At 65.0% G+C, this 115343-nt stretch carries 99 protein-coding genes and 3 pseudogenes (1 of these 102 running past the window's edge); 54 read left to right on the top strand and 48 right to left on the bottom strand.

The window, feature by feature from the left end:
- Positions 1-445, bottom strand: partial view of an aldehyde dehydrogenase family protein gene (locus WCL10_RS14435; RefSeq protein WP_336896365.1) — the beginning only. 986 nt of this gene lie to the left of the window's left edge; 445 of the gene's 1431 nt are visible here — the first part of the coding sequence; it begins with the start codon at positions 443-445; its stop codon lies beyond the left edge, outside the window.
- 217 nt (positions 446-662) lie between these two features.
- Between WCL10_RS14435 and WCL10_RS14430 the strand changes: the two genes are divergently transcribed.
- Complete coding sequence (locus WCL10_RS14430) at positions 663-1148, top strand: hypothetical protein (protein ID WP_336896364.1); 486 nt, start codon at positions 663-665, stop codon at positions 1146-1148.
- Between the two features lie 63 nt (positions 1149-1211).
- On the top strand, positions 1212-2381 hold the full coding sequence (locus WCL10_RS14425) for a hypothetical protein (RefSeq protein WP_336896363.1): 1170 nt from the start codon (positions 1212-1214) through the stop codon (positions 2379-2381).
- Between the two features lie 6 nt (positions 2382-2387).
- Here WCL10_RS14425 and WCL10_RS14420 read toward each other — a convergent pair whose 3' ends face one another.
- The 3 genes from WCL10_RS14420 to WCL10_RS14410 all read right to left on the bottom strand — a co-directional run bounded on the left by WCL10_RS14420 (position 2388) and on the right by WCL10_RS14410 (position 5181).
- A complete protein-coding gene (locus tag WCL10_RS14420) occupies positions 2388-3659 on the bottom strand; it encodes an MFS transporter (RefSeq protein WP_336896362.1) in 1272 nt (423 codons plus the stop codon).
- 87 nt (positions 3660-3746) lie between these two features.
- Positions 3747-4148 (bottom strand): RidA family protein, encoded by a 402-nt coding sequence (locus WCL10_RS14415; RefSeq protein WP_336896361.1) that lies wholly within the window; start codon positions 4146-4148, stop codon positions 3747-3749.
- Between the two features lie 37 nt (positions 4149-4185).
- Positions 4186-5181, bottom strand: coding sequence for an NAD(P)-dependent oxidoreductase (locus WCL10_RS14410; RefSeq protein ID WP_336896360.1), 996 nt, complete (start codon positions 5179-5181; stop codon positions 4186-4188).
- A gap of 180 nt (positions 5182-5361) precedes the next feature.
- Here WCL10_RS14410 and WCL10_RS14405 point away from each other — a divergent pair, with 180 nt between their 5' ends.
- The 5 genes from WCL10_RS14405 to WCL10_RS14385 all read left to right on the top strand — a co-directional run bounded on the left by WCL10_RS14405 (position 5362) and on the right by WCL10_RS14385 (position 13740).
- Positions 5362-5979 carry a TetR/AcrR family transcriptional regulator gene (locus tag WCL10_RS14405; RefSeq protein WP_336896359.1) on the top strand — a complete coding sequence of 206 codons (618 nt, stop codon included), beginning with the start codon at positions 5362-5364 and terminating at the stop codon, positions 5977-5979.
- A gap of 101 nt (positions 5980-6080) precedes the next feature.
- Positions 6081-7007, top strand: a complete 927-nt coding sequence (locus tag WCL10_RS14400) for a phytanoyl-CoA dioxygenase family protein (protein ID WP_336896358.1) — start codon at positions 6081-6083, stop codon at positions 7005-7007.
- A 287-nt stretch (positions 7008-7294) separates the two neighbouring features.
- Positions 7295-9529: a TonB-dependent receptor gene (locus WCL10_RS14395; RefSeq protein ID WP_336896357.1), complete on the top strand. Its 2235-nt coding sequence runs from the start codon at positions 7295-7297 to the stop codon at positions 9527-9529.
- 72 nt (positions 9530-9601) lie between these two features.
- Positions 9602-11647 carry a PQQ-binding-like beta-propeller repeat protein gene (locus tag WCL10_RS14390; RefSeq protein WP_336896356.1) on the top strand — a complete coding sequence of 682 codons (2046 nt, stop codon included), beginning with the start codon at positions 9602-9604 and terminating at the stop codon, positions 11645-11647.
- Positions 11647-13740, top strand: coding sequence for a PQQ-dependent dehydrogenase, methanol/ethanol family (locus WCL10_RS14385; RefSeq protein WP_336896355.1), 2094 nt, complete (start codon positions 11647-11649; stop codon positions 13738-13740). Before WCL10_RS14390 ends, WCL10_RS14385 begins: the two co-directional genes overlap by 1 nt.
- A gap of 20 nt (positions 13741-13760) precedes the next feature.
- On the opposite strand, the gene WCL10_RS14380 is transcribed toward WCL10_RS14385, so the two are convergent.
- From WCL10_RS14380 to WCL10_RS14360, 5 genes are all read right to left on the bottom strand, one after another.
- The gene (locus WCL10_RS14380; RefSeq protein ID WP_336896354.1) at positions 13761-14507 is read right to left on the bottom strand and encodes a glucose 1-dehydrogenase; all 747 of its coding nucleotides are present in this window, start codon (positions 14505-14507) and stop codon (positions 13761-13763) included.
- Between the two features lie 170 nt (positions 14508-14677).
- Complete coding sequence (locus WCL10_RS14375) at positions 14678-17167, bottom strand: cytochrome P450 (protein ID WP_336896353.1); 2490 nt, start codon at positions 17165-17167, stop codon at positions 14678-14680.
- Positions 17168-17222: 55 nt separating this feature from the next.
- Positions 17223-18269 (bottom strand): CaiB/BaiF CoA-transferase family protein, encoded by a 1047-nt coding sequence (locus WCL10_RS14370; protein WP_336896352.1) that lies wholly within the window; start codon positions 18267-18269, stop codon positions 17223-17225.
- 1 nt (position 18270) lies between these two features.
- Complete coding sequence (locus WCL10_RS14365) at positions 18271-19050, bottom strand: SDR family NAD(P)-dependent oxidoreductase (protein WP_336896351.1); 780 nt, start codon at positions 19048-19050, stop codon at positions 18271-18273.
- Positions 19051-19124: 74 nt separating this feature from the next.
- Positions 19125-20267 (bottom strand): acyl-CoA dehydrogenase family protein, encoded by a 1143-nt coding sequence (locus WCL10_RS14360; protein WP_336896350.1) that lies wholly within the window; start codon positions 20265-20267, stop codon positions 19125-19127.
- A 244-nt stretch (positions 20268-20511) separates the two neighbouring features.
- Between WCL10_RS14360 and WCL10_RS14355 the strand changes: the two genes are divergently transcribed.
- Positions 20512-21192, top strand: coding sequence for a TetR family transcriptional regulator (locus WCL10_RS14355; protein ID WP_336896349.1), 681 nt, complete (start codon positions 20512-20514; stop codon positions 21190-21192).
- Between the two features lie 128 nt (positions 21193-21320).
- Here WCL10_RS14355 and WCL10_RS14350 read toward each other — a convergent pair.
- From WCL10_RS14350 to WCL10_RS14330, 5 genes and pseudogenes are all read right to left on the bottom strand, one after another.
- Positions 21321-22115 (bottom strand): annotated as a pseudogene (locus tag WCL10_RS14350) (winged helix-turn-helix transcriptional regulator); the annotation flags it as partial.
- Positions 22116-22128: 13 nt separating this feature from the next.
- On the bottom strand, positions 22129-22923 hold the full coding sequence (locus WCL10_RS14345) for an enoyl-CoA hydratase-related protein (RefSeq protein ID WP_336896348.1): 795 nt from the start codon (positions 22921-22923) through the stop codon (positions 22129-22131).
- A 36-nt stretch (positions 22924-22959) separates the two neighbouring features.
- A complete protein-coding gene (locus WCL10_RS14340; protein ID WP_336896347.1) occupies positions 22960-24510 on the bottom strand; it encodes a class I adenylate-forming enzyme family protein in 1551 nt (516 codons plus the stop codon).
- A gap of 41 nt (positions 24511-24551) precedes the next feature.
- Positions 24552-25262, bottom strand: coding sequence for a carbon monoxide dehydrogenase subunit G (locus WCL10_RS14335; RefSeq protein WP_336896346.1), 711 nt, complete (start codon positions 25260-25262; stop codon positions 24552-24554).
- Positions 25263-25274: 12 nt separating this feature from the next.
- Entirely contained in the window at positions 25275-26408 is a 1134-nt protein-coding gene (locus WCL10_RS14330; RefSeq protein WP_336896345.1) for a zinc-dependent alcohol dehydrogenase family protein, read from the bottom strand.
- Between the two features lie 186 nt (positions 26409-26594).
- On the opposite strand from WCL10_RS14330, the gene WCL10_RS14325 reads away from it, so the two are divergent.
- The 10 genes from WCL10_RS14325 to WCL10_RS14280 all read left to right on the top strand — a co-directional run bounded on the left by WCL10_RS14325 (position 26595) and on the right by WCL10_RS14280 (position 36345).
- Positions 26595-27047, top strand: coding sequence for a thioesterase family protein (locus WCL10_RS14325; RefSeq protein ID WP_336896344.1), 453 nt, complete (start codon positions 26595-26597; stop codon positions 27045-27047).
- Entirely contained in the window at positions 27044-27832 is a 789-nt protein-coding gene (locus WCL10_RS14320; RefSeq protein ID WP_336896343.1) for an enoyl-CoA hydratase-related protein, read from the top strand. The genes WCL10_RS14325 and WCL10_RS14320 overlap by 4 nt, the downstream gene beginning before the upstream one ends.
- Before the next feature lies 1 nt (position 27833).
- On the top strand, positions 27834-28697 hold the full coding sequence (locus WCL10_RS14315; protein ID WP_336896342.1) for a xanthine dehydrogenase family protein subunit M: 864 nt from the start codon (positions 27834-27836) through the stop codon (positions 28695-28697).
- The gene (locus WCL10_RS14310; protein WP_336896341.1) at positions 28694-29176 is read left to right on the top strand and encodes a (2Fe-2S)-binding protein; all 483 of its coding nucleotides are present in this window, start codon (positions 28694-28696) and stop codon (positions 29174-29176) included. The genes WCL10_RS14315 and WCL10_RS14310 overlap by 4 nt, the downstream gene beginning before the upstream one ends.
- The gene (locus tag WCL10_RS14305; protein ID WP_336896340.1) at positions 29173-29934 is read left to right on the top strand and encodes an N-acyl homoserine lactonase family protein; all 762 of its coding nucleotides are present in this window, start codon (positions 29173-29175) and stop codon (positions 29932-29934) included. Before WCL10_RS14310 ends, WCL10_RS14305 begins: the two co-directional genes overlap by 4 nt.
- Positions 29931-32324, top strand: a complete 2394-nt coding sequence (locus WCL10_RS14300; protein WP_336896339.1) for a xanthine dehydrogenase family protein molybdopterin-binding subunit — start codon at positions 29931-29933, stop codon at positions 32322-32324. Before WCL10_RS14305 ends, WCL10_RS14300 begins: the two co-directional genes overlap by 4 nt.
- Positions 32321-33079, top strand: coding sequence for an SDR family oxidoreductase (locus WCL10_RS14295; RefSeq protein WP_336896338.1), 759 nt, complete (start codon positions 32321-32323; stop codon positions 33077-33079). Before WCL10_RS14300 ends, WCL10_RS14295 begins: the two co-directional genes overlap by 4 nt.
- A 22-nt stretch (positions 33080-33101) precedes the next feature.
- The gene (locus WCL10_RS14290; RefSeq protein ID WP_336896337.1) at positions 33102-34661 is read left to right on the top strand and encodes an acyl-CoA synthetase; all 1560 of its coding nucleotides are present in this window, start codon (positions 33102-33104) and stop codon (positions 34659-34661) included.
- Between the two features lie 23 nt (positions 34662-34684).
- Positions 34685-35551: an enoyl-CoA hydratase gene (locus WCL10_RS14285; RefSeq protein ID WP_336896336.1), complete on the top strand. Its 867-nt coding sequence runs from the start codon at positions 34685-34687 to the stop codon at positions 35549-35551.
- A gap of 383 nt (positions 35552-35934) precedes the next feature.
- Entirely contained in the window at positions 35935-36345 is a 411-nt protein-coding gene (locus tag WCL10_RS14280; protein ID WP_336896335.1) for a nuclear transport factor 2 family protein, read from the top strand.
- Here the strand turns inward: WCL10_RS14280 and WCL10_RS14275 are convergent.
- Positions 36342-37112 carry an N-acyl homoserine lactonase family protein gene (locus WCL10_RS14275; RefSeq protein ID WP_336896334.1) on the bottom strand — a complete coding sequence of 257 codons (771 nt, stop codon included), beginning with the start codon at positions 37110-37112 and terminating at the stop codon, positions 36342-36344. The genes WCL10_RS14280 and WCL10_RS14275 overlap by 4 nt on opposite strands.
- 318 nt (positions 37113-37430) lie before the next feature.
- Here WCL10_RS14275 and WCL10_RS14270 point away from each other — a divergent pair, with 318 nt between their 5' ends.
- Genes WCL10_RS14270 through WCL10_RS14260 form a run of 3 tightly spaced genes read left to right on the top strand, consistent with a single transcriptional unit; the run spans position 37431 to position 40513 of the window.
- Positions 37431-38174: an enoyl-CoA hydratase/isomerase family protein gene (locus tag WCL10_RS14270; RefSeq protein ID WP_336896333.1), complete on the top strand. Its 744-nt coding sequence runs from the start codon at positions 37431-37433 to the stop codon at positions 38172-38174.
- 6 nt (positions 38175-38180) lie between these two features.
- Entirely contained in the window at positions 38181-39386 is a 1206-nt protein-coding gene (locus WCL10_RS14265; protein WP_336896332.1) for an acyl-CoA dehydrogenase family protein, read from the top strand.
- A gap of 14 nt (positions 39387-39400) precedes the next feature.
- Positions 39401-40513: an acyl-CoA dehydrogenase family protein gene (locus tag WCL10_RS14260; RefSeq protein WP_336896331.1), complete on the top strand. Its 1113-nt coding sequence runs from the start codon at positions 39401-39403 to the stop codon at positions 40511-40513.
- A 56-nt stretch (positions 40514-40569) separates the two neighbouring features.
- On the opposite strand, the gene WCL10_RS14255 is transcribed toward WCL10_RS14260, so the two are convergent.
- A complete protein-coding gene (locus WCL10_RS14255) occupies positions 40570-41130 on the bottom strand; it encodes a VOC family protein (RefSeq protein ID WP_336896330.1) in 561 nt (186 codons plus the stop codon).
- A 273-nt stretch (positions 41131-41403) separates the two neighbouring features.
- Here WCL10_RS14255 and WCL10_RS14250 point away from each other — a divergent pair, with 273 nt between their 5' ends.
- Together WCL10_RS14250 and WCL10_RS14245 are read left to right on the top strand one after the other, a co-directional pair.
- Entirely contained in the window at positions 41404-41817 is a 414-nt protein-coding gene (locus WCL10_RS14250) for an MbcA/ParS/Xre antitoxin family protein (RefSeq protein WP_336896329.1), read from the top strand.
- Positions 41814-42536 carry an RES family NAD+ phosphorylase gene (locus tag WCL10_RS14245; RefSeq protein ID WP_336896328.1) on the top strand — a complete coding sequence of 241 codons (723 nt, stop codon included), beginning with the start codon at positions 41814-41816 and terminating at the stop codon, positions 42534-42536. Before WCL10_RS14250 ends, WCL10_RS14245 begins: the two co-directional genes overlap by 4 nt.
- Positions 42537-42591: 55 nt before the next feature.
- Here WCL10_RS14245 and WCL10_RS14240 read toward each other — a convergent pair.
- Positions 42592-43401 (bottom strand): annotated as a pseudogene (locus tag WCL10_RS14240) (biotin/lipoyl-binding protein); the annotation flags it as partial.
- 280 nt (positions 43402-43681) lie between these two features.
- A complete protein-coding gene (locus tag WCL10_RS14235; RefSeq protein WP_336896327.1) occupies positions 43682-44314 on the bottom strand; it encodes a TetR/AcrR family transcriptional regulator in 633 nt (210 codons plus the stop codon).
- Between the two features lie 230 nt (positions 44315-44544).
- Between WCL10_RS14235 and WCL10_RS14230 the strand changes: the two genes are divergently transcribed.
- The 9 genes from WCL10_RS14230 to WCL10_RS14190 all read left to right on the top strand — a co-directional run bounded on the left by WCL10_RS14230 (position 44545) and on the right by WCL10_RS14190 (position 56195).
- A complete protein-coding gene (locus WCL10_RS14230; RefSeq protein ID WP_336896326.1) occupies positions 44545-47439 on the top strand; it encodes a PAS domain-containing protein in 2895 nt (964 codons plus the stop codon).
- Between the two features lie 88 nt (positions 47440-47527).
- Positions 47528-47914, top strand: coding sequence for a PAS domain S-box protein (locus WCL10_RS14225; protein ID WP_336896325.1), 387 nt, complete (start codon positions 47528-47530; stop codon positions 47912-47914).
- Positions 47866-48657, top strand: coding sequence for an ATP-binding protein (locus tag WCL10_RS14220; RefSeq protein WP_336896324.1), 792 nt, complete (start codon positions 47866-47868; stop codon positions 48655-48657). The genes WCL10_RS14225 and WCL10_RS14220 overlap by 49 nt, the downstream gene beginning before the upstream one ends.
- The gene (locus WCL10_RS14215) at positions 48654-49364 is read left to right on the top strand and encodes a response regulator (RefSeq protein ID WP_336896323.1); all 711 of its coding nucleotides are present in this window, start codon (positions 48654-48656) and stop codon (positions 49362-49364) included. Before WCL10_RS14220 ends, WCL10_RS14215 begins: the two co-directional genes overlap by 4 nt.
- Before the next feature lie 4 nt (positions 49365-49368).
- Positions 49369-49878, top strand: coding sequence for a hypothetical protein (locus WCL10_RS14210; protein WP_336896322.1), 510 nt, complete (start codon positions 49369-49371; stop codon positions 49876-49878).
- A gap of 148 nt (positions 49879-50026) precedes the next feature.
- A complete protein-coding gene (locus tag WCL10_RS14205; RefSeq protein WP_336896321.1) occupies positions 50027-51736 on the top strand; it encodes a calcium-binding protein in 1710 nt (569 codons plus the stop codon).
- Between the two features lie 191 nt (positions 51737-51927).
- Positions 51928-53871: a calcium-binding protein gene (locus tag WCL10_RS14200; RefSeq protein WP_336896320.1), complete on the top strand. Its 1944-nt coding sequence runs from the start codon at positions 51928-51930 to the stop codon at positions 53869-53871.
- A gap of 222 nt (positions 53872-54093) precedes the next feature.
- Complete coding sequence (locus WCL10_RS14195; RefSeq protein WP_336896319.1) at positions 54094-54297, top strand: hypothetical protein; 204 nt, start codon at positions 54094-54096, stop codon at positions 54295-54297.
- Between the two features lie 353 nt (positions 54298-54650).
- The gene (locus WCL10_RS14190) at positions 54651-56195 is read left to right on the top strand and encodes an AMP-binding protein (protein ID WP_336896318.1); all 1545 of its coding nucleotides are present in this window, start codon (positions 54651-54653) and stop codon (positions 56193-56195) included.
- Positions 56196-56381: 186 nt separating this feature from the next.
- On the opposite strand, the gene WCL10_RS14185 is transcribed toward WCL10_RS14190, so the two are convergent.
- From WCL10_RS14185 to WCL10_RS14125, 13 genes are all read right to left on the bottom strand, one after another.
- The gene (locus WCL10_RS14185; RefSeq protein ID WP_336896317.1) at positions 56382-57014 is read right to left on the bottom strand and encodes a S8 family serine peptidase; all 633 of its coding nucleotides are present in this window, start codon (positions 57012-57014) and stop codon (positions 56382-56384) included.
- Entirely contained in the window at positions 57007-58692 is a 1686-nt protein-coding gene (locus tag WCL10_RS14180) for an ABC transporter ATP-binding protein (RefSeq protein ID WP_336896316.1), read from the bottom strand. The genes WCL10_RS14185 and WCL10_RS14180 overlap by 8 nt, the downstream gene beginning before the upstream one ends.
- Positions 58689-59696, bottom strand: coding sequence for a hypothetical protein (locus tag WCL10_RS14175; RefSeq protein ID WP_336896315.1), 1008 nt, complete (start codon positions 59694-59696; stop codon positions 58689-58691). Before WCL10_RS14175 ends, WCL10_RS14180 begins: the two co-directional genes overlap by 4 nt.
- A gap of 10 nt (positions 59697-59706) precedes the next feature.
- A complete protein-coding gene (locus WCL10_RS14170; RefSeq protein ID WP_336896314.1) occupies positions 59707-60813 on the bottom strand; it encodes a hypothetical protein in 1107 nt (368 codons plus the stop codon).
- Positions 60814-60868: 55 nt separating this feature from the next.
- Positions 60869-61198, bottom strand: a complete 330-nt coding sequence (gene qhpC / locus WCL10_RS14165) for a quinohemoprotein amine dehydrogenase subunit gamma (protein ID WP_336896313.1) — start codon at positions 61196-61198, stop codon at positions 60869-60871.
- Positions 61195-62652 (bottom strand): quinohemoprotein amine dehydrogenase maturation protein, encoded by a 1458-nt coding sequence (gene peaB, locus WCL10_RS14160; RefSeq protein ID WP_336896312.1) that lies wholly within the window; start codon positions 62650-62652, stop codon positions 61195-61197. The genes qhpC and peaB overlap by 4 nt, the downstream gene beginning before the upstream one ends.
- A complete protein-coding gene (gene peaA, locus WCL10_RS14155; RefSeq protein ID WP_336896311.1) occupies positions 62649-64496 on the bottom strand; it encodes a quinohemoprotein amine dehydrogenase subunit alpha in 1848 nt (615 codons plus the stop codon). The genes peaB and peaA overlap by 4 nt, the downstream gene beginning before the upstream one ends.
- Before the next feature lie 144 nt (positions 64497-64640).
- Positions 64641-66830: a molybdopterin cofactor-binding domain-containing protein gene (locus WCL10_RS14150; protein WP_336896310.1), complete on the bottom strand. Its 2190-nt coding sequence runs from the start codon at positions 66828-66830 to the stop codon at positions 64641-64643.
- Positions 66827-67294, bottom strand: a complete 468-nt coding sequence (locus WCL10_RS14145) for a (2Fe-2S)-binding protein (protein WP_336896309.1) — start codon at positions 67292-67294, stop codon at positions 66827-66829. Before WCL10_RS14145 ends, WCL10_RS14150 begins: the two co-directional genes overlap by 4 nt.
- Before the next feature lie 110 nt (positions 67295-67404).
- Positions 67405-68967: an alpha-amylase family glycosyl hydrolase gene (locus WCL10_RS14140; RefSeq protein WP_336896308.1), complete on the bottom strand. Its 1563-nt coding sequence runs from the start codon at positions 68965-68967 to the stop codon at positions 67405-67407.
- Positions 68964-70115, bottom strand: coding sequence for a cytochrome P450 (locus WCL10_RS14135; protein WP_336896307.1), 1152 nt, complete (start codon positions 70113-70115; stop codon positions 68964-68966). Before WCL10_RS14135 ends, WCL10_RS14140 begins: the two co-directional genes overlap by 4 nt.
- A 75-nt stretch (positions 70116-70190) precedes the next feature.
- Positions 70191-71030, bottom strand: a complete 840-nt coding sequence (locus WCL10_RS14130) for an AraC family transcriptional regulator (RefSeq protein ID WP_336896306.1) — start codon at positions 71028-71030, stop codon at positions 70191-70193.
- Positions 71031-71097: 67 nt separating this feature from the next.
- Positions 71098-72015: a LysR family transcriptional regulator gene (locus WCL10_RS14125; protein ID WP_336896305.1), complete on the bottom strand. Its 918-nt coding sequence runs from the start codon at positions 72013-72015 to the stop codon at positions 71098-71100.
- A 120-nt stretch (positions 72016-72135) separates the two neighbouring features.
- On the opposite strand from WCL10_RS14125, the gene WCL10_RS14120 reads away from it, so the two are divergent.
- From WCL10_RS14120 to WCL10_RS14085, 8 genes are all read left to right on the top strand, one after another.
- Positions 72136-72735: a carboxymuconolactone decarboxylase family protein gene (locus WCL10_RS14120; RefSeq protein ID WP_336896304.1), complete on the top strand. Its 600-nt coding sequence runs from the start codon at positions 72136-72138 to the stop codon at positions 72733-72735.
- Between the two features lie 136 nt (positions 72736-72871).
- A complete protein-coding gene (locus WCL10_RS14115; RefSeq protein WP_336896303.1) occupies positions 72872-74500 on the top strand; it encodes a GMC family oxidoreductase N-terminal domain-containing protein in 1629 nt (542 codons plus the stop codon).
- On the top strand, positions 74497-75606 hold the full coding sequence (locus tag WCL10_RS14110) for a mandelate racemase/muconate lactonizing enzyme family protein (protein ID WP_336896302.1): 1110 nt from the start codon (positions 74497-74499) through the stop codon (positions 75604-75606). The genes WCL10_RS14115 and WCL10_RS14110 overlap by 4 nt, the downstream gene beginning before the upstream one ends.
- 4 nt (positions 75607-75610) lie before the next feature.
- A complete protein-coding gene (locus tag WCL10_RS14105; protein ID WP_336896301.1) occupies positions 75611-76408 on the top strand; it encodes an SDR family oxidoreductase in 798 nt (265 codons plus the stop codon).
- On the top strand, positions 76408-77391 hold the full coding sequence (locus WCL10_RS14100; protein ID WP_336896300.1) for an NADPH:quinone reductase: 984 nt from the start codon (positions 76408-76410) through the stop codon (positions 77389-77391). Before WCL10_RS14105 ends, WCL10_RS14100 begins: the two co-directional genes overlap by 1 nt.
- Before the next feature lie 106 nt (positions 77392-77497).
- The gene (locus WCL10_RS14095) at positions 77498-78862 is read left to right on the top strand and encodes a peptide MFS transporter (protein WP_336896299.1); all 1365 of its coding nucleotides are present in this window, start codon (positions 77498-77500) and stop codon (positions 78860-78862) included.
- Entirely contained in the window at positions 78859-79617 is a 759-nt protein-coding gene (locus WCL10_RS14090; protein ID WP_336896298.1) for an aldolase, read from the top strand. The genes WCL10_RS14095 and WCL10_RS14090 overlap by 4 nt, the downstream gene beginning before the upstream one ends.
- Positions 79607-80842, top strand: a complete 1236-nt coding sequence (locus tag WCL10_RS14085; RefSeq protein ID WP_336896297.1) for an MFS transporter — start codon at positions 79607-79609, stop codon at positions 80840-80842. Before WCL10_RS14090 ends, WCL10_RS14085 begins: the two co-directional genes overlap by 11 nt.
- Here WCL10_RS14085 and WCL10_RS14080 read toward each other — a convergent pair.
- From WCL10_RS14080 to WCL10_RS14035, 10 genes are all read right to left on the bottom strand, one after another.
- Complete coding sequence (locus WCL10_RS14080) at positions 80839-81618, bottom strand: enoyl-CoA hydratase-related protein (RefSeq protein WP_336896296.1); 780 nt, start codon at positions 81616-81618, stop codon at positions 80839-80841. The genes WCL10_RS14085 and WCL10_RS14080 overlap by 4 nt on opposite strands.
- Entirely contained in the window at positions 81615-83705 is a 2091-nt protein-coding gene (locus WCL10_RS14075; protein WP_336896295.1) for an acetate--CoA ligase family protein, read from the bottom strand. The genes WCL10_RS14080 and WCL10_RS14075 overlap by 4 nt, the downstream gene beginning before the upstream one ends.
- On the bottom strand, positions 83702-84850 hold the full coding sequence (locus WCL10_RS14070; RefSeq protein WP_336896294.1) for an acyl-CoA dehydrogenase family protein: 1149 nt from the start codon (positions 84848-84850) through the stop codon (positions 83702-83704). The genes WCL10_RS14075 and WCL10_RS14070 overlap by 4 nt, the downstream gene beginning before the upstream one ends.
- Complete coding sequence (locus WCL10_RS14065) at positions 84850-85422, bottom strand: thioesterase family protein (RefSeq protein WP_336896293.1); 573 nt, start codon at positions 85420-85422, stop codon at positions 84850-84852. Before WCL10_RS14065 ends, WCL10_RS14070 begins: the two co-directional genes overlap by 1 nt.
- Before the next feature lie 81 nt (positions 85423-85503).
- Positions 85504-86559 (bottom strand): alpha/beta hydrolase, encoded by a 1056-nt coding sequence (locus WCL10_RS14060; RefSeq protein ID WP_336896292.1) that lies wholly within the window; start codon positions 86557-86559, stop codon positions 85504-85506.
- Entirely contained in the window at positions 86556-87962 is a 1407-nt protein-coding gene (locus WCL10_RS14055; RefSeq protein WP_336896291.1) for a cytosine permease, read from the bottom strand. Before WCL10_RS14055 ends, WCL10_RS14060 begins: the two co-directional genes overlap by 4 nt.
- Before the next feature lie 24 nt (positions 87963-87986).
- On the bottom strand, positions 87987-89474 hold the full coding sequence (locus WCL10_RS14050) for a carnitine 3-dehydrogenase (protein ID WP_336896290.1): 1488 nt from the start codon (positions 89472-89474) through the stop codon (positions 87987-87989).
- A gap of 13 nt (positions 89475-89487) precedes the next feature.
- A complete protein-coding gene (locus WCL10_RS14045) occupies positions 89488-90378 on the bottom strand; it encodes a 3-keto-5-aminohexanoate cleavage protein (protein ID WP_336896289.1) in 891 nt (296 codons plus the stop codon).
- A gap of 115 nt (positions 90379-90493) precedes the next feature.
- A complete protein-coding gene (locus WCL10_RS14040; RefSeq protein ID WP_336896288.1) occupies positions 90494-91564 on the bottom strand; it encodes a phosphotransferase family protein in 1071 nt (356 codons plus the stop codon).
- On the bottom strand, positions 91561-92742 hold the full coding sequence (locus tag WCL10_RS14035) for an acyl-CoA dehydrogenase (RefSeq protein WP_336896287.1): 1182 nt from the start codon (positions 92740-92742) through the stop codon (positions 91561-91563). Before WCL10_RS14035 ends, WCL10_RS14040 begins: the two co-directional genes overlap by 4 nt.
- A 128-nt stretch (positions 92743-92870) precedes the next feature.
- Between WCL10_RS14035 and WCL10_RS14030 the strand changes: the two genes are divergently transcribed.
- A complete protein-coding gene (locus WCL10_RS14030; protein ID WP_336896383.1) occupies positions 92871-93488 on the top strand; it encodes a TetR/AcrR family transcriptional regulator in 618 nt (205 codons plus the stop codon).
- On the opposite strand, the gene WCL10_RS14025 is transcribed toward WCL10_RS14030, so the two are convergent.
- Both WCL10_RS14025 and hppD read right to left on the bottom strand, forming a co-directional pair.
- Positions 93485-94024, bottom strand: coding sequence for a VOC family protein (locus WCL10_RS14025; protein WP_336896286.1), 540 nt, complete (start codon positions 94022-94024; stop codon positions 93485-93487). The two genes, WCL10_RS14030 and WCL10_RS14025, sit on opposite strands and share 4 nt — an antisense overlap.
- Positions 94021-95139, bottom strand: coding sequence for a 4-hydroxyphenylpyruvate dioxygenase (hppD, locus tag WCL10_RS14020; RefSeq protein ID WP_336896285.1), 1119 nt, complete (start codon positions 95137-95139; stop codon positions 94021-94023). The genes WCL10_RS14025 and hppD overlap by 4 nt, the downstream gene beginning before the upstream one ends.
- A 137-nt stretch (positions 95140-95276) precedes the next feature.
- Between hppD and WCL10_RS14015 the strand changes: the two genes are divergently transcribed.
- The 4 genes from WCL10_RS14015 (at position 95277) to WCL10_RS14000 (ending at position 98212) form a co-directional block, all read left to right on the top strand.
- Positions 95277-95744: an Lrp/AsnC family transcriptional regulator gene (locus tag WCL10_RS14015; protein WP_336896284.1), complete on the top strand. Its 468-nt coding sequence runs from the start codon at positions 95277-95279 to the stop codon at positions 95742-95744.
- A 69-nt stretch (positions 95745-95813) separates the two neighbouring features.
- Positions 95814-97100, top strand: a complete 1287-nt coding sequence (locus WCL10_RS14010) for an NADH:flavin oxidoreductase/NADH oxidase family protein (RefSeq protein ID WP_336896283.1) — start codon at positions 95814-95816, stop codon at positions 97098-97100.
- Positions 97097-97798 (top strand): metallophosphoesterase, encoded by a 702-nt coding sequence (locus WCL10_RS14005; protein WP_336896282.1) that lies wholly within the window; start codon positions 97097-97099, stop codon positions 97796-97798. The genes WCL10_RS14010 and WCL10_RS14005 overlap by 4 nt, the downstream gene beginning before the upstream one ends.
- A 54-nt stretch (positions 97799-97852) precedes the next feature.
- Positions 97853-98212, top strand: coding sequence for an EthD domain-containing protein (locus WCL10_RS14000; protein WP_336896281.1), 360 nt, complete (start codon positions 97853-97855; stop codon positions 98210-98212).
- Here the strand turns inward: WCL10_RS14000 and WCL10_RS13995 are convergent.
- Both WCL10_RS13995 and WCL10_RS13990 read right to left on the bottom strand, forming a co-directional pair.
- The gene (locus tag WCL10_RS13995) at positions 98209-100620 is read right to left on the bottom strand and encodes a penicillin acylase family protein (RefSeq protein ID WP_336896280.1); all 2412 of its coding nucleotides are present in this window, start codon (positions 100618-100620) and stop codon (positions 98209-98211) included. The genes WCL10_RS14000 and WCL10_RS13995 overlap by 4 nt on opposite strands.
- Positions 100621-100628: 8 nt before the next feature.
- The gene (locus tag WCL10_RS13990) at positions 100629-102353 is read right to left on the bottom strand and encodes an amidohydrolase (protein WP_336896279.1); all 1725 of its coding nucleotides are present in this window, start codon (positions 102351-102353) and stop codon (positions 100629-100631) included.
- Between the two features lie 182 nt (positions 102354-102535).
- On the opposite strand from WCL10_RS13990, the gene WCL10_RS13985 reads away from it, so the two are divergent.
- Entirely contained in the window at positions 102536-103066 is a 531-nt protein-coding gene (locus WCL10_RS13985) for an HD domain-containing protein (RefSeq protein WP_336896278.1), read from the top strand.
- 4 nt (positions 103067-103070) lie between these two features.
- On the opposite strand, the gene WCL10_RS13980 is transcribed toward WCL10_RS13985, so the two are convergent.
- Positions 103071-103625: a cytochrome b gene (locus WCL10_RS13980; RefSeq protein WP_336896277.1), complete on the bottom strand. Its 555-nt coding sequence runs from the start codon at positions 103623-103625 to the stop codon at positions 103071-103073.
- Positions 103626-103721: 96 nt separating this feature from the next.
- On the opposite strand from WCL10_RS13980, the gene WCL10_RS13975 reads away from it, so the two are divergent.
- The 5 genes from WCL10_RS13975 (at position 103722) to ggt (ending at position 109575) form a co-directional block, all read left to right on the top strand.
- Entirely contained in the window at positions 103722-105158 is a 1437-nt protein-coding gene (locus WCL10_RS13975; RefSeq protein WP_336896276.1) for a glycosyltransferase, read from the top strand.
- A 63-nt stretch (positions 105159-105221) separates the two neighbouring features.
- A complete protein-coding gene (locus WCL10_RS13970) occupies positions 105222-106961 on the top strand; it encodes an amidohydrolase (protein WP_336896275.1) in 1740 nt (579 codons plus the stop codon).
- Positions 106962-106969: 8 nt separating this feature from the next.
- Positions 106970-107395, top strand: a complete 426-nt coding sequence (locus WCL10_RS13965) for a DUF4442 domain-containing protein (RefSeq protein ID WP_336896274.1) — start codon at positions 106970-106972, stop codon at positions 107393-107395.
- Between the two features lie 25 nt (positions 107396-107420).
- On the top strand, positions 107421-107822 hold the full coding sequence (locus WCL10_RS13960; protein ID WP_336896273.1) for an MAPEG family protein: 402 nt from the start codon (positions 107421-107423) through the stop codon (positions 107820-107822).
- 28 nt (positions 107823-107850) lie between these two features.
- Complete coding sequence (gene ggt, locus WCL10_RS13955) at positions 107851-109575, top strand: gamma-glutamyltransferase (protein ID WP_336896272.1); 1725 nt, start codon at positions 107851-107853, stop codon at positions 109573-109575.
- A 158-nt stretch (positions 109576-109733) separates the two neighbouring features.
- Here ggt and WCL10_RS13950 read toward each other — a convergent pair whose 3' ends face one another.
- Positions 109734-111029: a PLP-dependent transferase gene (locus WCL10_RS13950; protein ID WP_336896271.1), complete on the bottom strand. Its 1296-nt coding sequence runs from the start codon at positions 111027-111029 to the stop codon at positions 109734-109736.
- Positions 111030-111068: 39 nt separating this feature from the next.
- Positions 111069-112640, bottom strand: coding sequence for a GtrA family protein (locus WCL10_RS13945; RefSeq protein WP_336896270.1), 1572 nt, complete (start codon positions 112638-112640; stop codon positions 111069-111071).
- A 263-nt stretch (positions 112641-112903) separates the two neighbouring features.
- Between WCL10_RS13945 and WCL10_RS13940 the strand changes: the two genes are divergently transcribed.
- The 3 genes and pseudogenes from WCL10_RS13940 to WCL10_RS13930 all read left to right on the top strand — a co-directional run.
- A complete protein-coding gene (locus WCL10_RS13940; RefSeq protein ID WP_336896269.1) occupies positions 112904-113428 on the top strand; it encodes a cytochrome c family protein in 525 nt (174 codons plus the stop codon).
- A 234-nt stretch (positions 113429-113662) separates the two neighbouring features.
- The gene (locus WCL10_RS13935) at positions 113663-114727 is read left to right on the top strand and encodes a glycoside hydrolase family 88 protein (RefSeq protein WP_336896268.1); all 1065 of its coding nucleotides are present in this window, start codon (positions 113663-113665) and stop codon (positions 114725-114727) included.
- 217 nt (positions 114728-114944) lie between these two features.
- A pseudogene (locus WCL10_RS13930) lies at positions 114945-115289 on the top strand (IS21 family transposase); the annotation flags it as partial.
- Positions 115290-115343: the final 54 nt, after the last annotated feature.

Genomic DNA, 115343 nt, shown 5'->3' with positions numbered 1-115343 from the left:
GGATCGGGAAGTTCCACGGAATGATCGTGCCAACCACGCCCAGCGGGCGGCGCTCCTGCACGGCGATGCGGAATTCGTCCTCATAGACGACGTCTTCCTTGATCTCGAGATCAGCCAGGCCGCGGATGAATTCGACCGTGTAGTCGATCTCTTCCTTCGATTCGCCGATTGTGCGGCCGACTTCGAGGCTCAGCAGGCGGTAGAACTCGTCGGCATTAGCTTCGAGTACATCGGCGATCTGTTTCACGAGTCGGCGCCGCTCGGCAATCGGGGTGGCGGCCCAGGCGGGGAAGGCGGCCTTGGCGGCGGCGACGGCCTGATCAAGTTGGGCTTCCGAAGCACGCGGGGACGTTGCCAGAACCTCTTCGGTGGAAGGGTTGATCACGTCGATTGTGCTCGCGCCGTCGACCAGCGCTCCTCCGATCAGGAGCTTGTACTCGCTCATCATGCGTTCTCCGATTCTGCATTCAATCTGTGCGGGCAGCCGGGCGTTTTGCAGCTGCCTAGCCTCGCCGCCAGAACGGCGGCCTCCGAAGAGTTATGTCAGTTGACAAGTTAATCTGCAAGAGGCAGCCTGTGACCTGCTGGTTATTTGTCTGTCGGGCCTTTGCGATCCGCGATGGCCGAGATGGCGGGGCCGCCGTTTGGGGAGATGCGATTCCATGAAATTGTGCTGCAAGACGCTCGTGTGCGGTCTGCTATCTGCCGTTGCGATTTGCGCGGCACCTGCGCAGGCGGCTCCTGCCAAGTCTGGCGCGGCTGCTGCACAGCGGGCGATCGATGCGAAGTTCGCTGAGTTGGCGCGCCGGATGGCGCGGGGCGAAACGGGCCTCCGCATCGTCACTGCGCTCTACTGGCCGGACGCGAGTGCCGGGGTGGAGGGAATGCCGAAGCCCCTGGTAGGCCTGGCCGAACTGGGCGGCTTGATGCAGGCTTCGGTTCCCACGGGAACGGGTATCGTGTGCAAGTTCACGCAATCGGGCAAGCTGGTCTTTTCCGGCAATTTCGCGAGCGCTTTTGGAACGGCAAGCTGCCGGAAGCCGGGTAGCGACAAGCCTGAGATATCGCGCTCGCTGCATGTGTGGGAGAAGCGCGGGAACCAGTGGAAGATTGTCCGCGAGCAACTCGCGCTGGGCGCGTACGACTGATCCGATACCTTATGCTGTTCGCCATCAACGGGCGGCCGGTCTCCAACTGATGAAAGTGTATCGATGAATCAGGCAGCAGCGCCGCGGCACAGCACGGTTTCGATCGTGCTTGCCATCACGGTGAGCGTGGTCGCCGCGATGGTTTCGAACACGCTGCCGGCCTTTCTGGCGGTGTTGGCGCGGGCCCGGGGACTGAGCGAAAGCCAAAGCGGGCTGAGTGCCATGGCAGATCTGGGCGGCATTGCCTTCGGGATGACGCTGTGCGGCCTGTTGCCAGGTCTGGTTCGCCGTCTGACTTGGCGCGGCACCATCGCAAGCGGGCTGCTGCTGCTGGTAGCGGCCAACCTGCTGTCGATCTGGGTCACGAGCTTTGAACCCTATCTTGCTGTGCGCATTCTGGCGGGGACGGGCTCAGGCATTGTCATTGCGATCGTCTATGCCGTGCTCGCCGAGGGTGATGGTGCACGGTCGCTGGCGGCGTTCAATGTCGGCCAGCTCGCGTCGGCTTCCTTCGCAATCCCTTTCTTCAGTAAGCTTGCCGAAGCTTATGGCATTGCGATCCTGTTCGCGATCGTTGCAGGCATGGGCGCGGCCTCGCTGCTGCTTGTTCCGGCCTTGCCGCGCGAATCCGTGCGCGAACTGGCCGCCGAGGACCGGGACAGTCACGCCAACGAAACCGTCAGCCTTGCGGGCTGGCTGGCCATCATTTCCGTGTTGGTTATGTTTGTGGGGGTCGGCAGCCTGTTCGGCTTTCTGTCCTACATGGGGGCGGCTTGGGGTGGGGATCCGCTGCAAGTGGAAAGCGACGTCTCGAAGGTCGTCTTTTCCGGCATGCTGGGAGCGCTGGCAGTGGCTATTGTCGGATCGCGTTTCGGCTATCAGCGGCCAATGATCATCGGCTTTGCCCTGCTGCTTGCCGCCGCTGCTTTGTTCGCTGTGTTCAAACCGCTTGCCGGCTTTCTGGCCGTCGGCGCATTGTTCTATTTTGCCGTCAATGTGACCATGACCTACCAGTTCGAAGCCGTGACCGAGATCGATACCACCAGCAGTGCCGCGATGCTCGTCAGCGCGGCGACGCTGGGCGGCACGGCTGTTGGGCCAGCGATTGCGGGTTATCTGGTGACGGAAGACTATATGCTGGTGAACCTGCTGGGCCTTGTGGCCTTTGCCAGTTCGCTGGCGCTGCTTCTGGCCGCACAGGCGCTGCATCGTCGGCAGCCCGCACGCGCCTGACCTTGATCAAGAGGGCCTCTGTTCGCCCTTGTTCTCGCCCCTTGCCAGCTTCACGCTCATGACCATCGCAGGAAGATAGAGCGCCAGCATTGTGACCAGCAGTCCGGCGCTTTGGAACCGATCAATAAACACCCCTGCCAATGCGCCGCCGCTGGCATAGCCGACCTGGATCGCGAAGTACCAGCCGCCATAAGCGGTCGAGAACTGTGCTGAGACGACCGCCCGGCGCACGAGATTGATCCACATGAGCTCGCCAGCAGCGAGGCCAAGGCCAAGGAAAGCCGTGCCGGTGATCGCCAATGTCGCGGTGGGATTTTGCAGCATCAGCGCATATGTGACGAGGCCAGACGCGATCATGGCGGAGATCGCCAGTGCACTCCAGACCGGCGGGAAACGGTCCATCGCCCAGCCGATCACCAGCGTGCCGATAACGGCGGTGATCGAAAGGATGCTCACTAGATAGCTTTGGAATTCGGAGTCAAAGCCAGACTGCGTCATCAACGTGGTGATGTGCGAAAACAACGCCACGGCGGTGACACCGGTGCCGAACACCGCAAGTCCGATGAAGATGAGCTGCACCAGACCAAGGGAGCCGGCGACGTCCTTCCAGCTGCCCTTGGCGGGTTCGGCCGCTTCCGCCGCCTGAATGGGGGCCGCAGCTGGCCGCGTGATGATGTAGCGGTTACGTCCGGTGAAATACAACGCAGCCGTTAGCGGAAGGCTGCAAAGCGCGATGACCGCCAATGTCACCGATGCGCTACGCCAGCCGAACATGCCGATGAGATGTTCGGTCAGCGGGGCCATCACGATCCCAGCGCCCGAGGCAAACGCCCAGAAAACAGACAGGGCTGTGCCGAACTTGTCGGTGAAATAGCCCGCGATGATCACGGGTGCTGAAACCATCAGGACTACTTTGCCGACGCCCATGACCATGCGCAGCACATAGAGTTCTGCAAACTGGGTCGAATAGGTCATGCCGATCAGGCTGACGGCCTGCGCTACAACCCCGAGCACCACGAAGGGCCAGGGGCCATAGCGGTTGATCACCGGCGCAATGACCAGCGCGAGCGGCGCGACCAGCCACATAGCCGAGACGAGACCACCGCTTTGCGTGGCCGACCAGTTCTGCTCATTCGCCTGTGCAGCGGCCAGAAAAATGAAAGAATATAGGCAGATACCCATCAGGACCACGACAGATGCGGAAAGGCCGCCGACGATCTGCCATGGATACAGCGAATTGCCGCTCCTGGTGGGCTCGATGCTCTGAGTTGCCGTCATCGGGCGCTCCTGGTTTGCGCCAATTGGCACTGTTTGGTCTTTTGACCTAATACAGTTTCTGCGACCCGGGTAGTGGAATATCGCCGATCAGGACGCGCCCGATCCGATGACAGCGACAGCCTTGATCTCGAGGAGTACGCCCGGCATCGCGAGATAGGACACGCCGAGGGCGGTCCAGGCGGGCGGGTTCTTCACCAGATACTTGTCCTTGACCGCGCGAAACGCCGCTGAGCCTTCCGGCAAGCCAACGTGGAAAGTCTGGAGATCGACGATATCATCGAGCGTAGCTCCGGCTTCGTTCAGCACGCGGGCAAGGTTCTGGAACGCAAATTCGGCCTGCCCCTCGACCGATGCGGGAAGTTCGCCCGCATCGGTCATCCCGACTTGGCCTGAGGTCCACACCATGGTGCCGACCCGCATGGCAGGGGCGTGGTGATAGGTGGCGCACAGATCTTCCATGCCGGCGGGAATGAAGGCTTCCTTCATCATGGCTTGGTTCCTCTTCGCCGTATGGCCGCTTTGCCGCTCAGAGGTCGTGGAATGTGAACCCTGCGGCCTCGGCGCGAGCGATATAGGTATCTGGGGTGATGATGTTTTCGACAAAGTAGAGACCATGCGCCGGAGCAGGCTGGCCGTCGAGTCCCGTCGCGCGCTCAAGCACGAGAGCCACACCGAAGCCGGTTATCGGGGCCTGGCCGGTCAAGCTGACCATGGCATGACGCGAAGACTTGGGGTGGCCGTTCAGGTCCGTGCCAGCCAGTTCCACGATCACTTCGCTCGAAGGCGCGCCGCCAGACTTGGTGCCGGCAGTCTCGGCAACAGCAAAGACGAACTTGATATTGGCCGCGCCGGTCACTTCGGTCAGCGCTTGAACGTCGAACACACCATAGGCGAAGCCGTCGAGCGCGCTGCCATCAACACTGGTTGCCGGTTGCGCGATATCGTCGCCGCTCAGCCAGCGGTAGGCACCTTTTTCGCGGACCATGGCACCGGGCATCACCGGGCCGAGGCGGACGGAATCCTCCATTGCAGCAGGACCGCCCAGATCCACCGCATCAATCACACCGATCATGGTGATGGACTCGAGCTGGCTATAGGCCTTCGCGGCTTGAAGCGTCACCATCATGCCTGCACCCGCAAGCCATTGGCTGCTGAGCACCAGCGTGGCGTTCGGATTGCGGATGAACGAGGCCACTTCGGTCGCCATTTCGATCACGACGGTCGAAATGCTGGTGAACGGTACGCCGCGATCGCGGGCAAAGCGCACAGCGTTCGTATGGTTGTCTTTCAGGAAAATGCCGACCGCGCTGACCGCGCGATCACCAAGGCCGAGATCGGCCTTGGACAGATCGATCGCAACCGCCTCGGCATTGCCGATTTCACTGACCAGTGCGGCCGCTCGGGCAACGTCGCGCACGCCGAACAACAGGGGCAGACCGGGATGCGCCTTCCGCAAAGTGCGGGCAGTGTGATTGCCGACATGGCCGGTGGCACCGATAAGCAGAATGGGGGGCGTCGACATGGCTTTTCTCGCTTTTCAGATAATATGTTACGATTAGTAATTTACGGTTGGTAACTTGTAAAGCGGGAATCGCGGTAGCCCTGCGCACGCAGCGCCGAGCCGTCTTTGCGTCCGGTGTGACGCTGTGGTAGCCGAGATTACCAATAGTAAATTAGGATCGTGCGAGCTCGTTATCCGACCATGAATATGCCAACCACCAACCGCAAGCGCCTGTCATGGGAAGAGCGGCACCGTCAGATGATCGGTGTCGCGCTCGATTTCGTGCGCCGGGAAGGCGCTGATTCCCTGACCTTGGCGAAAGTCGCCGAACAGGCCGGGGTCGCAAAGCCCTTGGCCTATAACCATTTCAAATCCCGCGAAGGGCTGCTGGTCGAACTGTGCCTCGCGTTCGATGAGCGCCAGCGTGCCGAACTTTCGAGATTGCAGGAAGATAGCTCACTTGATCTGGCCGGCCTGGCCCGCGCGGTCTGTGAGTCCTATCTCGAATGCTACGCGAAGAGCGAAGGCGAATGGCACGCGATCTATTCCGTGATGCGAAGCAATGGCGAAATGGCCAAAATCCAGCAGGACCTGTTCGACAAGCACGTCAGTGTGCTGGTCTCGGTCTTCGGGCCGAAGACTCCGCTGACCGGGGAGGACCTGCGGCTTACCTGCATCGGTTTGATCGGCGCTGCCGAGACGATTTCGGCATCGATGACTCATAACGCGGTGACCATGGAGGCTGCGGCCGCATTGCTGACCAAGCTTTATGTGGCAGCTTTGGAACCGTCGGCTGAAGCCAGGACTGGCTCCAGTTAACTGGTCAGTTGACATAAATGATGAGTGGCTTAGACAGGCCATCGGGACAGAAGCCTGGCCCGGGCAAACCCGGGCAATCATCATCAGCGGAGCCTTCCGACATGACCCAAAGCGCCACAAAGCCTGATTTCGAACGCATTCCCTTTGGCTCCGACCCTGCTTTGATCGGCGAGATCATCGCGCGCGATGGCGGTCTTATTCTGACAGGCGTGATTGATCAGGCTGATGTCGATGCGATCAACCGCGATCTTGATCCGCTGATCAATCCGCTGCCGCTGGGCAACTGGGGCGGGGAAATCGCCGAAGGCGTGCAGAACGACGCGCCGGCTGCCGAGCCTGGCGCCGAAGCCGAAGTGTTTTGCGGCATGCGCACCAAGCATCGCCAGCATTTGCTGATGCACAGCAAGATTCTGCGCGACAAGGTCGTGGGCCACCCGATCATGGCTGAGTATGTGGCGCAAGTCGTGCCCGGCCGCACGGGCATGCATTCGCTGTTCTCATCGGTCGCGATCGAAATTCATCCCGGCGAAATCGCGCAGGATATCCACCGCGATGCCGATTACATGTTCGACCTTGCGGGGCTGGATAAGCCGAACACGCCGCACTACGTCGTCAATACCTTGCTGGCGATGTGCGACGTTACCGAGGATATGGGCGCCACACGCGTCATCCCCGGCAGCCACAACTGGGCCGACTATACCGACCACGGCGACATGTCGCAGACGATCCCGGCCACAATGAAGGCGGGCGACATGCTGTTCTACACCGGCAAGACGCTCCATGCGGGCGGTGCCAATGTGACCGCTGACACGCCGCGCCGCGTGCTCAGCACCTCGTGGACGTTCCCGTGGGCCGTGGGTGAAGAAGCTTGGCCGTTCATCGTGACGCCGGAAGAGGTCAAGTCCTGGCCGAAGCTGGTTCAGCAGTACATCGGCTTCCGTTCGAAGCCCTATCGCGACGAAACCCCGGGCCTGATGTGGCGCATCGAAACGCGTCCGCTGGAAGAAAAGCTCGGGCTGGACGACTGACAGCCCTCACCGGCCACAGGTCATGCATAAGCGAGCGGGTTGCGGTTTGGCCGCAGTCCGCTCGCTTTGCGTTCGGGGCCTGCCAAGGCGCGATGAAGCGGTGTTCGTGTTCGACTTGACTGTTCATTCAAATAGCCCATACCAAGCAATAACAAGCGTTATGTCGCGTCCTGAGTCGGTTGCCAGTCCCTGCAGTCTGGGAGGTCACCCTGAAGCGGCAGAATGCAGGTGCGACGGCCGAGGTTGTGCCGCGCACTTGTGCAACTCGGTTTTCACAGGGGGGATTCATGCGTATCACCAAGTCAGCAATTCGGTTCGGTGCAGGCATTGGCGCGATCGCCATGGGGCTCGCGGCGATTACCCCGGCCCTGGCGCAGGAGGCAGCCGGCGAAACGGCGGCACCTACCGCCGGCGTTCAGGATATCGTTGTCACCGCGCAGCGCCGCGACCAGCGGCTGCAGGACGTGGGTGTTTCGGTCACCGCGCTTTCGAATGATACGCTGCGCGCGCTCGGCGTGGTGGACTCGCGCGATTTGGTGAAGGCAGCGCCCGGCGTGCAGCTGGAATCAACCGCTGGCGGCGGCGTCAACGCGTTCCTGACCATCCGCGGCATTTCACAGTCAGACTATTCCGCCAATCAGGAATCGCCCAACTCGATCTACCTCGATGAAGTCTATCTGAGCTCGCCCAATGCGGCGGCTTTCACGATGTATGACTTGCAGCGCGTGGAGATCCTGCGCGGTCCGCAGGGCACCCTATTTGGCCGCGCTTCCAGCGGCGGCCTCGCCAACTTCATCACCGCACGACCCGGCAAGACATGGTCCGGATATGCGGAAGTCGGCTATGGCAGCTTCAACAATGTCTGGGCCGAGGCCGCCGTGGGTGGCCCGCTTTCGGACCGGGTCCGGTTCCGCGTTGCGGGCCGGGTCGAGAACGCTGATGGCTGGTTCGAGAACGGCCTGCCCGGGGCCAAGGCTTCTTACGAAAAGAAGTTCGCCGGCATTCGCGGCCAGTTCGAAGCCGATCTGACCGACCGCCTGACCGCGCGTCTCTCGGTGAGCTACGACCGCAATCCGGAGCACCGTGAAGGGGCTTACCGCCGCGTGGCCTATGCCTATGATGCTAATGGCCAGCCTTATTTCACGCCAGACAAGCCCGTTGCCTCGACGGGCTACGTCAACACCTACACGAAGTTCAACAAGAGCGATTTCACCGACGTCGGCCGGCTCAGCAACGAGCGGTTCTCGCCGACCCTCTACCTCACCTATGACCTTGGCGGGGCAACGCTGTCCTCGATCAGCAACTACACCAAGTTCAAGTTCCAGTATCAGGAGGACTGCGATGGGGCGCCGATCAATTTCTGCTTCTTCGGCTATGGGCAGAACCTTGACCAGTATTCGCAGGAGTTGCGGGTCAACGGCAAGGCGGGTGGGCTGACCTACACGGCGGGTGCCTATTACCTCAAGATCGATCAGGTCATGCCGCAGTTCTTCAAGTACCCCGTCTACAGCGGTACGCCGTTCGGGTTCAGCGATACCAACATCGTCAAGCAGAACCAGGATTCGTGGGCGCTGTTTGGCCAGCTTGAGTACAAGCTGACCGACAAGCTCGGCGTGACCGGCGGCCTGCGCTATACGCATGAAACCAAGGATTTCGATTCCAAGGCCTACCTCCAGGAATATGGCGTCATCTACGATCCTGAAATCCTCTACAGCGACTTTTCCAAGGCCACCGTCGGCACGCTGGCGCACAAGTCCGAGGGGCTGTGGACCGGCAAGGTCCAGCTTGATTACAAGCCGTCGGATCACACGCTCATCTACGCCGGCGTCTCGCGCGGGGCCAAGCCGGGTGGGTTCAATACCAACCTGTCGCTTGCAATTCCCGACAAGCTGGTGCCGTTCAAGAGCGAGCATCTCTGGGCCTATGAGGGCGGCCTCAAGACCCAGATGCTGGACAATCATCTGCGCGTGAACGCCAGCGGCTTCTACTACAACTACACCAACTTCCAGGGCTTCACCTTCATCACGCCGCAGAGCTTCGTCGGCAACTACAGCGGCTATTTCTACGGCGGCGAGCTGGAAGTGACGGCGGTGCCGGTAAAGAACCTCGACCTCAGCCTTGCAGCCTCCTATCTCAAGACCAAGTTGCGCAATGTCGGTACGCAGGACAACGGCATCCAGGATCAGGAAAGCATCATGGCACCGCGCTGGACGGTCTATGGGCAGGTGACGAAGTCGTTCGATCTGTCCTTCGGCAAGCTCGCGCTGAACTGGAATGGCAACTACCTCGCCAGCCGCTATGCCTCGATCGACAACAGCCCGATGAACCGCTTGCCTGCCGTGTTCATGCACAGCGCGCGGGCCACCTTGTCGCTCGATAGCCAGAAGCTCGAGTTCTCGGTGTTCATCAACAATATCAGCAACAAGGCCAAGATCGGCTGGGTGCAGCGCGGTTCGGACGGTGTGATCTACGCCTATGACAAGCCGCGCTGGATTGGCGGCTCGATCCGCAAGTCGTTCTGATCCATCATACAGGGCGCCGGTTCGGAGGTGGCAACCCTGCCACCTCCGAACCGGCCCTGCGGGAGATCCCCATTGCGCAAGCTTGTTCCGCTCCTCCTGGCTCTGCTCGTTGCTGCTTGCAGCACTGGCGCTCCGCGCAACACTGATTGGGAATTGCTCGGCAACAGCCCGGAAATGCAGCACCATGCCGAGCTGGGCCAGATTGACCGCAGCAATGTCGGCAAGCTTGAGCTGGCATGGTGGACGGAAATGCCCACGCCCTATGGCATGGTGGGCAACCCGCTGATCAAGGACGGACGGGTGTTCCAGTCCGCGCCTGGCGGCCACATCTTTGCGAATGACCTGCGCACCGGCAAGCTCCTGTGGGAGTTCGAGCCGAAAGTTGATCTGGCGAAAGCCTCGTTCGCGTCCTACATCAGCCAGCAGACCAATCGCGGCCTGGCGCTCTATGGCGATCTCGCCATTGTCGCGACGAGCGACTGCCGCCTGATCGCGGTGGACCAGAAGACCGGCAAGCAGCGCTGGCAGGCGCAGTCCTGCAATTCGGAAGAGATGTACGGCATCACCGCCGCACCGCGCGTGGGCGATGGCATGGTCTTTACCGGCAACGCCTGCATGGACAGCGGGGAATCGCGCGGCTTCGTCGACGCCTTTGACGCGGCGACCGGCAAGCATCGCTGGCGGTTTTACACTGTGCCCGGCGACCCAGCCAAGCCGCAGGACAGCCCGCTCTATGAAGGCGCGGCCAAGACCTGGGGCACGGGCTGGTACGGAAAGTCGAAGGGCTGCGGCAGCGTCTGGGATTCGATCACGTTCGATCCCGCGCTGCATCAGGTCTATATCGGCGTCGGCGGTGCATCCCCTGTTTCGCCCGGCAACCGGGCGGCGGATGCGGGGGATGAACTCTTCACCAATTCCGTCGTGGCGCTCGATGCCAAGACCGGGGCCTACAAGTGGCACTTCAAGGAAACGCCGCATGATGCGTGGAACTTCGATTCCATTGGCATCATGGTGGCCGATCTGCCGATCGCGGGCAAAAAGCAGCATGTCGTGCTCTCGGTGCCCAAGAACGGCTTCACCTATGTGCTCGATGCCGCCACCGGCAAGTTCATCAGCGGCAAGAACTATGTCGATGTGAACTGGACCAAGGGGCTGGACGCCAACGGCCGTCCGATCCCCGAACCAGCAGCGATGTACTGGAAAAACGGGCAGGGCCAGATTGTGGAGCCCAGCACCATGGGCAGCCACGGGTGGGAGGCCATGGCCTTCGATCCGGCGACCGGGCTGCTCTATATCCCGGCCATGCACATCCCGACCTATGTCGCCCCGAACCCGGGAATCATGGGCATCCTGATGGACTTTTATGCGGGCGAAAAACCGGGCGCGAAGCAAAAGGCCTATGGCGAACTGGTGGCGTGGGACCCGGTGACACAATCCGCCAAATGGCGCACGCGGGCCGATATGCCGATCAACAGCGGCCTGATGCACACCTCCGGCGGGTTGGTGTTCCAGGGCATGGCCAATGGTGAGATCAAGGCGTTTGATGACGCCACAGGCAAGGAACTCTGGAGCCGGCAGACCGGCGGAGCGATGCGCGCGGCGCCCTCGACCGTCATGGTCGATGGCGAGCAATATCTGATCGTCGCCACGGGCAACGGTTCGGGTTCGGCCACGGGCAACTATGTCTCGCTCTACAATTCCACTCCGGAATCGCGCACCCCACCGCGCCTGCTTGCCTTCAAGATCGGCGGCAAGAGCGCCTATCCGCCGCTCGCCAAGGTGGAGCCGGTGCCCGCGCCGTCTAGCCCGCGCCAGAACGCGCAGCTTGCGGCCAAGGGCGACTTGCTGTTCGAAGGCTATGGCTGTTCGGCCTGCCACGGTGCGCGCGGCGCGGCGGCGGGCGGCAAGGTTCCCAACCTGAACCGCATGCCGCCGGCCGATCTCGCCATGCTCAAGCAGGTGGTGCAGCAGGGCGCGCTGGCGGCCAGTGGCATGCCGCAATTCAAGGACATGCCCGACGCCGATGCCGAGGCTCTGTTTGCCTATATCATCGATGAGGCCTGGGCTGCGCATGATCGCACCTCTGGCAAACCCGGAGCGGAAGGCGGCAAGCCCTGATGCGGATGGCGGGCAAGGCTTCTTGGCTGCTGGCAACAGCTCTCGCCTTGGCAGCAGGGCAGGGGGCAGGGCTCGCCAGCAGCGGGCCATCTGCCTCGCATGCCAAACTGCTCGATAGCGCTGCTGGCGACGATTGGCCGGGGTTCGGCCGCACGTATGGCGAGCAGCATTTCAGCCCGCTGGATGCGATCAACGCAGCAAATGTAGCGCAGCTCGGCCTTGTCTGGTCCAGCGATCTTGGGCCCGGGAATTCGGTTACGGGGCCGATTGAAGTCGATGGCGTGATCTATCTCGCCAACCGGCACAACGTGATCCACGCAATCGACGCGCATTCGGGCCGCGAATTGTGGGTGCAGGATACAGGGGCCGCCGAACGAGCCGGGCATCGCCTGCGCGTCGCGTGGGGAACGCGCGGCGTGGCGTGGTGGAACGGGCGGATCTATACCGGCACGACCGATGGCCGCCTGATCGCGCTCGATGCCAAGACCGGCAAAGAGGTGTGGTCCGTCGTCACGGTCGGCACCGATGATATCCGCTACATCACCGGCGCTCCGCGCATTTTCGGAGACAAAGTGATCGTCGGCCACGGCGGCGCGGATTCGGGCACGACGCGCGGTTATGTCACCGCTTACGATGCCGCGACCGGCAAGCAGTTGTGGCGGTTTTACACGGTGCCGGGCCAGCCGGGCATCGATACGGACGAGACCACGCAGCTTGCCGCGAAGAGCTGGGCGGGCGAATGGTGGAAGCTCGGCGGTGGCGGTACGGTCTGGAACGCGATAACCTATGATGCGGCGACGGACACGGTCTTCCTCGGCACCGGCAATGGTTATCCATGGAACCACCGCATCCGCAGCAAGGGGCAGGGCGACAACCTGTTCCTGTGCTCGATCGTGGCGCTCGACGGGAAGACCGGCAAATACAAGTGGCACTACCAGATCAATCCCGGCGAAACCTGGGATTACAACGCCAGCATGGATATCGAGCTGGCCGATCTGACCATCGAAGGCCGCCCGCGCCAAGTGCTCATGACCGCGCCCAAGAACGGCTTTTTCTATGTGATCGACCGGACGAACGGTCAGCTGATTTCGGCCAAGCCCTATGTCGACAAGGTGACGTGGGCGTCGGGCATTGATCTGGCGAGTGGCCGTCCGGTGGAAAATCCGCTGGCGCGGTTTGCGGCGGGGGCGAGTTTCGACATGTGGCCAAGCTTTGTCGGCGGCCATAGCTGGCTCCCGATGGCCTACAGCCCGGCAACCCGGCTGGTCTATATTCCGACCATCGAAATCGGCGCGACCTATTCCGAGACCGGGATCGACGTGGCGCATTGGCAGCCGCCCAAGGGCAATGTCGCCGATGTCGGGCTCTACGCTGATTTCGCGGCGGATGGACCGCCCCGGCGCAGCTATCTGCAGGCCTATGATCCGGTCACCCAGCGCCGCGTGTGGCAAGTGCCGACGCCCGGCCCGGTAGGTGGCGGGACTGTGGCAACTGCGGGGGGCCTCGTGTTTCAGGGCGGGCTCGGCGGCACGTTCAACGCTTACAGCGCCACCGATGGCCGGCTCCTGTGGTCGTTTGCTGCGGGGGCCGCCGTGCTGGCGCCGCCGATCGTCTACCGGGTTGGGGGCCGCCAATACGTCAGCGTTATCACCGGCACCGGGGTTACGTTCGGCACTTATTCGTCGATCATGGACAAACCGGCCGATTACCGCACGCAGGCGCACCGCGTGCTGACGTTCGCGCTAGGCGGCAAGGCCAAGCTGCCAGCCGCCGTGCCCGATACGCTGCAGCCAGTGGATGACCCGGAGTTTCGGCCTGATGCAGCGATTTCGGATCGTGGCGCGCTGGTCTATGGTACGCATTGTTATGTTTGCCATGGCAGCAATGCCGTCGGCGCCGGGACGGCGCCTGATTTGCGCACGTCGGCCCTGTTGCTCGATCCGGCCAGCTTCCGCGCGGTCGTGCTGGAAGGCGCGCTGACCGCCAACGGCATGCCAAGATTCGAGGAACTGGACGATCACGAACTTGGAGCGCTGCGCCACTACCTTCGGCAGGCGGCGGCGAACTGGCGCACGCGGCCTCATGGTGGATAACACCGCGCCGGGGCGCGGGATCAGCGGCCGAGGAAGCGGCCGGCCGTGTCGCCGCCATCGACGATGAATTCACTGCCCGTGCAGTACGACGAGAGATCGCTGGCGAGGAAGACTGCCATTTGCGCGACCTCCTCGGGCAAGCCGACGCGTGGCAGGGCGATATCGCCGACAGGGTAGTCTGAGCCGACCGCCATGCGTGTGGCGATCAGGCCGGGATGGATGGAATTGACGCGAATGCCCGAGCGGCCAAGATCGATGGCCGCCGCTTTGGTGAGGCCGCGCACCCCGAACTTCGAGGCTGCATAAGCGGCGATGCCTTCGGCAGCCTGAATGCCCGCGATCGATGAAACGTTGATGATCGCGCTTTTGCCATGCTGCCGCAGGGCAGGGGTTGCTGCCTGAATACCGTTGAAGGTTCCGGTGAGGTTCACAGCGAGGACCCGGTCCCAGGTCCGCAGCTTGATCGCATCGATCGAGGTCAGCCGGTGCGCTATCCCCGCATTGTTGACGAGGACAGAAAGGCTGCCGAACCGTTCGACCGCGAGCGCCACGGCGCGCTCCCACGCGGCAGGGTCGGTCACGTCGAGCGGCACGGCAACCGCGTCCGGCCCCAGCTGTGCGGCAAGCACCGCCAGCTCGTCGTCGGCAATGTCGCCCAGCACGACTTTCGCGCCCTCGGCAACAAAAGTCGCCGCAATCGCCGCGCCTATTCCTTGCGCCGCGCCGGAAATGAGGGCGACTTTCCCGGCCAGTCTCGTGTCAGCCATTGCTTGGTGCCTTCTCTTGTATGGTATGGATTTTGTGTCACAGGCCGCCGAAGCTGTGGCCCACCAGCGTGACTTTGCCATGATCGCGCGCCAGCCCTTCCAGCACCGGCACGGCGGCACCCGTTGACCCAAGAATATCGCGTCGTCTCATGGCTGCTGTCCTTGCGGCGCTATGCGGGGAGGGGGGCGGAGAGCGCGCCCAGCTCAATCGCCGCTTCTTCCCAGCGATACAGGATCGGTACATCCTTGGGGCCGCACACGAAGTTGGAAATCGTGCGGCGCGGCGTGCCATTGAGGCTGACTTCAGCGAGCAAAGGCAGGAGCTCTTCCCACAGCACGCGCATCTCCATGCGCGCGAGATGCTGGCCGAGGCACACATGCGGGCCGGTGCCGAAGGTGAGGCTGGTGACGCGCGGGCGGTCGATATCGAAGGTGAACGGATCGGGGAACACCGCCTCGTCGCGGTTCGCGCTCTGGTAGGCGAGCATGACCCAGTCGCCCTTGCGGATCTGCTGGCCCGCCACCGTCACATCGGCCAGCGCGGTGCGCATGAAGCTCTTGACCGGGGTCGCCCAGCGGATCGCCTCCTCGACGAAGAGAGGGATGTCGGCGGGATTGGCCTTGAGCCGAGCCAGCAGATCGGGCCGCTGCGCCAGTACCCACATCGATGTACTGATCGTGAAGGCCGTCGTGTCGTGGCCGGCCGTGGCGGCGATGGTGTAGTAACCGTGGAGCTGGCGCGGCGTCATGTAGTCGCCGTCGATCTTTGCGTTGGCGATCAGGCTGGTCAGCGTGTTGTCGGGATGAGCGCGCAGCCGGTGCGTCGCTTCTTCGAAGTAGTCGTGAAGGTCCTTCATGCCCTCGTCGATCATGCGCATGGCTTCGGCGCTTGTGGCGTCGGTGCCGCTCGTGTTCATGTCCGGATCGTTCGCGGCATGGAGCATATGCGCGCTGTGCAGCATGAAGCCCTCGTCCTCGCGCGGGATGCCCAGCGTTTCCATGACCACGCGCAGCGGATAGACCCAGGCGACGTCCTGCGCAAAATCGCATTGCCCGCCGTGCGCGCGCATTTCCGCGATGGATTCGCGGGCGATCACGCGGATCTTGCCTTCCAGCTCCTTGATCGATTTGGGGGCGAAGCGCGGGAACGCGATCATGCGCAGATCCTTGTGCTCGCGCCCGTCGATATCGACCAGCGAGCGCGTCACATTGGGCTCACCGAACACGTCGATGCTGTAGGCAACCGAGGCGCGGTCAAACAGGATGCTCGAGCCTGCCGCGTTGGAGAACACGTCGGTATTGCGCTCGATTTCCTGAATGTCGTTGTAGCGCGTCGCCACCCAGAACGGATCGTACTTGTCCGGATGCGCGAGGCCCAGCGGGTTGGTCTTGCGCAGTTCGGTGAAGATCGCGTCGATCCCGTCGTGCTCGGCATAGGCACGCGGATTGACGAGCGTGTTGGCCACCTTGAGCGGGATGGTCGCGCGCCGGTCCTTGGCGCGGCTGCGCGCCACGGTCCACAGCACGACCGCCATCGAGAGCGCCATGAGCAGCAGCGCCGTGCCGTTGACCAGCCGGAAATCCGCCGTGGCGAGCGCGCCGCCGATTGCGGGGCCGACCGAGAAGCCGACGAGCGCCGCAACATTGACGAACATCGCCGTGCTGCTAGTGGGATCGACCGTCACCACGGCTTCGAATTGGTAGTTCAGCACATAGCTGAAGCAGAAGCCGAACAGCATCGCGAGGGGGATGAAGCCTTGCACAGGCGCGAAGAGGAAGAAGGCCGAGGTCGTCGCCAGCAGCCCGGCAAAACCGATCACCATCGGCTTCACGAACCCGAAGCGCGAGCCGATGACCGCCGCCGCCCCGCCGCCGAACATGCCAGCAAACAGCACATAGGCGGCTGAACTGTCGGCCACGGCCTGCGCCACGCCCCATGCCGCGCCCATGTAGACGATGTAGGAATAGACCGCGACGACCCCGCAATAGAACAGCACGACCGAGCCGATCCCGGCCCAGCCCAGCGCCGAGACGCGGCCCACCGAGGGTTTGCCCGAGGTGATGGCGAGGCTGCGCCGCGTGGTTGCGGGCGGGACAAGTCTGGTAACGGCGAGCGCGGCGAGAATGCCCGCCGTGACCAGGCCAAACAGGCCGTAAGCGCCAAACGCGGTGGAGACTTCGCCCATCGCCAGCACGGCCAGCCACCCCGCGCCAAGCTGTGCGACGGTGAACACCCCGAGATTGCGGGCGGCATCGCCTTCGGCCATCACCGCATAGACCACCGCCATCGCCATGCCGCAGCCGAGCCCGGCAATCGGGCGCAGCACCAGCAGCTCGGGTAGCGAGGTTGCGAAGATCGACAAGGCGTCGGCGACGAGTGCCAGGAGCAAGCCCAGCAGGATCGTCCGGCGCCAGTTCAGCCGCTTGACCAGCCCGGGCAGCACCGCACACCCGAACGAGCCCAGCGTGATCCCGCCAATATCCGCGAGGCCGACCAGACCGGTCTGCGCCTCGCTGAATTGGCGCACCAACCCCAGCGCAGCCAGATAGGCCGGGATGGCATTGGGCAGGGCCATGCCGATCGAACCGATCAGGACGCAGGCGATGACGCCCGGAGCGAGGCCAAACCAGTGGGGGCTCGTTTTCGCAGGCGTGGTCATCGACAAGTTCTCCGGCTGCGGATCAAGGGTAGCCTATCTGGCCTTCAGGTACATTTCAGAGTGTCGAGGGCCGGCGGGGCGCCTCGGCAGGCGTGCGCGAAAGGCGCGGCGCGGGGGAGGGCTGGCGCACGCCTTCGATCTCGCTGAACGTGCCGCGCGCCACATTGTGCGGGTGGGCATAGGCTTCGTCGAGCGAGAGCACGGGCGCGAAGCACGCGTCGGTCCCCACGAAGATCGCCGTCCATTCATCGCGCGTGCGGGTGCGGAACACCTCTTCCAGCTTCTTCTTCAGCCGCGGCCAGCGCGCCTTGTCGTTCTGGGCTGCGAAATCGGGATCATCCGAAAGGCCGAGCTTGCCGAGCGCCGCCTGGTAAAACTGCGGCTCGATCGGGCCGAAGCTGACATGGAGCCCGTCTGCCGTCTCGTACGTGTCGTAGAAGTGCGCGCCGGTATCGAGCATGTTGACCCCGCGCTTGTCTTCCCAGCCCCAGGTCGCGCGCGCGCCCCAGATCAGCGCCATGAGTGCCGCCGAGCCATCGGTCATCGCGCAATCGATGACCTGACCTTCGCCTGTGCGCGAGGCGTGGAGCAGTGCGGAGACGATGCCGAAGGCCAGCATCATGCCGCCGCCGCCGTAGTCGCCCACAATGTTGAGCGGGGCCACCGGGCGCTCGCCTGCACGGCCGAAGGTGTTCAGCGCGCCGGAAATGGCGATGTAGTTGATGTCATGGCCTGCGGTCGGGGCGAGGGGGCCGTATTGGCCCCAGCCTGTCATGCGCCCGTAGACCAGGCGGGGATTGGCCGCCAGGAGATCATCGGGGCCAAGGCCTGCTCGCTCCATCACGCCCGGGCGAAAGCCTTCGATCACCGCTTCGCAGGTCTTGGCGAGTTCCAGCGCCTGCGCGCGGCCTTCGGGGGTCTTGATGTCGATCTCGACCAGCTTGCGCGAACGGAACACCGGGTCGCGCGGGTCGGGTGCGCCGCCGGGGCGGTAGGCCACGATCACTTCCGCGCCGTGATCGGCCAGCATCATCCCGCAGAACGGGCCCGGCCCGAGCGAGGCGAATTCGAGCACGCGAAACCCGGCAAGCGCACCCGCCATATCAGCGCGCTCCCATGCGCACCGCGCCGTCGAGCCGGATGTCTTCGCCGTTAAGGTAGCTGCTGCGGATCATGCCGAGCACGAAATCGGCATATTCCGCGGGATCGCCAAAGCGGCTGGGGCAGGGGATCTGCGCGGCAAGCGCTTCGCGCACGTTTTCCGGCGCGCCCTGCATCATCGCGGTCTCGAACACGCCGGGGAGGATCGCGTTTACGCGAATGCCTTCGCCCGCAAGATCGCGTGCAACCGGAAGCGTAAGGCTAACCACACCGCCTTTGGAGGCCGCATAGGCGGCCTGACCCATCTGGCCATCCTCGGCAGCGATGCTCGCGGTGTTGATGATGACCCCGCGCTCGCCATTGGCCAAGCGGTCGATCCCGATCATCCCGGCAGCGGACTTGGCGACGCAGCGGAACGTGCCGACGAGATTGATGCGGATCACCCGTTCGAAAGTATCGAGCGGGAAGTGGACCACTTCGCCGGTCTTGCGATCACGGCCGGCCGTCTTGGCCGCGGCCAGCGTGCCGGCGCAATTGACCAGAACGCGCTCCTGCCCATGCGCGGCGCGAGCAAGCGCAAAGCCGGCGTCCACGCTCTCGTCGCTGGTCACGTCGACCTTGGCGAAAGCACCGCCGATCTCGGCGGCAATCGCGTTTCCGGAAACCTCGTTGAGATCGAAAATCGTCACTTTCGCGCCCGCAGCCGCAAGCGCGCGGGCCGTCGCTTCGCCAAGGCCGCTGGCGCCGCCCGTCACAACGGCGGCAATTCCGGAGATATCCATGCTCGTCTTCTTCCCTGATCAGGTGCCAGGCGGCGGAGCTATGCCGCCGCCGGCTGCATTGGACGTCGCTCGCATCAGAGCGAGCGGCTGATCACTTCCTTCATGATCTCGCTGGTGCCGCCATAGATCCGCGAGACGCGGGCATCACGCCACAGGCGCGCGATCGGATACTCGTTCATGTAGCCCGCACCGCCGTGCAGCTGGAGCGACCGGTCGCAGATCTCGCCCTGCAGCTCGCTGTGCCACAGTTTGGCTGCCGAAGCCTCGACCGCATCGAGCTTGCCCGCGACGTGGCGCGCAATGGCCCAATCGAGGTGGACCCAGCCGACCTGCAGCTTTGCGGCCATGTCGGCCAGTTCGAAGCGGGTGTTCTGGAAATCGAACACGGTCTTGCCGAAAGCCTTGCGGTCCTTGGTGAAGCTGACGGCTTCATCGAACGCGCGCTGCGCACCGGCCTGCGCCAGAACGGCGATGGAGAGGCGCTCCTGCGGCAGCGAGTTCATCAGGCAGGCGAAGCCGCGCCCTTCCTGGCCGAGCAGATTGCTGACGGGTACGCGCACATTGTTGAAGAACAGCTCGGCCGTGTCGCCCGAACGCTGCCCGATCTTGTCGAGCTTGCGGCCCTTCTCGAAGCCCTCGCGGCCCGCTTCGACGAGGATCAGGCTGATACCCTTGCCGCCCGCCGTGGGATCGGTCTTGGCAACCAGAATGACGAGATCGGCCTGGATGCCGTTGGTGATGTAGGTCTTCGAGCCGTTGATGACATAGTCGTCGCCATCGCGCAGCGCAGTGGTGCGGATGCTCTGGAGGTCCGAGCCGGTGCCCGGTTCGGTCATCGCGATCGCCACGATCACATCGCCGTTGACCATGCCGGGTAGCCAGCGGGCCTTCTGTTCCTCGGTGCCGAAGTGGACGAGGTAGTCGGCGCAGACATCGTTCTGCAGCACGATCCCGGCGGATGAGCCGGCGTAGCTGATCTCTTCGGTGATCACCGCGTTGAACAGGAAATTGAGGCCAAGGCCGCCGTAGGCTTCGGGCACGGTCGGGCAGACGATCCCCGCTTCGCCGCTCGCCTTCCAGAAGGCACGGTCGCACAGGCCTTCGTCTTCGAAGCGGTCAAGGTTCGGGATCAGCGCCGCGTCGAAGAACTTGCGCACGCTGTCGCGGAAGATTTCGTGGTCTTCGCTGAATATGCTGCGCTTCGCGGTCTCGAGCATCGCCGGTCTCCAGGATTTGCCGCGCCCGGATCATGCCGGCCGCTTCGGGAATGCGGCCAGTTAATCTTGATTGAATGACCAGTCAAATTGATTCGGAATGCCCGAAACGGGCCAGCTTTGCCCGCTTTGCCATGGGCTGCAGGGTTGACTTGGAGGACCTCTCTGTGACCATAAGCGGATAATTCGATAAGATTTGCCTGCCGGTTCAATCTGCCGCGCAGCGCCTCGCAACAAGGGAAAGTCAATGGCAGCGCGCGCGGTCAGCCCGAAGAAGGCAAAAGTTGCCGCTCCTGTAAGCAGGGCGGGCGCCGACGAAGTAACCAAAAAGGCCTTGCTTGACGCGACGGCCGAGATTCTCGCCGAACGCACCAATCTCGAGTTTTCGCAGGCCGAAGTCGGCGCGCGTTCGGGGATGAGCGCGGCGCTGGTGCAGTATCACTTCGGCAGCAAGCACGGGCTCCTCGCAGCGCTGCTCGAATACAGCTCGACCCACTACGTCGAGCAGATCAACGGTCTTGCCGACATGGCCATGCCGGCTGCCGACAAGCTGCGGCTGCACGTGCGCGGTATTGTTACGACTTATACCAAGACGCCCTATCTTGATCGTCTGCTCCACCACCTCATTGAAAACTCGGAAGAGGCGGAGGCGCGCCGCATCTCGGATTTCTATGTCGGCCGGGTGATCGAGTTCTATCGGCGGCTGATCGATCAGGGCGTGGCCGAGGGTGTGTTCCGCCCGGTCGATCCGGTGCACCTCTATTTCATTCTGGTCGGCACGGGTGATCACCTCGTGGCACGGCGCCGCCTGCTTGAGCCGATTGTAGGTTCGACCGGTTTCGATTCCAGCTTCGCCCGCGCCTTTGGCGACGAGCTCTTCACGATGGTCTTTTCCGGGGTCAGGCGCCCGGATGGGGCCAGTTCGTAACCCAGGGTATAGCGGACGTCCTGCGCCGTGATGTCCTCACGGCAGCAACTGCACACGATCCGCGCGTGGAAATCTTGGCCGCAGTGCTGGTGGGTCAGGGTCATTGGCGCCGGATGGCCGAGCCACTTGTCGCCCCAGTGCAGCATCTGGATCATTGGCAGATAGAGATCGCGGCCCATTGCGGTGAGGCGGTACTCGTAACGTTCGGGCAGGTCCTGATACTTGGATTTGCGGATGATCCCGGCGCTTGTCAGGCGGCCGAGGCGGGCGGCCAGAACCGCGCTTGAGACGCCAAGCTCTGCGGCGAACCGGTCATAGCGCCGCGAGCCGAGGAACAGTTCGCGCAAGATCAGGAACGTCCAGCGATCGGCGATGATTTCGAGGGTGCGGGACACCGATGAAGGTCGCCCGCGTTCGAAGGAACCGGGCTCACCGCGCCGCCGCCGCTGGGTTGGCGGGGGGGCAGGGGAGAGGCCCGCACCCGGCCCATCGCGAAAGCTGACTTCGGTGGCGACAATATCCTCGCCGCACGCCGAGCAGGCGGTCTCGGGCTGGAATGTCTGTCCGCACAGTTTGTGCGTCAGCTGGAGCGGGACCGGTTTGCCACCATGCAGGTGCTTGTCGCCGAACCGCAGCAGGCTGAGCATGACGAGGTAGAGCTCGCGACCGCGTGGTGTCAGACGGTATTCGTGCCGGCCGCTGCGCTGCGGATCGGGTATCCGGACAATGACGTCATAGTCGGCCAGCGAACCGAGCCGGTTGCTGAGCGTGCTTCGCGGCACGCCCAGCACTTTCTGGATCTGGTCGAACCGGTGCGCGCCCAGATAGAACTCGCGCAGGACAAGGAACGTCCAGGTATCCGAGACGATGGCCAGCGTCCGTTCGACCGAACAGTTCCGGATCTGGCGCACCGCGCCCGTCATATTCGAGCTTCCTTCAGTCGGTAAACGTTGGCGGGCGTTTGGCCGAAAACGCGTCTAGCCCTTCCATCGCATCTCCCGCAACGGCTAGGCGCGTGATCGCCTGCTGTTCCAGATCAAGCTGCGCACCAAGCGAATTGCCCGCGCTGGCGTCGATCAGGTCGCGCAGAGCGGAAAGTGCCTTGCGCGGCAGACGGGCGATGGCGGCTGCGCGGTCGAGCACGGCAGCATCGAAACCTTCTTCCGGCAGGATGGCCGAGGCGAGGCCAAGGCGCGCGGCTTCATCAGCGCCGATGGGCTTGTTCTCGATCAATAGCTGCATGGCTTTGCGAGGGCCGACGATGCGCGGCAGGCTCCAGCTCATGCCGCCGTCGGTCGAAAGACCGATGCCGGGATAGGCGGGCACGAACTTGGCCCGGGGCGAGGCGAGCACGAGATCGCAGGCCAGCGCCAGGCTCATGCCGCCGCCCGCCGCGGTGCCGTTGACGGCTGCGACCAGCGGCAGGTCGAGGGCACGAAGGGCGCGGATTCCGGCGTGGAAGCCTTCAACCAGCGCCTTGAAGAACGCACCGTAAGCCGCCGGATCACCTTCTGCGCGCTTGGCCAGCATCGCGCCGATATCGCCGCCGCCGCTGAACATCTTGCCTTCGGCCCGCACGATCACTGCGCGTGCGCGGCCATCGCTGGCTATCGCCTCAGCGGCTTCACGCAAGGCGTCAGCCAGATCGTTGTTGATCGCATTGGCCGCGTCGGGCCGGTTGAGCGAAATGATGGCGACGGCATCGTGCCAATCAAGTGTGACCGAATTCATGGCTGTTCCTCTCGTATCGTTGTGATGGCAGGCCGCTCAACCGGCGACCATATCCTTGAGCTTGAAGCGGATGACTTTGCCCGAGCCGGTGCGCGGGATTTCGGCGATCACGTGGACCGCTGCGGGAACCTTGTAGCTCGAGAGATGCTTGCGGCAGTGCGCCAGCACTTCGGCTGCGTCGAAATCAGCCCCCCGCGGCACGACGAAGAGGCCGGGCACTTCGCCGAGCTGGCTGTCGGGCAGAGCGGCGACGGCGCAGTCGGCCACGCTTTCCAGCCCGAGCACGACTTCCTCGATCTCGGCAGGGGCGATGTTCTGGCCGCCGCGGATGATCAGTTCCTTGATGCGGCCGGTGATGGTGATGAAGCCGTTGGCATCGGCGCGGGCGAGATCGCCGGTGTGATACCAGCCGCCCCGCACGGCGCGCGCGGTTTCCTCGGGGTTGTTGAGATAGCCCAGCATGACATTGGGGCCGCGCACGATGAGCTCGCCTTCCTGGCCGGGTGCGCAGTCGGCAAGGCTCGTGGGATCGACGATGCGCAGCGCAAGGCCGGGCAGCGGCAGGCCGCAGGAGCCCATGACCCGCGCGCCTTGCGGGTTCATCGTCACCATGGTCGAGGTTTCGGTGATGCCGTAGCCATCGAGCAGCGGCACGCCGAAGGCGCGCTCGAACGCGACATTGAGCGTGGCCGGCATGATCGCCCCGGCTGAGACACAGGCGCGAAGTCCGTTGAGAGCGGTCGAGCCCTTGGCGAGCGCGGCTTCCATCAGGTAGTGGAAGATCGTCGGCACCGCTGGCATGACCGTGAATTCGCCGGTCTCCAAAAGCCGCAGCGCTTCGGTCGTCGAATACTTCTCCATCAGGTGGATCGTCGCGCCCGTCGCGAGGATGGAGATCACTGACATATTGAGCGCATAGGAGTGGTAGAGCGGCAGCGGCGAGAGCACGACGTCGTGTTCGTTGAGCCCGAGCACCGGCGCCCAGCATGCCGCCGTCACCCACAACATGCCGCGGCAGGAGAGCTGCACGCCCTTGGGCTTGCCGGTGGTGCCCGAGGTATAGACGAGGAAAGCTGGACCATCGATGTCTTCAGGATCGCGCGCGGGAACGGTCGGCGCGCGGTCGGCAAGAACGTCGAGCGCATGCTGGTGGACATGCAGTACGCTCTCGGCATCGGCATCGACGATCACTACGGCGCGCAGATCCGGCAATTCGCTTGCCAGGTCGGCCAGAACCGGGGCGAGTGCGGCATTGGTGAACACCACCCGGCAGCCCGCGTGTGTCAGCCGGTAATGCACTTCGGAAGCGGTCGCTTCGGCACTGACTGGCACGGCGACACCGCCCGCGCGCACGGTGGCGATCGTGGCCTCGATCCAGTCCACCGAGTTGGGCAGATAGACGGCAGCGTGATCGCCCGGCTCCAGCCCGAGTGCCGCGATATGGCCCGCCAGATTGGCCGTGCGGCGGTGCAGATCGGCATAGGTTACCGCGCGGCTATTGTCGCGATAGGCATCCTTTGCGCCGCGTTCGCGGGCATGGCGCTCAAGCAGGGCGGCAAAATTGGTGATCAGTTCGGCGTGAAACATGGCTGGCCTCTCCTGGGTCAGTGTGCCGTCTGCGGCTTCAATCAGGAACGGATGACGACGGCGGGGCGGCGGCCGAGACAGAACCCGGCAATGCCCGCCAGCGCGAGGTCAAAAAGGGCGTGCAGATCGGCAGGGGCGCCGGGAACTGCGCCGACAAGGCGCAGCGCGATATAGCCGATGACCAGACCGGCAAGCAGATAGGCGAGCTGGCTCCCCCGGCTGGAGGCGGGGACCGTGACCGGGACGCCAGCGGGCGCATGAGCGGCAACTGGCGCTGCGGCACCGGCAGCGGGCAACGGTGCTGAGACCGCCGGGCTGGCAATTTCCTCGGCGAACTTGCGGAAGAACGCGGCGGACATCGACTTGGCTGTCGCATCGATCATGCGCCCGCCAAGCTGCGCGAGCTTGCCGCCTATCTGCGCGCTGACGACGTAGGTGAGGAGCGTGCCCTCGCCATCGTCGACCAGCTTGACCAGCGCGCCCCCGCGCGCGTGGCCCGCGACGCCGCCCTGGCCTTCACCGACAATGCGGTAGCCATTGGGCGGATCGAGTTCAGACAGCGTCACCGCGCCCTGGAACCGCGCCGAGATCGGCCCGACCTTGACCACGGCGACCGCGCTCATTTCGGTGTCCGCATGCTTGGTCAGTTCCTGGCAGCCCGGAATGCAGCGGCGCAGCACATCGGGATCGTTGAGCGCGCGCCACACCGCCTCACGCGGAGCGGGAATGCGCTGTTCGCCGGTCATGTCCATCGCGGTCTCTCCTCAGGCGCCGAAAGTGACGGCAAGGCGCACGACGCTGCCTTCGTGCAGACGGTCGAAGCCTTCGTTGATCGCATCGAGCGGGATCGTGCCGGACATCAGCCGGTCGACCGGCAGGCGGCCGCGCTGATAAAGGTCGATGTAGCGCGGAATGTCGCGCACAGGCACGCAAGTGCCGATGTAGCTGCCCTTGAGCGAGCGTTCCTCGGCCACGAGCTGGACCACGTTCACACCGAGCGCCGCTTCCGGCGGCGGAAGCCCGGCGGTGATCGTCGTCCCGCCGCGCCGGGTCATCTTCCATGCCGCTTCGAGAGCGGGGAGAACGCCGGCGAATTCGAACGCGAAGTCCGCGCCGCCCTTGGTCAGGGCACGGACTTGTTCGACCGCGTCGGCATCGCCTGCATTCACCGTGGCGGTAGCGCCCAGATCGCGGGCGAGCGCCAGCTTGTCCTCGGCCAGATCGACCGCGATGATCTGTGCCGCGCCGCTCGCCACCGCGCCGAGCACGGCGGCAAGGCCGACACCGCCAAGGCCGATGACGACGACGCTTTGTCCGGCGCTGACGCCGGCCGTGTTGACCACCGCGCCCATGCCCGTCAGCACCGCGCAGCCGAACAGCGCCGCGATTTCGAGCGGGACCGCCTTGTCGACCTTGACCAGCGAATGGCGCGAGACGACCGCGTGATCGGCGAAGGCCGAGACGCCGAGATGATGGTGGACCGGGGTGTGGTCATCCCGCTCAAGCAGCATCGCGCCCGAGAGCAGGCTGCCGCGTCCGTTGGCGGCAGCGCCCGGCTCGCATAGCGCGGGGCGGCCCTCGGCGCAGGGCAGGCAGTGGCCGCAGCTGGGCATGAACACCATGACCACGTGATCGCCGGCGACCAGATCGCGCACCCCGGCGCCTGCTTTCACGACGACGCCAGCCGCTTCATGGCCCAGCGCCATCGGCATCGGGCGCGGGCGGCTGCCGTTGATCACTGAAAGATCGGAATGGCACAGGCCGGCTGCGGCGATCCGCACCAACACTTCGTCGTGCCCCGGTTCTGCCAGATCGAGCGTCTCGATCTGCAACGGGCGCGAAGCAGCATAGGGGTGCGGGGCTCCCATTTCACGCAGGACGGCGGCTGTGATCTTCATGCGGCGACACCTCTTCCCATTGCGCGCCGACGGCACTCTCGGCGTGCGCCCGGCAGCCATCAGAAGGGCTCCCGGAGTCAATTCGATTGACGGCTGCTAGCATAGTCCATTAATGAAAGTCACTAGCGATGTGCGTTTGTTTGAATGCGCAGTCAAATTTGCGATGCGCGATTCGGGAGAGGGATCTTGGTTGAGCCGAAGGCAGGGCGGGGCAAGCGTGCGGACTATGCCCGCTTCACGCCTGTCGCGACGCGCTGGATGGACAACGACGTCTACGGCCATCTCAACAATGTGGTCTATTACAGCCTGTTCGATACGGCGGTGAACGGCACGCTGATCAACGCCGGGCTGCTCGATCCTGTCGCCAGCCCGGTCATCGCGCTCGTGGTGGAAACCGGCTGCCGCTATCATGCCTCGGTCGGCTTTCCGCATCCGGTCGAAGTCGGCCTGCGCGTGGCCAAGCTCGGAACCTCCAGCATCCGCTACGAGCTCGGCGTCTTCGCCGAAGGCGAGGACCTCGCCGCTGCCGAAGGGTTCTTCGTGCATGTCTGCGTCGACGCTGAAACGCGCCGTCCGGTGCCGCTGCCGACTGCCAAGCGCGCCTTTCTGGAAAGACTGCAAATCGAGGTGACGGCATGACGCTTCCCGAAGTTCCCGGCGTCAGCGTTATTCGCGAGGGCGCGATCACCACCGTCATTCTGGCCCGCCCCGGCCAGTACAATTCGATCAGCTATGTGATGTGGCTCGGCCTGCGCGATCTGTTCGTCGCACTGGGCACCGACCCCGATCTGCGCGGTGTCGTGCTGACCGGTGCGGGCGGCTGCTTCTCCTCGGGCGCGGATATTGCCGATTTCGAGCAGACCCGTGCGACACCCGAGCAGGGCGTGACGTACGAAGTTGCGGTTGACGAGGCCTGCAACGCCATTGCCAATCTGGGCTGCCCGGTGATCGCTGCCATCGAGGGCTATTGCTATGGCGGCGCCTGCAATCTCGCCATGGCCAGCGATTTCCGGTTCGTTGCGGACAGCGCCAAGTTCTCGATCCCGGCTGCCAAGCTCTCGATCGTCTACAGCCCGCGCGGCATGGCGCGACTGGTGGCGCTGGTCGGCCTGACCGAGGCCAAGCGCATTTTCTATACAGCGCAGCCGTTTAACGCCGCAGCCGCGCTGAAGAACGGATTTGCCGACGAACTGCATGCTGATCCCGTTGCGGCTGCCCGGGCGTGGCTTGCGGACATAGCCCATCTCGCGCCGCTCTCGATCGCGGGCTCCAAGGCGATCCTCAACATGATCGCCATGCCCGAGCAGGCTTATGATCCGGCGCTCGCCCATGCGGTGACTTGGCGCGCGCTCACCAGCCACGACTATGCCGAGGGCCGCGCCGCGTTTGCCGCCAAGCGTCCGCCGCAGTTCAAGGGCGCCTGACGTGAAGCCCGCGCCGTTCGACTATGTCCGGGCCGAAAGCGTAAGCCATGCTGTGGCCACGCTCGCGGCTGCAGGCAGCGACGGCAAGATCATCGCCGGCGGGCAGAGCCTGATGCCGATGATCAATTTCCGGCTGGTGAAGCCTTCGGTGCTGCTCGATATCAATGCCATTCCGGGGCTCGACCAGATCGAGGATCTGGGCGGGCACCTGCGCCTCGGCGCGCTCGTGCGGCATCGTATGACCGCATCGGACCCGGTGATCGCACGCGACATTCCCGTGCTGCATGAAGCGATGAAGAACGTTGCGCATCTTACGGTGCGCAACCGGGGCACGTTCTGCGGGAGCGTGTGCCATGCCGATCCTGCAGCGGAAATGCCGATGATGGCGCTGCTGCTCGATGGCATCGTGCGCATTGCCGGTCCTTCCGGCGAGCGCAGCGTCTCGGCGGCGGAGTTCCTCACCGGATCGCTCACCACTGTGCTCGAACCCGACGAGATGGTCACCGCGATCGATATCCTCAAACCTGCGGCCAATGCAGGCTGGGGCTTTGCCGAGTTCGCGCGGCGGCATGGCGACTATGCGCTTGCCGCTGTGTCTGTAGTGCTGGACCGGGTGGAGGGCCTGGCCCGCAATGTCCGCATCGCGGTGATGGGCGTGGGCGAGATTGCCAGCCGGATCGCCCCAGCCGAAGCCGCGCTCGAAGGCCGCACGCCCGATGCCGCCGTGATCGCCGAAGCGGTCGCCGCGCTGCGCAGCGCCGTGGAGCCAATGTCCGATCTCAGCGCCTCGGCGGACTACCGCCGGCACCTCGTGGGCGCTTTGGCCGCGCGCGTGATCGCCGAGGCCTGGGAGCGCGCCGCATGACTGAGCATGTCACCATCACCGTTACCGTCAACGGCACCAGCCACACGCGCAGCGTCGAGCCGCGCCTGCTGCTGAGCGACTTCCTGCGCCACGAGCTGAACCTCACCGGTACGCACGTCGGCTGCGAGCACGGGGTCTGCGGGGCCTGCACTGTGCTGCTTGACGGGCGCAGCGCGCGCTCGTGCCTCACCCTCGCGGTCATGACTGACGGGCACGAGATCGAGACGATCGAGGCGCAGGGGACGCAGGAAGAGCTCAGCCGGGTCCAGCGCGCCTTTCGCGATCACCACGGGCTGCAGTGCGGGTTCTGCACCCCTGGGATGATCATGACCATCACCGACATGCTGCGGCATCACCCGCTCGAGAGCGACGAAGAGATCCGCGAGGCGCTCTCTGGCAATCTGTGCCGCTGCACGGGCTATCAACACATCATTGCTGCCGTGCGCGAGCTGGCCGCCGAGAGAGGACCGATCGAATGAAAATGCACTTCCTGTCGGGCGGACGTCTGCGCATGCGGCGCGGGGTCTATTATCCCGGTGCCGCGCGCGAAGAGACCTTCGAACTGCCGGTGATCTCGACGCTGCTGCGCCACCCTGAAGGTAATGTGCTGTTCGATACGGGCTGCAGCCCTGCAGCGGCGGTTGATGCCGAAGCGCGCTGGGGCGGTGTCGCCCGCGCCATGGTGCCAATCTACCAGCCGGAAGATACCGTCGTCGATCAGCTGAGCCTTGCCGGCCTCGGTGCGGACGATATCGATGTGGTGATCTGCTCGCATCTCCACCCCGATCACTGCGGCTGCAACGAACACTTCCGCCGCGCCACGATCATCGCCCATGCCGCCGAAGTCGCGGCAGCGCAGGCAGAGGACGGCGTTTCCAAGGGCTACCTCCCGGCAGACTGGGACCAGCCGCAGGGCTTCGATACCTTCGAGGGCCAGCGCGACGTGTTCGGTGACGGCCGCATCGTGCTGCTGCCGGTGCCCGGGCACACGGTCGGCATGACCGCTGCGCTGGTCGCGCTCGATGACAGCGGCGAGTTCCTGCTCGCCTCCGATGCCATCGCGGTCGAGGCCAATCTGACCGAGGGCTATGCGCCCAAGAACAGCTGGGACCTCGACAAGGCCGTCCAGGCCATCGACGAGCTGCGCAAGATCGGCGAGCGCGGCGCGACGATCATTTTCGGCCATGACGATGTGCAGTGGCAGGCCCTGCGCAAGGGTGCCGATTTCTACGCATGAGCCAGGCGGACATCTCGGTTGAGATGCGGCCCAAGCTGGTCGGCACCCGCGTCAAGCGGACCGAAGACCCGCGTCTGCTGACCGGGACCGGCCAGTATGTTGATGATATCAAGCTCGATGGCATAGTCCATGTCGCGATCCTGCGTTCGGACCAGCCGCATGCGTTGATCCGCGAGATCCGGGTGGGGGACACGTCCACCGTCCCTGGCCTTATCGGCATCTACGACTGGACCGATATCGAAGGCGAAGTGCGTCCGGCGATCCCGACATCGCGGATGAAGGGCTATTACGCGACGCCCTATTGGCCTCTGGCGCGCGGCAAAGTGCGCTATGTCGGCGAGCCGGTGGTCGCCGTCGTGGCGGACAGCCGCTATGCCGCCGAGGACGCGCTCGGCCTGATCGAGATTGACTACGAACCACTGCCCTTCGCGATCCGGCAGGTCGATGCGGTGCGCGAGGATGCGCCGCTGCTGCACGAGGAAGCGGGCAGCAACGTGATTGTCGAGCGCACCTTCATGCGCGGCGATATCGACGATGCGATTGCCAGCGCGCCGGTTGTGGTGCGCGGCCAATTCCGCATGACGCGCAAGACCGCGACCTCGATGGAATGCCGCAGCTATCTGGCAGAGTATGACAAGCGGCGGCGCGCGCTGACCTTGTGGACCTCGTCCAACATTCCCGGCATCATCCGCGATGCGCTGTCCGATGCGCTCGATCTGCCGGGCAGCCGGATGCGCGTGGTCGCGCCCGATGTCGGTGGCAGCTTCGGCGGCAAGGGCTCGCTCTATCACGAGGAAATGCTGGTGTGCCTCTTGGCGCGCAAGCTGGAGCGGCCGGTCAAGTATGTGGCGGACCGGCTGGAGGAGCTCTCCAGTTCCAGCCAGGCCTTCGACCAGCTGATCGACGCCGAACTCGCCGTGGCGCGCGACGGCACTTTCCTTGGCCTGCGCTGCGATGTGATCGGCGATATCGGCGCCTATTCGATCTACCCATGGACCGGCGGGATCGAGCCGGTGCAGGTGATCAGCTTCATGCCCGGTCCCTACAAGATCGAGCACTATCATGGCCGCGTGCGGGCGGTGCTCACGCCCAAGCCGCCGACCGGGCCTTATCGCGGGGTGGGGCGGCCTTCGTCCACATTCGCGATGGAGCGGCTGGTCGATATGGCCGCGCGCGAGCTGGGCATGGACCCCGCGGAACTGCGCCGCCACAACCTCGTCTCGGACGGCGAGTTTCCCTATCGCACCGCGCCGGGGATCATCTGGGACCAATCCGCGTTCCAGCAGTGCCTTGCCGGTGCCCGCGAGGCCATCGGTTACGACAGTTTGCGCGTGTGGCAGGAACTGGTCCGCGCCGAAGGGCGCTGGGTCGGGATCGGGATTTCAAGCTATGCCGAGCTCACCGGCATCGGCTCGCGCATTGCGGTCGCGCCGGGGATGCCGATCAACACCGGCACCGAAACCGCGATCATCCGCATCGATTCCACCGGCGCGGTCGAAGCCTCGTTCGGCATCGCCTCGCACGGGCAGGGGCTGGAAACCACGCTTGCGCAAGTCATCGCGGATGAACTCGGCTGCGCGATGGACGATATCGTCGTGCTGCAGGGCGACAGTTCGCTCGTACCCATGTCGAGCGGGACCTATGCCAGCCGGTCTGCCGTGATTGCGGGCGGCGCGGCGACGCAGGCCTCGCGCCTGCTCAAGGGCAAGGTGCTGCGCATGGCCGCGCACGTGATGGGCGAGCCGGTCGAGGATCTGGAAGCCGAGCGCGGCTGGATCCGCTCGCGGACCTCGAACGCAGGCATGACCTTCAAGGACGTGGCCCGCGCGGTCTATCTGCAGATGGGCACGATCCCACGCGATATCCGCGAAGACCTCACCGTCACCGAGACCTACGATCCGTTCCTCGGCACGGCCTGCTCCTCGACGCACATCTGCGTGGCAGAAGTGGACCGCGAAACCTTCGGCGTGCGCCTCCTCCAATATGTCGTGGCGGAAGACTGCGGCCGGATCATCAATCCGATGATCGTGGACGGGCAGGTCCACGGCGCAGTGGCGCAAGGCATCGGCGCGGCGCTGCTCGAAGAGATCGTCTATGACGACGAGGGCCAGCTCGTGACCGCCAGCCTCGCGGACTATCTGCTGCCGCTCGCCAGCGACGTCGTCGACATGCAGATCGTCCATATCGAGGCCGAACTGCCGAACAATGTCGGCGGCTTTCGCGGCATGGGCGAGGGCGGCACGATCGGCGCGCCCGCTGCAATCGCCAACGCCATTTCCGACGCGCTCGCCCCTTTGGGGCTGGGCATCCAGACCTTGCCGGCAACGCCCGAACGGCTGTTCCAGTTGATCCGGCCCCACCTGACCAATTCCAAGGAGAACATGACATGAGCACTTCGCTGAGCGGCAAGGTCGCGCTGGTAACGGGCGCTGGGCGCGATGTGGGCCGCGCGATTGCGCTGACCCTTGCCGCCGAAGGTGCGGCGGTCGCGGTCAACTATTCGAAGAGCGCCGAAGCGGCCGAGAAAGTCGTCGCAGAAATCGTCGCAGCCGGCGGCAAGGCCAAGGCCTGGGGCGCGGATATCGGCGATTTCGACAGCACCAAGGCGATGGTCGACGATATCGTGGCCGAGTTCGGCTCGATCGACATTGTCGTGAACAACGCAGGTGTGGCGCAGCGCGCGCGCTTTCTGGAGACCACCACCGAGCAGTGGCAGAACCACATCGACGTCGGCCTGATGGGCACGGTCAACACCAGCCGCGCCGCGCTGCCGCACATGGTCGATGCGGGCAAGGGCGGCCGCATCATCTCGCTCGGCGGCGATTCCAGCCGGGTAGGTGAAGCGAACCTCTCGATGGCTGCAGCCTCGCGCGCAGCGACCATCGCGCTGATCAAGTCGCTCGCCAAGGAATTCGGCCGCAACGACGTGACCTGCAACGCGGTGACGCTTGGCATGATCCAGTCGGCTCATTCCGATGCGCAGTGGCTGGCAGAAGTCCTCCCCAAGATGGTCAAGAACTATCCCTTGAAGCGCATCGGCCAGCCCGGCGACGTGGCACCGATCATCGCCTTCCTCGCCTCGGAAGGCGCCAGCTGGATCACCGGCCAGACGATCAGCGTCAACGGCGGCTTCGCAATGGTCTGAAGCCTGCCTGTGGGAGAGTGATATGACGCAAGTTCAGGAAAAGCCGATGTACGGCTTCCATCCCGCTGCTTTTGCACAAAAAAACCCGGAAAAGCCGGCGATCATTATGGCCGAAAGCGGCCAGGTCATCAGCTTTGCCGAACTGGACCGCCTGAGCAATCAGGTGGCCCAGTTGCTGCGGGCCAATGGCGTTGGCATCGGCGACAAGATCGCCATCTGCCTCGATAACCACCCGATGTACCTGGTGCTGGCCTGGGGAGCCCAGCGAGCGGGCACGTTCATGACGACCGTGCCCTATCGCCTGACCGCCCCGGAGATCGCCTACATTCTGGAAGATAGCGGCGCTAAGACGCTGTTCTCAAGCCAGAAACTGGGCGTATTGATGGACGATGTGGCGGCGCTTGTCCCCGGCGTCCGCCAGTTCCGCTATGGCGGGGAGGGCGCACTCGATCTCGATGCGGCGCTCGGCGCGATGTCGAGCACACCGATTGCCGATGAGCGTGGCGGCACCGACTTGCTCTATTCTTCGGGCACCACCGGCAAGCCCAAGGCGGTCGATGTCGGCCTGCCGGAAGACCCGGCGGTCGATGCGCGGCACTGGATCGGCGACATGATCGAGGGTTTCGGGGCGAGCGAGGACTCGGTCTATCTTTCGCCCGCGCCGATGTATCACGCAGCCCCGATCCGCTGGTCGATGGCGTTCAACCGCATTGGTGCGACGGTCGTGATGATGGAACACTTCGACGCCGAATTCGCCCTGCAACTGATCGAAAAGTATAAGGTCACCGACAGCCAGTGGGTGCCGACGCACTTTGTCCGCCTGCTCGAACTGCCGGCCGAGGTGAAGGCGAAATACGACCTCAGCTCACACCGCAACGCCACCCATGCCGCCGCGCCGTGCCCGGCTGCGGTCAAGCAGGCGATGATCGAATGGTGGGGGCCGATCATCAAGGAATACTACGGCGCCAGCGAAGGCATCGGCTTCACTGCTGTCTTCAGCGAAGACTGGCTCGCCCACCCCGGCACCGTCGGCAAGGCTATGATCGGCGTGATCCATATCTGCGACGACAACGGCGACGAAGTCCCGCCGCGCACCGAAGGCCAGGTGTTCTTCGAGAGCAACCGCACGTTCCGGTATCTGAATGCACCGGAGAAGACCGCCGAGAGCTACAACAAGCACGGCTGGGCTTCGGTGGGTGATGTGGGTTGGCTGGACGAGGAGGGCTATCTCTACCTCACCGACCGCAAGAGCTACATGATCATTTCCGGCGGGGTGAACATCTACCCGCAGGAGATCGAAAACCTGCTCATCATGCACCCCAGGGTCTATGATGTGGCGGTGATCGGCGCGCCGGATGCGGCGATGGGCGAGCGCGTGGTTGCGGTTGTCCAGCCGGTCGACATGGCGGAAGCCGGCCCGGCGTTGGCGGAAGAGCTGACCGCATGGCTTGGCCCTCAGCTGTCGCGGATCAAGATGCCGCGCCAGATTGACTTCCGTGCCGAACTCCCGCGCGAGCCCACCGGCAAGCTCATGAAGCGCAAGCTGCGTGACGAATACCGCGAAGCCGTGAAATCCGCCTGACATTCGAAACGAAGGATCAAACCATGACCACCGAGACTCAGAAGTACCAGAACGTTCTGATCGAATACCCCGCCGATCACGTCGCGCGCGTTTCGCTCAACCGTCCCAAGCAGCGCAACGCGCAGAACACCGAGCTGCTTTATGAACTGAACCTCGCGTTCAACGACATGGCCAAGGACGACAACATCAAGGTCGTGATCCTAGCCGGCGTGGGCGATCACTTCTCGGCCGGGCACGACCTGCACCAGCCGCCGACGCCTGAGAACATGAGTGCGTTCGAGCCGATCGGCACGTGGTGCGGCTTCGGCTGTGCGGGCGCGGAAAGCCGCATGGGCATCGAGAAGGAAATCTACCTCGGCATCGCCGAGCGCCTGCGCAACTTCGCCAAGCCGACCATTGCCGAAGTGCAGGGCTGGTGCATCGCCGGCGGCCTCATGCTGATCTGGCCGTGCGACATCATCATCGCCTCGGAAGACGCCAAGTTCATGGACAACACCGTGAACATGGGCCTCGCTGGCGCCGAGTTCTTCAACCACCCGTGGGAACTGGGTGTGCGCAAGGCCAAGGAACTGCTGTTCACCTCGGACTTCTGGGACGCCAAGGAAGCCCACCGTCTCGGCATGGTGAACCACGTCGTCACCCGTGAGGAGCTGACTGAGTTCACGCTCAACATCGCCAAGCGGATTGCCCGCCAGCCGCTGCTGGCGCTGCGCTGCACCAAGGAAGCGGTGAACAACGCGCAGGATGCGGCCGGCCGCACCACGGTGATGAACGCGCAGTTCGCGCTGCACCAGCTGGGCCATGCGCACAACCAGCAGGAATTCGGCATCCTGATTGACGGCAATTCCGATGCCGCGAAGATGTCGAAGGCGGCAATGTACAAGAAGTAAGCTTGCGTGCCGCCGGGTGCTGCCCTTTCGGGGACACCTGGCGGCCTCGCAATCCACCCGGACGGTGGCCAAGATGGCTTGGCTCTTGTACCGGCAAGGCACGGTCGACGGACCGAAATCATCTCGCCGCAAGTCGAAAACAGATTATCGAAAAGATCCCTTTTTGGGGGTATCTCCGGGGGTATCTGGGGATTTCGGGCATTTTTATTGCAATAAAATCAATGCATTAAAGGATGCGGTGGATCCCTCCTCCGCTACCAATCTCCAGATCGCAAAACTGTTGCAGGTCTTAGTTCTGATAGGCACCACACTTTGCCGATCTGGCTTAGAGTGGCGCTGTCCGGGACGAATGTCCGGAAAAATCCGCAAGGAGCGGCAAGCTCATGAATCACGATCGCGCAGACGCGGTGAGAGACCTCGTCACCCGGGTCTACGCCCTTGCGCAGGCCGGCGACTTCGACGCGATCAGGCCCCTGTTCAGCCCCGATTTCTCGTTTGTCGAAGCCGATGATCTAGCGATCGGCGGCACCTATGCGGGGTTTGACGGATACCTCGCGATCTGGGGCGAGGTGGGCAGGCGCTGGACGGCAGTCTCGTCCCGGCTCGTCGATCTGACGGTATCGGATCACAATGCCGTGGGCATCATGGAACTGGACGTTGTCTCGGCCGCAGATGGCCAAACCTACATCCTGGAGATCGCCGAACTGTTTGAAGTGGCGGACGATCTGACCATCAAGCGCATCAAGCCCTTCTATTTCAACACGCGTTTGGCGAACCAGTCCCTTGCGCTCTAAAATCCGGTAGGCACATCTGCAGGTTCAAGCGGCACGCTTTCCTTCATCGTTTGCCACTGCAGACCATCATGGCCGAACAGGATGCGGGTCCCGTTCTTGCGCATTTGCAAGAGCCACTTCAGGGTCTCTTGCGCGGTAGCCGGATCAACCGTGCTGGGGGGCAGCGCCATGAGATCGAGGTTGCGCCGGGTATAGCAGCAATCGCCCGCCAGCAGCACTTCGCCCTGGGCAAGCCGCACGATCACGCTCTGGTGACCGGGAGTATGGCCCGGGGTTGGCACGATCCGCACCGTGCCATCGCCGAAGAGATCGTGCTCGCCGGTCACGGCCTTGAACGGCTGGCCGGTATCGTAATCCGAACGCACATAAAGACCGGCATGGTCGCCCGCCATGGCATAGTCCAACTCGTCGCGCTGGACGATCACGGTGGCGTTCTCAAGCAGGGCATTGCCGCCGCAATGGTCGATATGGAGGTGGGAATTGATGATCCAGTTCACGCCGGCGGGATCGATGCCAAGGCCGCGCAGCCGGGCCGGTAACTCCATGCCGTCGAACCATTGCAGCCCGAACTTGTCTGGCGCCAGCGCGTTCTCGGGCTGGCGGTGGAATTGCCGGCCCATGCCGGTATCGAACACGGCGCGGCCGCGCGGATGGTCGATCAGATAGGCCGGAACCGGCGCGCGCATGTAGGCGCCCGTTTCGCCCTCTATCAGAAAGCCCGGCCTGCACTGAAACCAGCCGCAATTGAACGCATAGAGCTTCAGCATTCGCAGGTGTCCTTTCCGCTTGCCACGCTTGCCGCACCGGCGACCATCGCTGCGCTCACTTGGTCGCCGTCCACCAAGCAAGCGCATCCATGAAAACCGGGTGCCAGCGCCAGCTGACGGGTCGACCATCTGCCATTTCGCCGCCGTTTCAAAGCACGCGTTTCGAACCGGACTCGCTGGTGGCCCGGCTGTCGAGGCAGCAGAGACAGAAGCGGGCAGGACGTCGAGGCGGTTGCGCGCCGCCGTTTTTCTCCACACACTCGGAACCAGAAATGGCGGGCGCCGGAACGCTCGTCAGACAGCAAGAGGATGCAAGAAATGGCCGGTTCAGTGATCCGCGAGGATCGTGCAGGGGTCTGCACACTTACCTTCAACCGCCCGGACAAGCTCAACGCGCTCTCCGTCGAGGTGTTCGAGACTCTGCGGCACTATGTCGAGGCGCTGCAGCACGATGACAGCATCGGCTGCGTGATGCTGCGCGGGGCGGGCAAATGCTTTTCCGCAGGGCATGATCTCGGTGATATCGGCACGGGCGAAGTCGTGCCCTCGCGCGGCTGGCACAACGAGACGCTGCGCATGCTCGAACGCCTGCCTATGCCGGTGATCGCGGCGGTCCACGGCCATTGCTACACCGGCGCGCTCGAAGTCGCGCTCGCCTGCGATTTCATCGTCGCTTCGAGCGATGCACGCTTCGGCGATACCCATGCCAAGTGGGCGCTCACCCCGGTCTGGGGCATGAGCCAGCGCCTGCCGCGCCGCGTCGGCATCGCCACCGCCAAGCGCCTTGCCTTCACGTCCGAGATGTTTGGCGCGGAAGAGGCGCTGCGGATCGGCCTTGTCGAGTGCGTATGGCCGGCCGAGGAATTCGATGCGCGGGTTGATGCGTTCAGCGCGGTCGTCACCGCCAATTCCCGCTTCAGCCAGGCCGCCTACAAGCGCCTGTTCGATGCGACCGACGGCATGCCGATGGATGCGGGGCTGCAATGGGAAGTGTTCCGCGGCGAAGGGCGCGGCGCTGATTTTCTTGACCGGGTGACGGCCTTCCAGAAGCGCAAGGGATAAGCGCGGATGAACATCGATCGCGATCCCGCACTCGCGGCATTCCGCGCGGAAGTCGCGCACTTCCTCGACACGGCGCCGACCCCCGATATCCGCGAGGCCGGGCTCAAGACCACCTGTGTCTTCGCGCCCTTCGAGGCCACGATGGCCTGGCAGAAGCTGCTCAACCAGAAGGGCTGGGCCGCGCCGGGTTGGCCGGCTGAGTACGGGGGCCCCGGCTGGACGCCGGAGCAGCGCGCGGTGTTCGATGAGGAATATTGCAAGCGCGATCTCCCGCCGCTCCTGCCCAACGGCCTCCAGATGGTCGGCCCCATGCTGATGGACCTTGGCACAGAGGAACAGAAGGCCAAGTACCTCCCGCGCATCCTTTCGGGCGAGGACTACTGGACGCAAGGGTACTCCGAACCCGGGGCAGGGTCCGATCTCGCGTCCCTCTCGTGCATGGCCGTGGCCGATGGCGACGATTACGTGATCAACGGCAGCAAGATCTGGACGACGCTGGCGCACAAGGCCAACCGCATGTTCATGCTCGTGCGCACCAGCACCGAGGGGCGCAAGCAGCAGGGCATCACCTTCCTGCTGCTTGACCGGATGGACTACCCCGGCCTGGAAGTGCGTCCGATCATCGGGCTCGATGGATTTCCCGAACAGTGCGAGGTGTTCTTTACTGATGTGCGCGTGCCGCAATCGGGCCGGGTCGGGGCCGAGAACGACGGCTGGACGGTCGCCAAGGCCCTGCTCAAGCACGAACGCGGGGGCGCGGCGCTCAGCCCCGGTTTCTTCCGCAAGATCGCCCTGATGCGCGAGGCGGCATCCACCACGCGGGCCCCCGGCGGCGGCATGATGGCCGATGATTCCGTGTTCCAGCGCGATCTCGGCGTGCTCGAGGCGGACGTCACGGCCTATGCCGCGTTCGAGAACATGATCCGCACCGGCCATGCCCTCGGGCGCGATCCGGCGATGCCTTCGCTCAACAAGATCATGTCGTCCGAACTCGGGCAGCAGGTCTCGGTGCTGGCAATGCGGCTTGCCGGGATCGAGGGTCTGCCGCTGCAACTTGCCGCGCTCGATGTGGGCAGCGGTGTCGATCCGCTCGGCTCGTGGCACGATCTCGTTGCCATGCCCGCCTATCTCAACGCGCGCGCCACCACGATCTACGCCGGCACCAACGAAGTGCAGCGCGATCTCATCGCCCGCAGCCTCGGCCAGGCCTGAGCGGAGGAACCTCCATGGACTTCAGCTTCACCCCTGAACAGGACATGCTGCGCGAAAGCCTCGCGCGCTATCTTGCCCGGCACTATACGCTCGACGAGCGCCGCCGGATCATCGCTGCGCAGCCGGGCTATTCGAAGGCCGTGTGGAACCAGTTTGCCGAACTCGGCCTGCTCCACTTGCCGCTGCCCGAAGCGCTTGGCGGCCTCGGCGGCAATCCCGTCGATCTCGTTGCTGTGGCCGAACTGCTTGGCCGCCATGCCGTGGTCGAACCGTGGCTTGCTTCCAGTGTTATCTGCGCGCCCGTGATCGCGCGCTATGCCCCGGACCGTCTGCCGGGGCTGCTCGATGGCTCGGCAACCTGCGCTTTCGCCTACGAGGAAGGGCACGGCACCGCCGATCCCGCCGATATCGCCATGCGGGCCGAGCCTAGAGGTGAGGGCGGCTTCGTCCTCGATGGCGAGAAGCGCCTCGTCCTTGGCGCTGACACTGCCTCCACATTGCTCGTCGCTGCGCGCCTGCCCGATGGCAAACTCGGCCTGTTCCTGATCGAACGGACAGCACCGGGCCAGTCGCTGACCAGCTACACCACCATCGACGGGCGGCGCGGGGCAACCGTGCGGTTCGACAATGTCGTGGTGGACCCCGCCGCACTCCTCGATGCCGATGCCGCTGCCACCATCACCGCGCTCGTCCAGACCGCGCACCTCCTGCTCAGCGCCGAGGCAGTCGGCGCAATGGAGGCGCTCCTTGAACTGGCCGCCACTCATGCCGCGACCCGCAGCCAGTTCGGCAAGCCGATTGCCGCCTTCCAGGCCATCGCGCACCGCCTTGCCGATATGAAGCTGGCTTATGTGAAGGCCCGCTCACTGCTGCTGCAGACGGCGGCGCTCGCCGAAGCCGGGCTCGCCAGTCCGCGCGATACAGCCATGCTCAAGGCACAGGCGGGCAGGCTCGGGCGGCAGCTTGGCGAAAGCGCGGTGCAAGTCCATGGCGGTCTCGGCATGACCGACGAGCTTGCCGTTGGCCATCTCCTCAAGCGCGTGCTGTTCGTCGATCTCGCCTTCGGGGCCGGCGATCACCACTTCCGCATCATCGGCCGCCCCGCCGCAGACGCGATGCCCGCCTGATACGCCTCCACCGGCTGTGGCCATCAAGCCTGCAATCGTTCCCGCCGCAAACGGGCCTATTTCGGCAGTAGCGGCGCCCGCTGGTAGGTCTTGATGTCCTTTGTCTCGATCGTCGCCGGGGTCTGCGCGTCACGGGCTTCGTGCGCCCGCTTCCAAACGCCGAACATGCCCATGATGTGGGGCGGATCGCCGTGGATCTCGGTGAAGCCGCCGTTCAGCGACCGGGTGTCGAAATAGGCGGCGTTCACCTCGTCGGCATAGAGTTCGGTCGCGAGTGCGTAGCCCATGTCGAGCCAGCGCTGGCGTTCGGCGGCAAAGTCGGAAACGAGATAGGCGATGTGGTGGAAGCCTTCCTCGCCGTCCTTGTACATGTCGCGGTAGATCGACGCCTTGTCGTCATGCTGCTCGATGAACTGGATCATCGTATCGCCCAGATACCCGAAGGCGTAGGAGACGTCGGCCTCCACCGCAGTGCCGCGATAGGTGAATTCCTCGCAGCGGTGGTGGCGCGCCATGAAGAAGGGCCCGGCGCCGAACGCCTTTGCCCACTTTTCGGCTGCCGCATCGATGCTCTTCACATAGTAGGCATATTGGAACAGCGGGTAGGACCGGGTCATGCGGGTCACTCCTTGAAACAGGGTGGCGGGCGCTCGGAAACGTGCGAGATATCTGCCGACCAACATTCCCCAAGTGGCTTGCCGCAATGAGCGCCTGATCCGGCCTGAAGGTCAACCGCTTTTCGCTCAAGACCCCGCACGGCTTGGCGCGTGCGCGTGATTGCGGGTGGCAGACGGCGCGTCTGGCAACTCTGTCGAGCGGTGTGGCCTCATCCTGCTCGATATTGCCAAACGGCATCATATCGTATATATACTGCCATAAGGAGGCCATCCGTGCTGGCATTGCAACCCGTCGATACCGTCGCTCCCGCATTTCGGCCCGAGCCTGTCACGCAGGAAGAGGCAGCCGCGATGTTCCGGGCCGCGCTCGGTCTGTTCGGCAAATGGGAGCTGACCGACGATCAGGCCGCGACCCTGCTAGATATGCCGGTGCGGACCTATCGGCGCTGGAAGGCGGAAGGACCCGGCCGGATCTCGCGCGATGGCTGCGCGCGCCTCTCCAATCTGATGGGCATTCACAAGGCGCTGCGGATCATCTTTGCGGAAGCCCGGCGCGGCTACGGCTGGATCAAGGCAGGCAATGATGCCTTTGCCGGATCGAGCGCCCTCGATGTGATGCTCGGCGGTGAACTCACCGACCTGATGCGCGTGCGCCGCTATCTTGATGCGACCCGCGGTGGGTGGTGACCGGTACCGATAGCCTGCCTGTCAGCCCCGTTGCGTGGACGGGGGCGGTCAGGATCATCCGCAGCGCGTTTCCGCCCATCGACTTGTTCGAAGATATCGCCGACCCGGCCGACTGGCCGCTCCTGATCTCCGCCGAGCAGAAAACCAATCCGCGCGTCATGACTTCGGTCGGCAATCTCGACCTCGTCCCGGTCGAGCGCCGGGTGGGTGGGCCCGGCGCTTCGTGGCTGATGGCGCCGTTCACGCATGTCAGCCCGGATCGGCCAAGCCGCTTCACCGACGGCAGCTACGGCGTGCTCTATGTCGGCAAAGTCTTCGAAACGGCGCTGTTCGAGACGATCCACCACCATGCCCGCTTCATGGCCCGGACCGCCGAAGCACCGGGCTGGACCTCGCAGTTCCGGGAAATCGTCCTTTCGGTCAGCGCAGAGCTCCATGATCTGCGCGGTGGAGACGCAGCCAGGCACCCGGCGCTTGATCGCGAGGACTACGGGGCCTCTCAGGCTCTGGCGAGGACACTGAGGGCCGCTGGCGCCGACGGAGTGGCCTACCCAAGCGTCCGACACAGCGGCGGCGAATGCGCGGCGCTGTTCTATCCCGACCTCGCGGCGGATCCGATCCAGGGTAGGCATCTCGACTATCACTGGGACGGCGCGCGGGTCGATCTGGTGCGCGAGGCGGGCTCGGGAGCGGTCTTCCGTGTGGTGGAATTGCCCTGACCGAGCCCTTGGCGTCGATGACCACCGCAGCGCGCTGAATGACCGCTTCGCCCGTTCAATACACCTCGAACAGACCAGCGGAGCCCATCCCGCCGCCGACGCACATGGTCACGACCACGTACTTGGCCCCGCGGCGCTTGCCTTCAATCAGCGCGTGGCCGACCATGCGAGCGCCGCTCATGCCGTAGGGGTGGCCGATGGAAATTGCGCCGCCGTTGACGTTGAGCCTCTCCATGGGAATGCCGAGAGTATCAGCGCAGTAGAGCACTTGCACGGCAAAGGCCTCGTTGAGTTCCCATAGACCGATATCGTCGATCTTGAGGCCATTCGCTTTGAGCAGCTTCGGCACGGCAAAGACCGGCCCGATTCCCATCTCGTCGGGTTCGGTTCCGGCTGTCGCCATTCCGACATAACGTCCAAGCGGCGCCAGGCCCTTTCTGCTGGCGATCGACGCCTCCATGATGACGGAAGCCGAAGCGCCGTCGCTGAGCTGGGAGGCGTTGCCTGCAGTGACGGTCATGTCGGGGCCGAGGACGGGTTGCAGAGCCTGCAGTCCATCACGCGTGGTTTCGGGGCGGTTGGCGGCGGCGGCGCGCGCGACCAAGAGCGTGGCGGCAGCAGCATCACGCGCGGCTCGCGCGCCGTCATAGGTTGCAGGGGCGATCGCACCGGTGGCAACGAGCGGTCGCAAGCGGGCCTCGTCGGCGGCGGTGCGCGCGGCATCGGCCTCGGCGGCGCGGACCTTGTCGGCAGCAGCGGATGCGGCGAGGCCGAGATCGCGCGCATCGAGCCGGAACAGCGGCTGACCGGCGCGGACATGCGCGCCCGCGTCAACAAGGCGGGCGACGATCTTGCCGGGCACGCGAAAAGCAAGCGTGCTCTCAATGCGGGCGTGGACCGTGCCGGTATAGGCTTCGCCGATGCCGGCCCCTTCGCCTTGCGCCAGCGCGGTTGCCACAAGCGGCTCGGCCGGTAGGGTGGAGGAGTTGCCCGAGCAGGCGGCAAGGAATCCGATGGCCAGGAATACGGCAAAGGTCGGAATCCTGGCGGCTACTTCCATGCGAACCTCCGAGCCCCGGAGGGCACTGACGACTGCGGCTTGGTCGCAGCGCGCCTTTAAAAAAGATGAAAAAAATATAAAATAATCAGTTTTTTCTGAGCAGGGCCGCCAATAAAAGATTGACCAGCACGGTGGTTTCCTGCGCAAGATCAGCGACACCTGAGGCTTCGACCATGACCGGGTGCCAGACCTTGATCATGGCGCTCACCACTGCCCCGGACGTCTCTTCTAGCGGGAGATCTGCGCGCATCACGCCCTGGCGCTGGCCTTCGGCGATGACATGGCGAATGACGCCGTGGAGCGTGCCCATGAACTGCTGGACCGGGGGCCAGTTGCCACGCGTGGCGGCGAGGCACAAATCGCTTGCGCGGCCGCTGTGAAAGAGAAGGTCGCCCATTTTCAAAGCGATACTCACGCAAAGTCGCTCGAATGCGAGGGCTGGGTCAGCCGTTGCGGTACGCGCGACCTGCCATGCGGCATCCTCCACGGCGCCGAGCGAGCGCTTGGTCACGGCCTCGTCGATCGCCTGGCGGTTGGTAAAGCTGCGATAGAGATTGGCAGGCGACATGCCGAGCGCGCGCGCCACGTCGGTCACGGTCACTTTTTCGAACCCGATTGCCACGTAAAGCCGCTCGGCCGCGTCGAGAATCTCGTCGCGCCGGTCGACCGTCGGACGTCCGACCCTCCGCTTCTCTGAAACTGCAGAAGTCATTTGCATGAAAAGAGATATATAAATTCATCCTTCACCGGTCAAGGACCCTTCCTAGGCTGCGTATTTTCGCCGGACCCCGGGCCATTCCGCCGCAGGGGCACCCGCAGCGCTGTTACAACCGTTACAAAACTCCGCGCGGCGCGATATGTGTTGGTGACAATGCATCGCCATGATGGGCGCTGGGAGGCTTGTGGTTCGCATGAAGCGCAGTTTCAGGTCCAAGGGGGTGCGGCTCAGTGCCTGATATTGCAAGGTCGGCGGCTCCGCCTTCGGCGTTCACGCGCGGCACGCAGCGCATGCTGACGGTACTGCGGGTCACGGCCTATTCGATGGCGATCTGCTTCATGACTGTCATGGTGCTGCGCGGCGTCTGGACTACGCGCGACCAGTTGGAAGCAGAGGCAGAGCGTTCGATCCGCAGCGCCGATGCGGCGATCACGGGCATGTATGCAACGGGCGCCGCTGATACCGCGCAGGCCGGCCGCGTGCTGCGGGCACTCGCGCCGCCGCACGTCGATCTCAGACTGGCAACAGCGCCGGATGGAAAACCTGCGGCCCGCACAAACCCTAATGGCGAGACCGGGGGGCAGCGGATCGGCCAGCATCGGTTTGTCATTGCTTCGGTCGATCATCAGGGCATCTGGATCGAGGCGATCCGCATGAACGTGCCCTACATCCTGTTCGTTCTCGCGCTCGGCCTGCCGACAGTCGCGATCTTTCTGTACATGGGTTGGCTGGTGAACCGCCCGGCACTGCAATTGCTGGCCTTCGCACAGGCCAGCGGAGATGCGGTCCGCGTTCCGCCCGATCTGCCCAGGATCTGGCAATCGGTTCTCGCGCGGCTGCGGCAGCTTCGCGAGCAGCAAAGGCAAATGCAGGCGTTTCTGGACAACGCACCGTTCGGGATGATCTTTTTCAACGCGAATGGCCGCGTCGCCATGATGAACCACTCGGCGGCAGCTTCCTTTGATCAGTCGCCCGATACCATGCTTGGCAAGGACCTGAGGTTCTTTGCGCCGTTCTTTCCGAATGCAGGCGACCAGGGCAGCCAATTGTTCATGCGCACCCTGGCGCAAGGCGTACAAGAAACTCTGGAAACCAAATTTAACAGTGCGACCGGCGAAGTCCGCGACGTTCAGATCACCTCTTTCCCGGTTCAGGATCCTGACGGGAAGATGGAAATGGTTGGTGTGTTCGTTGTCGATGTCACCGAGGAAAAGCGCACCAAGTCGAAGCTGGAGGAGTCCCGCTCCCAGCTTATCGCATTCTTCGACAACCTGCCGACATCAATTTACCTGAAGCGGGTCGATCACGAGGTCGTGTTTGTAAGCCGGCATCTGGCTGAGCAATATGGCAAGCGGTCAGAAGACATGATCGGCCAGCATGAATACGATCTGCATGTCGAGGCGATGAAGCCCTATCTGCAGATGATGGACGCGCACATCCTCTCGACCGGCGAGGCTATTCTTCTCGAGGGCGACCATCTTCAGTTCAACCGGCGGGAACTTGTCAGCCGTTTTCCCGTGTTCAACGACGAGGGGCAGATCACCCATATCGGCGGCATGAATTTCGATATCGACGAGCGGGCCAAGGCCCAGGCCGCGTTGCAGGAATCGAAAGCCCTGGTTGAAGCCTTTATTCAGCACGCGCCCAATCCGATGGCCCTGATGGATCCAAAGGGGCGGTACGTCATGGTCAACGATAGCGCGGCAGGCTTCTATGGCGAAACGCCTGAATCCCTTATCGCGTTGGGCGCAGAAGCAATCAATGCCCGGTTTCCGCAGGCCAAAGAGGTCATCACTCCGATGTTTGCGCGGGTCTGCAAAAAGCGGGAGTTCGAACAAGTCTCGACGTACTTCGAACTGCCGAGCGGTGAACTGCGCGAATTCAGTTTTTCCCTGTTTCCCATACTCGATGCCGAGGGCAATCTTGCCTACATCGGCAACATCTCCCACGACATTACCGAGGAACGGCAGGCGCGTGCGGCGCTGATGGCCTCGCGTGATGCGCTGCACCAGTCGGAAAAACTGGCCGCATTGGGCTCGCTGCTTGCCGGCGTGAGCCATGAGCTCAACAACCCGCTCGCCGCCGTGATCGGCCAGGCCGCTCTGCTCAGCGAGGATCTCGAGGATACCGAGCACGCCGACCGCATCGCCAAGATCAAGCGCGCGGCGGACCGGTGTGCGCGGATCGTGCAGAGCTTCCTCGCCATGGCGCGCCAGAAGGCCCCTGAATACCGGTCCGTGGACATCAACGATCAGGTGCGGGCTGCGGCGGAACTGACCGAGTATCAGATGCGCGCAGCCAATGTTGCACTGGAACTCCATCTCGCGGGCGATTTGCCGCCGATCAAGGCTGATCCCGACCAACTCCACCAGGTCATCGTCAATCTTCTTACCAATGCGCGTCAGGCACTTGAGGACAAGCACGGTGACCGGGTCATTGCCATCACATCATCGGTTCGCGAGAATGAGATCAGGCTTTCGATTGCCGACAACGGCAAAGGCATTGATGCGGCCACCCGCGACCGCCTGTTCGATCCGTTCTTCACCACCAAGGCGGCGGGGCAGGGCACGGGCATCGGCCTGTCCTATTCGCTCGGGATCATTCAGGCGCATGGCGGCACGATCACAGTCGAGGATGCCGCCACACCTGCCGCTGTAGGCACGGTGTTCGTGATCACTCTGCCGATCGAGACCAGCACGGACAAATCCACGGCGCCCGCATCGGTGCAGACCGCCAAGGCCAAGGGCCGGGCCTTGATCATCGATGACGAGGAGGATGTGGCCGAGACTCTCGCCGATATGCTGGCGCGCATGGGGATGAGCACCACGATGGCAGTTGGCGGGATGGCCGGGCAAGCGGCGATGGCGGGTGGCGCAGCGTTTGATCTGGTCCTCTCCGATATCCGGATGCCGGATTGCGATGGCCCCACGCTCTATGCCTGGATGACCCGGAACCGGCCCGATCTGACCAGCCGGATCGCCTTCGTTACCGGCGATACCCTTAGCGGTATTGCGGCTGATTTCCTGGATGAGACCCGGTGCCCGGTGCTCGAGAAGCCGTTCACACCGGCCGCCTTGCGCGAACTGGTCGCGGCCATGTTGCCCGACCGGCTGTTACAATCGTGACGATGAAGCCCGTCCGGCGTGGCACCACCGTTACAATGCCCTGCCACAATGCCTTCTTGATCCATGCAAGATGAGCTGCCCCAACCTTATGCAAGCTGACCCGTCCCCCGCACCGCTCCTGTCGACCGAGGCACTGGTCGGGCCTGTGATCGACGCATCGCTCGATGCTGTCGTCATCGCAGACCTCGAAGGAACGATCCTGCGCGCGAACCCGGCAGCCGATGCGATCTTCGGGCATGCGCCGGGATCGATGATCGGCAAGCCGATCGGGGGCACGATCGTGCCCCCCCATCTGCGCGCGGCGCACAATCGCGGGATGGCGCACCATGCCCGACTGGCGAGCGCAAAGTCATCGGTCGGCGGCTCGAGCTGGAAGCGTTTCATGCCGAAGGCCGCACGTTTCCGGTCGAAATCCAGATCGAGGAGGTGCAGCAGGGCCAACAGCGGGTCTATGCCGCTTTCATCCGCGATCTGACCGAGCGGCGAGCGATGGAGGCCGAAGTCGCCCGCCAGCGTGAACTGATCCACCAGCAGGAGAAGCTCTCGGCGCTGGGCGCCCTGCTCGGCGGTGTGGCGCACGAGCTCAACAATCCGTTGTCGGTCGTCATCGGCCGCGCCGCGATCCTTCAGGATGTGCTCGTGGGCACCGACGAGGAACGTACCATCACCAAGCTTCGTGAAGCGGCGGACAGGTGCAGCCGGATCGTGCGGACTTTTCTGGCAATGGCCCGCGATGGCCGCCCGCGCCATGGCCAGGTCGATCTCAACGATCTGCTCGTCGGCGCACTGGAGTTCGCCGGATACGACCTGCGCAATGCCAATATCCTGGTGAACACCACCGTCGATCCCGAAGTTTCGGCGATCCCCGGCGATCATGATCAACTGGTGCAGGCCTTTGTCGGCCTGATCATCAATGCGCGCCAGGCGCTGGAACGGCAGGACGGCGTGCGTACTTTGCAAGTCCGCTCGCAGCGCATCGGCGCCAAGGTGCGCATCACGATCACGGACAATGGTCCCGGCATGCCGGCAGAAGTGCGCGCCCGCGCGTTCGAGCCGTTTTTCACCACCCGCGCGTTCGGCGAGGGTGGGGGCAGCGGCCTCGCCATTGCGCGCGGCATCTTTGAAAGCCACGGTGGCGCAATCACGATCGACGATACGGTCGCAGACGGCTGTTCGATCGTGGTGACATTACCGGTCGGCAAGGGAGAGGCTCGATGAACACGCGCGCGCGCATTGTCGTCTGCGATGATGATCAGGATGTCCGCGAACTGCTTTACGATCTGCTGCGCAAGGACGGGTACGATGTGGAGGCAGCCCAGGACGGCATTGCGCTGCGCCGACTGGTGCCCAAATTCCGCCCCGATCTGGTGGTGTGCGATCTGATGATGCCGGGCGAGGATGGGCTGTCGCTCACCCGCTGGCTGCGCGGGGAAGGCCATTCTGCCGTGCTTATGCTCACTGCAATGGGATCGACCACCGACCGCATAGTTGGGCTGGAAATGGGCGCGGACGATTATCTCGCCAAACCGTTCGAGCCCGCCGAACTGCGCGCGCGGGTCAAGGCCATATTGCGGCGGACGATGTCCGCCACGGTCGCTGCCGGGCGCCCGGCTGCGCGGGTCAAAGTTGGCCGATGCGTGGTGGATACCGAGATGAAGGCCATGTTCGACGAGAACGGCGAGAAGGTCGATCTCACTGCGATGGAGTATGATCTGCTCTACACCTTCATCACCCACGCGCGCCGCCCGCTGAACCGCGATCAGCTCCTAGAACTTGCGCACCACAAGAAGTGGGACCCCTACGACCGTTCGATCGACATGCGGATCGCGCGGCTGCGCAAGAAGATCGAGTTCGATCCGTCCAAACCGGCCGTGCTCAAGACCATGCGCGGCGAAGGCTACATGCTGGTGCCCGACGGGGAGTGACCCGGTGGAGGCGGTCTTCGACGGTACGGCGACGCCTTATGGCATTGAACCATTCAGCCTGCTCGGGCTGATCCCGCTGGGCATATGCCTGTTCGATCGCTTCGTGCGCGGGCGCGCGTGGTCGTGGATGCTGTTCGCCATCGGCATGATCGCGCTGGTGGCCATCAACGGCATCGTCAATTGGGATATCTACCGCATCCGCGCGATGGTGGCCTCCGGAGAGGGTCTGGAAATCACGCGCGGCGCGGTGACGCAGCACTGGAGCATCACGGAGCGAGTGCGCGACACCTCGAAATCCAGCGTGTCCTACAAGACTGTGATCAGCGAGGGCTTCGACATCGGCGCGCTGCGCTTTGCGTGGATGCGCGGCGAGAGTTTTTCGCCCGCGACCTTTTCCAATCTGGCCGAACCCCATCTGGCGCTGCGTAACGGCCAGCTCGTCGAAGTGACCTGGTTCACCGATCCGGCGGACAACGACGCCCGCCGCATCATCCGGCTGAAACTGGCGCGTTGAAGCGAGTGCGCCTCGCTTTCCAACTGGTGCCAATGCCCTGCCGTTACAATTGAGACTCATTTCCCCCCGACGCGTGATCATCCGGTGACCCGATTACCCGACAAGCGGTTCATCGGCATGGTGCTGAACACATTCAAGGGGATATGAAATGGCACTCAAGAAACTGGTTTACGGCGATGCATCCGACAATGTGAGCATCGGGTCCATCTCATTCGACGACAGCAACGACTTCAACATCTACACCAATGGCGGCGATGACAGCATCACGTTCTACGTTGACGGGGTCGTCTATGTTCACGCCGGGACCGGCAATGATACGATCTATGCCGGCGGGTCGGGCACCGGTTCTGTCTATGGCGACGAAGGCAATGACACCATCAGGCACATGCCCAATTCCTATGATGACGGTGTGCTGAAGATGTATGGCGGCGAAGGCGACGATTTCATCATCGGAGTCGGCGGGCAGGCCGACATGCTCTACGGCGAAGCCGGCAACGATCGGCTTGATGTGCGCTCGGGCAACACCGCTTATGGCGGGGTCGGCAACGATACCTACGACATTGTGGCAGGTGCCAAGATCGTTGAATATGCCGGCGGCGGCATCGACACTGTTCGGGCAAACTTTACCAGCTTCAACTTCGCGAACTACCAGAATATTGAACGCTTCCAATTCGTGGTGGATAATCAAAGCTTCCAGAATGTCACTGTCAAGGGCGATGCCAATGCCAACTGGGCTGCTACCGGCACGGGTGCCGACACCCTGTGGATGGGCGGCGGCAACGACACGGCCGATGGCAGCTATGGCAATGACAAGCTTTATGGCGAGGGCGGGAATGACTTGCTGAAAGGCGGGGATGGCAATGACTATCTGTCGGGCGGTGACGGAAACGACATTCTCGATGGCGGCACTGGCAGCAACACGCTCGTCGGTGGCAGCGGCAACGACCTCTATCGCTCAGCCGACGGTGTGGCGGTGGGCGGCATCGTCGAGGAGCTGGGCGGCGGCATCGACACGCTGGAAACCGCGGTTTCGGTGACGGCGCTGGCCGCCAACGTCGAGAACCTCAAGGTTGTTGGCGCGCTCGACAGCACTGCTGTGAATGCCAAGGGCAATGGCCTTGCGAACGTGATCACCGGGCACCAAGGGAACAACACGCTTTCAGGCCTGGACGGTGCCGATACGATCTATGGCAATGGCGGCAACGACGGTCTCTACGGCGATGCAGGCAATGATCGGCTCTTTGGCGGCGATGGCAACGACCTCTTGAATGGCGGCACCGGCGACGACGAACTCTCCGGCAATTCCGGCAACGACTTCATGAAGGGCGATGCCGGCAACGACAAGCTTTACGGCGGCGAGGGCACCGACACCATGCACGGCGGTGACGGCTATGACACGATTGCCGGCGAAAAGGGTGATGACTACCTTTATGGCGGCTCGCTCACCGACGTCCTCGACGGCGGCGATGGCAACGACTACCTCCGCGGTGACGGCGGCGATGACCGGCTCACTGGCGGGGCAGGCAACGACAAGTTCGTGTTCGTCACCACGGCCGACAGTATGATTGGCTCCGGTATCGACAAGATCATGGACTTTGCCCATGGGGCGGACCAGATCGACGTCAGTTCGCTCGATGCCAATGCGCTTGTCGCGGGCAATCAGATGTTCACATGGTCGGGCATGGAACTGCCGGAAGTGGCCAAGGCGGGCAACATGTGGGGCCAGCACTTCGATGCCAACACCTACGGCCCCGAGTTCGTGCGCGTCTACGGCGACACCAATGGTGACGGTACTGCCGATTTCTGTTTCGACGTGCTCAACATGACGTCGCTGTCGGCAGGCGACCTGGTGCTCTGATCGGAGCGCCAGACCAGACAAAATGCCCGGGTCGCCGATCAGCGGCCTGGGCATTTTTGCGTCTGAGATCCGCGCAAACGCCAAAATTACAATTGAGACGTTTTGCCCCGCGCCGCGTGATCGTGCGGTGACAGGCCGACCCCACAAGCTGGGCATCGGCATGGTGCCGGAAAGCATCAAGGGGACGTGACATGGCAAAGATTACCAAGACGTATGACGACGCCAGCAACACCATCAAGATCGGCAGTCTCGACGACTATATCTGGGATGATTACACGATCTACGCCAATGGCGGCAACGACGTGGTCACGACGTTCGTCGATGACCGCGTCACCATTTATGGCGGCGATGGCGACGACATCATCGAGGTGTGGGGCTGGGCATCCGGCTCGGTTTACGGCGGGAACAACGACGACACGATCTCGCACAGGTCCGAATCGCTTCATCCCAGCGATCCCCTGAAGCTCTATGGCGGCCAGGGCGATGACCATATCTACGGGCTTGACGGTGAAGCCGACCAGCTCTTCGGCGAGGCTGGCAACGACGAACTCAACGTCGCGGAAGGAAACACCGGCTATGGCGGCATAGGTGACGACCGCTACTACATGAAGTCGGGTGCTGGGAAGATCGTTGAACACGCCAACGAGGGCTTCGACACGCTGATTTCCGACTTCACCAACTTCAAGTTCAGCGATTACCAGAACATCGAGGCCTACGAGAAGTTCTACAACAGCGCGGGCTCAAACTACGCCATGACCCTGACCGGCGATGCCCGCGACAACAAGGCGATCGATACGGTAGGCGGCAATGATACCATGCGTATGGGGGGCGGCAACGACCTCGCCAATGGCGGCTCGGGCAACGACACGCTCTACGGCGAGGACGGCAACGACAAACTTCTCGGCGATGACGGCACGGACAAGCTCTATGGCGGGGCTGGCGACGACATTCTCACCGGCGATCGCGCCGGCGTGCCCGAGAAGGCCGGCAACGATACCCTCTACGGAGAAGCCGGCAACGACAAGCTCCAGGGCAATGCCGGCGACGACTTCCTCTCCGGTGGCTCCGGCGATGACGTGCTCACCGGCGACCTTAATGCCGATACGCTCTACGGCGGGGATGGCAACGACACCCTGTACGGCGATCAGGCGCCGGGCGACGGGACCTACTCCCAGCCTTCCGCGCAGGCCGACAAGCTCTATGGCGATGCCGGCAACGACAACCTCTATGGCGGCGATGGCAACGACTATCTCTCTGGCGGCACCGGCGATGACATTCTCGATGGCGGCACCGGCAGCGACACGCTGGTCGGCGGCGCGGGTAATGACACCTATCGCTCTGTGGACTTTGCGCAGGTGGGCACCATTGTCGAATTGGCTGGCGGCGGAACCGACACCCTGATGACGCACTACACGGTCACCGCGCTGACCGCCAATGTCGAGAATGTCGTAATCGACGCCCCCAACATGATGCTGGTCGATGCCACCGGCAACGAACTGAACAACGTTATGACCGGGCATGGCGGGATCAACATGCTGGCGGGGGGCGATGGCAACGACACCATTTCCGGCGCCGGCGGCAACGACAAACTCTATGGCGGCAACGGCAACGACACGGTGCACGGCGATGCCGGCGACGACACGGTGGTCGGCGGGGATGGCTACGACATCCTCTATGGCGACATCGGCAACGACAGCATCCAGGGCGGCGCGATGAGCGACTCACTCTATGGCGGCACCGGCGACGACTGGCTGGCAGGCGGCGCCGGCGATGACCGGCTTACTGGCGGAGCTGGCGCGGACAAGTTTGTGTTCCAGTCGCTGACCGACAGCCAGATCGGCCTTGGCATCGACAAGATCAACGACTTCACCAGCGGCCGCGGCGGCGACGTGATCAATGTTTCGGCAATCGATGCCAGCACCAAGCTGCTTGGCGATCAGGCATTCGCCTGGGGCGGCATGACGTATCCTGGCGCGGGCCATGCCGGTGCGCTCTGGGGCCAGCACTTCGATGCCAATGTTTACGGTCCCGAATTCGTCCGTGTCTATGGTGACACCAACGGCGACGGCACCGCCGACTTCTGCTTCGACGTGCTGAATGTGACGACGCTTTCAGCGAGTGACTTCGTGCTCTGATCGCAGCGCCGGATCTGGCGCGATGGTCAGCACAGACCTGGCGGAAGGGCCGGCGCAGTGATGCGTCCGGCCCTTTTCCTGTGCTCCGGGGCAGCATCTGCCAAGCCGTTACAATCGAAACAAAAAAAGTCTCGGTGCGGCATCATCGCGATACACGGAAGGTGCAAACCGTCTTCATCGAACAGCCCCGCCCAAGGCAGCGGGCAACCCAGGAGACGAACCATGAAGCAGCTCGCACAATCCCTGAAGTCCGCCATCCAATGGATCCATGCCGGCAGTGTCACCGCCCGGCCGATCCTTGGCCCGGCCGATCCGGCCAACGACAATATGGATGCGGGTGCCATGCGGCGCTATCTGCAACGCGCCCGCAGCGAAGCGGGCATGGACTACCAGCCTGCCGCGTCGAAGATGTGGTGGCTGCCATGAGCCGCTCGCACCTTGCCGAAGTTGTCGAGCAGGCGATGAGCGTGCTCAATCCGGGACGGGCCCCCATCAGGACAACGCCCCTTGGCAAAACCTCGCCCCCGGATCCCAAGCGCAGGCCGGATCCAGCGCGTTTATGCAGTGATTGTGCACGAGAATGATCCTTGCTCGCAGCCGGTAAGCGATTGACCGGGCTCGGCGGCGCATCACGGGCATCGCAACTTCCATCCGCGACCGGCGGCCGCATCTTGCGCCGTTCCCCTACCATTCTTGTGAGCCGCCGCTTTCCTGCTTCCGCCGCGCTCCGGCTGCGGGCACATGGGGGCTGGAATTTGATTCGGGGAGTGGAAGTTTCGATGTCGCTTGCCGCACACGAACGCGCACAGGCCACGCCGGATGATCTGGCGGTGACGGACGGGGCGCTGAGCCTGACCTGGGCCGAGCTTGATCCGGTGATGAACCGGGCGGCCAATGCCCTCCTTGCGATGGATCTCGGGGCCACACCGCGCGCGGCGATTTTCGCGCACAATTCCACCGAATGCGCGCTGGCTTACCTTGCCCTGCTGCATGCGGGCATTTCGGGCGTTCCGGCCAATTTCTACCTGACGGCCGAGGAACTGGCCTACATTCTGACCGACAGCGGCGCGCGGGCGGTGTTCACCGGGCCGGAGAACGCCGAAGTCGCGCTCGCTGCCTGCAAGCTCGCCGGGATCGACACGGTGATCGGCTGGCGCTGCGAGGGGATCGCCGGGATCACCGCGTGGGACGACTGGCTGGCCGCCGCCAGCGATGCCGAACCCCCGGTCACGATGCCGCCGCTGCCTTACATGCACTACACCTCGGGCACGACCGGGCGCCCCAAGGGCACCGAAACCCCGCCAAGCATGTTCCCGCGCGAGGCCGATGTCGCGGGGCTGTTCAAAGTTCTGGCGGAGCTGGCCGTGGTCGCACCGCCCGGGCCGGTGCTGCTGATCGGCCCAAATTACCACACCGGCCCGCTCGGCTCGGTGCGCCAGCTTGCAGGCGGAAGGCCGCTCGTGGTGCTTCGCAAGTTCGATGCCGAGCTGGTCCTCGCCCTGATCGAGACCTACCGCGTCGCGACGATCGTCATGGTGCCCACGCACTTCCAGCGCCTGCTCGCGCTGCCGGAAACGGTGCGCGCGAAGTACGATGTCTCGAGCCTCGGCTTCGTGCCTCACACCGGCGCAGCCTGCCCGGTCGAGGTCAAACGTGCGATGATCGAGTGGTGGGGCCCTGTCTTCGTCGATGCCTATGGCGCGACCGAGGCGGGCACGACGAACATGATCACCTCCGAGGAATGGCTCTTGAAGCCCGGCTCGGTGGGCAAGGCGGTGCCGCCGCTCGAAATGGTCGTGGTGGCCGAAGACGGCACGCGGCTCGGCCCGAATGAAGTCGGACAGCTCTATTTCCGCGACCCCACCGGGCGCGGCATCGTCTATCACAACGATCCGGAAAAGACGGCGGCGGCGCATATCGAGCCGGGCGTCTTCACGCTGGGCGAGATCGGCTATGTCGACGAGGACGGCTATGTCTTCATCACCGACCGCTCATCGGACATGATCGTCTCGGGCGGGGTAAACATCTATCCGGCCGAGATCGAACAGGCGCTGATCAATCACCCGGCAGTCGAGGACGTGGCCGTGATCGGCGTGCCCAATGCCGATATGGGCGAGGAAGTGAAGGCGCTCGTCGTGCTGCGTCCCGAGACCAAGGCCAGCGCCGAGGACCTCATGGACTATGCCCGCGAGCACCTCGCGCGCTACAAGCTTCCGCGCACCATCGACCTGGTCGAGACCGTGGGCCGCAATGCCATGGGCAAGGTCAACAAGCGGGAGCTGCGCAAGCCCTTCTGGCCCTCCGACCGCACGATAGGCGGATAGGCCCCGCAAAGAGCTGTCGAACGGGGCTCTCGATCTTCTCCAGACATGGGGCGGGCAATTCCGGCTTCAGTCAGGCCGACTACACGCCCCTGTTCGATGCGACCGAGGGCACGCCGATGGATGCGGCACCGCAGCGCCTTTGCAGCGCGGTTTGGCTCATTGGCGTGAAGTCCGTAAACCGGGTCGCTAGTCCGCGCCCGGCGTGATCTGCCCCGCCGCCACCAGCCCGGTCACTTGTGCGGTGGCAAAGCTGATGCCGTGGAGATTGCGCTGTTGGGGCACGCCTTCGATCGGGCGGGGATAGCCCGAGGCATAGTAGACGCCTTCGTCGCCGTGCCGGGCCGAGCCGCGCGGGACATCCCAGTCGAGCCCCACGGCAATGACACCGGGCAGCATGCCCGGCCAGCACGGCGTATCATCAGCGGCCATGCGCGGTGCGACAATGCGGGCGGTGATGCGGGCTGCGGCTGCGGCAAAATGGTCGGAATGCGCCGGGTTGGTCGTGCCAAGGCTGAGGTTGATGAGGTCGGCGCTCTGGGCATTGGCCCAGTCCAGCGCGGCAATCAGCGCGCGGGGCGAGGCGCGCAGGCCCTCGCGGAACACGCGGATCGGCAGGATCAGCGCTTGCGGGGCCAGTTCCTGTATGGCCGCGGTCACGGCAGTGCCATGACCCACCCGGTCGAGCGCGGCGTCATCTCCCTGTTCCAGCGTGCCGTCGGCCAGGATCGCCACGCCCGGGAGCAGGCGATCCGCGATGATGTGCGGATGGCCTGGGTGCACCCCGCTGTCGATCACCGCGATGCGTACAGGATCAGCCACGCAGGTTTGCCTTCCCGTTGGTCAGGGTCACCACCATGTCCGCGCCTTCGGTCAGCGCCGGACGGTGGGTGATGATGATCAGCGTGGCGTCGGGCAGAGCCTCGCGCAGTCCTTCGGCAACGCGCCGCTCGGTTGCGGCATCCAGCGCGGCAGTGGGCTCATCGAGCACCAGTACCGAAGGACGGCGCAGCAGCGCGCGGGCAATGGCGATGCGCTGGCGCTCGCCTGCGGAGAGTGAGAGACCGCGCTCGCCGACCGGGGTTCGCAATCCCTGTGGCAGGCGCTCCAGCAGCGGCCCGAGCCCTGCCGCTTCTGCCGCTGCCTGCACCTGCGGCGTGGTCGCGCTGTCCAGCGCGAAGGCGATGTTGGTGGCAATGGTGGCGTTGAACAGGAACGGGGCCTGATCGACCAACAGGACTTCGCGGCGCAGGTCGGCGATCGCGACATCGCGGATATCGACTCCGTCGATCGTGATCCGGCCGCTCTGCGGGTCCTGCAAACGCACCAGCAGATCGGCCAGGGTGGATTTGCCCGCACCGCTCTCGCCCAGCACAGCACACTGTGCGCCCGCCGGGATGGCGAGATCGACGCCGTCCAGCACGGCTTCCCGGTCGTGGCGGAAATGCACGCCTTCAAATCGGATCGCCCCGCGCACGGGGCCCATCGCCAACGGATCGGCGCTTTCGGTCACATCGGGCACCGTGTCGAACAGTTCAAAGATCCGGCCCAGCGAGACGCGGGTGGAGGCGAGCCCCGACGACAGCCCCAGCAAGGCCTGCACCGGGCCGAACAGGCGCGCGTGATAGGCCATGAACGCGACCAGCGTGCCGATGGTGAGCTCTCCGGAAAACACCAGCCAGCCGCCATAGAGCGTGACCGCGGCGGTCGAGATCGCCAGCAGCGCGCCGGGCAGGGCGCCGGTGAGGAACGAGGCGACCTGCATGCGCAGCATTGCTTCGACGAACCGGCCATTGGCCTCGGCAAAACGGGCCGCCTCGTGGCGCTCTGCCCTGAGCGCGGTGACGACGCGCATGCCCATCACCGTATCGACCAGCAGACTGCCAAGGTCTGCGCCGCGTTCGCGCATGTCGCGGGTGATCGCCACCAGCCGGCGCTGCAAACGCACGCAGGTCAGCACCGCGAAGGGCACGAGCACTGTGCCCACCACGAACAGGCGCCAATCGAGCCAGACCATCAGCACAACGCTGCCGACCAGGAACAGCACATTGCCCAGCGCCGCCAGCAGCGTATCGGCAGCAGCGCGCTGCACATCGCTGACGTCGCTGTTGATCCGGCTCATCAGGTCGCCCAGCCGGAAGCGGGCGTAGAAGCGCGGGCTCAGCGTTTGCAAATGGCGCAACAGATCGACGCGGATGTCGAACAGCATCGCCGCCGAGATTTTCACGTAGCGATAGCTGGAGACAATATTGAGCGCATAGCCGCCCAGCGTCACGCCGATGGTCGCCGCCGCGATCCACCACAGCGCCGTCAGATTGCGCCCGAGCAGCGCAGAATCGATCATCAGCTTGGAAAGATACGGCTGCGCCAGGTTGACCGCCGTCGCCATGAGGCTGAGCGCAAGCACCAGCGCGAGCCGGGCGCGATAGGGCCTGAGATAGGGCGTCAGCCGCCGATAGGTGCGCCACTGCGCGACTGGTGCCGCTTCCGGCAGACTCATGCAGTCACCGCCCGCGGAACTAGCCGGTTGCCCGCCAGCACAAAGCCCGGCTCGGGCTCATCTGCCAGTACTCCGGTGCACCACGCATGACCCGCCACCGTTGCCTCGGCCTGCTCTCGCCACCACGCGCTCGAACCGCCTCGCTGGTAGAAGGGCAAACAGGCGGCCAGATGGCGGCGCAGCGCTGCGATCAGCATGGCGCGGTAGTGGCGCAGCAAGGGGGTGGGGGCCGCGCCCTGGACAATCTCCGTCGCGGCTGCCCCCGCAAGAATGCCGCCGCGCGCCGCCGTCGCCGTACCGTCACCGCACAGGGGGTCAAACGCCAGCGCCGCGCTGCCCAGGGCCAGCCAGTCGTCTCCCGCAAGGTGCTCCAGCACTCGCGGCGCCGTCTCGAACCGCGCCTCGACCGCCCCGAGGGCGCCGATCGCCGGGGCAACGAGGCGGCTGCCTGCCAGCAAAGTGTCCGGCTCATCACCCACCGCGAGAAGCCAGCCGCTCTGCGCGCCCAGCGGAATCAGAAACAGCCACCCTTTCGCGACGGCCTCGACCAGCACGGCCCCTGCATCGGCTCCTGGTGCCAGCACAACGGGCGATGCTGCCGCCTCGCGCCGCCCAAACTGGATCAGGGCGGGCTCCGGCGGGCGCGCGTGAAGCACGATGCGCGGCGCTTCGGGCGCGGGACAGCTATCGGCAAGAGGCAGCGCGGCGAGCAGGTCCTTGCCCGAAACAGCGACGGCCTGGTGGGGAAGGGTCACCGCCTCGGCTTCGTTCCACAGCACCACCCGCCGGGCAATGCGGTGCGCTGCGCCAAGGCGGCCCACACCGAACAGCCCATCCAGTAAATGGAGCGCTTGCCCGCCCAGCATGACAACCGGCGCTGCGCCGCGCTCCGGGCCCGGGTCGGCTGAAAAGTCCACCTTGTTGTCTGCCAGCACGGCCTCTGCCGCCGCGATCCCGACCCCGCGCCCCGCCAAATGCACGGCCGACCGCCGCGCGGCGGTCATTCAGCAAGCCTCACTTGAGGACCAGCATTCCGGCCATGGTTGCGTCGGCACCGAGATCCCAGGTCTTTTCCAGCTTCATGGTCTGCGCGTCGTAAACCTCGATATCGTAGCTGGCGCCGTAGATATAGAGCTTGGAGCCGTCGCCCGACATGCCGAGCTGGAAGCGGGAGCGGCAGTGGAACTCGACCTTGTCCGTCAGCTTCAGGCTGGCCATGTCGAATTTCCAGAATTCGCAGCGCTTGTTGCCCGTCGTGCCATTGGTGACGACAGTGTAGCCGGTCTTGCCGTCTGGGGTGATTTCAAGGCCGGACATGCCGGTCGTGATCGGGCCCATCGGCGTGAACTTGAACTGTCGCGTGTTGAGATTGAACTTGCCGAGGCCGAACACCTTGTTGTGCACATAGGGATCAGCTGCGGTGAACAGCGAGACGAGTTCGCTGGCATTGGTCATCTGGAACGATTCGACGCCGCCGCCAAAGGCGACGTTTTCATATCCGGTCGACTCGGGCTTCTGCACATCGATGCGGTCCGCCACTTTCAGCGTGGCCGTATCAACCACCAGCACCTTGTCCTTGAACAGATAGAGCGACTTGCCATCGGGTGAGACCATCATCGGCGCGCGCCAGCCTCCGCTCAGCGCATCGTCCTCGGGCTCGAGATCGGCGGTGCGGACGACCTTCTTGAGCTTGATGTCGATAACCGCGTACATCTGCTTGCTGACCTTCCAGCGGTCGATCAGCTTGTCCATGCGCATCATGGTCGTGTAGAAATAGCGCCCGGTCGGATCGGGTGCGCCGCCGCCGAAGCGGTAGCGTTCGGTCGGTATGTTGAGATCGAACTGCGTCAGGATGGCGTGCGACTTGGCATCCATCACGATCACGCTGCTGTTTGTGATCGTGGTCGCAAAGATCCTCGACTGGTCAGGCGTGATCCGCAGCGAAACGGGCAGGCCGCCCGGCAGCTGGATCTTCTCGCCGATCTTGCCCGTGGCCTCATCCACCGTGAACAGCTTGTCCGGATAGGTCCCCAGCATCAAGGTGCCGGCCGATGCGGGCATGCCCAGGGTCAGGGCGAGGGCTGTGGCACCGAGGACGGCCTTGCGGACAAGCGTAATCATGCAAAAGTCCCTTATCAATCAGCAGTTCAGGCAGCGATCAAGGCAGGTAGCGCGATCACGGGAAGACGATGTCGAGGTTGCGCCAATCCTTCGTCGCCGCCGCGCAATTGCTCGCCCAGTCCGGCGAATAGTTGACATGGTCGGCCATCTGGACCGGCCAGAAGCACGTGACATAGCAGTCGTAGATGTCGCGCTCGGCCGGCTGGCACAGGCCTGCGGTGCCGCCCGTCGCGTCGACTTCCCAGCCGGGCGAGAACGAGAGCGAGCACCCTAGCGGCACATGCGGCCGCGGCGTCTGCTGCAGGGCGACGACATCCTCTTCCATCGAGGCCAGATCGGCCTCGATCTTGAAGGCCTTCGCGTTGATGGGTTTCAGGTGCTTCATGACAAGCCCTTTCGTTCGGCGAAACGGGTGAGAAACTCGGGATTGCGTTGGGCGAGTACGCCGTAGATCTGCAGGCAGCGGTCGGTCCACTGGCGGATCCAGTCGCAGTAATGCAGGTTGGCGTGGCCGGTGTCGCCATAGCGCACAAAAGCTTCGTGATGGCAGCCACCCGCGCACATCGGGCGCGCCCAACAGGTGCCGCATTCATACTTCGAAGCGACGTGGCCGCGCGTGAGGAAGTCCTCGCGCTTGGTCTGGTCGAGCCCGGTGTCGATATGGCCCAGCGTATGCGTATCGGCATCGGTGAAACGGTGGCACGGCGAAAGATCGCCCGAGGGGCTCACGCCCAGCAGCCCCAGCCCCGCGCCGCAAGGATGCGACTTGTTGGTGCCCGCGATCAGCTCGGATATCGTTTCGGACACGTTGGTGAAGCCGTGGACCTTGCCCTGCAGCGCGTATTCCAGCCACTCGTCGGCCAGCGCCTCGAAATCGGCGAGCACGCCGGTCATGGCATCGCCGTCCAGCGCATAGTCGCGCTCCTCGCCCGCCGTGGTGACGGGGGCGAAGCCGACTTCGTGGAAGCCGATATCATGCTTGAGGTGGTCAAAGATCCGCCGCACGTCGGTTACCCCGGCGCTCAGGGTGACGCGCGCGGTCACGGCGCGGGTCTTGTGCCCGGCGATCAGTTTGCGCAAGCGCGGCTCCATCACCGCATAGCTGCCCTTGCCGTTCTTGTAGACGCGGCGCGCGTCCTGCAGTTCGGGAGGCCCATCCATCGAAACGGTCACGCCGACCGCGTGGTCCGAAAGGAATGCGACGATCTCGTCCGTCAGCAGCGTGGCGTTGGTCGTCAGGCTATAGGTGATGCGCTTGCCCACCGCCGCCGCCGCCTCATCCGCATAAAGCACGACATCCCGCAGCAGGCGGAAGTTCATCAGCGTCTCGCCGCCGAAGAACGTGATATGCACCGCCTCGCGCTTGTCCGCGCTCTTCAGCAGGAAATCGACCGAGGACTTGGCGGTTTCCAGCGACATATACTTGGGCTTGCCCGCCGGGGTCGCGATCTTGTCCGCACCGAATTCATAGCAATAAGTGCAGGCAAGGTTGCACTGGTTGGTCACGTTGAGCACCAGCGCCTGCAGCGGATAGTCTGCCGGTGGGGCCGCAGGCATCAGCGAATGGACCACCTGAGTCGATTCGATGGCCCGCGCCAGCCGCAGCTCGCGCACCAGTTCTTCGGCATCGGTGGCAGAAACGCCATCGGCCACCAGCGCGCGGACCAGATCGACGTGGTTCAGTTCGCCATTCTCGGCCAGAAGGTCGAGCACCTTGCGCGTCAAAGCGTCCGCCGCAAAGATCGCGCCTGCGGTTACCAGATAGATGAAATCAGCGCCCTGCGCCTTGAACTCGTGAATCTCGCCGCTGCGATAGCGATGGGTGAGGGTCGTGGTCATTGCGACACCGCCGGGTTGTCCCAACGCTTGTAGGCCGGCACGGTCACGACCAGATAGGAGCGCGCGGTGAGCGGCTGGCCGGTCGCGTCCTTCTCCTCCTTTGCGGTCGCCACCACCCAGATATCGCCATAGTTGTTGCGATTGCCGCTGCGCTCGGGGTTTGGCCCGTCGCTCGCAGGGGTGAAGAAGCCCGCCGGGCTCAGCTTGCCGACAAAGTCCTTGTCGTCGTCGTAGTAGGTCGCCTGAAATTCCTCGACGCTGAAGTCGGCTGCTACTGTGCCGACCTTCACGTCGTCGGCAGTATGGGGCTTGCCATCGGCGCCGACGTCAAAGCCCCAGGCCTCGAATTGGGCATAGCCCGGCGTGCGCTTGCCCGAGCCAAGCCGCGACACGTTCGTTTCCGGTGTGACCTTGAGGTAGGTGATCTTCTGATAGACCGGCAGCGCGCCCGCCAGCACCGCCGATGCCACCGCAACGTCGTGCACCGCGGGCTTCACATCGGCCGCCGCATCGACGGTCACAACCACTTCGCCGGGCGCTGCGGACACCAGCTTGGTCACCGTTACCCCGGCGCCCAGATCGACATCCTTGGCCGTGAGACCCGCCGGGAAGGCATCGCCATAGATGTGGACCGTCTGCGCCTTGGCCCCGGCCTTGAGCGAAGCGGGCCAGACTGCGCCGATCACCGGGCTGCCATCGGCGCGGGTGAGCGTCACGTCATAGCCGAATTCCTGATAGTCGCCCCAGAACCAGCGCCCGGATGCACTCTTGCGGTCAGGATTGAACAGCATCGTGCTGCGCAGCGGCTGATTGAAGGCGCCCGGTGCCGCCGGTGTACCGGTTGGCACTGCGCGGCCGCGCCAGGCATAGCCGCCATAGACCAGCCCGCCGCCCGGTGCGCTCAACACATCGCCATCGGCCAGATTGCGCAGCGCTGTCTCGGTCTTGAATTCGCCTTCCGCGGCGCCCGGGGCGACGGTGAAGGTGCCGTAGAACAGGCCCTTGCCCGGCAGCCACGCGCTGGCGAGCCACTTGCCGGCCAGACGCGGCGATTGCTTGCGCGCTTCCCACGCGGTCCATTCCGCCGTCTTGAGCGGTGCCGTCTTGCGCAGATACTCGAGCGCGACCTGGCCCGACGTCACCGGAATGGTGCCGGGCTTGTTGACGATCGGCTCGGTCGTGCCGAACACCGCGCCGGGGCGGTCATTCGCCGGGCGGCGATACTGGGCATCGGCCTGCGAATAGAGGGCGACATGGAAGTCCTGCAGGTTCTTCCATTCCGCCGAAGACCGCCGCCAAGAGAGCGGCTGGGCAAAGGCGTGGCAGGCCCCGCAGCTCGTGCGCACCGATTCGCTCGGAATATTGGTTTCGTCGACCAGACGTTTCTCGACGAGATACTGGATCGGTTTGGCTTCTTCAGGCGCGAGCCCATGCGTATCGGCCAGATACCGCACGATATGGCGGGCCTCGTCCGGCGTCAGCACCGCGCCGTTCAGGCGGACCATGCGTTTGATCGCCGAATCCCACCCTTCGGGCGTCGTGCGCACCCACGAGATGCGCGAGAGGTTGCCCTTGGCGTCGGCGGTGTGGCAGGCCCCGCACTTTTCCTTGGTCAGCGTATCGGTGACCGGAATGCCGTCTTCTTTTTCAATGCCTTCATCGGCAGGGAGCAGACTGGCCTGTCCGATCACCGCCGAGGCCGAAAACAGGCTGGCAGCGCCAAACAGCAGCGCTTTGGTCAGGTGGCGGGCAATCTTGCCGGGGCGCGCATGAGTCGCGGACGGGTCGGCACCACTTTGGCCGAGCGCCGAGTTTGGTCTTGCTGCCGCGACTGGATCGTCCATCTGCGTTAAGCCCCCTGAAGATTTTCCCCGATGCGCCAACCGGCCATTTCCGAATTCTGTACAAGCGTTCAGTATTGGTCAATCGCTATCTTGCGATTTTTCGCTGCACTTGCGAAGATTCTTTCGCTCCCCCACGATTGCCGTTCAGGCCAGTTGCAGCGGCAGGCTTCTCAGTCGCTTGCCGGTAGCCGCGCGGATCGCGTTCGCGACTGCGGGAATGACGGGCGGCAGGGTCGGCTCGCCAAGGCCGGTGGGCGGATAGTCGTTTTTCACCCAGCTGATCGCGATCTCGGCGGGCTTGGCATCCATCCGCAGCAGCGGGAAGTCGCTGAACGTCACTGTCTGCACCGCGCCGCCTTCCTGCACCACCGGCTGCCACACCAGCGCCTGCGCGAGGCCATCGATCGCGGCGCCTTGGGCCTGGTGCTCGGCATTCAGCGGATTGATGATCTGCGAGCCGATGTCGCCCGCGATCCACACCTTGTCGACCTTCACCGCACCATCCGCCACGGTCACGTCGACCACTTCGGCAAAGTAGCCGCGGTGGCTGAAATAGAACCCGAAGCCGCGGCCCTTGCCCGGCACCCCCGAAGGCTTGCCCGTCCAGCCCGAGAACGCCACCACGCGCTCGATCACCCCGCGCGCGCGGGCCGTGCTGAACACCACGGTTGGGCGCTCGGTCGGCAGATCGCGCGGAGCCCCCAATGTGCGCAGCATCAGCGCGGGCAGGTCGGTCCCCGCCGCCTCCGCCACTTCGTCCATGAAGCTCTGCCAGACAAACGCCATGGCATTCGAGGTCGGCGCGCGCAGCCAGCCGGTCGTGAGATTGGTCGATAGGAAGGACTGCACGAGATGTGTATCGGGCACGACCGAGGCGGGGAACTCCGAAGTGGGCATTTCGGCCGCCCGGATCGGCTTGCCGCCCGCGCCAAAAGTCACGAAGTGGTCCTTGAACGCCACCAGCGCGCCGCTTGCATCGATGCCTGCGGTAAAGCGGTGCCAGCCGCCCGGCCGGTAGTAGTCGTTGCGCAGGTCGTCGGTCCGGTCGAACAGCAGTTTGACCGGGCGCCCGGGCACCGCTTTCGCCAGTTGGCCAGCCATCACCATATAATCGTTCATCAGCCGACGGCCGAAGCCGCCGCCGATGCGCGTCATGTGGATGGTGATCGCCTCGGGCGCGATGCCCATCATCGCTGCCACATCCTTGCGGCCATTGCCGGGGTTCTGCGAAGGCGCCCAAAACTCAAGCTTGCCGTCCGCATGCCAAAGCGCGGTGCAGTTCTGTGGCTCCAGCGTCGCGTGGGCAAGGAAGGGATAGCTGTAGTCGGCGGTCACCACCTTGGCGGCCTTGGCCAGAGCCGCATCGGCATCGCCCGCCTTGAACAGCGTGGCATCGGGCGCCTTGTCCAGCGCTTCAGCGGCCTGCTTGGCGTAGAGTTCGGTCGAAAAGCCCTGCTGCGCGGCAATATCCCACTTCACCACGAGCTTTTCGCGCAGCTTCTGCACCGCCCACCACGATGTGCCGACAATCGCCACCGCATCCTGCTTGCCCGCCGGGCACTGGCCGCTGCTGATCGGCACTACCGCCACCACCCCGCGCGCGGACTTCACCGCGCTATCGTCATAGCTCGCCAGCGTGCCGCCGATTGCCGGGCACTTGACCATGGCCGCATGGAGCAGACCCGGCAGCCGCGTATCGATGCCGAACAGCGGCTCGCCCCGCACGATCTTCGGTGTGTCCACCCCCTTGCGCGGCGTGCCGATGATGCGGAACTCGTTCGGCTTCTTGAGCGGCACCTTGGCCAGATCGGGCGCGGCCTGTGCCGCCGCCGCCTTTGCGAGCGAGGCATAAGTCGCGCTGCGGCCCCCGGCCTTGTCGACCACGCGCCCGCCGGCGGTCGTCAGGCTTGCAGCGTCCACCTTCCACTGCGCCGCCGCTGCGCTTACCAGCATGGCACGGGCCGCGGCCCCCGCTTGCCGCGCCGGAAGCCAGTTCATCGGCGTTGCAGTGCTGCCGCCGGCCACTTGCGGGCCATAGATCTTGTCATTCGCATCGGTCTGCTCGATGTGTACCTGCTCCCAGGTCACATCCAGTTCGTCGGCCAGCAGCATCGGCAGCATGGTCTTGATGCCCTGTCCGATCTCCGGGTTCTTCGCCCCGATGATCACGCTGTTGTCCGGCAGGATCCGGATGAAGGCGTTGAGCACAGTCGCATCGGGCACGCCCGGCCCCGCCGCCAGCGCGATCTGCGCCTCGAACGTGAGGGCGGCGCCGCCGGCCAGCGATGCCGCGATGAACGAGCGGCGGCTCATGGCTGTCGCCTGCGTGCTCATGCCTCGTTCTCCAGACCGGCGGCTTCGCGGATCGCGCGTTCGATGCGCACATATGTGGCGCAGCGGCAGATATTGCCGTTCATGCCCACCAGAATGTCCTCGGCGCTGGGTTTCGGAGTGGCAGTGAGCAGCGCGGTGGCCGACATGATCTGCCCCGCCTGGCAATAACCGCACTGCGGCACATCGATCTTCACCCAGGCATCGACCACTTTCTGCCCTGCCGGCAGCGCGGTCACTCCCTCGATCGTGGTGATCTGCTTGCCCGCCGCTTCCGCAATCGGCGTCTGGCAAGATCGCACCGCCTGCCCATCGAGAATGACCGTGCAGGCCCCGCACAGGCCCGCGCCGCAGCCGAACTTCGTGCCCGGCATGTCGAGATCCTCGCGCAGTACCCAGAGCAGCGGCTTGTCCGCATCGGCCTCCACGGTCCGTTTGCGGCGGTTGACGGTGAGTACGACGGACATGGGCAGTCTCCGCTTGGACGGAGCGTCCGGGGTATCGGGACGCGGGCCATGTCAAATCTGAACAGTCTTCAAGGATTGCGTCAAGCCATGACGGCGGGAAGAGCGCACGCCTAACGCAGCAGCACCGCCTGCCACGGCCGCAAACGCGCGCCGCCTCCACCGATCAGATCGGCACGGCGCGAGCCGGGGCCGCGGTAGGTCACGGTTCTGGCGGAGAGGTTCACGGCAAGGTACAGGCATTGTCCGGCACCGCAGCGGCGGACCACCAGCAGGTCCGCCGGGCTCTCCAGCACCTTCTGGTCACCCCGGCGCAGCGCAGGCAGGCTCCAGCGCAGTTTCGCCAGCTTGCGGTAATGCTCCAGCAGCGAGCCGGCGCGTCCGCTCTGTTCGGCTACCGAAACGCCGTCATGATCCCGCGCCTGTCGCTGGTCCCAGTAGCGTGCGCCGGGCCGCCGGTACCAGGTCGCTTGCCCCGGCGCGGCATCACTAGACGCCCACTTGAACGCCTCGCGCAGCGGGATTTCGGCCTCGTCGGTCTTGTAGGCGGTATCGCGCTGGCCTTTCATGCCCAGTTCCTGGCCCTGATAGACAATCGGCGTGCCCTTGAGGAAAAACACGAGGGCAGCTGCGGTGCGCAGCTTCTCGGCGGTCATGCCCGGATCGGAGGCGATGCGGTCGATGTCGTGGTTCTCCGGGAACAGCAGTTGGTGTTTGCCCGGCGGCGTCGCGCGCTCCAGCGCGGTGATCGCGGCGACGATCGCGGCCTTGTCGAACTGCCTGATCGCCTTTTCCAGCGTGAAGCCGAATACTGCCGAGGTGTCGGCCCGGGTCAGGTAACCCGCACCGGAATCGTTCCAGTCCGCCTGCTCGGCAATGAACGAAAGCCGGGGATTGGCTGCGCGCAGGTGGTCGAACGCCGGTTTCCAGAACTCGGTGAACAGATCGGTGAGGAGGCCGCGCGAATCGAGGTCGTCCATCATGTGATCGAGCCGGAACCCGTCGACCCCGTCATCAAAGCGGCCGTCATGATTGGGATCGACCCAGTCCATGAGATACTTGTCGAAATAGGCGCGCACTGCTGGCGCCTTGAGGTTGACCGTCGTCACGTTCTGGCGATCGCCGCCGAAATGATCGAATGCGCGCAAGCCGAACGGGCCATCGGCCAGCACGCCCCGTGCCCTGTCCTGCCACAGCAAACGGTCGCCTGCGGCCGAAGCCGGATCGGCCAGCGCCTCGCGCCACCAGGGGTGGCCATCGACCACATACTGGAACTCCATGTCGAGATAGAGCTTGATCCCGGCGTGGTGGAGCGCTGCCAGCAGGCGCCGGAAATCGGCCATAGAACCGTAGGCGGGCTCGATGCCTTCGAAGCTGGTGGCGAAGTAGTTGTGGTAGACCCGGCTCGGATAGAGCGGGGTGAGCAGCACCGCTGTCACGCCCAGCGACTTCAGATAGCCGATGCGGCTGGCAATCCCGTTGAGATCGCCGATGCGGTCGCCATTGCTGTCGCGCCAGCTGCGCACGAAGACGTGGTAGACGACATCGTCCGACAGGTTCGCCGACCGCGCCGTCACGGGCGCAGCGCTTGCTGGTGCGGTCCCGGCCGAGAAGGCGAGCGCCCCGGCCAATGCCGCTCCGGCCAGCCACCGCCAACCCTTGCGTGCACTCATCATGTGCGTCCCTCCATGGCAACAACCAGCGCTTCGTAGCCCACCCAGCGGCGATAGCTGCGCTGGTCCTCGTACTGCCGCTGCTCGCCGAGCACCGTGATGCTCCCGGTCCGCGCGGCCAGCTGGCGGATCAGGCAGCGCAGGATCGTGCGGGCCTGCGCTGCGCCGAGGCAGGTGTGGATGCCGCTGCCAAAGCCAAGATGCGGGTTGGGCGAGCGGTCCAGGCGTACCTCGCCGGGCCGGTCGAACACCGCCTCGTCGCGGTTGGCCGAGGCCCAGCACAATGAGACCCGCGCGTCTGCTGCAACGGTATGCCCGCCCACTTCGGTCGGCACCGGGCAGACCCGGCCGATATGCGTGAGCGGCGAGATCACCCGCACGAATTCCTCGACTGCGAAGGCGATGCGCTTGGCATCGCTGCCGATCGCGTCCAGCGCGGGCCGGTTTGCGGCGAAATAGGCGATGATCCGCGAAACCGCGTTGATCACCGTGTCGCGGCCGCCGGCAAACGTGAGATTGGCGATGCCGACCATTTCGTCGGTATTGAGGCGGCGGCCATCGAGTTCGGCGCGGTTCAGCACTGCGAAGAAATCGTCGCCATCCGAACCGGCCGCCTTGGCCAGCGCATTCCGGATATAGCGGTCGAGTACCGCACCCTTGGCGGCGCCGTCCTCGCCGTCGTGAAAGACGTGCGTGCCCCAGGATATCCACTCCTCGGCCTCCGCCTCGGGAAGGCCGAGAAGATGGGCGAGCGCGCGCGATTGCAGGGGCAAGGCAAATTCGCGCACGATCTCGATTTGCGGCCGCGCCGTGGCGGCATCGACCAGTTCGGCCACCAGCGCGTCGATCCGGGCGATATAGGCCGGCGCGACGGGCCGCAGGAACACGGGCTTGAGCATATCGCGCACCGCGCTGTGCAGCGGCGGGTCTGCCTCGATCGGCAACTGGCGCACAGAGCGCATCGCCTCTTCGGAGGGGATCGGCACGCGCATCGGTGCGTCCGATGAAAAGGTATGCCAATCCTTTGCCACGCGGCGCACCGCATCGTGGCGCAGGATCATCGGGATCGTCTCGCCGCCGAACCGGGCGACAAGCACACCGCTGCCTCGGCGGGCCTCGCTGAATGGATCGATTGCGGTTTCCTGCTCCATGCCCCGCAGCATCGCATTGCCGTGCGGGCGGGCGCCAGTCCCGCCAACCGCGCAAAAGCTATCGCGGTCTTGACCTCAGCGCGCCCCGGCGCGGTAGGCGCGCGGGGTCACGCCGAAGCGGCGGCGGAACTGCTCGGTCATGTGGGCCGGGCTGGCAAAGCCCGTCGCCCGCGCGATCTCGCTCACCCGCTCCCCACCCGAAAGCAGCCGCTGCGCCGCGAGCCGGAGCCGGTAGGCGCGCAGATAATCGGAAAACGTGCTGCCGAAGACCTGCTTGAACCGGCGCGAGAAATAGGCCTCGGACAAGTGGCAGACGCTTGCCGCCTCGCCCAGCGTGATCGGCTGCCCGGGATTGCGCGCGATGCGGTCGAGCGCGGGGCGCAGCCGATCGATCGCGCCGCTGGTGGCGCCGGGCTCGGGATCGGCGGCGGCGTCGGCCAGTATCATGGCTTTCAGGATCAGACCCGCAAGGCCGACCAAGATCTCGCGCGGCGAACCGTCCGCCGATGCTTCGGCCAGCCAATCGAACAGCAGCTCCATCCGCTGCCGCAGCGCGCCCGCGCAGCGGACCACGCGGCAGGCGGCGGCGGAGGGCGCGGGCGTTCGTTCCAGCAGGCTTGCGGTCAGGAACGGGTCGAGGTGCACCAGCACCCAGCGATGATCGCCGGGCGGGATGGCGAAGTCGTGCCTGTGCATCGGGGGCACGAACACCGCTGTGCCGCTCTCCAGCAAGAAGGCCCCGTCCTCGCAATCAAGGCTGCCGTCCACGGCGGAAAACCAGATCAGTTCCGCGGCATCGTGGAAATGGGGGAAGCGTTCGGGCGCCGGGTCCGCCCGCGTGATCGCGACCCGCTCGGCCCTGATCGCGGTGGCCGGATTGACCTCGACCGGTTCGCAGATGGATCCTCTCGCCATGGCGTCTGGTTAGCATTGCGGTGCGGGCGGCGCGACCCGGTTTGCAGCGCAGGTCGTGCCTTGCGGCTCAGGGCACCACCGGCGGCGCCAGCAGTTCACCGTTAGCGCCCACCACGGTTTCGAGCCATTCGGCAAAAGCGCGCGCGCGGCGGCTCGATTTCCGGCCTGCCGGGAACATCACCCAGACATCTACCGGGGAGAGCTCCCAGTCGGCGAGCACCGGGCGCACCGTACCTGCAGCCAGTTCGGGCGCAAACATCAGGCGTGAGCCCATGCCGATACCGAGCCCGGCCAGAATGCAACTGCGCATCCCTTCGCCCGCGCTCACCCGCACCACCGGCTGGATCGCGACCGACGTGTTCGTCGCGCCGTGGGTGAAGGACCAGGCGGTCGGCCCTTCAAACTGGCTGTAGGCGATCAGTCGGTGTGCAGGCAGTTCATCGGGTGTGGCCGGTTCGCCCATCTGATCAAGATAGGCACTGGTCGCAACCAGCAGGCGCTGTGAGCTACCCAGCCGCCGCGCGATGAGGCTGCTGTCCGAAGGTTTGCCAAGCCGCACGGCAACATCGACCCCCTGCTCGATCAGATCGACCCAGCGGTCATCAAGGATCAGGTCGACAGCAAGTTCGGGGTGCCGGTCGAGAAACTCGGCAAGGCGCGGCAGGATGTGGAGCGCGGCATAAGTCGGCGGCGCAGCCAGCCGTAATTGCCCGGCAAGCGAGGTGGCGGAGTCCCGGGCGGCAGCTTCCGCCTCGTCGGCCTCGTCGAGTACAACGCGCGCGCGTTCGTAAAAGCGCTGCCCGGCCTCGGTCAGGTGCTGCGCGCGGGTCGTGCGCGCCATCAGGCGCACGCCGAGGTACTCTTCGAGGTTGGCGATGGCCTTGGAAACCGCTGGCTGTCCCATGTTCAGACGGCGCGCTGCCGCCGAAAAACTGCCGGTTTCAACCACCGTGGCAAACTGGCGCATGGCAACGAGGCGGTCCATCCACATATTCCTCTCTGGAACATATCCTATCAGAACACCGGCTCTACTGGCTAGAGCAGGAATTGATCATTGTCTCTCCATCGCCGCCGACGGCGTGATCGCAGACTCAGGAGAACCGCCATGACCCGCTACAACGTACACACGATCGAGACCGCTCCCGAAGCTTCGCAACCGCTGCTCGCAGGTGTGAAGCGGGGCTGGGGCTTCATTCCCAAGCTGCAGGGCACGCTCGCCGAAAGCCCTCTGGCCCTCGAAGCCTATGACACGCTGTTCAATCTTGTCGCCGCCAAGGCCACGCTGACCCCGGCAGAACAGCAGGTCGTCTACCAGGCGATCAACGTATATCACGGCTGCGAATACTGCACTGCGGGCCACACTTTCCTCTCGCGCAAGGCAGGCGTCCCTGAAGACGTGATCCAGGCGATCCGGGACCGCGCCCCGATTGCCGATACCCGCCTCGAGGCGCTGCGCCGCTTCGCCGAAGTGGTTGCCGAAACCCGCGGGTTTGCCGGCGACTCGGCGGTCGATGCTTTCATCGCAGCCGGCTTTACCAAGGCCCAGGTGCTGGAGGTCGTGACGATCATCGCGACCAAGGTCATGTCGAACTACACCAACCACCTGACGCACACTCCGCTCGAGGACTTCATGGCCGATCCCGCGCTGCGCTGGATCGATCCGCTCGGCCGCACGGCGCGTGATCCTGCGCTCGTCGCCGCCTGATTTCCCCTCTCTCCGGACGCTCCTCCACCCGATTCTTCCCATCGTGCGCGGTTTATCCGGGATGCGCAAAAATCATGGGAAGCCCCGCGCGCAAATGGCTCTAGAGAGGCGCGCGCGGGGATAGCGGGGCAGAATTTTGACGCAGGCGTTCGACTATATCGTGATCGGGGCGGGGGCTGCGGGCAGCGTCGTGGCCAGCCGCCTCGCCGCGCGTCCGGGACTGCGTGTGCTGGTGCTGGAAGCCGGCGGCACTGACCGGCGCCTCTGGGTGCGCGTGCCGATCGGCTACGGGCGCACGTTCAATGATCCCACGCTCAACTGGTGCTACCGCAGCGCGCCAGTCGCCGGCCTTGGGGGCAGGGCGGTCTATCTGCCGCGCGGCAAAGTGATCGGCGGTTCAAGCTCGATCAACGCGATGGTCTATTGCCGGGGCGTGCCGGGCGATTTCGACGACTGGCGCGATGCGGGCAATTCCCGGTGGGGCTGGGCCGATGTGGTGCCCGCGTTCGAAGCCATCGAGCGGCGGATCGGCCCTGATGGTGCGTCCGAGGGCAGCGGCCCGCTCACGGTGGCGGACCGGTCTGCCGACTATCACCCCTTCGGCCGCCATTTCCTCGCCGCAGCGGGCGAAGCCGGCTTTGTGCGGATCGGCGATCTCAATGCCCCGCCGCATGAGGGCGTGGCGCCTTACCACCTCAATATTCAGGACGGCCGCCGCTTCTCCGCCGCCGATGCTTTCCTGCGCCCCGCGCTCGCCACGGGCCGCGTCGGGCTGGTCAAGGGGGCCGAGGTCGAGCGTATCGGCTTTGAAGGCCGCCGCGCGCGCACGGTGCGCTATCATCAGGGCGGCGCGGTGCACGAGGTGCGTGCCGAGGCCGAGATCATCCTCTGCGCCGGCGCCGTGGGCTCGCCCGCGCTCCTCCTGCGCTCAGGCGTGGGCACGGTCTCGGACCTCAAGGCGCTAGGCATCGCGCCGGTTGCCGAAAGCCCCCATGTCGGCGCGAACCTGCAGGACCACATCGGCATCGACTATTTCTACCGGACCAGCGAACCGACGCTCAACCGCGAGCTGGCTGCATGGCCCGCGCGGATCAGGGCAGGTCTGCGCTATGTCCTCAGCCGCAAGGGCCCGCTCAGCCTCAGCGTCAACCAGTATGGCGGCCTGGTGCGCAGCGATCCGGCGCTCGCCCGGCCCGATGTGCAGCTCTACTGCAACCCGCTGACCTATTCGAAAAGCGGCACCGACAAGCGCGAGATCCTCGAGCCCGACCGCTGGGATGCCTTCACGCTGGGCTTCAGCACCTGCCGCCCGCAAAGCCGGGGCCGTGTCACACTCGCCGGGCCCGATCCGCGCGCTGCGCCGGTGATCCAGCCCGACTATCTCGCCAGCGAGGCAGACCGCGCGGGGGTGCTTGCCTCCGCCCGTCTCATCGCACGCATTGCGGCGACCCCCGCGATGACGGCGGTGATCGAGCGGCCCTACGTGTTCGATCCGGCCGGCGCGGACGATGAAGCGCTGCTCGCCGATTTCCGCGCACGCAGCGGCACGGTCCATCACTTGTGCGGAACTTGCCGGATGGCCCCGGCGGATCGTGGCGGGGTCGTGGGCAGCGACCTTTCGGTCCATGGCACCGAAGGCCTGCGCGTGATCGACGCTTCGGCCTTCCCCAACATCACCTCTGCCAATACGCTTGCGCCGACAGTCATGCTCGCCTGGATCGCCGCCGGGCGCATGCTTGAACAGAACTTTGCGGGAACCCCATGATCCGAATCGTCAAGCTTGAGACTTTCGCCAATGAATTCCTCGCCTTCGTCCGCGCGACGATGGAGGATGGGAGCGTGGGTTGGGGCCAGACCTCGACTTACAACGCCGATATCACCGCGCAGATCTTCCACCGCCAGGTTGCGCCCTGGGTGCTGGGGCGCGATGCGAACGATATCGCGGGCGCGGTGCGGGTCGTCGAGGAGCGCGAACACAAGTACCCTGGAAGCTACCGCTGCCGCGCGCTCGCCGGGCTTGATACCGCGTTGTGGGACTGGCGCGGGCGGCAGGAGGGCAAGCCGGTCGCGGCGCTGCTCGGCGGCACCCGCACCAGCTTGCGCGCCTATGCCTCCTCGATGAAGCGCGACATCAGCCCCGAGGACGAGGCGGCGCGGCTGGTGCGCCTGCGCGACGAGCAGGGCTTTGATGCCTTCAAGTGGCGCGTCGCCTCAGAATGCGGTCGCGATGTGGATGAATGGCCGGGCCGGACCGAGGCGGTCGTCCCCACTGTGGCCCGCGCGCTGGGCGATGGGGTGGCAAAGATGGTCGATGCCAACAGCGGCTTTTCGCCCGCGCGCGCCATCGAAGTCGGCCGCTTGCTTGAACAGGAGGGGCTCTGCCATTTCGAAGAGCCGTGCCCCTACTGGGAGCTTGAACAGACCGCCGAAGTCACCGCCGCCCTCTCGCTCGACGTCACGGGCGGCGAGCAGGATTGGGATTTCAACGTGTGGCGGCAGATCATCGCGATGAAAGCGGTCGATGTGCTCCAGCCCGATGTCATGTACATGGGCGGCCTGACCCGTACCTTGCAGCTTGTGGACATGGCTCAGGCGGCGGGGATGACCATTACCCCGCACAGCGCCAACCTCTCGCTGGTGACGATCTGCACCGCGCACCTCCTTGCCGCGATCCCCAATGCCGGGCCCTATCTCGAATTCTCGATCGAGGGCGCCGATTACTACCCGTGGCAGCAGGGCCTGTTTCTCGGCGATCCGTTCCGCATCGAGGACGGCCGCATGAAGGTGCCCGAGGGGCCGGGCTGGGGGGTCGAGATCAATCCCGCCGTGCTCGAAGGCATGGCCTATGCGTCAAGCGCGCTGGAGCGCTGAGGCGATGGACAGGCGCATTGCGATCATCTCCGCCGCAGCCAGCGGCATCGGCCTTGCCATCGCCGAGGCGCTGCGCGGCGAAGGCTGGCGGGTCTATATCGGCGACCGCGACGAGGCCGCGCTCGCGGCATTGGGCGCGCCGGACGAGAGCTTTGCCGCAAGGCCGTGCGATGTCGCCGATGCCGCCTCGGTCGAGGCTTTTCTGGCCTGGGTGGAAAGCGATCTTGCCGCGCGGGGCCTTTCCGGCATCGACCTCCTTGTCAACAATGCCGGGATCGCCGGGCCCACCGCGCGGTTCGAGGACCAGCCGATTGATGGCTGGCGCGCCGCGATCGATGTCAATCTCAATGGCATGTTCTTCATGACGCGCGGCGCGATCCCGCTGCTGCGCCGCCGCGCGCCGGGTTCGGCGATCATCACCATGAGCTCGACCGCCGGGCTCTTCGGCTGCCCCTTGCGCGGGCCCTACGTCGCCAGCAAATGGGCGCTCATCGGCCTCACCAAGACGCTGGCGATGGAGCTTGGCCCCGAAGGCATCCGCGCCAATGCGATCTGCCCGGGCAGCGTCGAAGGCCCCCGGATCGACCGGGTAATCGCCGCCGATGCCGCCGAGCGCGGGCTCACGGTCGCCGAGGTCGAGCGCGAGTACAAACGCCAGACCTCGCTGCGCACTTTTGCGACAAGCGAGGATGTGACTGCCATGGTCCGCTATCTGATGTCGCCCGCGGGTGCGCGGATATCCGGCCAGGCCATCGCCATCGATGGCCATACCGAATCGTTGTCACTTGATATGGAGGCCTGATGCGCGCTGTCTGGTACGAGGAAACCGGGCCCGCGCCCCGTGTCCTGCAACTTGGCGAGATGGACGATCCGCAGCCGGGCCCTGGCGAGGTCCGCGTTCGCTTGCACGCCTCCGGGGTCAACCCGTCGGACGTCAAGACCCGCGCAGGTCTGCGCAGCCCCATCGCCTTCCCGCGCGTGATCCCCCATTCGGACGGCGCGGGCGAGATCGATGCGGTGGGCGAAGGCGTGCCGCTTTCGCGCATCGGGACGCGGGTCTGGGTGTGGAATGCGGCCTGGCGGCGGCCGTTCGGCACGTGCGCCGAGATGATCTGCCTGCCCGAGGCGCAGGCTGTGGCCCTGCCTGATGGCACCAGCTTCGAGGCCGGCGCCTGCCTCGGCATTCCGGCTTCGACTGCATGCCACGCCGTGTTCGCCGACGGCGATGTTACCGGGCAGACGGTGCTGGTTACCGGCGGAGCGGGCGCGGTCGGCCACTATGCGATCCAGCTCGCCCGCTGGGGCGGGGCGCGCGTGATTGCCACGGTGAGCGGGCCTCAAAAGGCTGCTGCGGCCGAAGCGGCGGGCGCGCATGCGGTGGTGAACTACCGCGAAGGCGATGTCGCTAACGCGATCCTTTCTGCCAACTCCGGCCAGCCCGTCGACCGCGTGGTCGAAGTGGAGTTCGGCGGCAACCTGCCCGTGACCATGGCCGTGCTGGGCGAGGGTGGGGTTATCGCCTCTTATGGCTCAATGGCCGATGGCGAGCCCAAGCTGCCGTTCTATCCGCTGATGTTCCGCCACACCACGCTGCGCATGCTCCTGGTCTACCTGCTTACGGCGCAGGAGCGCGCGCAGATGATCACCCGGCTTACCGCCGCGCTGGAAGAAGGCGCGCTCAGCCACGCGATTGCGGCGCGTTTCGATCTAGCGGACAGCGCAAGGGCCCATGAGGCGGTCGAATCCGGCCATATGATCGGCAATGCCGTGATCATGATTGATTGAGTTTCGCAATTGAGTTTGGTGATTGACTGGGGGCGGGCCTTTCGCCCATCCCTCGACATGCCGCGCGCGTGAACCGATGCGCGCGGGAAAGGGGTGGGTCCAAGTGATGGCGGCCGAAGAGCAGCAGTTCGAACAATTCGCCGGCCATCCCAAGGGGCTCTACTATCTTGCCTTCACCGAGATGTGGGAGCGCTTCTCGTTCTACGGGATGTCGGCGCTGCTCTCGCTCTATATGGTGAAGGAGCTTCTGCCCCAGCATTCCGCGCAGGTGTTCGGGCTTGTGCCGCTTCGCCACGGGCTCGAATTCAACGGCGCGATGAGCGATCTGGCCTTCGCCTCGATTATCTATGGCTGGTATGCGGGCCTCGTCTATTTCACCCCGCTCATCGGCGGCTGGGTGGCAGACCGGCTGCTCGGCGCCAAGCGCACTGTGCTGATCGGCGTGGTGCTGATGAGTGCGGGCCATGCGGCGATGTCGTTCTACTCGACTTTCGTGCTCGCGCTGGTGCTGCTGATCATGGGGTCGGGCTTCCTCAAGGGCAATATCTCCGCGCAGGTTGGCGCGCTCTATCCGCGCGAGGATGAATCGCGCCGCTCGCGCGGCTACACGATCTTTTCAACGGGCATCTGCATCGGCGCCGCCTTCGGTCCGGTGGTGTCGGGCCTTGTCGCCGCGATCTGGGGCTGGCACGCGGGCTTTGCCGTTTCCGCCGTGCTCATGCTGGTGGCGATGGCGGGCTACATTCTCGGCCAGAAGCACCTCGCCGACGTCAAGCCCGTGGCCGCCCAGCGCGAAAAGGCGCCGCCGCTCACCCCGGCCGAACGCCGCCGCGTCGCGGTGCTGCTGCTGGTCATCGCGCTCACCTTCCCGGCCGAGATCACGTATCCGATGGTGTGGAGCATCGGCATCCTGTGGGTCGACCAATGGGTCAACCTCGCGACGCCGCTGGGAACCGTGCCTTCCAGCTGGTTTGCCGGGATGGACTCGCTGGGTTCGGTGCTCTTCGCACCCGTCCTGGTAGCGCTGTGGGGATGGCAGGCGCGGCGCGGGAGCGAGCCGAGCAACGTGACCAAGCAGGGGCTCGGTACCGCGATCGTGTCCGCTGCGGCTCTGCTCTTCGCCTTTTCCAACCTTGGTGTCACGACCGAGCACAGCATCGGTGCGGTCTGGGCCATCGCCGGCTGGCTGATCATGGGGCTCGGCTGGATGTACTATTGGCCGACGACGATGGCGATCGTCAGCAAGGCCGCGCCGCCGCGCGTTGCATCGACGCTGATGGGCGTGGCGTTCCTCTCGCCTTTCGCCGCGCATGTCACGGCGGGGTGGGTCGGCAGCTACTTCGACGCGATGACACCCACGATGTTCTGGACCATGGACGCGGCCATCGGCGCGGTCGGTGCCACCGTGATCCTGCTGCTGCGCAAGGTGCTGAGCGCAGAGCTTGACGGGAAGCCGGAGGTCAAGGCTTGACCACGCCGCAGACTTGCAGTGCGGCCGAGTGGCAGGCGCGCGTCGATCTTGCCGCCGCGCACCGCCTTGCGGTCCATTACGGCTACCACGAAGGTATCGACAACCACTTCACCCTCCTGCTCCCCGGCCATACAGACCGCTTTCTCCTTGCGCCCTTCGGCCTCCACTGGTCCGAAATCCGCGCGCGCGATTTCCTCGTGGTCGATTTTGCCGGCGCCAAGCTGGCAGGGGAGGGGCCGGTCGAGGACACTGCTTTCCACATCCACGCTCCCTTGCATGCCGCGCGCCCCGATGCGCGCTGCGTGATGCACACGCACATGCCCTATGCCACCGCGCTCAGCCTGCTCGAGGAACCCGAGCTTCTCATGGCAAGCCAGAACGCCATCGGCTTTGCCGGCCTTGTGGCACTCTGCGACTATGCGGGCTTTGCGCTCGACAGCAACGAAGGCCGCCGCATGGCCGCCGCGCTGGGCGAGAAGACCGTGCTCCTTCTGCGCAACCACGGCGTCGCGGTGACCGGCAAGAGCGTCGCCGAAGCCTTCAACACACTGTATTTCTTCGAACGGGCGGCGATGGTGCAGATCCTTGCGCAGTCCACCGGGTACCCTTTGCGCAGTGTGCCCGAACCTGTCCTCAGCCATACGGTCGAGCAATACACCACCTCCGCCGAAGTCGAGGGGCTCGATCGCATCGAACTCCATTTCGCCGCGCTCAAACGCATGCTTGATCGCCGGGAGCCCGACTATGCCGAATGAAGCCCGCACGATCCGGACGACGGCACCGCTCGTCCTCGTCGGCCTCATGGCGCTCAGCCTCTTCATCAACTACATCGACCGCGGCAATCTCGCGACCGGGGCCACCCAGATCCGCGCCGATCTCCACCTTTCGGCCACTGCCTATGGTGCGCTCGCGGCGGGCTTCTACTTCGCCTATGCTTTCTGTCAGCTGCCTGCCGGCGCCTTGTCGGACCGGATCGGTGGCAAGATGGTGCTCGCGCTGGGCGCGCTGCTCTGGTCGGTATCGACCCTGCTGACCGGCTTTGTCGAAGGTTTTTACGGCCTTTTCGTGCTGCGCATGATGCTCGGCGTGGGGGAAAGCGTGGCCTTTACCACCACCTCGAAGATCATCGCCAGCAATGTGCCCAAGGCGCAGATGGGCCTGGCCAACGGCGTGATCGGCTTCGGCTATCTCGTCGGCCCGGCGGCGGGTACGCTGATCGGCGGCATGCTGATGGCGCACTGGGGCTGGCGGCCGACGTTCATCCTGTTCGGTGCGGTATCGATGCTTTGGCTCCTGCCGTGGAGCCGGGTACGCATCCAGGAAGCAAAGCCCGCCGAAAACTACGCCCGCAAGGCTGTCACCATGCGCCAGATACTTGGGCGGCGAGCCTTGTGGGGCGCCTCGCTCGGCCACTTCGCGGGCAACTGGAACTGGTACTTCATCCTCGGCTACCTGCCGATGTACCTCGAAATGCAGCGCGGCTTTTCGAAGGAGCACATGGCGACGGTCGTCTCCAGCGCCTACCTCGTCAACGCGCTCGCCGCGCTTTTTGCCGGCTGGGCTTTCGACAAGGCGATCCAGCGCGGCTGGTCCCCCTCGATAACGCTCAAGGCCCCTCTGGCCGCCGCGCATCTGGCGGGGCTGGGCTGCATGCTGGCGATGCCGTTCATGCCGATCGGGGCGTGCATCGCGCTGCTGTTTGTCTACGAGATTTTCCTAGGCTTCTCCTCGCCGGCCTACTTCATGATCCCGCAGATCATGGGCGGCCCATCCGCCGCTGCGCGCTGGGTGGGGGTGCAGAACATGATGGGCAACATGCCGGGTATCATCGGCGTGTTCTTTGCAGGTGTGCTGATCGATGCGGGGGGAGGGTCCTATGGCGCCGCGTTCCTGCTGGCGGGGCTTGTCAATGTGCTCGGCCTGATCGGGTGGGTCGCCATCCTGCCCAAGGTCGAGCCGGTGGATTGGGAGGCGGCCTAGCGCCCCTTCCATTCCGGCGAACGCCCCTCGGCAAAGGCGCGCGGGCCTTCCAGCGCATCGTCTGAATCCAGCATTGCGCGGTACGAAGGGATCGCTCCGCCGCGCATCACCTTGTACCCTTGCTCGACCTCGATCCCCTCGGTCGCCCTCAGAATATCCCGCGCCGCCGCAATCGCCAGCGGTGCCGAGCGCGCGATGGTTTCGGCGAGTTCCAGCGCGGCGTCCAGCAGCGCCTCCGGCTCCACCACGCGGCTGACAAGGCGCAGCGCCGCCGCTTCCGCCGCATCGATGCGCCGCCCGGTGAGGATCATCTCGCGCGCCAGTCGCGCCGGAATGGCCTTCGGAAGCCGCAGCAGCCCGCCCGAATCCGGGAGCATGCCGAGCTGCGCCTCGGGCAGCCAGAACTTCGCGGCGGTGCTCGCAACGATCAGGTCCGCCGCCAGCGCCAGCTCGAAGCCGCCGCCCACCGCAAGGCCGTTCACCGCCGCGATGACCGGCTTGGTCAGGCTGAAAAACTCGGTCAGCCCGGCAAAGCCACCCGGCCCATGATCGGCATCGACCGCCTCGCCGTCATTCGCAGCGCCCAAGTCCCACCCGGCCGAGAAGAACCGCCCGGTGCCCGTGATGATCCCCACTCTCAGCGCGGGCTCCTCGTCCAACGCCTTGAACGCGGCGTAGAGCTCATTGCTGGTCGCCACATCGATGGCATTGGCCTTGGGCCGGTTGAGGGTGATGATCAGCACCCCGGCGCGGCGTTCAAGCGTGACGGCACTCATGGCAAAGTCTCCCTCATCCGGATCAGCGCATCGACTGCCATGGCCCCTTGCGGCAGGGCGAGCAGCGGATTGACGTCCAGCTCTTCGAGCCGGTCGCCGTGCGCCATGGCAAAGGCCGCTACGCCGGCGATGGCATCGATCAGCGCGCCTATGTCGCAGCCTGCGCGGCCCCGGTATCCCGCAAGCACGCGGTAAAGCGGCAGCCGCCCCAGCGCCGCCGCGATATCCTCGCGGCTCGCTGGCAGCAGGACCTGTTCGGTCTGGCGCAGCAGTTCGACGAAGATACCGCCCGCGCCGATCGTCATGAACAGCCCGAACTGCGGATCGCGCGCGATGCCCACGATCAATTCGGCAACCGCCCCCCGCGCCATTTCCTCGATCAGGAATGTATCACTGAGCTCCGCCATGCCTTGCGCGGCGCCGATCAAGGCATCGCGGCTGGCAAGGCCAAGCGCCACGCCGCCCACCTCGGTCTTGTGCGCCAGCTCAGCGCCTACGGCCTTCAGCACAAGCGGAAACGGCGCAGGCAGCGCGCAGGCTTCATCACCGAGCTCGGCCAGCGTGACCAGCCGCCCGCGCGGCACCGGCACGCCAAACCCGGCAAGCGCCGCCTTGCTGCGTACCTCGTCCCAGGTCACGGGCTCGCTCGCCACGGCGGGGACCGGCTCGGGCAGGGCAGGGGAAGCTGGCTGAGCCCAGACCTCGCCAATGCTCGCAGCGGCGGCCACCGCGCGCAGCGCCTCGGCAAGCCCTCCTGCCGGTACGATCCCTTGCGCGATCAGGCTGGCGGCAGTCGCCTCGGGCATGTTCTCGGCCAAGGCGCTCGCCACGATCCGGACCGTGCCCGATGCCGCCGGAACGGCCCGCGCCGCCGCAAGAAACGCGGCAATCGTCACGTCCCAGTCCGCCCCGGTACAGCGGTCTGATCGCGGAAAGTCGAGGATCAGCAGCGAGGCTTCGAAATCCGCACCCAGCATCCCGGCAAAGCACGCCGTCTGCGCCGCCTCGTCGCCCCAGATATAGGTGTGGTAATCAAGCGGATTGGCGACATTGACACGCGGGCCCAGCACCGCCTCAAGCTCGGCCTGAACCGCTGGCGGAAAGTCTGGCGTCTCCAGCCCGACCCGCTCCGCGAGATCGGCGGTGAGCGAGGCCTCGCCCCCCGAACAGCTCGCGCTCGTGATCCGCCGCCCGCGCAAGGGGCCCGCCACGTGCAGCAGCTTCAAGGTCTCGATAAAGCTTGCCGGATCATGCGCCCGCGCTACGCCGTAGCGCGCGAACAGCGCGTCGGTCAGCGCGTCCGCCCCCGCGAGCGAACTTGTGTGCGAGAGCGTCAGCGCCGCGCCCTTGGCCGAAGCCCCCGTCTTGAGCGCGACCAGCGGCACCCCCGCCGCACGCGCGGCCAGGCAGGCTTCGGAAAACCGCGCGACCGAGCCCAGCCCTTCCAGATGCAGGCCAATGGCGCTCACCCGCTTGTCCGCAATCAGCGCCTCGATCAGGTCCGCCGGCGTCACATCCGCGCAGTTGCCGACCGAGATCACGTAGCCAATCGGCAACCCGCGCGTCTGCATCGTGAAGTTGAGCGCCAGATTGCCGCTCTGGCTGATGATCGCAACGCCCCGGCCTGCGTCTATCGGCAGGCAGCCGTGCTGATCCGGCCACAGCGCCACCCGGTCGAACAGATTGAGCATGCCGTAGCAATTGGGGCCGATCAGCGGCACGCCCCCGGCGGCGGCCAGCAGTTCGGCTTGCCGCTCGCGCCCCTCGTCGCCGCTCTCGGCAAAATCCGCCGCATAGCAGATCGCCCCGCCCGCGCCGGCCAACTCTCCCGCCAGCGCGATGGTTGCAGGGCCCGGCGCGGCGAGGAACACCGCGTCGGGAGCCTCGGGCAGGGCGGCCATTTCGGCAAAGCAGGGCAGGCCGCCCATCGTCTCGCGTCTGGGGTTCACCGGCCAGATCGGCCCGGGAAAGCCCAGCGCGACGCACTGACGCACCGCTTCCTCGGCCGCCTTGCCGCCCACAATCGCCAGGCTGCGCGGGCGCAGCAGGCGGGCCAGGCGGCCACCAGCAAGCGTTTCCGGGCTCATGCCTCCAGCGGACGCAGCAGCGCGCGGCTGATGATATGGCGCTGGATCTCGCTCGTCCCGTCCCAGATCCGCTCGACCCGCGCGTCGCGCCAGAAGCGCTCGATGGGGAGTTCGTCCATCAGCCCCATCCCGCCGAAGATCTGCAGCGCATTGTCGGTCACCCGCGCCAGCGCTTCGGAGGCAAACAGCTTGGCCATGGCCGCATCGGTATCGGTCATCGTGCCCTGATCGTCCTTCCACGCGGCGCGGAAGGTGAGGAGTTCGGCCGCTTCCAGCTCGGTCTTCATGTCTGCAAGCTTGAAGCCGGTGCCCTGAAACTTGCCGATGGCCTGCCCGAACTGCTTGCGCGTCGCGGCCCACTGCGTCGCCATTTCCAGCACGCGCTGTCCGCGCCCGACCGAAGTGGTCGCCACCTGCAAGCGCGTTGAACCCAGCCACTGCCCCATCAGCTCGAAGCCCTTGTCGAGCTCGCCCAGGAGGCTGGAGGCCGGCACGCGGCAATCCTCGAAGATCAGCTCGCACTGGTGATAGCCCCGGTGCGACACGCATTTGGGCCCCCGCCGCCGCGTCAGGCCGGGGGTGTCGAAATCGACCAGGAAGCAGCTGATCGTTTTCTTGCCGCCCGCCTCACCGGTCGCGGCGCACAGGATCACGAAATCCGCCACATCGGCATGGCTGATGAAATGCTTGGTCCCGTTGATCACGAAATCATCGCCTTCGCGGCGCGCGAACGTGCGCATCGAGCGGACATCCGATCCCGCGTCGGGCTCGGTCATGGCGAGGCAATCGTGCCGCTCGCCGCGGATCGTCGGGAGCAGGTATTCCTCGATCTGGGTTCCCTCGCATCCGCGCAGGATATTGCTCGGCCGCGCGATCATCATTTGCAGGCCGTAGCTGGCGCGGCCCAGTTCGCGCTCCATGAGCGTGGTGTCGAACGTACCCAGCCCGCCGCCGCCCAGTTCGGCGGGCATGTTGACGGCATAGAGCCCCAGCGCCTTGGACTTGGCGCGGATTTCCTCGGCCAGCTCTGCGGGCACGCTGTCGGTATCCTCGACCAGTTTCTCATGCGGATAGAGTTCGGTCTCGACAAAGCGGCGGACCGTCTCGACCAGCATCTGCTGTTCGGATGAGAGTTCGAAATGCATCACTTGGGTTCCCGTCTGATTCCGATGGAGCGGCCGACCTGGCTCGGGCGATCGAGCCCGGCGTGAGCGGCAAGCACGGCGTGCACGCGCGCGTGCAGTTCGGGCGGCATGGGTGCGGAGCGGCCCGCGGTCATGTCGACATGCACCAGCATCTGCTCGCCCGTCGCCAGCAGTACGCCGGTATCGGCGTTGTGCATGGCGTGGAAGATATGCAGCCGCTTCTCGTCCGCATCGATCAGCTGGATCGACAAGTCGAGCGGATCGCCCAGATGCGCCTCGGCCAGGTTGAAGATCATCGTCTGCACGGTGAACAGCGAATGCCCCCCGGCGCGGTAGGCCTCGTCGATGCCGATCTTGCGGAAGAATGCGTCCGATTGATCGCCGAACACGAGCAGATAGCACGATTCGCTCATGTGCCCGTTGTAGTCGACCCACTCACGCGGCACGGTCGGACGGATCAGCCGCAGCGGCGCGGCAATCGTCTCGCCGGGCTGAAAGGGTTCGGCCGCCATGCCCTCGAGCGGTGTACGCAGGCCATGTCCGGCCTCTTCGAAACTGTTGTCCGCCGTCATGTCCGATCCTCGCCTTGGCCTACCGGTGAGACGGCAAAGCCTCTCCCTTGGCAAGCGGCCCCCGCGCGGCCATCCGAAAATCTAATCCCCGGCATTACCACGCTTTGGGCTGCCCGCCTGCCAGGCGCAAATGCCCAAGGTCTGCCCTGCCGCCAGCCGCGCCGGAGCGATCACCCCCGGCACCTGCCGCGCCCGCCCGTGCGAGCAGACCAGCGTCTCCCCGCCATGCCCCGCGACATCGAGCAGCAGCTGGTCCCAGTGCCGGTACTGCACATCGTGCCCCTCGCCGGGATAGCGCCGGAAGGTGACCTTGCCCGCCACCTTTCCGGCCCAGAACTCGCCTTGCGCGGGCGGCACGAGCGGATCTGCCTCGCCGTAATAGAAGAACGCCGGCGCGGGAAAGGCCGAGACCGCCGCCGGCGCATCGCAGAACCGCCGGTATTCGCGCGCCACGCCCCGCGCATCCCCGTGTTGTCCAGCGATAAAGAACGCGTGCGCGCCTTCGTCCGCGGTCCGGTCGGTAAAGCCTGGCACCCTGGCCGATACGCCGTCCGCCGGCATGTCCCAGAACACGCGCGGCGTGCCGACCTGCTTCGCCAGCCCCGCCTCCAGCGCGGCCGGATCGGCGGTGCAGACGGGATTGCCCGCTGGGGCCGAGGCAATCGCCGCCAGCATGTGCCACGAGGTCACCCGCTCCGGCATGGCCGCCGCGACATGACCGGCATAGGCCCCGCCGCCGGAAATCGCGACCAGCGCAAAGCGCCCGATGCCAAGGTGCTCCAGCACTTGCCGCACTTCGCTGGTGTAGTCGGCAAAGGTCCACGCCGGATCGTAAGCCGTATCGCCCAGACCGTTGCGCTCCACCGCCACGATCCGCACCTTGAGCCGCCGGCGCAAGGTATCGAGGAATGCCACAAGCTCCGGCGCCCGCGCGCTTGTGCCGACCCCGCCGATGAACAGCATCGGAGTCCAGCCCGCCTCGCCGGTATCGGTGAAATGCACCGTGCGGCCCTCGCGGGTCTTGAGGCTCTGCAGCGGCGTGCCGATGGAATCGAAATGGTCCGGAAAGGCGATGGGTTCGGCGCCGGTCGGCGCCGCAATTGTCAGCAAGGCCGCCGCGAGCCCGCGCCGCATCATCGCACCGGCTCCGTTTCAAGATCGCGGTCGAGTTCAGGAATCCTTGCAAACTCCGCCGCAAGATCAAGATTGCGGCACAGCGCAAGGTAAGTCAGCGCCGAAACCGGCAGCCCCACCAGCATCGAGATGTCCGCTCCGCCGAGCGCCTGCGCCACTGGCCCCACATAAAGCTCGGTCTTGAAGAAGGGGATCATCGCGGCAAAACCCACCACATAGGCGGTCAGTCCGCGCCCGTTCCACCGGCCATAGATGCCGTCCGCCATGAACATTGCACGGATCGAATAGCGCCCCTTCCGCACGAAGAAGAAGTCGGCAAGGTTGATCGCGGTCCACGGTGTAAAGAGGTAGACCAGCACGCCGAGGAAAGCCTCGAAGCTGTGGAGCACGTTTCCGCTCATCGCCAGCGAGAGCGACAGCGAGGCGGCAAATACCACCGCCAGCGCCGCCATGCGCGGGGCCACGCCCAGCCGGATCGGCCGCAGGCTGTCGATCACGCTCAGCAGCGTGAGCGAGGAGCCGTAGAGATTGAGCGAAGTGATCGTGATCAGCCCGCCAAAGCTGCTCACCAGCATGAGCCAGCCAAAACCGCCAAACATGGCATCCGCACTGCGCCGCAGCGCCACCACGATATCGGGATCGGCAAAGGCCGCGCCCGCAAAGGCCCCCACCAGCATCATCCATGCCCCGCCGATGAACGCTCCGCAGAACGTCCAGAGGAACGAGGCGCGGATCCCCACTTCGCGCGGCAGATAGCGCGAGTAATCGGAGACGTAGATCGACCAGCTGAGCTGATAGCCTGCGGCCGCGAAGAACTGGACGAGGAACAGGGTCGGCTTGAATTCCCCGGGCCGGAGCATCGCGCCCAGATCGACCGTCAGGAAAAAGCCCAGCGTATAGACCGCCAGCGCCGCTATCATCACATAGGCGAGCACCCGCTGCGCCTTGTGGATCAGGTCATAGCCCACCCCTGCGACAAAGGCCGCCAGCACAGCAAAGCCCACAATGGCAGGCACTTCCGGCAGCCCGACAAGCTCCTTCAATGTGCTCGCCGCGAGCGACTGGTTGAGCGCGTTGAAACCGATGTAGGTAAAGAGCGCCACGATCCACACGAGCAGCGCGCCGATGTAACCGAACTGGGGCCGGGACTGGATCATCTGCGGCAGGCCCAGATGCGGCCCTTGCGTGCAGTGCAGCGCCATCAGCACCGTGCCGAGCACACAGCCGCCGATCACTGCCAGGCTCGACCAGAAGAGATCCAGCCCGCCCGCCACGCTGATCGCGCCGGTTGCGAGCGTCGCCAGATGCGCGTCGCCCATGAACCACACCGGCCAGAGGTCGCGCACCTTGCCCTTGCGCTCGGCCAGCGGGATGTAGTCGATCGAGCGCGTTTCAACCAAGGCCATGCGGCGTCACTCTCCCTTGGTGGTTCACCCCGGCATCCGGATCTGGCGGCCCATGCCCTCGGGCGCGGGCAAATGTGCCTGGCCTTTGGCCAGCGCCTGCGCCGCGTCCTGCATAACCTGCGGCGCCGGTACCGATTTCTCCGCCGCGGCATCGACATGGACCAGCATGTGCTCTGCCGTCGCGATCGCGGCGTCCTGCTCGTTGCTCACCATTTCGTGGAACAAGTGCAGCCGCTTGGCATCGGCCGCCAGCACGCGCGTGCGCACCTCGATGGGCTCGCCCAGCCGCGACTGGCCGAGATGGCGGATATGCGTCTCGACCGTGTACCAGGAATGGCCCGCCGCCACGTAGTCCGCACCCGCGCCGATCGCGCCCAGCACCACATCGGTCGCATCGCCGAACAGCTTGAGATAGCAGTATTCGGTCATGTGTTCGTTATAGTCGATCCACTCGGGCTGGACCGGGGTCGAGATCGTCAGCATCCGCCCGTCGGCGAGGATCGAACCGATCGCAGGGGCATCGCCCGTGCCCGCCGCCACCAGCCGCGCCCGGTGCGCCCGGGCGACCTGGCCCGAGGCAAAGTCGTTGCGTTCCAGCGCGTGCGTCAGGTCTACTAGGCAATCGTCACGCAGCTTTTCGTAAGTGCGCAGGTCGATGCCGCCCGCCTGCTCGTCGCTCTGGCGGGCGATCGTCTCGATCAGCTCGTCGGTCAGCTTTGGGCCGATCAGCTTGGTCCAGGGCCATTCCATCGAGGGGCCGAACTGGTGGAGGAAATGGCGCATGCCCTCCTCGCCGCCGGCAAGCCGGTAGACCAGGAACGTGCCCATGAAAGACCAGCGCATGCCGGCACCGAACCGCACTGCATCGTCGATTTCGGAAGCCGTGGCCACGCCGTCATTGATCAGCCAGAGCGCCTCGCGCCACACTGCTTCGAGCAGACGGTCGGCGATGAACCCGTCGATCTCCTTGCGGACATGCAGAACCTTCATGCCGATCCGCTCGTAAACGGCAGCGGCGATGTCCTTGGTCAGCTGGCTGGTCTGGTCGCCGCCGCAGATCTCGACGAGCGGCAGCAGGTACACCGGGTTGAAGGGGTGGCCGACCACCAGCCGGTCGGGCCGCGCCATGCCGGACTGGAGCTTGGTCGGCAGCAGGCCTGAAGTGGACGAGCCGATCACGGCATGGGCAGGCATTGCCGCGTCCATTTCCGCGAGCAAGCGGATCTTGAGATCCTCGCGTTCGGGCAGGCTTTCCTGAATGAAATCAGCCTCGCGTACCGCATCCGCCAGGCTGGCGGCGAAGGACACGGTCCCTTCGGCGGGCAGGGCATTGCCGAACAGGCGGGTCAGCGCGCGCCGGGCATTGGCGATCACCGCCGCCGTCTTGCGCTCGATTTCGGGGTCGGGGTCGTAGATCGAAACGTCGATGCCGTTGAGCACAAAACGCGCCGCCCAGCCTGCGCCAATCACGCCGCCGCCGACAATGCCGACCTTGCTGATATCATGGGTCATCTGGTCGGGGTCCTCAGCGCTTGATCAGCTTGAGCTTGGCGCGCACTTCGGCGGGGCTCAGAATGCGTGCGCCCATGCCGGTAAGGATCTGCACCGCGCGCTCGACCAGCTGGCCGTTGCTCGCAAACTCTCCGCGTCCGAGATAGAGGTTGTCCTCCAGTCCCACGCGCACATTCCCGCCGGCAAGCGCCGCCATGGCGACGAACGGCAGCTGGTTGCGCCCGATCGAAAAGCCGCTGAACACCGCGCCCGGCGGTAGCTGGTGGACCATCGCCATCGTGGTCAGCGGATCGTCCGGCGCGCCATATGGGATTCCCATGCACAGCTGGATCATCACAGGATCATCAAGCAGCCCGTCGCGGATCATTTCCTTCACGAACACGAGGTGCCCGGTATCGAACACTTCCAGCTCGGGCCGCACGCCGAGGCGCTGCACTTCCGCTGCCATGGTGCGCAGCATGCCGGGCGTATTGGTCATCACGTAATCGGCTTCGGCGAAGTTCATCGTGCCGCAGTCGAGCGTGCAGATTTCCGGCAGCAGTTCCTGCACATGCAACAGCCGCTCCATCGGGCCGACCATGTCGGTGCCGGCAGGATCAAGCGGGAAGGGGTTCTCGCCGGGGCCGAACACGATATCGCCGCCCATCCCGGCGGTGAGGTTGATCACCACATCGGTGTCGCTTGCACGCACCCGCTCGACCACTTCGCGGTAGAGCGCGACATCGCGGCTGCCTTTGCCGGTTTCCGGGTCACGCACATGGATATGCGCAATCGCCGCCCCAGCGCGTGCAGCCTCGATCGCGGCATCGGCGATCTGCGCGGGCGTGATCGGCAGCGCGGGATGCTTGTCCTGGGTGCTGCCCGATCCGGTGACCGCGCAAGTGATGAAGGTCTCGAAATTCATGGCATTCTCTCCCGGCCTTGCGCCCGAGCTTTAGCCGCGTCGCCGCCGATTTGAATTGCCAAATGAGCATGGGCGCCCAATTGGCGGGGATAACCGGTGCCTGAACATCGGCCGCCTAGCGAACATTCTCCATCGCAGCCCGCGCCAGCGCGGCCAGCCGGGGCAGGGACTCAGCCCGCTCGCGCGCCTGCGCGTTGGATGCGGTGCCGCGCAGCACGCGGCCCTTGATCCCGTGCATGATCGCCGCCAGCCGGAAGAAGTTGAATGCGAGGTAGTAGTCCCAGCCCGGGATGCCGCTGCGGCCCGTACGCGCGCAGTAGGCGGCGATGTATTCGGCCTCGGTGGGCAGACCCAGCGGCACCGGGTCCGCGCCGCCAAGCCCTGCCACGATATCGCCTGGCATGCGGTACATCATCGCGTGGTAGGAAAAATCCGCCAGCGGATGGCCCAGCGTCGAAAGCTCCCAATCGAGCACCGCGAGCACGCGCGGCTCGGTAGGATGGAAGATCATGTTGTCGCAGCGGAAATCGCCGTGGACGATGGTTGTCTCGTCGCCTTCGGGGATTGCGGTCGGCAGCCATTCGACCAGCGCGTCCATGTCAGGCAGACGGCCGGCAAGTTCGTCCTCGAGGTACTGCTTGCTCCAGCGCCCGATCTGCCGCGCGAAGTAGTTGCCCGGCCGGCCATAATCGCCCAGCCCAACCGCCTCGATATCCACCGCATGGAGCGCTGCGATCACGCGGTTCATCTCGCCGAAGTAGGCCGCGCGCTCGCCCAAGGGCACATCACCGAACGAGGCGTCCCAGAAGATCCGGCCCTCGACCATGTCCATCACGTAGAACGGACTGCCGATCACGCTCTCGTCCGCGCAGACCGCAAAGATGCGCGCCGCGGGCACGTCGGTCCCGGCCAGAGCCTGCTGCACCCGCGCCTCGCGCAGCACGTCATGGGCGCCTTTCAGCAGCGGCCCCGGTGGCTTGCGGCGCAGCACATAACGCTGCCCTGGAGTTGTCAGCCGATAGGTCGGGTTGGACTGCCCGCCATTGAACTGGTGGGCAGTCAGCGGCCCGGCAAAGCCCTCGACATTAGCCGCCATCCAGCCGGCAAGCGCCGCTTGATCAAACGCGACACGGACCTCGCCCGCGCCGCTGTTCGCAGCCGCCAGATCCGTAGCCGAACCGCTCATTGCGCGGCCTTCCAGTCACGGCGCAGCTTCTTGGCGAGGCTCCACTTGTGCACCTCGGTCGGGCCATCATAAATCCGGAACGCGCGCACTTCGCGGAACATGGTCTCGACAATCGTCTTGTCGGTCACGCCCAGCCCGCCCATCACCTGCACGCACTTGTCGGCAATGCGCATCAGCGCTTCCGAAACCGCGACCTTGGTCATCGAGCTTTCGACCGTGCCGAGCGATCCGGTATCGAGCACCGAGGCGCACCAGTCGATCATCAGTTCACACTGCTTGATGTCGATCATGTTCTCCGCGAGCATGAAGCCCACGCCTTCATGGTCGATCAGCGTCTTGCCGAAGGCCATGCGCCGGTTGGCATAGTCGGTCGCGATTTCCTGCGCCCGCATGCACCCGCCGAGCCAGCGCATGCAGTGCGAGAGCCGCGCAGGGGAGAGGCGGATCTGCGCATACTTGAAGCCTTCGCCAGCATCGCCCAGCATCTGGTCTGCGGGCACGCGCAGGTTGTCGATGGTGATTTCGGCGTGGCTGCCAGGCATCGAGCTGTCGATCGTGTTGGGCACGCCGGTGATCTGGATCGCCGGGTCGGGCAGATCGACCAGGAACATGCAGGCGCCGCCCTTGCTATCCGGGTCTTCGGACTTGGCCATCACGATGCCGACCTTGGCCCCCTCGGCCCCGGTGATGAAGCACTTCTTGCCGTTCACCACCCAGTGGTTGCCGTCCTTGCGGCAAGTCGTCAGCATCATCGAGGGGTCAGCGCCCGCCCCGTTCAGTTCAGCAGGCTCGGTCATCAGAAAGGCGGAACGCGAGCGGCCTTCCACCAGCTGCTTGAGGAACCGCTCCTTGAGTTCCGGGCTCCCGACATGGCCGATGAGGTACATGTTGCCCTCGTCCGGCGCCTGCGTGTTGCAGGCCAGCATGCCGAGCGGCGTGAGGCCCGACTTGATCAGGATCACCGCCGTCTCGCGCTGGTTGTAATGGCTGCCATCGGGCCGGATATGCGGGGTGAGCACGCCGGCTTCGCGCGCCAGTTCGCGCATTTCCATGACGAGTTCGTCGGTCGGCGCGCCGTGGTGGTCGCGGCGTGGGTCTTGCTCGTAGGGGAAGATCTTCTCCCGCACGAAAGCCTCTACCTTCGCCGCCATCTCGAGCGCTTCGCTGCTGATCGTCATGTGCGGAACAACCTTCTTCTGGACTGGCGCGCGTCGGGGTGCGCGCGACTCGCGCACCGCTTCCCGCAAAAATTTTACGCATGAGTAGATTGCCTGCGGCCGAGTTTTCCGTCAACCTCGCCGGCGCCATGGACGCTGCCCAATCCCCCTTTCCCTCGGCAGAGGAAAAGCGCTCCCAACGCGAGGCAAAGCGCGCTGCGGTGCTGCGCGCGGCAGTTCAGATGTTCAACGAACGCGGCTTCCACCAGACCTCGCTCGACGACGTCGCCGCGCGGCTGGGCATCTCCAAGCCCACGATCTACCACTACCTCGGCAACAAGGATCAGGTCCTGCTCGAATGCGTCTCGATCGGCCTTGGCCAGCTGATCGAGGCGGCAGAGCAATCACGTGCGCGCGAAGGCACGGGGATGGACCGGCTGGTCGCTTTCCTGGTGCGCCTCGCCGAGGTCAACATGGACGATTTCGGCCGCTGTGTGATCCGCACCGGTGATGAGGCGCTGGTCCCTGAAAGCCGCAAGCGCTTCCGCGCGCTCAAGCGTCAGATCGATACGGATCTGCGCGGCCTGATAGAAGCGGCAGTGGCCGATGGCTCGATCGCCCCTTGCGATGTGAAGCTCACCGCCTTTACGCTCGCCGGGGCGCTCAACTGGCCCGCGCGCTGGCACGAACCCGGCGGCGCGCTCGCGCCCGAAGCCATTGCCCGCCAGATGGTCGATGTGCTCGCGCGGGGGTTCCTGCCGCGTTAGGCGTTGGGGTCCTTGTGCAGCCACTCGGCATGGCGGGGCGCACGCTTGGTGCGGCTCCATTCTTCCAGCATGACCGGGGCCAGCGCCAGAAGCTCCTCGCGCTGCGCTGCCGTGCCGATATTGCAGGCCAGCTCCAGGCGGTGGCCGTTGGGATCGAAGAAATAGATCGAGCGGAAGATGCCGTGATAGGTCGGCCCCAGCACATCAACGCCCTCGGCCTCGAGATGCGCCTTGGCCGCATGAAGCGCCGCCTCGTCCGCCACTTCGAACGCCAGATGCTGCACCCAGGCCGGCGTGTTCAGGTCGCGGCCCATCTCCGGCTGGTTAGGCAGTTCGAAGAACGCCAGCACATTGCCCCCGCCGCAATCGAGGAACACGTGCATGTAGGGATCATGCTCGCCCGTCGAAGGCACCGTGTCCTCGGCAAAGGCGGTGGTATAGCGCATGCCCATCACGCGCTCATACCATGCCACGGTCTCCTTGGCGTCGCGGCAGCGGTAGGCGACATGGTGGATGCGCTGCAGGGCGGGGATCATGCCGCCGCTCCTTCCACGTTCAGAACCCCGCGCCGCATCTGGTCGCGCTCCATCGACTGGAACAGCGCGGTGAAATTGCCCTCGCCGAAACCCTCGTCTTTCTTGCGCTGGATAAATTCGAAGAACACCGGCCCGATCTGTGTCTCCGAAAAGATCTGCAGGAGGAGCCGCGGATCACCCGCTTCGGTCGAGCCGTCGAGCAGGATGCCGCGCTGCATCAGCTCCGCCACCGGCTCGCCATGCCCCGGCAGCCGTTCGTCCAGCATCTCGTAGTATGTCGCCGGCGGCGCGGTCATGAACGGCGTACCGAGTGACTTCAGGCGGTCCCACGCGCCCAGCAGGTCATCGCAGGCAAACGCGATATGCTGGATGCCCTCGCCATTGTAGGCGCGCAGGAACTCCTCGATCTGCCCGCCACCGGCTTTTGCCTCCTCGTTCAGCGGAATGCGGATCTTGCCGTCGGGCGCGGTCATCGCCCGGCTGGTGAGGCCGGTATATTCGCCCTTGATGTCGAAGTAGCGGATCTCGCGGAAGTTGAAGATACGCTCATAGAACGCCGCCCAGTGCGCCATGCGCCCGCCATAGACGTTGTGTGTCAGGTGATCGATCGTGTGGAACCCCGCGCCCTTGGGCTGTTGGTCCACTCCCGGCAAATAGACGAAGTCGATGTCGTAGATCGAAAGGTCGCCCATGGGCGATCCTTCATAGCGGTCGATCAGGTAGATGATCGCCCCGCCGATCCCCCGGATCGCGGGCAGGCGCAGCTCCATCGGCCCGGTGCGCACCTCGACCGGCTCGGCCCCGCGTTCAAGCGCCACGCGGTAGGCTTCGGCCGCATTGCGCACGCGCCAGCCCATGCCGCAGGCCGAAGGGCCATGCTCGGCGGCAAACCATGCTGCCGGGCTCTTCGGCTCATAATTGGCGATGAGGTTGATGCCTCCCTGCCGCCACAGCTGCACTGCTTTCGAGCGGTGGTTGGCGATATGCGCAAAGCCCATTGCCGCGAACACCGGCTCCAGCAGGCCCGGTTCGCCTGCGGAGAACTCGATGAATTCGAACCCGTCGAGCCCCAGTGGGTTTTCGAACAGATCGGTCGTCTTGGTCTCGGCGTTCACCGCATTTCTCCCGCAATTCCGGTTGTCCGCTGCATGATAGCCGATAAGCCTTGCACTGTCCGCGCAAAGTGCGCAGGAAAAATGCCACTAAGTGCGTCAATCGCGCGCCAGAAGTGAGATAAAGGCCAATTCAACGCATGGACAAGCTTGATCGCCAGCTTCTCGCGCAGCTCCAGTCCGATGCCGCGCGCAGCCATGCGGACCTTGCCAAGCTCGTCAACCTCTCCCCCAGCCAGGTCTCGCGCCGCGTGGCCCGGCTCGAGGCCGAGGGCTACATCCGCGGCACCGTCGCCCTGCTCGATGAAGCCGCGCTCGGCCTGCAGGTCGAAGCCTTCGTCGCCGTTGCCATGGCGAGCTATGCCCCCGAAGTGGTGCGCAGCTTTCACGAGCGCATCTCGGCCTTGGACGAAGTGCTCGATTGCCGCGCCACCACGGGCGATTCCGACTATCTCCTGCGCATCGTCGCCCGCGACCTCTCGGCCTATTCACGCCTGATGAACGAACAGCTTCTCGGCCACGGCGATGTCGCCAGCGTCCGTTCCAGCGTGGTGCTCGACCGGATCAAGCGCACCACCAGCCTGCCGCTCCCGCCGCCTGAAGGGTGAAGCGCTTGTCCGCCCGGCAAAGGCGGGCAATAAGCCGGCCTCAAGAACATATCCGGGAGACATCGCCGCATGCCGACAATTGCCGATACCCTCGTCCTGCCTTGCGGCGCCGTCCTGCCCAATCGCCTCGCCAAGGCGGCGATGACCGAGGGCCTTGCCGATCCGCAAGGCCGCGCCACGCCTGAACTCGCGCGGCTATACGGCCTCTGGGGCGAAGGCGGCTCGGGTCTGCTCATTACCGGCAATGTCCAGATCGACCGCGACCATCTCGAACGCCCGGGCAATGTCATCATTCAGGGACCTCAGGATGAAGCCGCGCTCGCGGGCCTTCGCGCCATGGCCAGCGCCAGCAGGAGCGGCGGCGCGCATGTCTGGATGCAGATCAGCCACGCCGGCCGCCAGACGCAGGTCACCGTCAACCCGCACCCCAAGGCGCCCTCTGCCGTAGCAGTCGGCCTGCCCGGCAAGCAGTTCGGCTTGCCCGAAGCGCTGACCGAGCCGGAGATCCTCGACCTCATCGAGCGTTTCGGCCATGCCGCCGAAGTCGCGCAGCAGACTGGCTACACCGGCGTGCAGATCCATGCAGCGCACGGCTACCTCCTCTCCCAGTTCCTCAGCCCACGCGCCAACTTGCGCACCGATCAGTGGGGCGGCAGCCTCGAAAACCGGGCGCGCATGCTCATGGCCGTGGTCGCGCGGGTGCGGGCAGGGGTCGGCCCCGCGTTCCCCATCGGCGTGAAGCTCAATTCCGCCGATTTCCAGAAGGGCGGATTTGCTTTCGAAGACAGCATGATCGTCGCGCGCTGGCTGCAGGATGCGGGCGTCGACCTGCTCGAAATCTCGGGCGGCTCCTACGAGCAGCCCGCGATGATGGACATCCCCGGCATGGAAGCCCCCGACGCGCCGCCGCAAAAGGCGTCGACCGCCGCTCGCGAGGCCTATTTCGTCGATTTCGCCAAGACCATGCGCGCTGCGCTCACCATGCCGCTCATGGTCACCGGGGGCTTTCGCACCCGCCGTGCGATGAACACTGCGCTGGAAACCGCCGGGGCGGACGTGATCGGCCTCGGCCGCCCGCTCTGCGTCGATACCGCAGGCCCGGCCAAGCTGCTCGCCGGAGCCGAAGAACTCGACCGCTGGGAAACCAAGCTGAAGCTCCTGCCCCCCTGGCTCTCCTTCCTCGGCGGCCTCAAGATGCTGCGCGCGGTCGAGGGCTTTGCCGTCACCTACTGGTACTATGCCCAGATCGACGCGCTCGCCCGCACCGGCAGGGCCAATATCGGCATCTCCCCCTTCTCGGCGCTGCTCGCCATCCAGAAGGCCGGCAAGGCCTGGCTCAAGGCGCGCACGGGGTGACGCCAGCCTGCCGCGTGATTGCCGATGTTCACGGCCAGGCCGATTGGCTCGCCCACGCGCTCGATTCGACAGCGCTGCCGGTCGTCCTGCTTGGCGATCTCATCGATCGCGGGCCGGATAGTCCCGGGGCGCTGCGCGTGGCTTTAGCGGCGATCGAGGCCGGGCGGGCCACGCTTCTGCGGTCCAATCACGACGACAAGCTTTACCGCCTGCTGTGCGGGCGCCAGCCGCAGATCGGGCCTGATCTTGCAGCCACGCTCGAGGCGCTCTCCGCAGCGCCCGATGGTGCCGATATCAAGACGCGGTTCGTACGCGCCTATGCCGCTGCGCCCTATTGGCTCGTCCATGGGCGCCACATCCTGCTCCACGGCGCCTTTGCGCCGGAAATGCTGGAGCTTGCCGAGCCCGCAGAAGCCGCCTCGAAGCCCCTGCGCAGCAAGCTGAGCTACCTTGCCCTCTATGCCGAGGGGCGAATGGTGGCCGGCGAGGCGCTACCCATCCGCACCTACCAGTGGGTGGAGACAATTCCTGCTGCCTGGACAGTCATCGCGGGCCACGATGTGCGCTCGCGCGAGACGCCGCTGGTCATGACCAATCGCGCCGGCGGACGGGCCATTTTCCTCGATACCGGTGCCGGCGCGGGCGGGCGGCTCAGCTGGATTGATTTGCCGGAGGAGACGGTCGGCCAGATTGGCTGAAGTCCTTGCCTTTTGGGATGATTGGGCGTGCAATCGCGGCGGGAGAACACGATCATGATCAAGCTCACCTTCTGCCTTCACCGCCTGCCGCATCTCAGCCGCGCCCAGTTTCAGGACTACTGGTTCAACAATCACGCGCCGCTCGTCGCCAGCGTGCGCGAGGCGCTGAAGATCCGGCGCTATGTCCAGCTTCACTCGCTGCCGGATGCTGAAGATGCCCCCTTCGCCCGCGTGCGCGGCGCGCCCGGGCCCTACGACGGCGTGGCGCAGCTGTGGTGGGACAGCCTTGAAGACCTCGCCACCGACACGCCCGAAGCCCGCGCCGCCGGTGCGCTTCTGCTGGAAGACGAGCGCAAGTTCATCGATCTTGCCCGCTCTCCGCTCTGGCTCGGCGAGGAGCGCGTGATTTTCTAGGGCGTGTACGTCAGAGTCACGGTCGATTCCCGCCCTGCCGCGATGGCCTCGGGGGCAAGGTCGATCCGCTTGAAGCGGTTCTGCGCGTGCATCTGCACCTGGTCGGTCAGATGGACCGTCCCGCGCCCTGCCGGATCGATGAACTGGTTCTGCCCGCCCACCTCGGTGATCGTGTAGATCGCCGGTGCGCCGGGGGTCAGCTCCATCATCCCCACCCAGCCTTCGCCGCCGTTCAGCGGGATCATCTTGGGCCCAAGCCCCAGTTCGCCCCACAGCGCCTTGCCGCGCTCGTCATCATCGGGAAGCGGCGGCCGCGCCGGGTCCTCGGCTTCATCGGTGAAGTATTTCCAGAAGATCGGCCGCTTCCACTCTGCCATGGGCGCCGCGCCGAACTGCGGCCGCACCGCCGCAATCGTCTGCCGGATCGTCTCGGCCACCACTGCCTCGCGGCTGTGCCCCGCAAAGTAATCAAACTCCACCGGCAGCCCCGCCGCCCGCCCCTGCAGCGCGCGGTAGAGCAGTGCGGTGCGGTACTTCTGATAGCGCTTCGCGTCGATGTCCTTCCACCACGTCCCCATCACCGGGCCGAACAGCACCATGGGCGCCGTCTCCAGCCACGCGCGAAACAGGGTCAGCCCGGCCTTGTCATAGCGCTCGTCGCCATCGCGGTCCTCATGGCGCCCGTTCCACGCGATAATGAGTTCGACCGCCTGCGCCACTTCAGGGTCGTTCGCGCTTGCCGCTGCTGCACGCAAGTAAGGGGCGAACATGAAGGGCGGCGCATTGGCCCGGTCGCGCGCACCAAAGCCGTTCCAGATCTGCCGGTTGTAGCCCGCCATGTCGAGCAGTGTTGCGCCCTTCGATCCTGCCGCCAGCTGGCTGCCCAGCCAGGTGCGGAACGTCGCCCCCATGCGCGCGTCATCGCCCTCGCGGCTCCATGAAGTCGCCTTGCTGTTCCACGCATGGATCCAGCCCTGCTTCGGGTTCACCATATGCGGCCGCTCGGCGGGCGAGAGGAAGCCCTGCCATTCGTATTCGCCGGTACCGGGGGTGGGGAGGCGCGGGTCGGTGCCGGGCGCGCGGCGCGGCATCATCCCCGTTTCCCAGAAGCCGATCTGCCCGCTCTCGTCGCCGTAGCAAATGCCGAAATTGATCGCGACCTTGGCCATGGCCGCATCGAACTCGGCCATCGACCGTGCCCGCTGCATGTCGACAAATGCGGCCCAGTTCTCCAGCTCATGCCCCCGAATGGCGAAGCGCTGGCTATAGGCAATCGCGCCCGGCCGGTCCTCGCTCACCACCGGGCCATGCACCGTCCAGCGGAACTCTCGCAGCACCGGCGCCGCGCCCTTCACGAGGATTGTCTGCGTCTGGCGTTCCATTTCCCGCCACCGGCCCTGAAACCAGTAGCGATTGGGGGCCTTGGGATCGAGCTTCTCGGCAAAGGTGTCGGTCGTATCGCCATGGCCGGACGTCACCAGCCAGCCATGATGGGCCCCGCGCCCCATGATCGGCACGCCCCACGCCGGAGTGGTGAAGCCGGCGCTGTCAAAACCGCCGCCGTGCAGATGGATTTCCGGCCCGTCCGCCGTCGCCTCCATCATGATCACCTTGCCGCTCGCGGTGCGCTGCGGCCCCAGCACGAGGCAGCGGCTGTGATCCTTGCCGGGCGCCGGGATCGGCTCGGCGGGTTTGCCCAGCGGCGCCAAGGTCAGGAAAGTCGCCTGCGGCATGGGCTGGACCGGTGCAAGATCCTCGCCCGCCGGAATAACCGTGGGCGTATCGGGATCGCTGACCGGCACCAGATCATTGAACAGTTGCCGCCCCTTGCCCTCGCCATGTCGTGCGATCATCGCTTGCAGGAAAGCCAGGTTGGTCACTTCCGATCCGCCGCGACCGCGCGGGAAACTGGCGATCATCGCGAGGAAATCGGTCAGCACCCAGCGTTCGGGTTTCACGCCCCACTTGGTGAACTCATAGGGCGTCTTGTGCCCCGGGTCGGCCTCGATCTCCGCAATCGCGCGGTTCACCCCCGCGACATAGGCCGCGATCATCCGCTGATACTCGCCACCCAGCGTGCCATACATCCGCATCAGCTCGGCCTTGTCCGGCAGCCGCTGGCGCGAGACGATGTCGGACGGAACGGCTGTTTGACCCAGCACTTCGGCCAGCCGCCCCAGCGCCCGCCGCCGGCCGAGCTCCATATCCGCCAGCCGGTCCCGCGCCTCGGCATAGCCCGCGCCAAAGAGCACCGCCTCTGCCGTCTCGCCAAACACATGCGGCACGCCGAAGCCATCCCGGTCGATCCGTACGGAAAGGGCCGGGGAGGGCGCTGCCTCCCCTGCCTGCGCCGCCCCCGGCATCAGCGCCGCCAGCAGGAGCGGCAGGATCAGCGAGCGCTCCTTCAAGGCAAGCCTCACTTGCGTTCGAAGACGACCTTGCCGCCAAAAAGCGTCATCATGCAGCGCATGTTCTTCAGCGCCGCCGTTTCCACTGCATAAGGGTTGCGGTCCCATACCGCGACGTCGGCCAGCTTGCCCACTTCCAGCGAGCCGGTCTGCTTCTCGAGAAACAGCTGCCGCGCCGCCCAGATCGTGTGGCTCTTCATCGCGGTGTGAATGTCCACTGCCTCTACCGTCCCGAACGGCGCCTTGCCGAAGCGGTCGCCATCGGGTTCGCGCGCCACCGAGGACCACAGGCCATAGCGCGGCGCATAGGGCGTGACCGGATAGTCCGATCCGTCACTGTAGATGATGCCGCGCTTCACATAGGTCGCATAAGGCATCATGCGTACGCTGCGCTCAGGCCCCCATCCCGCCGCGAGCGCATCACCGAGGAACCAGAGGAACTCCGCCTGTGCCTCGGGATAGCCGGAATCGTACTTCCTCTGCAGGTCCGCCATCACATCGATGGCATGTTCCGTCGGCAAGTTGGCGTGGATCAGGCTGTGGCGCAGACCCTGCTTCGGCCACTTCTTCAGCGCGTCGGCATAGGCATCGACCACCGTATCGATCGCGCGGTCCCCGATGGCGTGGGTGCCGATCGGCATGCCTTCCTTGGTGAAGAGGTCCACCATCTGGCGGTAGACATCTGCCCCCATCATTGGAAAGCCCGTGCCCGGATTGGCATGCGATGCGTCCGTTTCGAACGGCTTGTAGACCCACGCCGTGCGCCCCGCGCCCGATCCGTCGAGGAAGATCTTCACCCCGCACACATCGAGATTCCGATCCTTCATCGCGGCCAGTTCCCGCTTGCGCTGGCGATAGTCGTCCACCGCCGCACGCGCCGCCGTCATGTCGGTCTGGGCAAACGTCAGCGTGCAGACATGCATCGTGAGCGGCGCCTTCTTCGCCGCCGCGGCATAGACGTCCCACTGCAAGCGCCCGGTGCGCGGGTCCTTGAAGCCCGTCAGCCCCTCCGAAAGCGCACCCTCGATCACATGTGTCAGCCCCTTGGCCCGGGTCGCCGCATCCACCGGCGGCACCAGCTTGTCGAGCACGTCCTGCGCGCTGTCATAGATCACGCCGTTGAGCGCGCCGCTCGCATCCTTGTCAAAGCGCCCGCCCGCCGGATCCGGCGTCGTCGCGGTAACCCCGGCCAGCTTGAGGACTGCACTGTTCACCAGCGTGTAGTGCCCGGTCGTGTTCCCCAGCGCGACCGGATGTCCGTCCGATCCGGCATCAAGCTCGGCCAGGCTTGGCGGCCGATGCTCGGCAATGCGCGATTCGTTCCAGCCCGATCCCGTCACCCAGGCCCCCGGCGGCAATTCCGCCGCGCGCGCCTTTACCCGCGCGAGAAAGTCGGCGACGCTCGATGCCTCGCCCAGCTGCAGGTTCGCGACTTCATCGATCCCACCTTCCAGCGCATGGGCATGAGCATCGATCATTCCCGGCGTCGCGGTGCGTCCGGCGAGATCGATCACCTTGGTGCGCTTGCCGATAAAGGCCTTGATCGCCGCGTCGCTGCCCAGCGCGACAATCCGCCCGCCCCGGATCGCCATGGCCTGAACCACGCGGTCCTTGGCATCCACCGTCAGGATCGTCCCGTGATGCAGCACCGTATCGGCGGGCAAGGTTTTCGCCCCCGCCGCCCCCGCCGCCAGAACCAGCGCCAGCGCGCATGAAATCGTGATTTTCCGCATAGCAAAGCCCCCGAGCCACCTGTAAGACCAAGGGGTAAGCGCAGGCCTGTTGCTGTCAAGTCGAAGCACATCGATCCCGATCAGCACCGCTTCTTGCCAAGCTCAGCCACGATCGCAGTCCCGACAGGTCGTAACTGTCATTGGCTGACCTGGCGCCCACCAATCCTGCCGAGGAGACCGCCATGAATTCCGATCTCGTTCTCGTCCTCGATGCCGCGGCTTTTGCCGCCGACAAGCATCGCCGCCAGCGCCGCAAGGATGCCGAAGCAACGCCCTATATCAACCATCCGCTCAGCCTTGCGACGATCCTCGCCCGCGAAGGCGGGGTTGACGATGCGCGCGTGATCGCCGCCGCGCTGCTCCACGATACGGTCGAGGATACCGAAACCACGCCCGATGAACTCGAAGCGCGTTTCGGCGCCGAAGTCGCCGGCATTGTCGCCGAAGTGACTGATGACAAGTCGCTTTCCAAGGCGGAGCGCAAGCAGCTCCAGGTTGCCCGCGCCGCGCACAAGTCGACCGGCGCCAAGCTGGTCAAGCTTGCGGACAAGATCGCCAACTTGCGCGATATTGCTGCCTCGCCGCCCGCCGATTGGGATCAGGCGCGCAAGGCCGAATATGTCCACTGGGCCGACAAGGTCGTTGCCGGTCTGCGCGGCGCAAACCCGGCGCTCGAAGCCGCCTTCGATGCTGCTGCGGCGGCGATCGTCTAGTGCCTTACGGCATCATGCGCTGGATCTCTTTTTCACCATCCATGAACTGGTGCTTGAACGCCGCGCCGACATGGAGCGCCCAAAGCGCCCACAGCGCATAGCCCAGAATCTCGTGCGCTGCGCCAAAGGCCCCGTGCCAGGCTTCCTTGGTTACCGGATCCAGCGTCATCACCATGCCGATACGCGGCCATTCAAACAGGCCGAACCACGACATCGGATGGGTTGCGGCGTCCTTCCATGCCGAATCCATGATCCACCCGGTCAGCGGCATCGCGAACATGAACGCATAAAGCGCCCAGTGCGCCGCATGGCTCGTTTTCACTTCCCACGGCTTGTAGCTGGCGGGAAGGGCAGGGGGGGTGTGCGTCAGACGCCACAGCAGCCGCATCACGGCAAGGCCAAGCACCGTCACCCCGATCGACTTGTGCGTGTTGATCAGGGGCCGCACGTTCTCGTCGCCCATCGCTTCCCAGATATTGGGGAGCACAAGGTTCGTGAAAACGCCCACCGCGATAATCCAGTGAAGGGCAATAGCTACGCCGCTGTATTTCTTGACCATGATGCTCTGTGCTCCGTTCGGATCATTGCCGAATGTTCACGTGCTTGCCCGCAAACGCAATAGCCGGTTCAGCTTGGGCTGGCTATGGGCCCGGGCATGCCGTCGCTCAACACCGTCCTGCTCGCCGAGTCCCCGCGCTTCACTCCGCGCGCCGTGCCGCTCGTCAGCCGCCTGATCGGCCTCGCTGCGCCGCTGCTCTTCGTGGTGCTCACGTTCCAGGCATTCCAGCGCCAGGACCTTGGCATGTGGTCCGTTGGTGTTGCCTATATCCTCTACGATACCGCCTTGCTCCTGTTCACCGCATGGCAGATCCGCAAGCTGGTCGCTGATGCTGCGCGCCCGGCACCGCCTGCTGCCGATGCGCCCACCTTGGGCGTCATCGTCGCCGCGCACAATGAGGCCGGTGTCATCCGCCTCACCATCAATCGCCTCCTCGCGCAGGCCCAGCCGCCCGAGGCGATCCTGATCGCCGACGATGGTTCGACCGACGCGACGCCGGCTGCCATGCTCGAAGCCTATGGCCTTGCCGCCCCTTGTGTCGGCGGCATGGCCGAAACCGTGATCGGCGCCACCCGCCTGCAATGGCTGCGCCTGCCCCATGGCGGCAAGGCTCGCGCGCTCAACCAGGCGCTGGTCCACGCGCGCACCGATGTCGTGCTCACCGTCGATGCCGATACCCTGCTGGAACCCTGCGCGATCGCCGCGATGCGCGCTGCCTTCGTGCGCGATCCGGCGCTGGTTGCCGCCACCGGCGTGCTCCAGCCGATCTGCGGCCCCTCGCTTTCGGGCCGCCTGTTCGAATGGTTCCAGTCCTACGAATACGTGCGCAATTTCCTCTCTCGGCACGCATGGATGCAATTGAACGGCCTGCTGCTTATCTCGGGCGCATTCGCCGCCTTTCGGCGCGAGGCGGTGATTGCCGTCGGCGGGTTCGATTCCGATTGCATGGTGGAGGATTACGAGCTCATCCACCGCCTCTACCGCCATAGCCACGATCATGGTCTCGGCTGGAACGTCGGCGTCGTCGGCGGCGCGCTCGCCCGCACCGATGCCCCCGCCACGATCCGAGGCTTTCTCAAGCAGCGCCAGCGCTGGTTCGGCGGCTTCCTCCAGACGCAGTACTGGAACCGCGACATGGTCGGCAACGCCCGTTACGGCCTCCTCGGCACGCGCATGCTGCCGGTAAAGGCGCTTGATACGCTCCAGCCGATCTATGGGCTTGCCGCTTTCGCTATCCTCATCTGGCTGGTTGCGACCGGGCGGTTCTATCTCGCCTTCCCGATCCTGCTGGTGATGATCGCCAAGATCGCAATCGATCTCACCTTCCACCTCTGGTCGCTCGGCATCTACAAGCGCTGGACCGGCCAGCATGAGGGCCTGCGCTTCGGCCCCGCGCTGATCGCCGCGCTGGCCGAACCGTTCAGTTTTCAATTGCTGCGCCACACTGGCGCGCTGCTCGGCTGGTACGCATTTCTCACCGGCAGCCAGACCTGGACCCGCGCCACCCGCAGCGCGCTGGAGCATCAGGCTTGAGAGGCCTTGCCAAGCGGCTTTAAGGCCAGCACCATGCCCTTCGCACAAAGGGGAGGGCAGGACATGGCATCGCTGGCAATCACACGGCGCGGGCTTCTGGGATCGGGCGGCGCGCTCACGCTCGCCAGCCTTACGTCCCGCGCGTGGGCCGCGATCCTCGATCCCGCACCCACCCTGATCTACAAGGGCGCGCGCATCCAAACGCTCGATCCGGCGATCCCGTCCGCCGATGCGATCGCCATCGCGGGCAGCCGCATCGTCGGCGTCGGCACCTGGGCTGAACTCAGGACGCTTGCCACGTCCCGCACGCAGGTCGTTGATCTTGGCGGTCAAACCATTGTCCCCGGCTTCAACGATGCACATTGCCACGCCGTCGGCGAAATGCTGCTCAATTCGGTCCTCGTCGGCAATCCGTTCGAGGTCGAGTTCTTCACCATCGACCGGATTGTCGGCCTGCTCAAGGAACGTGCGGCGCAGACTCCGCCTGGCCGTCTGGTCAGCGGTGATTTCTACGATGATACCAAGATCAAGGACGGTCGCCCTATCGTCATGGCCGATCTTGACCGTGTCTCGACCACGCACCCCGTCATGATCACCCACCGCGGCGGCCATACCTATGTGGTAAACAGCGTCGCGCTGAAGCTCGCCGGGATCACCCGCGATACGCCCGATCCCTTCGGCGGCACCTATGATCGCGACGCCAATGGCAATCTCACGGGCCGTATCACCGATTTCGCGATCGAGCCGATCAAGGCAAAGACCAAGGAACCCGATCTCACCCCGGCGCAGCTCCATGCGCGCGCCATTGCCGGGGCGACCAGGATCAGTGCCGAATTCGTCCGCTACGGTCTCACCAGCGTTTGCCACACCGCGCCCGGCCTCGTCGCTGCCGGCACCTCCACTGCCGACGATTTCGGCGCGCTCCAGCAGATCCGCCGCGAGGGCAAGCTGCTCCACCGCGTCACCTATGAAACCTCGGGCGCCACGCTAGATGCGATGATCGCCAACGGCGTGCGCACCGGCTTCGGTGATGAATGGATCCGCCTCGGTGCCACGGCGGAGCAGTTCTCTGATGGCTCCTTCTCCGAACGCACCATGTCGCGCGCCACGCCTTATCCCGGCCGTACGCCGCCCTATTACGGCAATCTCACGCAGACGCAGGAAGGCCTCGACGCGCTCGTCGAAAAGCAGATGCGCGCCGGCATCCAGCCCAATTTCCACGCCAATGGCGATGTCGCTATCGGCATGGTGCTCTCGGCTTACGAACGCGGCGTGAAACTGCTCGGCCCCGCCGACCGCCGACCCAAGATCACCCATTGCACCAATGTCTCGCCCGAGCTTGTCGGGCGGATCAAGGCCTTGGGCGCGGTCCCGGCGCTGTTCACCAGCTACGCCTACTACAACGCCGACAAGTTCCATTTCTACGGCGCCGAGATGATGGAACACATGATGGCATACCGCATGCTGATCGACGCAGGCGTCTCCGTCTGCGCCGGCTCCGATTTCCCGCCTGGGCCCTTCGCCCCACTGATGGGCCTCCAGGGCATGGTCACGCGCAAGGGCTGGAACGGGGAGATCTGGGGCCCGAGCCAGAAGATCACCGTGATGGAAGGCCTCAAGGTCCTTACGTCCAACGGCGCCCACGCTTCCTTCGAGGAAGACATCAAGGGCACCCTCAGCCCCGGCAAGCTGGCGGACATGGTCATCCTCGACGCCGACCCCGCCGCGATCGACCCCGAAAAGATCAAGGACATCCGCATCCAGCAAACCCTCGTCGGCGGCGAAGTCCGCTACAAGGCATGAGCAGCACCATGACCTACCGCGTCGAATTCGTCGAACGCACCGGCCTTGAACTACTCGAAAGCGGCCGCGGCCACGCGCGCTACCGCATGCCGCTCGCCGGTAACGAGAACCACGTCGGCGTGCTCTACATGGGCGCCTTCACCGTTCTGGCCGAGGCGACCGCCGCCATCCCGGGCATCTCGATCCTCGATACCGCGCGCTACTATCCGATCATCAAGGACATCGCGGTTTCGTTTCACAAGATGGCCGCAACCGATGTCTTCGCCGAATTCAGCCTCGATAAAACCGCGCTCGAGGGCCTCCTCGCCGATCTCGAGCGCAAGGGCAGCGCCACCTACTTTGCCGAATTCCCCATGTTGGACGCCAATGACATCGTCGTCGCCACCGGCAAGGTTACAGTGAAGCTACTCTCTCACGGCTGGACCAAGGCCTGACCTGCAGACCCACAAGGAACACCCCATGATCATCCTGCCCGTCACCGCTCTCGTCACTGCCATTTGCGCGATCATGCTGCTGATCACCGCATTCGATACCGTGCGCCAGCGCATGCGGCTCGGTGCCGCGTTCGGCGACAAGGGCGATGCCAAGCTGATCAGCGCCAGCCGCTCGCATGCCAATCTGGCCGAACACGCGCCGATCGTGATCCTCATGCTCGGCATTCTCGAAATGGCGCACGCCTCGCCGCTCGGGCTCAAGGTCGTTGCAGGGCTGTTTCTCGCGGCCCGCGCTGCGCATATCGTCGGCCTCTATGCCCCCGTTGATACCAAGCCGCCGCTGCCCCGCTCGCTCGGCGTCATCGGCACCTGGCTCACCATGCTGGTGCTGGCCGGCTGGTGTCTGGTGCTGGCGGCGCAGGCCTGACCTGCTCTTGAAGCTGCTCCCGGAGACCATGATGCCGTTTCGATACAGCCTTCGCCTTGTTGCCGGCGCCGCGCTTGCTGCGCTCGCGGTACCGGCCTTCAGCGCCGATCCTGCCCCCTTCGATGCGGTTCGTGGCGACCGTGCCGGCGGTTGGACCGCGCAGAGCCGCTCTGAGGTCATGGCGATGAACGGCATGGTCGCCACCAGCCAGCCGCTCGCCGCCGAGGCCGGGCTTGAAGTGCTCCACGCCGGCGGCAATGCTTTCGATGCCGCCATAGCCGCCGCCGCCGCGATCAACGTGGTGGAGCCCGAGGCGACCGGCATCGGCGGCGACATGTTCGTCATCGCCTGGGTCGCCAAGGAAAAGCGCCTCGTCGCGCTCGATGCCGCCGGCCGCGCGCCGGGCGGGGCCACGCTCGAGGCCTATCGCAAGATGTTCGGGAGCCGCATGCCGCGTGATGGCATCCATACCGCGCTCGTGCCCGGTGCAGTCGATGGCTGGTCGGTGCTGCTGGAGCGCTATGGCAAGCTTGGCCTCGGCTCCGCGCTGCAGCCTGCCATCCGCATCGCCGAACAAGGCTTCCCGCTCACCGAACGCATCGGCGGCGAATGGCAGGCGGCCTCAGCCGCACTGGCGAAAGACCCGGACACTGCGCGCGTCTATCTGCCCGGCGGCAAGACGCCCGGCTGGGGCGACCTGTTCCGCAATCCCGATCTTGCCGGCGCACTGCGGCTGATCGCCAAGGATGGTCGCGATGCCTTCTACAAGGGCCCTATCGCACAGGCGATCCTTGCCAAGTCGCAGGCACTGGGCGGTTCCTTCCAACCGGGCGATTTCGACAAGATCCACGCGCGCTGGGTCGATCCGATCAGCACGAGCTTCGGCGGCTACACCGTCCACGCCATGCCGCCGAGCACGCAAGGGCTCGCCGTGCTTGAAATGATGAACATGCTCGAGGTCTGCCCCGCGAAGCTCGGCCTCGATCCTGCCAGGCTCGGCCCTCGCTCTGCAGATTACTGGCACCTGATGGTTGAGGCGAAGAAGCTGGCCTACGCAGATCTCGAGCGCTTCGACGGCGATCCAGACTATTCCGCTGTTCCCGTCGCGCGGCTGATCTCGAAGGACTACGCCGCACAGCAGTGTGCCCGGATCGACATTAAGAAGGCCGCCGCCACCGGCCCCGCGGCGCCAGCGCTCGGCGGCACGGCCTATATCACCACGGCCGACAAGGACGGCAACGTCGTCTCGCTGATCTATTCGGTCTACAGCATCTTCGGCTCGCGCGTCACCGTGCCGGGTTACGGCTTCGTGCTCAGCAATCGCGGCAATGCCTTCTCGCTCGATCCCGCCAGCCCCAACGCGCTCGCCCCCGGCAAGCGCCCGTTCTACACCATCATCCCCGGCTTCGTGACGAAGGACGGCAAGCCCTACTTCTCGTTCGGCGTGATGCAGGGCGAACAGCAGGCACAGGGCCAGGCGCAGGTCCTCGCCAATCTCCTCGCCTTCGGGGGCAACGTGCAGAGCGCCAGCGATGCGGCGCGTTTCAACCATCAGCAGGCGCCCAACGAGCTGCGCCTCGAAAGCGGGCTCTATGATCTCGTCGGCGCAGACCTTGCCGCGCGCGGCCACAAGGTGATCCGCACCGATGGTTCGGAGATGGGCGGCTATCAGGGCATCATGATAGACCCGAAAACCGGCGCCTATCGGGCCGGGTCGGACCACCGCAAGGATGGCATGGCGGTGGGGTACTAGGGGCGCGGCCCCCAAACCCACCTCCAAACCTCACCCCAAAACCTCGTCATTGCGAGGATCGAAGCGACGAAGCGATCCAGAGCGGTCGTGCGTGACGCTCTGGATTGCTTCGCTACGCTCGCAATGACGAGACCGGGGTATTCGTTGTCGGGGCCGACTTACGCCGCGTCCAGCGCCGCGCCCAGATCGGCGAGGATATCGTCGATATGCTCGATCCCGATCGAGAGGCGCACATAGCCCGGCGTCACCCCGCTCGCCGCCTGCTCGTCAACCGAAAGCTGCGAGTGCGTGGTCGAGGCCGGATGGATCGCAAGGCTGCGCGCGTCGCCGATGTTCGCCACATGGTAGAACAGCTGCAGCGCATCGATGAAGCGCTTGCCCGCTTCCCCGCCGTCCTTGAGCTCGAAGCCGACGAGCCCGCCATGGCCGCCGTTGAGGTACTTCGCGGCCAGATCTGCCGCGCGCCCCGTCGCCAGCGAGGGATGGATCACGGACGCGACCTTGGGATGCGTGGCAAGGTAAGCGGCCACCTTCGCGGCGTTCGCGCAGTGCCGTTCCATCCTCAGCGGCATCGTCTCCAGCCCCTGGATCAGCTGGAACGCGCTCATCGGCGAAAGCGCATTGCCCAGATCACGCAGCAAGACCACCCGCGCGCGGATGATATAGGCAATCGGCCCCAAGGGCTTGATATCGCGCGCCCAGACCGCGCCGTGATAGCTCGCATCCGGCGTGTTGAGGTGCGGCTGGCGCTCGGGGAAGGCTTCCCAATCAAAATTGCCGCCATCGATGATCAGCCCGCCGATCGAAGTGCCGTGTCCGCCGATATACTTGGTGGCGGAATAGACCACCACCGCCGCGCCATGCTCGAACGGCTTGATCAGCAGCGGCGCCGCCGTGTTGTCCATGATCAGCGGGATGCCATAATCGCGCCCGATCGCCGCGACTTCGGCGATGGGGAACACCTCCAGCTTCGGGTTCGGCAGCGATTCGGCATAGTAGGCGCGCGTCTTGTCATCGGTCGCGCGGCGGAAGCCCTCGACGTCCGCCGGATCGACAAAGCGCGTCTCGATCCCAAGATCGCGCAGCGTATTGGCAAAGAGGTTCCAGGTGCCGCCGTAAAGGTTCGTCGAGGCAACGATATTGTCGCCCGACTTGGCAAGGTTGAGGATGGCGAGCGTGGTCGCCGACTGGCCCGAGGATACCGCCAGCGCCGCAACGCCGCCCTCGATCGCCGCCATACGCTGCTCGAGCACGTCGGTCGTCGGGTTCATCAGGCGGGTGTAGATGTTGCCGAGTTCCTTGAGCGCGAAGAGGTTCGCCGCATGCTCGGTCGAATGGAACTGGTACGAGGTCGTCTGATGGATCGGCACTGCGACCGAACCGGTCGTCGCATCGGCGCGCCAGCCGGCGTGCAGGGCAAGGGTTTCAGGCTTCGCTTTGCTGAGGTCGGTCATGGTGGGCATCCTGCTCTGGAAGTTTATGGTTATAGTCTATCAATCAAGTTGAGTTGGCAAGCGACGGTAGAGCACGCTGTCGGCCGTCTTTCGCAGCGGCTCCCAGCCGGGCAGCGCCGTGCGGGTATCGACGCGGATTACCCAGAGGTAGCGCGCCGCGCGCGGGATCGCCGCCACGGTTGCGGCAAGTCCGGGCGATTCGCCACAGGGTTCCAGGAATGTGATCGTCGAAGGGTCGCGGTCGAACGGCGCGAGGCGCGGGTTGTGGATCGCGATCAGCTGGCCGCTCGGCAATTGCCATTGCCCGTTGTCGAACAAGTGCCGCCGCACCAGGCCATAGCCCATGATGTGGCGGCGCCGGTCGGTGCTCCAGCCCTTGCATTCGTCGACGTAGAGCGAGACGAGGTTGGCCCCGCGCGGCGCTGCCTCGATCGCAGTCAGCGTTTCGGCATACTGGTTTCCGGCCATCGCCATGCTGGCGGTGTTGGTCGCCAGCCGTGCGCCGCCGAACACAAGGCCCCCGATCAGCAGCCAGCGCGTGAGGCGTGGATCGACCAGCGGGCCCGGTGCGCTTGCCAGCACGAACAGCGCGAGAATCACCGGCCCCAGCCGCATATCGGCAAAGCGCGAGCCCATGATCGTGTCGGGCATGAGGAGGAAGAGCCCGAGCAGCGCGAGCGCGGCTAGCATCAGCCCGGCCTGTACCACGAAGCCGCGCGTGCGCAGGCTGATGTAGACCACGAACGCGATGACCGCCGCGCCCGCCGCGTCCCATACCAGCCAGTGGTCGGCCATCGCCATGATCAGCCAGACGATCTTGCGCGGCGCGTCGTTGTTGGCGAGCAGCGCCACCGCTTCCGCGCCCTCCTTGGGCTGGAGCGCACCGATCAGCGGGCCCAGCAGCAGCGGCGCGGTCATCAGGCCGGTGGTGAGCACCATGCGCACCACGCCCTTGGCGCCCTGGCCTTTTCCGCTTCGCCAGCCCGCCGCCGGCGCGGTCATGCCGGCAACCAGGCTGAAGACCGCCCAGCCGACGAGGTGGCACAGCCACAGCAGGAAGCCGATCGGCACGAACAGCGCGGTGCGCAGCACCGGGCGGCGCTCCAGCGCGATCCACAGCGCCATGGCGTGGAAGGCGAGCGCAATCGACAGGGCGAAGTTGGCAAAGCCGTAGAGGTAGGGCAACGAGATCGCCAAAGGCAGCGCATAAAGCGCATTCACGCCGATGCGCCCGTGCGCCGCGCGCGAGAGCAGCAGCATGCCAGAAACGGTGAGCGGCGGGATCGACCCCACGATCAGATGGACCGCCGGCTCCAGTCCGATGATCGGCCCGAGCAGCTGAACCAGCAGATCGACACCGAGGTTGGGAAGCAGCCCCCATTCGAAGCTGTACCAATTGGCCAGCACCGGCGAGCGGCCCGCATCGAGCTGCACCGCGTAGCGCGCGATATGGCCGCCAAGGTCGATCAGCGGCAGGATCGGCGCGGCGATTGCGGGTAGCGCCGCGAGCGCACTCAGCAGTAGGATCAGCGTCAGCTCGCCAAGCGGGTCCGCGCGCGCGGGCCCTCCACGCGCATCATCGACCAATACCGAGAACAGCCATACCCTCATCCCGCCTGCCTTTACGGGCGCTGCCGCGCTGCTGTCAAAGGGCGCCGTGATGGCGCGCAAAACCGCGACGCGATGGCAGATCGGCGCACCGATAGCGACATGCCCTTGTGGACAATTGCCTGCACGCCCGGCTGCGTGAAGATTAAATGTGTGTAAGGAACACGATCATAGGCTGCCGCGTCGACATTGCCCGTTGCCGGTCTCCAATTTTCGTCATAATCGTTCGGCAGTCTGCAACAGCCCCAATTCGTGAAGGAGTGGCCATGAGCAATTTGAGAGGATACCTCGGTCTGATCGCCCTTTCCGCCGCCCTGGCGGCGTGCGGTGGCAAGAAGGAAGAAGCTGCGGCCCCCGCCGAAGCGCCTGCTGCGGCTTCGGCTGCTGCCCCCGTTGCTGACGCCGGCGCTGCCGGTGCTGCGACCACCAAGGTTGCCGCCGATGCGACCGACACTGTCGATGGCACCAAGTTCGCCGACATGACGGGCGACGCTGCCGCCGGTGAGAAGATCTTCACCCAGTGCAAGACCTGCCATGTGATCGATCCGGGCGTGAACCGCATCGGGCCCTCGCTCCACGGCATCATCGGCCGCAAGGCCGGCCAGATCGCCGGCTTCTCCTATTCCTCGGCGAACAAGGAAAGCGGCATCACCTGGACGGCTGAAAAGCTCTACCAGTACCTCGAAAAGCCCGCCCGCGTCGTCCCCGGCACCAAGATGTCCTTCGCCGGCCTCGCCAAGGGCCAGGACCGCGCCGACGTGATCGCCTATCTGACCAGCGCGACGAAGTAAGCGTCCGCACCAGTCAGTGCAAAAACAGCGCCGCTCCCGGAAGGGGGCGGCGTTTTTTTGTGGTTGATCGAGAAGGCTGCAGATCGAAACCGCAACAAGCAATCGCTGCGGTTGCACCATGTGTGCTAGAGTTTGCGCAGCATGTTTCCCGTTGGCAGGGGGGCCAGTATGCGGTTCTTGAGTAGGATTGCAGCGCTTGCGATGTTCGCGAGTTCCTCTCACGCGCAACCAGCCTTGCAGCGCGCTGTCGTCCTTTCCCGGGCCGAGAACGCAGCTGACTGGCAGTTATCCCACCTCACTGACATGTCCCAGATTCGCAAGGTCGCGCGCGACACGCGCGATACCCGCGGGTGGCAGCAGGCCACGTTCTACGTCGCGCTGACTATGCTCGCCGATCGCAGCCGCAAGAGGCGCTACCGCGACGCCGTCATCGATCTCGGTCGCTCCACTGGTTGGCGGCTGGGGGATCGCCCTTTCCACGCTGATGATCATCTGGTGGGCTCTTCCTACATCTGGGCAGCCCGGAACGGCGGCGGCCGTGCTGCCCTCGCTGGAGTTGTCGCCGGTCTCGATCACGTTGTCCGTCATCCTTCTCCGGCGGGGCTTGCGATGAGCGACAACCCTGCCGACCCCGATCCCGACGACCGATGGTCGTGGGCGGACGCCTTGTTCATGGCCCCGCCAACCTATTTCGAGTTGACCCGCGCCACGGGCGATCCTCGGTATGCCCGCTTTGCTGATGGCGAGTTCAAGGCAACGACGATCTTTCTACTGGATCCAGCGGAAAGCCTCTACTTTCGCGACAGCCGATTCCTTGAGCTGCGCAACTCTGCTGGTGAAAAGATATTCTGGGCGCGCGGCAATGGCTGGGTGCTCGCGGGCGTTGCGCGGATACTACAAGCCCTTCCTGCCAGGGATTCCCGACGGCCTTACTACGAAAATCTTGTGCGCAGCATGGCGTCGCGCCTCAAGCAGCTTCAGCGCCCTGATGGGTTCTGGTCGCCCTCGCTACTGGCGGATGCAGGAGTTTCTCCCCCTGAATCAAGCGGGACCGGATTCATAGTCTATGGCATCGCTTATGGTGTCAAAGCAGGCCTTCTTTCCCGAAAGGACTTTGAACCGGTGATTCGGTCCGGCTGGTCGGCGCTGAGCGGGGCCATGTCGCGTGACGGCAAAGTCGGATGGGTACAGCAAGTTGGCGACCGTCCGGACAATGTCCTTTCAACGGACACGCAGTTTTACGGCTCGGCAGCGTTCATCATGGCGGCCTGTGCGGTGTCCGACCTGGATTGGCGCTGAATTCGGAGCGAGCGCGCGCTTTGGCAGCATCGCAATCGAGCGCAAATGAAGTATCCCATTCGCCAAAGAAAAACCCGGCCCCCCGCCATCGCAGGGAGCCGGGCCTGTGGATCGGCGTGCAAAAAGGACCCCGTTAGCGGGGTGATCGGCGTCTAAAAGGGACCCCTCATTTCGATGGTTTAAGCAGCTGGCTGGATTTTCAGGCGGCGAGATCGGGATGTTGGTTTTGGAGACAGTGGTTCGGATCCGGCGCGAGTATGCCGGAGGCAAGGCGATCAAGGCGATCGCGCGGGATCTGCATGTGTCGCGGAAGGTCATCCGCAAAGCAGTCCGAGCGCCGGAGGGCGCCTTTGATTATCAGCGCAAGGTTCAGCCGCTGCCCAGGATCGGTCCGTTTCAGGATCGCCTGAACACGCTGCTGGAAGAGAACGAGGTGCGCGGCAGGCGTGACCGGCTGCGGATGACGCGGATCCATGACCTGCTGGTGCGAGAAGGCTTTGAGGGTTCTTACGATGCGGTGCGGCGCTATGCGACGCGCTGGAAGATCGAACGGCGCAAGGATGTAAGGTTGACGATCTAGCGGGACATCTGGTGCGTGAGATTATAGGCGTTCGCG

It is taken from the genome of Novosphingobium sp. (assembly GCF_037133355.1).
Lineage (GTDB): Bacteria > Pseudomonadota > Alphaproteobacteria > Sphingomonadales > Sphingomonadaceae > Novosphingobium.
The sequence above is the reverse complement of the archived record's forward strand: the minus strand, read 5'-3'. Positions and strand labels throughout refer to the sequence as shown.

What these genes read in the sequence shown, in the direction of transcription:
- WCL10_RS14335 (WP_336896346.1), bottom strand. Translation starts at nt 25,262, where the DNA reads ATGGACATGACCGGCGAACAGCGCATTCCCGCTCCGCGTGAGGCGGTG.
- WCL10_RS14340 (WP_336896347.1), bottom strand. Translation starts at nt 24,510, where the DNA reads ATGTTTCACGCCGAACTGATCACCAATTTTGCCGCCCTGCTTGAGCGC.
- qhpC (WP_336896313.1), bottom strand. Translation starts at nt 61,198, where the DNA reads ATGAAGCACCTGAAACCCATCAACGCGAAGGCCTTCAAGATCGAGGCC.
- WCL10_RS14225 (WP_336896325.1), top strand. Translation starts at nt 47,528, where the DNA reads ATGCAAGCTGACCCGTCCCCCGCACCGCTCCTGTCGACCGAGGCACTG.
- WCL10_RS14195 (WP_336896319.1), top strand. Translation starts at nt 54,094, where the DNA reads ATGAAGCAGCTCGCACAATCCCTGAAGTCCGCCATCCAATGGATCCAT.
- WCL10_RS14420 (WP_336896362.1), bottom strand. Translation starts at nt 3,659, where the DNA reads ATGACGGCAACTCAGAGCATCGAGCCCACCAGGAGCGGCAATTCGCTG.
- WCL10_RS14170 (WP_336896314.1), bottom strand. Translation starts at nt 60,813, where the DNA reads ATGATTACGCTTGTCCGCAAGGCCGTCCTCGGTGCCACAGCCCTCGCC.
- WCL10_RS14190 (WP_336896318.1), top strand. Translation starts at nt 54,651, where the DNA reads ATGTCGCTTGCCGCACACGAACGCGCACAGGCCACGCCGGATGATCTG.
- WCL10_RS14065 (WP_336896293.1), bottom strand. Translation starts at nt 85,422, where the DNA reads ATGACGGCGGACAACAGTTTCGAAGAGGCCGGACATGGCCTGCGTACA.
- WCL10_RS14235 (WP_336896327.1), bottom strand. Translation starts at nt 44,314, where the DNA reads ATGCAAATGACTTCTGCAGTTTCAGAGAAGCGGAGGGTCGGACGTCCG.
- WCL10_RS14365 (WP_336896351.1), bottom strand. Translation starts at nt 19,050, where the DNA reads ATGGATATCTCCGGAATTGCCGCCGTTGTGACGGGCGGCGCCAGCGGC.
- WCL10_RS14345 (WP_336896348.1), bottom strand. Translation starts at nt 22,923, where the DNA reads ATGAATTCGGTCACACTTGATTGGCACGATGCCGTCGCCATCATTTCG.
- WCL10_RS14180 (WP_336896316.1), bottom strand. Translation starts at nt 58,692, where the DNA reads ATGAGTCTGCCGGAAGCGGCACCAGTCGCGCAGTGGCGCACCTATCGG.
- WCL10_RS14060 (WP_336896292.1), bottom strand. Translation starts at nt 86,559, where the DNA reads ATGATGCGGCGCGGGCTCGCGGCGGCCTTGCTGACAATTGCGGCGCCG.
- WCL10_RS14305 (WP_336896340.1), top strand. Translation starts at nt 29,173, where the DNA reads ATGAAAATGCACTTCCTGTCGGGCGGACGTCTGCGCATGCGGCGCGGG.
- WCL10_RS13965 (WP_336896274.1), top strand. Translation starts at nt 106,970, where the DNA reads ATGACCTACCGCGTCGAATTCGTCGAACGCACCGGCCTTGAACTACTC.
- WCL10_RS14265 (WP_336896332.1), top strand. Translation starts at nt 38,181, where the DNA reads ATGAACATCGATCGCGATCCCGCACTCGCGGCATTCCGCGCGGAAGTC.
- WCL10_RS14280 (WP_336896335.1), top strand. Translation starts at nt 35,935, where the DNA reads ATGAATCACGATCGCGCAGACGCGGTGAGAGACCTCGTCACCCGGGTC.
- WCL10_RS14385 (WP_336896355.1), top strand. Translation starts at nt 11,647, where the DNA reads ATGCGGATGGCGGGCAAGGCTTCTTGGCTGCTGGCAACAGCTCTCGCC.
- WCL10_RS14295 (WP_336896338.1), top strand. Translation starts at nt 32,321, where the DNA reads ATGAGCACTTCGCTGAGCGGCAAGGTCGCGCTGGTAACGGGCGCTGGG.
- WCL10_RS13975 (WP_336896276.1), top strand. Translation starts at nt 103,722, where the DNA reads ATGCCGTCGCTCAACACCGTCCTGCTCGCCGAGTCCCCGCGCTTCACT.
- WCL10_RS14010 (WP_336896283.1), top strand. Translation starts at nt 95,814, where the DNA reads ATGCCGACAATTGCCGATACCCTCGTCCTGCCTTGCGGCGCCGTCCTG.
- WCL10_RS14410 (WP_336896360.1), bottom strand. Translation starts at nt 5,181, where the DNA reads ATGTCGACGCCCCCCATTCTGCTTATCGGTGCCACCGGCCATGTCGGC.
- WCL10_RS14080 (WP_336896296.1), bottom strand. Translation starts at nt 81,618, where the DNA reads ATGAGTGCCGTCACGCTTGAACGCCGCGCCGGGGTGCTGATCATCACC.
- WCL10_RS14330 (WP_336896345.1), bottom strand. Translation starts at nt 26,408, where the DNA reads ATGAAGATCACAGCCGCCGTCCTGCGTGAAATGGGAGCCCCGCACCCC.
- WCL10_RS14355 (WP_336896349.1), top strand. Translation starts at nt 20,512, where the DNA reads ATGGCAGCGCGCGCGGTCAGCCCGAAGAAGGCAAAAGTTGCCGCTCCT.
- WCL10_RS13970 (WP_336896275.1), top strand. Translation starts at nt 105,222, where the DNA reads ATGGCATCGCTGGCAATCACACGGCGCGGGCTTCTGGGATCGGGCGGC.
- peaB (WP_336896312.1), bottom strand. Translation starts at nt 62,652, where the DNA reads ATGACCACGACCCTCACCCATCGCTATCGCAGCGGCGAGATTCACGAG.
- WCL10_RS14370 (WP_336896352.1), bottom strand. Translation starts at nt 18,269, where the DNA reads ATGGCGGGTGCGCTTGCCGGGTTTCGCGTGCTCGAATTCGCCTCGCTC.
- WCL10_RS14120 (WP_336896304.1), top strand. Translation starts at nt 72,136, where the DNA reads ATGACCCGCTACAACGTACACACGATCGAGACCGCTCCCGAAGCTTCG.
- WCL10_RS14000 (WP_336896281.1), top strand. Translation starts at nt 97,853, where the DNA reads ATGATCAAGCTCACCTTCTGCCTTCACCGCCTGCCGCATCTCAGCCGC.
- WCL10_RS14130 (WP_336896306.1), bottom strand. Translation starts at nt 71,030, where the DNA reads ATGGCGAGAGGATCCATCTGCGAACCGGTCGAGGTCAATCCGGCCACC.
- WCL10_RS14135 (WP_336896307.1), bottom strand. Translation starts at nt 70,115, where the DNA reads ATGGAGCAGGAAACCGCAATCGATCCATTCAGCGAGGCCCGCCGAGGC.
- WCL10_RS14415 (WP_336896361.1), bottom strand. Translation starts at nt 4,148, where the DNA reads ATGATGAAGGAAGCCTTCATTCCCGCCGGCATGGAAGATCTGTGCGCC.
- WCL10_RS14405 (WP_336896359.1), top strand. Translation starts at nt 5,362, where the DNA reads ATGAATATGCCAACCACCAACCGCAAGCGCCTGTCATGGGAAGAGCGG.
- WCL10_RS14255 (WP_336896330.1), bottom strand. Translation starts at nt 41,130, where the DNA reads ATGACCCGGTCCTACCCGCTGTTCCAATATGCCTACTATGTGAAGAGC.
- WCL10_RS14045 (WP_336896289.1), bottom strand. Translation starts at nt 90,378, where the DNA reads ATGAATTTCGAGACCTTCATCACTTGCGCGGTCACCGGATCGGGCAGC.
- WCL10_RS14150 (WP_336896310.1), bottom strand. Translation starts at nt 66,830, where the DNA reads ATGAGCACGCAGGCGACAGCCATGAGCCGCCGCTCGTTCATCGCGGCA.
- WCL10_RS14320 (WP_336896343.1), top strand. Translation starts at nt 27,044, where the DNA reads ATGACGCTTCCCGAAGTTCCCGGCGTCAGCGTTATTCGCGAGGGCGCG.
- WCL10_RS13980 (WP_336896277.1), bottom strand. Translation starts at nt 103,625, where the DNA reads ATGGTCAAGAAATACAGCGGCGTAGCTATTGCCCTTCACTGGATTATC.
- WCL10_RS13950 (WP_336896271.1), bottom strand. Translation starts at nt 111,029, where the DNA reads ATGACCGACCTCAGCAAAGCGAAGCCTGAAACCCTTGCCCTGCACGCC.
- WCL10_RS14290 (WP_336896337.1), top strand. Translation starts at nt 33,102, where the DNA reads ATGACGCAAGTTCAGGAAAAGCCGATGTACGGCTTCCATCCCGCTGCT.
- WCL10_RS14400 (WP_336896358.1), top strand. Translation starts at nt 6,081, where the DNA reads ATGACCCAAAGCGCCACAAAGCCTGATTTCGAACGCATTCCCTTTGGC.
- WCL10_RS14310 (WP_336896341.1), top strand. Translation starts at nt 28,694, where the DNA reads ATGACTGAGCATGTCACCATCACCGTTACCGTCAACGGCACCAGCCAC.
- WCL10_RS14015 (WP_336896284.1), top strand. Translation starts at nt 95,277, where the DNA reads ATGGACAAGCTTGATCGCCAGCTTCTCGCGCAGCTCCAGTCCGATGCC.
- WCL10_RS14300 (WP_336896339.1), top strand. Translation starts at nt 29,931, where the DNA reads ATGAGCCAGGCGGACATCTCGGTTGAGATGCGGCCCAAGCTGGTCGGC.
- WCL10_RS14275 (WP_336896334.1), bottom strand. Translation starts at nt 37,112, where the DNA reads ATGCTGAAGCTCTATGCGTTCAATTGCGGCTGGTTTCAGTGCAGGCCG.
- WCL10_RS13945 (WP_336896270.1), bottom strand. Translation starts at nt 112,640, where the DNA reads ATGAGGGTATGGCTGTTCTCGGTATTGGTCGATGATGCGCGTGGAGGG.
- WCL10_RS13940 (WP_336896269.1), top strand. Translation starts at nt 112,904, where the DNA reads ATGAGCAATTTGAGAGGATACCTCGGTCTGATCGCCCTTTCCGCCGCC.
- WCL10_RS14360 (WP_336896350.1), bottom strand. Translation starts at nt 20,267, where the DNA reads ATGCTCGAGACCGCGAAGCGCAGCATATTCAGCGAAGACCACGAAATC.
- WCL10_RS14425 (WP_336896363.1), top strand. Translation starts at nt 1,212, where the DNA reads ATGAATCAGGCAGCAGCGCCGCGGCACAGCACGGTTTCGATCGTGCTT.
- peaA (WP_336896311.1), bottom strand. Translation starts at nt 64,496, where the DNA reads ATGGACGATCCAGTCGCGGCAGCAAGACCAAACTCGGCGCTCGGCCAA.
- WCL10_RS14145 (WP_336896309.1), bottom strand. Translation starts at nt 67,294, where the DNA reads ATGTCCGTCGTACTCACCGTCAACCGCCGCAAACGGACCGTGGAGGCC.
- WCL10_RS14260 (WP_336896331.1), top strand. Translation starts at nt 39,401, where the DNA reads ATGGACTTCAGCTTCACCCCTGAACAGGACATGCTGCGCGAAAGCCTC.
- WCL10_RS13990 (WP_336896279.1), bottom strand. Translation starts at nt 102,353, where the DNA reads ATGCGGAAAATCACGATTTCATGCGCGCTGGCGCTGGTTCTGGCGGCG.
- WCL10_RS14040 (WP_336896288.1), bottom strand. Translation starts at nt 91,564, where the DNA reads ATGAGCGGTTCGGCTACGGATCTGGCGGCTGCGAACAGCGGCGCGGGC.
- WCL10_RS13960 (WP_336896273.1), top strand. Translation starts at nt 107,421, where the DNA reads ATGATCATCCTGCCCGTCACCGCTCTCGTCACTGCCATTTGCGCGATC.
- WCL10_RS14285 (WP_336896336.1), top strand. Translation starts at nt 34,685, where the DNA reads ATGACCACCGAGACTCAGAAGTACCAGAACGTTCTGATCGAATACCCC.
- WCL10_RS14025 (WP_336896286.1), bottom strand. Translation starts at nt 94,024, where the DNA reads ATGATCCCCGCCCTGCAGCGCATCCACCATGTCGCCTACCGCTGCCGC.
- WCL10_RS14055 (WP_336896291.1), bottom strand. Translation starts at nt 87,962, where the DNA reads ATGGCCTTGGTTGAAACGCGCTCGATCGACTACATCCCGCTGGCCGAG.
- WCL10_RS14380 (WP_336896354.1), bottom strand. Translation starts at nt 14,507, where the DNA reads ATGGCTGACACGAGACTGGCCGGGAAAGTCGCCCTCATTTCCGGCGCG.
- ggt (WP_336896272.1), top strand. Translation starts at nt 107,851, where the DNA reads ATGATGCCGTTTCGATACAGCCTTCGCCTTGTTGCCGGCGCCGCGCTT.
- WCL10_RS14125 (WP_336896305.1), bottom strand. Translation starts at nt 72,015, where the DNA reads ATGGACCGCCTCGTTGCCATGCGCCAGTTTGCCACGGTGGTTGAAACC.
- WCL10_RS14205 (WP_336896321.1), top strand. Translation starts at nt 50,027, where the DNA reads ATGGCACTCAAGAAACTGGTTTACGGCGATGCATCCGACAATGTGAGC.
- WCL10_RS14200 (WP_336896320.1), top strand. Translation starts at nt 51,928, where the DNA reads ATGGCAAAGATTACCAAGACGTATGACGACGCCAGCAACACCATCAAG.
- WCL10_RS14085 (WP_336896297.1), top strand. Translation starts at nt 79,607, where the DNA reads ATGCCGAATGAAGCCCGCACGATCCGGACGACGGCACCGCTCGTCCTC.
- WCL10_RS14140 (WP_336896308.1), bottom strand. Translation starts at nt 68,967, where the DNA reads ATGATGAGTGCACGCAAGGGTTGGCGGTGGCTGGCCGGAGCGGCATTG.
- WCL10_RS14105 (WP_336896301.1), top strand. Translation starts at nt 75,611, where the DNA reads ATGGACAGGCGCATTGCGATCATCTCCGCCGCAGCCAGCGGCATCGGC.
- WCL10_RS14100 (WP_336896300.1), top strand. Translation starts at nt 76,408, where the DNA reads ATGCGCGCTGTCTGGTACGAGGAAACCGGGCCCGCGCCCCGTGTCCTG.
- WCL10_RS14070 (WP_336896294.1), bottom strand. Translation starts at nt 84,850, where the DNA reads ATGCATTTCGAACTCTCATCCGAACAGCAGATGCTGGTCGAGACGGTC.
- WCL10_RS14395 (WP_336896357.1), top strand. Translation starts at nt 7,295, where the DNA reads ATGCGTATCACCAAGTCAGCAATTCGGTTCGGTGCAGGCATTGGCGCG.
- WCL10_RS13985 (WP_336896278.1), top strand. Translation starts at nt 102,536, where the DNA reads ATGAATTCCGATCTCGTTCTCGTCCTCGATGCCGCGGCTTTTGCCGCC.
- WCL10_RS14375 (WP_336896353.1), bottom strand. Translation starts at nt 17,167, where the DNA reads ATGACCACGCCTGCGAAAACGAGCCCCCACTGGTTTGGCCTCGCTCCG.
- WCL10_RS14095 (WP_336896299.1), top strand. Translation starts at nt 77,498, where the DNA reads ATGGCGGCCGAAGAGCAGCAGTTCGAACAATTCGCCGGCCATCCCAAG.
- WCL10_RS14270 (WP_336896333.1), top strand. Translation starts at nt 37,431, where the DNA reads ATGGCCGGTTCAGTGATCCGCGAGGATCGTGCAGGGGTCTGCACACTT.
- WCL10_RS14110 (WP_336896302.1), top strand. Translation starts at nt 74,497, where the DNA reads ATGATCCGAATCGTCAAGCTTGAGACTTTCGCCAATGAATTCCTCGCC.
- WCL10_RS14075 (WP_336896295.1), bottom strand. Translation starts at nt 83,705, where the DNA reads ATGAGCCCGGAAACGCTTGCTGGTGGCCGCCTGGCCCGCCTGCTGCGC.
- WCL10_RS14430 (WP_336896364.1), top strand. Translation starts at nt 663, where the DNA reads ATGAAATTGTGCTGCAAGACGCTCGTGTGCGGTCTGCTATCTGCCGTT.
- WCL10_RS14215 (WP_336896323.1), top strand. Translation starts at nt 48,654, where the DNA reads ATGAACACGCGCGCGCGCATTGTCGTCTGCGATGATGATCAGGATGTC.
- WCL10_RS14035 (WP_336896287.1), bottom strand. Translation starts at nt 92,742, where the DNA reads ATGACGATCAGCAGCGAAGCGCTCGAGATGGCGGCGAAGGTAGAGGCT.
- WCL10_RS14175 (WP_336896315.1), bottom strand. Translation starts at nt 59,696, where the DNA reads ATGACCGCCGCGCGGCGGTCGGCCGTGCATTTGGCGGGGCGCGGGGTC.
- WCL10_RS14050 (WP_336896290.1), bottom strand. Translation starts at nt 89,474, where the DNA reads ATGACCCATGATATCAGCAAGGTCGGCATTGTCGGCGGCGGCGTGATT.
- WCL10_RS14030 (WP_336896383.1), top strand. Translation starts at nt 92,871, where the DNA reads ATGGACGCTGCCCAATCCCCCTTTCCCTCGGCAGAGGAAAAGCGCTCC.